Source organism: Leeuwenhoekiella sp. ZYFB001 (assembly GCF_011784865.1).
Lineage (GTDB): Bacteria > Bacteroidota > Bacteroidia > Flavobacteriales > Flavobacteriaceae > Leeuwenhoekiella > Leeuwenhoekiella palythoae.
In genome coordinates, this window is sequence record NZ_CP050460.1 from 3,725,726 (window position 1) to 3,841,068 (window position 115,343).

107 protein-coding genes and 2 pseudogenes (2 of these 109 running past the window's edge) are annotated in these 115,343 nt (G+C 41.3%); 58 read left to right on the forward strand and 51 right to left on the reverse strand.

Annotation, left to right across the window (positions count from 1 at the left end):
• Positions 1-286: the 3' end of a TonB-dependent receptor gene (locus tag HCN54_RS16035; RefSeq protein ID WP_167598580.1), read on the forward strand. 1,931 nt of this gene lie to the left of the window's left edge; the window shows 286 of its 2,217 coding nt (coding positions 1,932-2,217); its start codon lies beyond the left edge, outside the window; it ends in the stop codon at positions 284-286.
• A gap of 47 nt (positions 287-333) precedes the next feature.
• Here HCN54_RS16035 and HCN54_RS16040 read toward each other — a convergent pair whose 3' ends face one another.
• The gene (locus tag HCN54_RS16040) at positions 334-783 is read right to left on the reverse strand and encodes a hypothetical protein (protein WP_240924906.1); all 450 of its coding nucleotides are present in this window, start codon (positions 781-783) and stop codon (positions 334-336) included.
• Between the two features lie 170 nt (positions 784-953).
• Here HCN54_RS16040 and greA point away from each other — a divergent pair, with 170 nt between their 5' ends.
• A complete protein-coding gene (greA, locus tag HCN54_RS16045) occupies positions 954-1,430 on the forward strand; it encodes a transcription elongation factor GreA (RefSeq protein WP_072981253.1) in 477 nt (158 codons plus the stop codon).
• Positions 1,431-1,438: 8 nt separating this feature from the next.
• Positions 1,439-1,828 carry an HIT family protein gene (locus HCN54_RS16050; protein WP_072981255.1) on the forward strand — a complete coding sequence of 130 codons (390 nt, stop codon included), beginning with the start codon at positions 1,439-1,441 and terminating at the stop codon, positions 1,826-1,828.
• On the opposite strand, the gene HCN54_RS16055 is transcribed toward HCN54_RS16050, so the two are convergent.
• From HCN54_RS16055 to HCN54_RS16065, 3 genes are read right to left on the reverse strand one after another with little or no spacing between them, the layout of a single operon-like run.
• Positions 1,825-2,181 (reverse strand): hypothetical protein, encoded by a 357-nt coding sequence (locus HCN54_RS16055; protein WP_167598581.1) that lies wholly within the window; start codon positions 2,179-2,181, stop codon positions 1,825-1,827. The genes HCN54_RS16050 and HCN54_RS16055 overlap by 4 nt on opposite strands.
• 32 nt (positions 2,182-2,213) lie before the next feature.
• The gene (locus tag HCN54_RS16060; RefSeq protein ID WP_167598582.1) at positions 2,214-2,801 is read right to left on the reverse strand and encodes an NUDIX domain-containing protein; all 588 of its coding nucleotides are present in this window, start codon (positions 2,799-2,801) and stop codon (positions 2,214-2,216) included.
• Positions 2,798-3,952: a sensor histidine kinase gene (locus HCN54_RS16065; protein ID WP_167598583.1), complete on the reverse strand. Its 1,155-nt coding sequence runs from the start codon at positions 3,950-3,952 to the stop codon at positions 2,798-2,800. Before HCN54_RS16065 ends, HCN54_RS16060 begins: the two co-directional genes overlap by 4 nt.
• Before the next feature lie 164 nt (positions 3,953-4,116).
• On the opposite strand from HCN54_RS16065, the gene HCN54_RS16070 reads away from it, so the two are divergent.
• The 3 genes from HCN54_RS16070 (at position 4,117) to aat (ending at position 6,330) form a co-directional block, all read left to right on the forward strand.
• Positions 4,117-4,998: a flavin reductase family protein gene (locus HCN54_RS16070; RefSeq protein ID WP_167598944.1), complete on the forward strand. Its 882-nt coding sequence runs from the start codon at positions 4,117-4,119 to the stop codon at positions 4,996-4,998.
• A 36-nt stretch (positions 4,999-5,034) separates the two neighbouring features.
• Positions 5,035-5,412 (forward strand): DUF3127 domain-containing protein, encoded by a 378-nt coding sequence (locus HCN54_RS16075; protein ID WP_167598584.1) that lies wholly within the window; start codon positions 5,035-5,037, stop codon positions 5,410-5,412.
• 279 nt (positions 5,413-5,691) lie between these two features.
• A complete protein-coding gene (aat, locus tag HCN54_RS16080; protein WP_167598945.1) occupies positions 5,692-6,330 on the forward strand; it encodes a leucyl/phenylalanyl-tRNA--protein transferase in 639 nt (212 codons plus the stop codon).
• An 83-nt stretch (positions 6,331-6,413) separates the two neighbouring features.
• Here aat and HCN54_RS16085 read toward each other — a convergent pair whose 3' ends face one another.
• Positions 6,414-6,989 carry a DNA-3-methyladenine glycosylase I gene (locus tag HCN54_RS16085; RefSeq protein WP_167598585.1) on the reverse strand — a complete coding sequence of 192 codons (576 nt, stop codon included), beginning with the start codon at positions 6,987-6,989 and terminating at the stop codon, positions 6,414-6,416.
• 143 nt (positions 6,990-7,132) lie between these two features.
• Between HCN54_RS16085 and HCN54_RS16090 the strand changes: the two genes are divergently transcribed.
• Positions 7,133-7,771, forward strand: coding sequence for a thioredoxin family protein (locus HCN54_RS16090; protein WP_167598586.1), 639 nt, complete (start codon positions 7,133-7,135; stop codon positions 7,769-7,771).
• On the opposite strand, the gene HCN54_RS16095 is transcribed toward HCN54_RS16090, so the two are convergent.
• The 5 genes from HCN54_RS16095 to HCN54_RS16115 form a co-directional block, all read right to left on the reverse strand.
• On the reverse strand, positions 7,749-8,483 hold the full coding sequence (locus HCN54_RS16095; protein ID WP_167598587.1) for a hypothetical protein: 735 nt from the start codon (positions 8,481-8,483) through the stop codon (positions 7,749-7,751). The two genes, HCN54_RS16090 and HCN54_RS16095, sit on opposite strands and share 23 nt — an antisense overlap.
• 61 nt (positions 8,484-8,544) lie before the next feature.
• On the reverse strand, positions 8,545-9,258 hold the full coding sequence (truB, locus tag HCN54_RS16100) for a tRNA pseudouridine(55) synthase TruB (protein WP_167598588.1): 714 nt from the start codon (positions 9,256-9,258) through the stop codon (positions 8,545-8,547).
• Positions 9,259-9,285: 27 nt separating this feature from the next.
• Complete coding sequence (gene uppP / locus HCN54_RS16105; RefSeq protein WP_167598589.1) at positions 9,286-10,083, reverse strand: undecaprenyl-diphosphatase UppP; 798 nt, start codon at positions 10,081-10,083, stop codon at positions 9,286-9,288.
• An 18-nt stretch (positions 10,084-10,101) separates the two neighbouring features.
• Positions 10,102-10,377 carry a DUF3098 domain-containing protein gene (locus tag HCN54_RS16110; protein ID WP_167598590.1) on the reverse strand — a complete coding sequence of 92 codons (276 nt, stop codon included), beginning with the start codon at positions 10,375-10,377 and terminating at the stop codon, positions 10,102-10,104.
• 55 nt (positions 10,378-10,432) lie between these two features.
• Positions 10,433-11,311 carry a cell division protein FtsX gene (locus HCN54_RS16115; RefSeq protein WP_167598591.1) on the reverse strand — a complete coding sequence of 293 codons (879 nt, stop codon included), beginning with the start codon at positions 11,309-11,311 and terminating at the stop codon, positions 10,433-10,435.
• Between the two features lie 173 nt (positions 11,312-11,484).
• On the opposite strand from HCN54_RS16115, the gene HCN54_RS16120 reads away from it, so the two are divergent.
• From HCN54_RS16120 to HCN54_RS16145, 6 genes are all read left to right on the forward strand, one after another.
• Positions 11,485-12,408, forward strand: coding sequence for a ketopantoate reductase family protein (locus HCN54_RS16120; RefSeq protein ID WP_167598592.1), 924 nt, complete (start codon positions 11,485-11,487; stop codon positions 12,406-12,408).
• Positions 12,409-12,610: 202 nt separating this feature from the next.
• Positions 12,611-15,457, forward strand: coding sequence for a leucine--tRNA ligase (gene leuS / locus HCN54_RS16125; RefSeq protein WP_167598593.1), 2,847 nt, complete (start codon positions 12,611-12,613; stop codon positions 15,455-15,457).
• 119 nt (positions 15,458-15,576) lie between these two features.
• Complete coding sequence (locus tag HCN54_RS16130; protein WP_167598594.1) at positions 15,577-15,981, forward strand: hypothetical protein; 405 nt, start codon at positions 15,577-15,579, stop codon at positions 15,979-15,981.
• Between the two features lie 198 nt (positions 15,982-16,179).
• Positions 16,180-16,875: a zinc metallopeptidase gene (locus HCN54_RS16135; RefSeq protein WP_072981281.1), complete on the forward strand. Its 696-nt coding sequence runs from the start codon at positions 16,180-16,182 to the stop codon at positions 16,873-16,875.
• 86 nt (positions 16,876-16,961) lie between these two features.
• Positions 16,962-17,177: a hypothetical protein gene (locus HCN54_RS16140; protein WP_167598595.1), complete on the forward strand. Its 216-nt coding sequence runs from the start codon at positions 16,962-16,964 to the stop codon at positions 17,175-17,177.
• A 4-nt stretch (positions 17,178-17,181) separates the two neighbouring features.
• The gene (locus tag HCN54_RS16145) at positions 17,182-17,490 is read left to right on the forward strand and encodes a type II toxin-antitoxin system RelE/ParE family toxin (RefSeq protein ID WP_167598596.1); all 309 of its coding nucleotides are present in this window, start codon (positions 17,182-17,184) and stop codon (positions 17,488-17,490) included.
• Positions 17,491-17,550: 60 nt separating this feature from the next.
• Here HCN54_RS16145 and tyrS read toward each other — a convergent pair whose 3' ends face one another.
• Positions 17,551-18,849 carry a tyrosine--tRNA ligase gene (tyrS, locus tag HCN54_RS16150; RefSeq protein WP_167598597.1) on the reverse strand — a complete coding sequence of 433 codons (1,299 nt, stop codon included), beginning with the start codon at positions 18,847-18,849 and terminating at the stop codon, positions 17,551-17,553.
• Between the two features lie 187 nt (positions 18,850-19,036).
• On the opposite strand from tyrS, the gene HCN54_RS16155 reads away from it, so the two are divergent.
• The gene (locus HCN54_RS16155) at positions 19,037-20,065 is read left to right on the forward strand and encodes an NAD-dependent epimerase/dehydratase family protein (RefSeq protein WP_240924908.1); all 1,029 of its coding nucleotides are present in this window, start codon (positions 19,037-19,039) and stop codon (positions 20,063-20,065) included.
• Here HCN54_RS16155 and HCN54_RS16160 read toward each other — a convergent pair.
• Genes HCN54_RS16160 through HCN54_RS16170 form a run of 3 tightly spaced genes read right to left on the reverse strand, consistent with a single transcriptional unit; the run spans position 20,040 to position 22,579 of the window.
• Entirely contained in the window at positions 20,040-20,510 is a 471-nt protein-coding gene (locus HCN54_RS16160; RefSeq protein WP_167598599.1) for a DUF4296 domain-containing protein, read from the reverse strand. The two genes, HCN54_RS16155 and HCN54_RS16160, sit on opposite strands and share 26 nt — an antisense overlap.
• The gene (locus tag HCN54_RS16165) at positions 20,507-21,847 is read right to left on the reverse strand and encodes a dihydroorotase (protein ID WP_072981288.1); all 1,341 of its coding nucleotides are present in this window, start codon (positions 21,845-21,847) and stop codon (positions 20,507-20,509) included. Before HCN54_RS16165 ends, HCN54_RS16160 begins: the two co-directional genes overlap by 4 nt.
• Positions 21,848-22,579: a polyprenol monophosphomannose synthase gene (locus tag HCN54_RS16170; RefSeq protein WP_072981290.1), complete on the reverse strand. Its 732-nt coding sequence runs from the start codon at positions 22,577-22,579 to the stop codon at positions 21,848-21,850. It abuts the gene before it with no gap.
• A 108-nt stretch (positions 22,580-22,687) separates the two neighbouring features.
• On the opposite strand from HCN54_RS16170, the gene HCN54_RS16175 reads away from it, so the two are divergent.
• Entirely contained in the window at positions 22,688-23,347 is a 660-nt protein-coding gene (locus tag HCN54_RS16175; protein ID WP_167598600.1) for a DUF4271 domain-containing protein, read from the forward strand.
• Positions 23,348-23,389: 42 nt separating this feature from the next.
• Positions 23,390-24,136, forward strand: coding sequence for a uroporphyrinogen-III synthase (locus tag HCN54_RS16180; protein ID WP_072981809.1), 747 nt, complete (start codon positions 23,390-23,392; stop codon positions 24,134-24,136).
• A gap of 59 nt (positions 24,137-24,195) precedes the next feature.
• Here HCN54_RS16180 and pckA read toward each other — a convergent pair whose 3' ends face one another.
• Both pckA and HCN54_RS16190 read right to left on the reverse strand, forming a co-directional pair.
• The gene (gene pckA, locus HCN54_RS16185) at positions 24,196-25,806 is read right to left on the reverse strand and encodes a phosphoenolpyruvate carboxykinase (ATP) (RefSeq protein WP_167598601.1); all 1,611 of its coding nucleotides are present in this window, start codon (positions 25,804-25,806) and stop codon (positions 24,196-24,198) included.
• 70 nt (positions 25,807-25,876) lie between these two features.
• The gene (locus HCN54_RS16190) at positions 25,877-26,263 is read right to left on the reverse strand and encodes a DUF423 domain-containing protein (RefSeq protein ID WP_167598602.1); all 387 of its coding nucleotides are present in this window, start codon (positions 26,261-26,263) and stop codon (positions 25,877-25,879) included.
• A gap of 63 nt (positions 26,264-26,326) precedes the next feature.
• On the opposite strand from HCN54_RS16190, the gene HCN54_RS16195 reads away from it, so the two are divergent.
• The 3 genes from HCN54_RS16195 to HCN54_RS16205 all read left to right on the forward strand — a co-directional run bounded on the left by HCN54_RS16195 (position 26,327) and on the right by HCN54_RS16205 (position 28,662).
• Entirely contained in the window at positions 26,327-27,691 is a 1,365-nt protein-coding gene (locus tag HCN54_RS16195; protein ID WP_167598603.1) for a saccharopine dehydrogenase family protein, read from the forward strand.
• Positions 27,692-27,781: 90 nt separating this feature from the next.
• A complete protein-coding gene (locus tag HCN54_RS16200) occupies positions 27,782-28,252 on the forward strand; it encodes an Lrp/AsnC ligand binding domain-containing protein (RefSeq protein ID WP_072981297.1) in 471 nt (156 codons plus the stop codon).
• Positions 28,249-28,662: a hypothetical protein gene (locus tag HCN54_RS16205; protein WP_167598604.1), complete on the forward strand. Its 414-nt coding sequence runs from the start codon at positions 28,249-28,251 to the stop codon at positions 28,660-28,662. Before HCN54_RS16200 ends, HCN54_RS16205 begins: the two co-directional genes overlap by 4 nt.
• 119 nt (positions 28,663-28,781) lie before the next feature.
• Here HCN54_RS16205 and HCN54_RS16210 read toward each other — a convergent pair whose 3' ends face one another.
• Entirely contained in the window at positions 28,782-29,759 is a 978-nt protein-coding gene (locus tag HCN54_RS16210; protein ID WP_167598605.1) for an acyl transferase, read from the reverse strand.
• A gap of 161 nt (positions 29,760-29,920) precedes the next feature.
• On the opposite strand from HCN54_RS16210, the gene HCN54_RS16215 reads away from it, so the two are divergent.
• Positions 29,921-30,604, forward strand: a complete 684-nt coding sequence (locus HCN54_RS16215) for a response regulator transcription factor (protein ID WP_072981301.1) — start codon at positions 29,921-29,923, stop codon at positions 30,602-30,604.
• Complete coding sequence (locus tag HCN54_RS16220) at positions 30,605-31,690, forward strand: sensor histidine kinase (RefSeq protein ID WP_072981303.1); 1,086 nt, start codon at positions 30,605-30,607, stop codon at positions 31,688-31,690.
• 87 nt (positions 31,691-31,777) lie between these two features.
• On the opposite strand, the pseudogene HCN54_RS17595 reads toward HCN54_RS16220, so the two are convergent.
• Positions 31,778-32,698, reverse strand: a pseudogene (locus HCN54_RS17595) (glycosyltransferase); the annotation flags it as partial.
• Positions 32,699-32,998: 300 nt separating this feature from the next.
• Between HCN54_RS17595 and trmB the strand changes: the two are divergent.
• From trmB to HCN54_RS16260, 7 genes are all read left to right on the forward strand, one after another.
• Positions 32,999-33,673, forward strand: a complete 675-nt coding sequence (gene trmB, locus HCN54_RS16230; protein WP_167598946.1) for a tRNA (guanosine(46)-N7)-methyltransferase TrmB — start codon at positions 32,999-33,001, stop codon at positions 33,671-33,673.
• Positions 33,674-33,679: 6 nt separating this feature from the next.
• The gene (locus HCN54_RS16235; protein WP_072981307.1) at positions 33,680-34,312 is read left to right on the forward strand and encodes a LysE family translocator; all 633 of its coding nucleotides are present in this window, start codon (positions 33,680-33,682) and stop codon (positions 34,310-34,312) included.
• On the forward strand, positions 34,299-34,646 hold the full coding sequence (locus HCN54_RS16240; protein WP_167598606.1) for an MGMT family protein: 348 nt from the start codon (positions 34,299-34,301) through the stop codon (positions 34,644-34,646). The genes HCN54_RS16235 and HCN54_RS16240 overlap by 14 nt, the downstream gene beginning before the upstream one ends.
• A 249-nt stretch (positions 34,647-34,895) precedes the next feature.
• Positions 34,896-36,032: an Mrp/NBP35 family ATP-binding protein gene (locus tag HCN54_RS16245; protein ID WP_167598607.1), complete on the forward strand. Its 1,137-nt coding sequence runs from the start codon at positions 34,896-34,898 to the stop codon at positions 36,030-36,032.
• Positions 36,033-36,035: 3 nt separating this feature from the next.
• Positions 36,036-36,278 carry a NifU family protein gene (locus HCN54_RS16250; protein WP_072981313.1) on the forward strand — a complete coding sequence of 81 codons (243 nt, stop codon included), beginning with the start codon at positions 36,036-36,038 and terminating at the stop codon, positions 36,276-36,278.
• Positions 36,279-36,452: 174 nt separating this feature from the next.
• Positions 36,453-37,361, forward strand: coding sequence for a hydroxypyruvate isomerase family protein (locus HCN54_RS16255; protein WP_167598608.1), 909 nt, complete (start codon positions 36,453-36,455; stop codon positions 37,359-37,361).
• Between the two features lie 78 nt (positions 37,362-37,439).
• The gene (locus tag HCN54_RS16260; protein WP_072981317.1) at positions 37,440-37,760 is read left to right on the forward strand and encodes a 2Fe-2S iron-sulfur cluster-binding protein; all 321 of its coding nucleotides are present in this window, start codon (positions 37,440-37,442) and stop codon (positions 37,758-37,760) included.
• A gap of 60 nt (positions 37,761-37,820) precedes the next feature.
• On the opposite strand, the gene HCN54_RS16265 is transcribed toward HCN54_RS16260, so the two are convergent.
• From HCN54_RS16265 to HCN54_RS16295, 7 genes are all read right to left on the reverse strand, one after another.
• Complete coding sequence (locus HCN54_RS16265) at positions 37,821-38,552, reverse strand: SGNH/GDSL hydrolase family protein (protein WP_167598609.1); 732 nt, start codon at positions 38,550-38,552, stop codon at positions 37,821-37,823.
• An 8-nt stretch (positions 38,553-38,560) separates the two neighbouring features.
• On the reverse strand, positions 38,561-39,457 hold the full coding sequence (locus HCN54_RS16270; protein WP_167598610.1) for a metallophosphoesterase family protein: 897 nt from the start codon (positions 39,455-39,457) through the stop codon (positions 38,561-38,563).
• A gap of 65 nt (positions 39,458-39,522) precedes the next feature.
• Positions 39,523-40,299 carry a DUF3050 domain-containing protein gene (locus HCN54_RS16275; protein WP_167598611.1) on the reverse strand — a complete coding sequence of 259 codons (777 nt, stop codon included), beginning with the start codon at positions 40,297-40,299 and terminating at the stop codon, positions 39,523-39,525.
• Between the two features lie 79 nt (positions 40,300-40,378).
• Entirely contained in the window at positions 40,379-41,557 is a 1,179-nt protein-coding gene (locus tag HCN54_RS16280; RefSeq protein WP_167598612.1) for an acyl-CoA dehydrogenase family protein, read from the reverse strand.
• A 137-nt stretch (positions 41,558-41,694) separates the two neighbouring features.
• A complete protein-coding gene (locus HCN54_RS16285; RefSeq protein ID WP_167598947.1) occupies positions 41,695-42,363 on the reverse strand; it encodes a tRNA1(Val) (adenine(37)-N6)-methyltransferase in 669 nt (222 codons plus the stop codon).
• A 77-nt stretch (positions 42,364-42,440) separates the two neighbouring features.
• A complete protein-coding gene (gene rimM, locus HCN54_RS16290; protein ID WP_072981331.1) occupies positions 42,441-42,965 on the reverse strand; it encodes a ribosome maturation factor RimM in 525 nt (174 codons plus the stop codon).
• Between the two features lie 11 nt (positions 42,966-42,976).
• Positions 42,977-43,519: a 30S ribosomal protein S16 gene (locus HCN54_RS16295; protein WP_167598613.1), complete on the reverse strand. Its 543-nt coding sequence runs from the start codon at positions 43,517-43,519 to the stop codon at positions 42,977-42,979.
• 278 nt (positions 43,520-43,797) lie between these two features.
• Between HCN54_RS16295 and HCN54_RS17505 the strand changes: the two are divergent.
• Positions 43,798-44,520 (forward strand): annotated as a pseudogene (locus HCN54_RS17505) (DUF6252 family protein); the annotation flags it as partial.
• On the opposite strand, the gene HCN54_RS16300 reads toward HCN54_RS17505, so the two are convergent.
• Genes HCN54_RS16300 through HCN54_RS16320 form a run of 5 tightly spaced genes read right to left on the reverse strand, consistent with a single transcriptional unit; the run spans position 44,470 to position 49,894 of the window.
• Positions 44,470-46,149, reverse strand: a complete 1,680-nt coding sequence (locus tag HCN54_RS16300; protein WP_167598614.1) for a PepSY-associated TM helix domain-containing protein — start codon at positions 46,147-46,149, stop codon at positions 44,470-44,472. The pseudogene HCN54_RS17505 and the gene HCN54_RS16300 sit on opposite strands and share 51 nt — an antisense overlap.
• Positions 46,150-46,152: 3 nt before the next feature.
• Positions 46,153-46,455: a hypothetical protein gene (locus HCN54_RS16305; protein ID WP_167598615.1), complete on the reverse strand. Its 303-nt coding sequence runs from the start codon at positions 46,453-46,455 to the stop codon at positions 46,153-46,155.
• Positions 46,456-46,458: 3 nt separating this feature from the next.
• Positions 46,459-46,737, reverse strand: coding sequence for a hypothetical protein (locus tag HCN54_RS16310; RefSeq protein WP_072981339.1), 279 nt, complete (start codon positions 46,735-46,737; stop codon positions 46,459-46,461).
• A complete protein-coding gene (locus tag HCN54_RS16315) occupies positions 46,737-47,456 on the reverse strand; it encodes a DUF4198 domain-containing protein (protein ID WP_167598616.1) in 720 nt (239 codons plus the stop codon). The genes HCN54_RS16310 and HCN54_RS16315 overlap by 1 nt, the downstream gene beginning before the upstream one ends.
• An 11-nt stretch (positions 47,457-47,467) precedes the next feature.
• Complete coding sequence (locus tag HCN54_RS16320; protein ID WP_167598617.1) at positions 47,468-49,894, reverse strand: TonB-dependent receptor; 2,427 nt, start codon at positions 49,892-49,894, stop codon at positions 47,468-47,470.
• A gap of 403 nt (positions 49,895-50,297) precedes the next feature.
• Between HCN54_RS16320 and HCN54_RS16325 the strand changes: the two genes are divergently transcribed.
• Both HCN54_RS16325 and HCN54_RS16330 read left to right on the forward strand, forming a co-directional pair.
• Complete coding sequence (locus HCN54_RS16325; protein WP_167598618.1) at positions 50,298-51,188, forward strand: phosphatase PAP2 family protein; 891 nt, start codon at positions 50,298-50,300, stop codon at positions 51,186-51,188.
• Between the two features lie 23 nt (positions 51,189-51,211).
• Entirely contained in the window at positions 51,212-51,991 is a 780-nt protein-coding gene (locus HCN54_RS16330; RefSeq protein ID WP_167598619.1) for a DUF1206 domain-containing protein, read from the forward strand.
• Positions 51,992-52,050: 59 nt separating this feature from the next.
• On the opposite strand, the gene HCN54_RS16335 is transcribed toward HCN54_RS16330, so the two are convergent.
• Positions 52,051-54,423, reverse strand: coding sequence for a S9 family peptidase (locus HCN54_RS16335; protein ID WP_167598620.1), 2,373 nt, complete (start codon positions 54,421-54,423; stop codon positions 52,051-52,053).
• Positions 54,424-54,691: 268 nt separating this feature from the next.
• Here HCN54_RS16335 and HCN54_RS16340 point away from each other — a divergent pair, with 268 nt between their 5' ends.
• Positions 54,692-55,303 (forward strand): DEAD/DEAH box helicase, encoded by a 612-nt coding sequence (locus tag HCN54_RS16340; RefSeq protein WP_167598621.1) that lies wholly within the window; start codon positions 54,692-54,694, stop codon positions 55,301-55,303.
• Between the two features lie 206 nt (positions 55,304-55,509).
• Here HCN54_RS16340 and HCN54_RS16345 read toward each other — a convergent pair whose 3' ends face one another.
• The 11 genes from HCN54_RS16345 to HCN54_RS16395 all read right to left on the reverse strand — a co-directional run bounded on the left by HCN54_RS16345 (position 55,510) and on the right by HCN54_RS16395 (position 73,715).
• Positions 55,510-56,349 carry an endonuclease/exonuclease/phosphatase family protein gene (locus HCN54_RS16345; protein WP_167598622.1) on the reverse strand — a complete coding sequence of 280 codons (840 nt, stop codon included), beginning with the start codon at positions 56,347-56,349 and terminating at the stop codon, positions 55,510-55,512.
• A gap of 78 nt (positions 56,350-56,427) precedes the next feature.
• Entirely contained in the window at positions 56,428-58,071 is a 1,644-nt protein-coding gene (locus HCN54_RS16350; RefSeq protein ID WP_167598623.1) for a sulfatase, read from the reverse strand.
• A 4-nt stretch (positions 58,072-58,075) separates the two neighbouring features.
• Positions 58,076-58,981: an alpha/beta hydrolase gene (locus tag HCN54_RS16355; protein ID WP_167598624.1), complete on the reverse strand. Its 906-nt coding sequence runs from the start codon at positions 58,979-58,981 to the stop codon at positions 58,076-58,078.
• A gap of 11 nt (positions 58,982-58,992) precedes the next feature.
• A complete protein-coding gene (bglX, locus tag HCN54_RS16360; RefSeq protein WP_167598625.1) occupies positions 58,993-61,269 on the reverse strand; it encodes a beta-glucosidase BglX in 2,277 nt (758 codons plus the stop codon).
• A 30-nt stretch (positions 61,270-61,299) separates the two neighbouring features.
• A complete protein-coding gene (locus HCN54_RS16365) occupies positions 61,300-62,076 on the reverse strand; it encodes a prolyl oligopeptidase family serine peptidase (protein ID WP_167598626.1) in 777 nt (258 codons plus the stop codon).
• 1 nt (position 62,077) lies between these two features.
• Entirely contained in the window at positions 62,078-63,475 is a 1,398-nt protein-coding gene (locus tag HCN54_RS16370; RefSeq protein ID WP_240924980.1) for a glucoamylase family protein, read from the reverse strand.
• A complete protein-coding gene (locus HCN54_RS16375; RefSeq protein ID WP_167598628.1) occupies positions 63,471-64,844 on the reverse strand; it encodes a glucoamylase family protein in 1,374 nt (457 codons plus the stop codon). The genes HCN54_RS16370 and HCN54_RS16375 overlap by 5 nt, the downstream gene beginning before the upstream one ends.
• An 18-nt stretch (positions 64,845-64,862) precedes the next feature.
• The gene (locus HCN54_RS16380; protein ID WP_167598629.1) at positions 64,863-66,284 is read right to left on the reverse strand and encodes a RagB/SusD family nutrient uptake outer membrane protein; all 1,422 of its coding nucleotides are present in this window, start codon (positions 66,282-66,284) and stop codon (positions 64,863-64,865) included.
• Positions 66,285-66,296: 12 nt separating this feature from the next.
• Positions 66,297-69,407: a SusC/RagA family TonB-linked outer membrane protein gene (locus HCN54_RS16385; protein ID WP_167598630.1), complete on the reverse strand. Its 3,111-nt coding sequence runs from the start codon at positions 69,405-69,407 to the stop codon at positions 66,297-66,299.
• Between the two features lie 224 nt (positions 69,408-69,631).
• Positions 69,632-72,379, reverse strand: a complete 2,748-nt coding sequence (locus HCN54_RS16390; protein ID WP_167598631.1) for a LuxR C-terminal-related transcriptional regulator — start codon at positions 72,377-72,379, stop codon at positions 69,632-69,634.
• Between the two features lie 124 nt (positions 72,380-72,503).
• Complete coding sequence (locus tag HCN54_RS16395) at positions 72,504-73,715, reverse strand: MFS transporter (protein WP_167598632.1); 1,212 nt, start codon at positions 73,713-73,715, stop codon at positions 72,504-72,506.
• Positions 73,716-74,061: 346 nt separating this feature from the next.
• Here HCN54_RS16395 and HCN54_RS16400 point away from each other — a divergent pair, with 346 nt between their 5' ends.
• Entirely contained in the window at positions 74,062-74,901 is an 840-nt protein-coding gene (locus HCN54_RS16400; RefSeq protein ID WP_167598633.1) for an SdiA-regulated domain-containing protein, read from the forward strand.
• Here HCN54_RS16400 and HCN54_RS16405 read toward each other — a convergent pair.
• On the reverse strand, positions 74,898-76,070 hold the full coding sequence (locus HCN54_RS16405; protein ID WP_167598634.1) for an OmpP1/FadL family transporter: 1,173 nt from the start codon (positions 76,068-76,070) through the stop codon (positions 74,898-74,900). The two genes, HCN54_RS16400 and HCN54_RS16405, sit on opposite strands and share 4 nt — an antisense overlap.
• Positions 76,071-76,113: 43 nt before the next feature.
• Positions 76,114-77,427 (reverse strand): DUF4270 family protein, encoded by a 1,314-nt coding sequence (locus HCN54_RS16410; RefSeq protein ID WP_167598635.1) that lies wholly within the window; start codon positions 77,425-77,427, stop codon positions 76,114-76,116.
• A gap of 227 nt (positions 77,428-77,654) precedes the next feature.
• Between HCN54_RS16410 and HCN54_RS16415 the strand changes: the two genes are divergently transcribed.
• The 5 genes from HCN54_RS16415 (at position 77,655) to HCN54_RS16435 (ending at position 81,786) form a co-directional block, all read left to right on the forward strand.
• Positions 77,655-78,503 (forward strand): hypothetical protein, encoded by an 849-nt coding sequence (locus tag HCN54_RS16415; RefSeq protein ID WP_167598636.1) that lies wholly within the window; start codon positions 77,655-77,657, stop codon positions 78,501-78,503.
• Between the two features lie 2 nt (positions 78,504-78,505).
• The gene (locus tag HCN54_RS16420; protein ID WP_167598637.1) at positions 78,506-79,498 is read left to right on the forward strand and encodes a Kelch repeat-containing protein; all 993 of its coding nucleotides are present in this window, start codon (positions 78,506-78,508) and stop codon (positions 79,496-79,498) included.
• 87 nt (positions 79,499-79,585) lie between these two features.
• Positions 79,586-79,918: a DUF4907 domain-containing protein gene (locus HCN54_RS16425; RefSeq protein ID WP_167598638.1), complete on the forward strand. Its 333-nt coding sequence runs from the start codon at positions 79,586-79,588 to the stop codon at positions 79,916-79,918.
• A gap of 120 nt (positions 79,919-80,038) precedes the next feature.
• Positions 80,039-81,055 carry a sensor histidine kinase gene (locus tag HCN54_RS16430; RefSeq protein ID WP_167598639.1) on the forward strand — a complete coding sequence of 339 codons (1,017 nt, stop codon included), beginning with the start codon at positions 80,039-80,041 and terminating at the stop codon, positions 81,053-81,055.
• A complete protein-coding gene (locus HCN54_RS16435; RefSeq protein WP_167598640.1) occupies positions 81,055-81,786 on the forward strand; it encodes a LytR/AlgR family response regulator transcription factor in 732 nt (243 codons plus the stop codon). Before HCN54_RS16430 ends, HCN54_RS16435 begins: the two co-directional genes overlap by 1 nt.
• A gap of 9 nt (positions 81,787-81,795) precedes the next feature.
• On the opposite strand, the gene HCN54_RS16440 is transcribed toward HCN54_RS16435, so the two are convergent.
• The 4 genes from HCN54_RS16440 to HCN54_RS16455 all read right to left on the reverse strand — a co-directional run bounded on the left by HCN54_RS16440 (position 81,796) and on the right by HCN54_RS16455 (position 85,166).
• Complete coding sequence (locus HCN54_RS16440; RefSeq protein WP_167598641.1) at positions 81,796-82,440, reverse strand: hypothetical protein; 645 nt, start codon at positions 82,438-82,440, stop codon at positions 81,796-81,798.
• 108 nt (positions 82,441-82,548) lie between these two features.
• On the reverse strand, positions 82,549-83,301 hold the full coding sequence (locus HCN54_RS16445; RefSeq protein ID WP_167598642.1) for an intradiol ring-cleavage dioxygenase: 753 nt from the start codon (positions 83,299-83,301) through the stop codon (positions 82,549-82,551).
• A gap of 99 nt (positions 83,302-83,400) precedes the next feature.
• A complete protein-coding gene (locus HCN54_RS16450) occupies positions 83,401-84,084 on the reverse strand; it encodes a LytR/AlgR family response regulator transcription factor (RefSeq protein WP_167598643.1) in 684 nt (227 codons plus the stop codon).
• Positions 84,081-85,166: a sensor histidine kinase gene (locus HCN54_RS16455; protein WP_167598644.1), complete on the reverse strand. Its 1,086-nt coding sequence runs from the start codon at positions 85,164-85,166 to the stop codon at positions 84,081-84,083. Before HCN54_RS16455 ends, HCN54_RS16450 begins: the two co-directional genes overlap by 4 nt.
• Before the next feature lie 227 nt (positions 85,167-85,393).
• Here HCN54_RS16455 and HCN54_RS16460 point away from each other — a divergent pair, with 227 nt between their 5' ends.
• From HCN54_RS16460 to HCN54_RS16500, 9 genes are all read left to right on the forward strand, one after another.
• On the forward strand, positions 85,394-85,972 hold the full coding sequence (locus HCN54_RS16460) for an RNA polymerase sigma-70 factor (RefSeq protein WP_167598645.1): 579 nt from the start codon (positions 85,394-85,396) through the stop codon (positions 85,970-85,972).
• 100 nt (positions 85,973-86,072) lie between these two features.
• Entirely contained in the window at positions 86,073-87,008 is a 936-nt protein-coding gene (locus tag HCN54_RS16465; RefSeq protein ID WP_167598646.1) for a FecR family protein, read from the forward strand.
• A 77-nt stretch (positions 87,009-87,085) separates the two neighbouring features.
• The gene (locus tag HCN54_RS16470) at positions 87,086-90,529 is read left to right on the forward strand and encodes a SusC/RagA family TonB-linked outer membrane protein (RefSeq protein ID WP_167598647.1); all 3,444 of its coding nucleotides are present in this window, start codon (positions 87,086-87,088) and stop codon (positions 90,527-90,529) included.
• A 9-nt stretch (positions 90,530-90,538) separates the two neighbouring features.
• Complete coding sequence (locus HCN54_RS16475) at positions 90,539-91,975, forward strand: SusD/RagB family nutrient-binding outer membrane lipoprotein (RefSeq protein ID WP_167598648.1); 1,437 nt, start codon at positions 90,539-90,541, stop codon at positions 91,973-91,975.
• A 17-nt stretch (positions 91,976-91,992) separates the two neighbouring features.
• Positions 91,993-93,558, forward strand: coding sequence for a calcineurin-like phosphoesterase C-terminal domain-containing protein (locus tag HCN54_RS16480; protein WP_167598649.1), 1,566 nt, complete (start codon positions 91,993-91,995; stop codon positions 93,556-93,558).
• 104 nt (positions 93,559-93,662) lie between these two features.
• Positions 93,663-94,583 (forward strand): glycerophosphodiester phosphodiesterase family protein, encoded by a 921-nt coding sequence (locus tag HCN54_RS16485; RefSeq protein WP_167598650.1) that lies wholly within the window; start codon positions 93,663-93,665, stop codon positions 94,581-94,583.
• A 2-nt stretch (positions 94,584-94,585) separates the two neighbouring features.
• On the forward strand, positions 94,586-94,951 hold the full coding sequence (locus HCN54_RS16490; RefSeq protein WP_167598651.1) for a glyoxalase: 366 nt from the start codon (positions 94,586-94,588) through the stop codon (positions 94,949-94,951).
• A gap of 60 nt (positions 94,952-95,011) precedes the next feature.
• Positions 95,012-95,440: a hypothetical protein gene (locus HCN54_RS16495; protein ID WP_167598652.1), complete on the forward strand. Its 429-nt coding sequence runs from the start codon at positions 95,012-95,014 to the stop codon at positions 95,438-95,440.
• Positions 95,441-95,574: 134 nt separating this feature from the next.
• The gene (locus HCN54_RS16500) at positions 95,575-97,788 is read left to right on the forward strand and encodes a TonB-dependent receptor (protein WP_167598653.1); all 2,214 of its coding nucleotides are present in this window, start codon (positions 95,575-95,577) and stop codon (positions 97,786-97,788) included.
• A gap of 170 nt (positions 97,789-97,958) precedes the next feature.
• On the opposite strand, the gene HCN54_RS16505 is transcribed toward HCN54_RS16500, so the two are convergent.
• On the reverse strand, positions 97,959-98,378 hold the full coding sequence (locus tag HCN54_RS16505) for a cupin domain-containing protein (protein ID WP_240924909.1): 420 nt from the start codon (positions 98,376-98,378) through the stop codon (positions 97,959-97,961).
• Between the two features lie 109 nt (positions 98,379-98,487).
• Between HCN54_RS16505 and ygiD the strand changes: the two genes are divergently transcribed.
• The 3 genes from ygiD (at position 98,488) to HCN54_RS16520 (ending at position 103,838) form a co-directional block, all read left to right on the forward strand.
• Complete coding sequence (ygiD, locus tag HCN54_RS16510; protein ID WP_167598654.1) at positions 98,488-99,312, forward strand: 4,5-DOPA dioxygenase extradiol; 825 nt, start codon at positions 98,488-98,490, stop codon at positions 99,310-99,312.
• Positions 99,313-100,040: 728 nt separating this feature from the next.
• On the forward strand, positions 100,041-101,234 hold the full coding sequence (locus HCN54_RS16515) for an esterase (RefSeq protein ID WP_167598655.1): 1,194 nt from the start codon (positions 100,041-100,043) through the stop codon (positions 101,232-101,234).
• A gap of 897 nt (positions 101,235-102,131) precedes the next feature.
• Complete coding sequence (locus tag HCN54_RS16520; protein WP_167598656.1) at positions 102,132-103,838, forward strand: GH39 family glycosyl hydrolase; 1,707 nt, start codon at positions 102,132-102,134, stop codon at positions 103,836-103,838.
• 458 nt (positions 103,839-104,296) lie between these two features.
• Here HCN54_RS16520 and HCN54_RS16525 read toward each other — a convergent pair whose 3' ends face one another.
• A complete protein-coding gene (locus HCN54_RS16525; RefSeq protein ID WP_167598657.1) occupies positions 104,297-104,680 on the reverse strand; it encodes a DUF3037 domain-containing protein in 384 nt (127 codons plus the stop codon).
• Positions 104,658-105,452, reverse strand: a complete 795-nt coding sequence (locus HCN54_RS16530) for a HipA family kinase (protein ID WP_167598658.1) — start codon at positions 105,450-105,452, stop codon at positions 104,658-104,660. The genes HCN54_RS16525 and HCN54_RS16530 overlap by 23 nt, the downstream gene beginning before the upstream one ends.
• Before the next feature lie 111 nt (positions 105,453-105,563).
• Between HCN54_RS16530 and HCN54_RS16535 the strand changes: the two genes are divergently transcribed.
• The 8 genes from HCN54_RS16535 to HCN54_RS16570 form a co-directional block, all read left to right on the forward strand.
• A complete protein-coding gene (locus HCN54_RS16535) occupies positions 105,564-105,944 on the forward strand; it encodes a hypothetical protein (RefSeq protein WP_167598659.1) in 381 nt (126 codons plus the stop codon).
• The gene (locus HCN54_RS16540; protein ID WP_167598660.1) at positions 105,941-106,636 is read left to right on the forward strand and encodes a hypothetical protein; all 696 of its coding nucleotides are present in this window, start codon (positions 105,941-105,943) and stop codon (positions 106,634-106,636) included. The genes HCN54_RS16535 and HCN54_RS16540 overlap by 4 nt, the downstream gene beginning before the upstream one ends.
• A 244-nt stretch (positions 106,637-106,880) precedes the next feature.
• On the forward strand, positions 106,881-108,083 hold the full coding sequence (locus tag HCN54_RS16545; protein WP_167598661.1) for a dipeptidase: 1,203 nt from the start codon (positions 106,881-106,883) through the stop codon (positions 108,081-108,083).
• Between the two features lie 719 nt (positions 108,084-108,802).
• Positions 108,803-110,389 carry a family 43 glycosylhydrolase gene (locus HCN54_RS16550; RefSeq protein ID WP_167598662.1) on the forward strand — a complete coding sequence of 529 codons (1,587 nt, stop codon included), beginning with the start codon at positions 108,803-108,805 and terminating at the stop codon, positions 110,387-110,389.
• Positions 110,390-111,326: 937 nt separating this feature from the next.
• The gene (locus tag HCN54_RS16555) at positions 111,327-111,974 is read left to right on the forward strand and encodes a DUF6266 family protein (RefSeq protein WP_167598663.1); all 648 of its coding nucleotides are present in this window, start codon (positions 111,327-111,329) and stop codon (positions 111,972-111,974) included.
• Positions 111,975-112,082: 108 nt separating this feature from the next.
• On the forward strand, positions 112,083-112,304 hold the full coding sequence (locus HCN54_RS16560; protein WP_167598664.1) for a hypothetical protein: 222 nt from the start codon (positions 112,083-112,085) through the stop codon (positions 112,302-112,304).
• Positions 112,305-112,339: 35 nt separating this feature from the next.
• A complete protein-coding gene (locus HCN54_RS16565) occupies positions 112,340-114,958 on the forward strand; it encodes an AAA family ATPase (protein ID WP_167598665.1) in 2,619 nt (872 codons plus the stop codon).
• A gap of 330 nt (positions 114,959-115,288) precedes the next feature.
• A protein-coding gene (locus HCN54_RS16570) for a hypothetical protein (RefSeq protein ID WP_167598666.1) crosses the window boundary here: on the forward strand, positions 115,289-115,343 show its beginning. The gene runs 518 nt beyond the window's last position; the window shows 55 of its 573 coding nt (coding positions 1-55); it begins with the start codon at positions 115,289-115,291; the stop codon falls past the right edge of the window.

The window sequence follows — 115,343 nt, forward strand, 5'->3', positions numbered from 1 at the left end:
AGAACAATATTTAGGAAACATTGATGCGGAAAGTTCTAAGCTTGATGCGTACTTCATCAATGATTTTAACGTGCAGTATGACTTGAAGAATATAGGCTTTGCAAAACGCGTTACGCTTACTGCGTTGGTCAATAATATCTTTAGTGAAGAATATGTTTCTAACGGGTATTTCTTTACCTACGATGACGACTTCTCTAATCCGGGAACAGTGACTACCATTGAAGGCGCGGGATATTATCCGCAGGCAAAAATCAACTTTTTAATAGGAGCCACGGTACGATTTTAGGGGTTCGTGCCAGAAGCTGAAAAGCCGGCAATTGCCGGCTTTTTTTGTTAGTAAGACACGTTGATGAGGTTGCCGTTCTCTGCAACCCGATATTCAACAAGGGTGTACGGTAATTCTTGAGCGGTATCTTGCCCGGTAAAAAGAGTATAGGTATTTTCTTCACAAGGGCATGTAGCTTCGGTGCCATTTAAAGTCATCGTCGAGCAGCTATTAGGAACGTGATTGGGATCTGTTGCTTCCCAAGCACGAATTCCTGCACCGGTATTGATGACAAATATTCCGCGGATGCCTACACCAGATACGTAAACCGAATTTCCGGGGAATTGCAACTGACTATATTCCGGAAGGTTGGTGTTGAGGTTTACACTAAAAGAAATAGGATTTACATTGGGATTGTTGATGCGGTTATCATCAGAACTACAGCTTTGTAAAACCACGCCAAAAGCCAAAAAACAGAGCAGCAACTTAGTGCGAAAGAAAAAATTAGGGTTTATCAATTTAGAAAAATTTAGAAGTAACAATTAATAAATTCGTATATTAGCAACACTTAATCCCGTTTCTAATGGGATTTTTTGTGTTTATAAGCGAGCTCGAAACTTCAGCTCTGTAAACATTAAATTTTTAAACGAAAAATACACACAGTCATTGTGCATTAATAAACGAAGTTATGAGTAAAGTTTCATACTATACAGCAGAAGGATTAAAAAAATTGAAAGACGAGCTGAATCAGCTTAAAGATATTGAACGCCCAAAGGCTTCTCAGGCAATTGCCGAAGCGCGCGATAAAGGAGATTTGAGTGAGAATGCTGAGTATGATGCTGCAAAAGAAGCTCAGGGAATGTTAGAAATGCGCATTTCTAAGATGGAAGAGCTTGTAGCTAATGCCCGTATTATTGATGAGTCTCAGCTAGATACTTCTAAAGCTTTAGTACACTCTACCGTAAAAATTAAAAATCAAACTAACGGAATGCAGATGACCTATAAACTGGTTGCGCAAAGTGAAGCCGATCTAAAAAGCGGAAAGATCTCTGTAGATTCTCCTATAGGTAAAGGCTTGCTTGGTAAAAAAGTAGGTGAAGTAGCCGAAATCAGCGTTCCAAACGGAACGATGAAATTTGATATTTTAGAAATAACCAGAGATTAAGACTTCCTATGGCTTCTATTTTCACAAAGATCATCAATCGCGAAATCCCCGGGCATATTGTTGCGGAAGATGAGCAACATATCGCAATATTAGACATTAATCCTAACGCAAAAGGTCACACGCTGTGTATTCCTAAAAAGGAGGTTAACAAGATTTTTGATTTGCCCGAAGCAGAATATATGGCACTTATGGCATTTAGCCGAAAAGTAGCTAAAGCTTTAGAAAAAGTAGTGCCTTGTGAGCGCATTGGTGTTTCTGTAATAGGTCTCGAAGTACCACACGTTCACGTGCATTTGATCCCGCTTACAACAATGGAAGACGCGCGCTTTATTAGTAAAACAAAACTTGCTCAAGAAGAATTTGAGGCGCTTGCGCAGCAGATTCAAGCAGCTTTTTAAGCGGCCATTTTCAATCTATAAATAGCAAAAGCGGCAGCCGCAGCAACCACTACAATTGCAATCAGAATGATAATTGCTAGAGGTTTAAAACGCGTATAAGTCTCAGGATTGCCTATCCGTTTTAAGTTGTAAAGGTATACGCGGTCAATTTCGTCTGTCCACAATCCCGGATAAATTTGTGATGAGCAGTGACTGCAGTGCAGTTCGCCTTTTACTTCCTTAGTGGCTTTACTAAGCAACTTATTGTCTTCGATCTTGTTATAAAACGTAAAGCTTAACCCATCTTGCGCATAACATTTTGGGCAGTTATTGCGCAGTTTAGACTCGCCAAATTTTACGAAAGAAGAAGCCATATGCAGAGGTTGGTTGGTGGCGCAAAAATAACCTATTTCATAAGATCTGCCAGATTAATTTGTGCGTATTGTAAGAGCATTATAGTTTTGGCATCTTTAATTTCTCCTGTTTTTATCAATGCTAAGGCATCCTGAAAGCTATATTCAAGAACCTCAATATTTTCGGTTTCATCAGCGGCACCACCGCCTTCTGATACTTTTTGACTTTCAGAATATGTTGCGATAAAGAAATGTAAAACTTCGGTTACAGATCCCGGAGACATATAGGATTCAAAGACTTTTTCAACTGTTTTGATTCTGTAGCCGGTTTCTTCCTCGATTTCTTTAATGATTGCCGTTTTTGGGTCGTTTTCGTCTAACAATCCGGCGCAGGCTTCGATCATCATCCCATCGCTGTTTTTGTTGAGATAGGTAGGCATTCTAAACTGCCGCGTGAGAATCACGGTTTTTTGATCTGGATTATATAACAGCACTACCGCACCGTTTCCGCGATCATAAGCTTCGCGCGATTGGTGTTCCCAAGTGTTCTGATTGTTGAGGTATTCAAAGTCTACTTTGTTTAGCGTATACCAATTGTCAGAAAGTATACTGACTTTCATATTTCTTACCTTATCGTTCATTCGTCTATAAGTTTAAGCGCTATTTGAAAGGTGGTCCCTTTGTTGAGTTCGCTATGCAACACGCGTACTTGCCCGTCGTGATATTCTTCAATAATACGTTTGGTTAAAGAGAGACCAAGACCCCAACCTCGTTTTTTTGTAGTATAACCCGGTTCAAAAATGGTATTGAAGTTCATTTTTGGGATTCCTTTACCGGTGTCTTTTATTAGGATTTTTGCAAAGCGGGTGTCGCGTTTAACGGTTAGTGTGAGCTTTCCTTTGCCCTTCATGGCATCAATGGCATTTTTCACCAGGTTTTCAATACTCCACGCATAGAGTTCTTTGTTGAGCATTACAAAAAGTTGCCCTTGCGGAACATCGATCTCAAAATCGATAAGCTTAGAACTGCGATTGGCCAAATATTCAAAGGCTTCTTGGGTTTCGGTGATGATGTTTTTGGGATCAAGCTTCGGGATACTGCCTATTTGAGAAAACCTTCCGGTGATGGTTTCTAGACGGTTTATATCTTTATTGATCTCCTCAATATAATCGGGATTTACTTGTTCGGCTTTTAAAATTTCGGTCCATCCTACAAGCGAAGAAAGCGGCGTGCCTATTTGATGCGCAGTTTCTTTAGCCATTCCTGCCCAAAGCGAGTTTTGTTCTGAAGCTTTTGAGGTGGCGTAAAAGAAATAAATTACCGCGATAAAAAGAATTACAATAATCACCAATACCACCGGGAAAAACTTCAATTGATTGATCACCGGGGAGTGCCCGTAATACGCATACCAGAGTTCGCCACCCAAAATATCAATACGTATAGGATCATTTTCGGCGGCCATTTCCAGAAGTAATTCTTGAGATCTAATGGGGTTTTCAAGAATATTTTCGGGGATATTGATGCTGTTTACAATACTGTCCTTATAATCTGTAATGATTATGGGGATGTATTGATTTTTAGAGTTTATCTTCTGGCTCAGGGCGTAATACTGGTTGATGTCTTCAGTATTAAAGGCTTCCATAGAAGTGGCCCAGATTTCCATACGGTCCCGTTCTGCCTGCTTGAGTTGGTCAAAAAATAAGGAGACATTCCAAAGAATAAGCGCGGTTATAACTACCGCTGCAAAAATGATAAACCAGCGGATAAAACGCTGATCTTTATTAAAATTCATAGGGTTCGTTTCTTTGAAGCTCGTGTTAACAAAAAGCCTTTGTTTAGCTGCGCTGTTCTAAAGCAGATACAACTTAACATTTGAAATAAATATAAAGTATTTTGAATACAATTATTGTTTTCAAAACGGTTTTAAGAATACTATCGTATGCCTACCTTTGCCAAATGAGCACCGAAACACTTTCTATAGACCCCAAAACTTCAGAAAACGCCAGAGTTTATGGTCTTTTATCTGCTGCTGTGGGGCCGCGTCCTATTGCTTTTGCAAGTACTTTAGATGCCGAGGGTAAACCCAACCTGGCGCCGTATAGTTTTTTTAATGTGTTTAGCTCTAATCCGCCAATTGTTGTGTTTTCTCCGGTGCGTAGAGGGAGAGATAACACCACAAAACATACGCTAGATAATATTCTTGCAACCAAAGAAGTGGTGATCAATGTGGTGAATTATGCTATGGTACACCAGATGTCGCTGGCCAGTACTGAATATGAAACCGGTGTAGACGAATTTATAAAAGCAGGTTTCAGTAAAGAGCCTTCAGAAGCGGTAAAGCCTTTTCGTGTGAAAGAAGCGCCTGTGCAATTGGAGTGCAAGGTAAATGAAGTTGTGGCTTTAGGAACTGAAGGTGGTGCGGGAAACTTAGTCGTTTGCGAGGTGCTTAGAATTCATATTCAAAAGGCTGTGCTGACCGAAGCAGAAACCATTGACGAGCACAAAATTGATCTTGTGGCGCGTATGGGAGGCAACTGGTACACACGGGCGATAGAAGGTATGTTTGAAGTGCCAAAGCCGCTGCGCAATCTTGGTGTAGGCGTAGATGCCTTGCCGGAAGCTATTAGATTAAGCACCGTGCTTAGCGGAAACGACTTGGGAAGGCTAGGTAATATTGAGGCTTTACCAGATGAAGAAGCTGTAAAGGTATTTTTAGCCGAAAATCAAGACTTGAAAGAAGTGGTGAGCTCTGGAAATCAAGAGCAATTGCATCAAGCAATTAAAGAATTAGTAAATCAAGATAGAACGGGCGATGCCTGGAAATTAATTTTAGCCTAATTTTAAAAGGCTTATCATATAAACAAAACAACAGAAATGGAAGTACAGGGAAAAATTAAATTGATTGGAGACGTACAAACCTTTGGTAACAATGGTTTTAGAAAGCGCGAAGTTGTTGTAACTACCGAAGAGCAATATCCACAGCCTATAATGGTTGAGTTTGTGCAAGATAAAACCGACTTGCTAAACAACTTTAATGTAGGGCAAAACGTAAAAATAAGCATCAACCTAAGAGGTCGCGAGTGGGTGAATCCACAAGGTGAGACAAAATATTTTAATAGCATTCAAGGATGGCGAATTGAAAGTCTTGAAAGCGCTGCGCCTTCTGCTGGGATGCCTCCGGTACCACCGGCAGACCAGTTTGAGCCTGCTTCAGATTTTGATGATGACGATCACGACGATCTGCCTTTCTAAAAAGCACGTTAAACACAAGTAAAACCCCCGATACTTTTAGTAAGTTTCGGGGGTTTTGAGTTTTCTTGATAATCAAATTTTTATGCGCTGTTAGCCTTAAGCTAGTTCAGAGCATAAAAAAAGCTCTTGAAATTAAGAGCTTTTAATTGGTTTTAGGTGAACCTATTTATAAACTAAAAAAGCAATGATGAACAAAATTTTAAATAGGCTCTCATAAATTTCGGTAAAAAATCGGAATTACTCAAAATTTTACACTTGTTTTTATTAAAATCATAAAGTATCATTTTTATCAATTCGTCTCAGCCGTTTCCTGATCATCGTCTTGCTGATGAAGATGGTCTCCTTGCCGTGGGTGCAGATTTGAGTCCGGCGCGCTTGATCGATGCGTATAGTCAAGGAATTTTTCCTTGGTATAATGATGGTCAGCCGGTTTTATGGTGGTCGCCAGATCCCAGAATGGTGTTGAAACCTGAGGAAGTACACATCTCAAAGTCAATGAGAAAAGTGTTGCGCGACGCCAAGTTTAAGGTGACTTACAGTACGCATTTTCTAGACGTAATTTTAAACTGTAAGCGCATTAAACGAGATGATCAAGACGGTACGTGGATCACAAACGATATGGTCGAAGCCTATCTAAACCTACATAAATTGGGTTATGCAGAGTCTGTAGAGGTATGGCAGGATGAGGTTCTCGTAGGAGGGTTGTATGGCGTAAATCTCAAAGAAAAACAGGTTTTTTGTGGTGAAAGTATGTTTGCAAAAGCAAGTAATGCCAGCAAAGTTGCGTTAATCTCTTTAGCGCAAAAGCTTGCACGGCAAGACTATAAACTTATCGACTGCCAAGTATATACAACTCATCTGGAAAGTTTAGGAGCAAGAGAAATTACCAGAGAAGCGTTTCTGTCTTATTTATATTAGGTTTTATTCGTCGGATAAACTTAAAAAGCTTTGAGCCTAGTTTTAAACTAACCGGTAATGTTTTAGTATATGACTTACAGCATTTATTGGAGTTTGCTTACTTCAGCGTATCTAAAGCAATTCACCTCGTGATCGTTAACCATACCGGTAGCTTGCATATGCGCATAAACCACAGTTGAACCGGTAAATTTAAAACCACGCTTTTTTAGGTCTTTTGACAAGGCATCACTAATTGCGGTAGTTGCCGGCGCTTCTTTATAATTTTTTACCGAATTCTGAACAGGCTTGTGATTTACAAAACCCCAGATGTATTTAGAAAAACTACCAAATTCTTCTTGAATTTTTATAAAAGCTTGAGCATTGCTCACCGTAGCTTTTACTTTTAATCTATTTCTGATGATTCCGGGGTTTTGAAGGAGTTCTTCAAGTTTGGCTTCAGAATACGCTGCGATCTTTTTATAGTCAAAAGCATCAAGCGCTTCGCGAAAGTTTTCGCGCTTGCGCAAAATAGTGATCCAGCTTAACCCTGCCTGAAAAGTTTCTAAGATCAAAAATTCAAAGATGGTTTGATCGTCATAGACGGGGACGCCCCATTCTTGATCGTGGTACGCTTCATAAAGTGGATCGCCCACACACCAGCCACATCTGTGTTTTGTCATAATTCAAAGTAAGTTACTTCAAGGCAAGCCTCCGAGTATTAATCCCTTTGGCGGAGCCAATTGAAAATTAAAGGTAGACATTTTAAGGTGTTCTTAGCTACTGCGCTTTGTAAGTTGATTCAAAAAACACCGACTTTTGCTTTATGACGATTACAACTTTAGAACGACAAGAGCTGGTAACTGAAGCTCGAAAAAATGCTTTAACCTACGCAGATTACCGAATTTTGGTAGCCAAACACGCCCAATCTTTCACAAGCACCGGGCATACCCAAACCGAAGCTTTATCAAATTATACCGTACTTAATGACCGTCGTATGAAGCGCTGGGATAAAACTTTACAGTTTACTCCTGCCCAGGAAGACGAATTGGAAAACTATACAAGACCTGTAAATTGGTTGGTGCTTACTGAAAGTTGGTGCGGTGACGCTCCTGCGGCAGTGGCCGTAATGCATAAAATGGCTGAACTTCAGCCGGCTATAAACTTCAAGTTGGTCTTGCGTGATGATCACCCGCAATTGATGGATGCCTTCTTGACTAATGGTGGAAAAGCCATACCAAAATTGATCGTGCAGAATCCAGAGAATAATACTATAGTGACAAGTTGGGGTTCGCGTTCTAAGGCTGCACAGCAACTTGTGGCAGATTTTAAAGCGGAAAATGAAACGATAACGCCGGAGTTTATTAACACGCTTCAGAAATGGTATAATGATAATAAAGGACAAGCTGTGGTTGAAGAACTGCTTGCGATCTTAAAAGAATTTAACCTTGAAACTCAAAACTGATCGAGCCTAATTGTGAATCGCGCGTGCTTTTGTTAAAAATAGCCTGTTGCGCGTATTCTAAAGCTTGATCTACTAGACAACCGTTTGCGGTGGTTGAGGCGCTCTTATTAAACGTAACTTTAGTCACACCGCCTACGCCGTTGACCTGAATATTGATTACCACGCGCCCGGTAGCATCGCACGTATACACGGGATTAGGAATTTGAATCGCATTGCGCTCTTTGAGTTGATAAGTAACCGTACTGCGTCGATAGATCGAGGTATTTACTTTAGAAACTTCTTTAGCGTCGTCTGATGTGCCGGCAGACTGCTGCGCAGCACGTTTTTGACGCAACAATGCGATGCGTTCCCGGTAATCAGGAAATGCCTCGTCATCGCCGTCTGTATCTTCAGAAGGGTCTGCAGTTTCCGTGTCGCTTTTAAAGGCATTTTCTACTTCATTCTGCTGACTAAAAAATCTATTGGCTTCGCGCACCAAGCGACTACTGCTTTGCGCTTGATTAGTAATTTCTTGGGATTGCGGCTGTTCTTCTTCGGTTTGTTCCAGAAGTTCTTCTTCTGGTAGCTCTTCTGCAATAATCGGGATGGGAATAAATTCTTCTACCTGTGAAGTGTCATAAGGCTTGATGGTAAAAAATAGAAAAACTACCGAAAGAATACTGGCACCGCTAAAGGTGATCAACATCGCTTTATCTTGAGGAGACAGTTTCATCAATGCAAAATTACAAAAACGTAGTATGCGTGGCTGTTAAACAAAACGGAAGAGCTGTTAACTAATTGTTTGAAGTTTCAGCTTGTTTTAAAGCGGCCTCAAAGCTTTCTAAAGAAGTGGCATCTTTCACATCAAAATCACCAATTTTTGTTCTTCGCAAAGCGGAAAGATGTCCGCCGCTGTTTAGCGCTTTTCCAAAATCGTGTGCCAGTGACCTGATGTACGTTCCTTTACTGCAACGCACCCTAAAATCAACTTCAGGAAGTTCGATTCGGGTGATTTCAAATTCTGAAATTTCAACGGTTCTGCTGGGAATATCCACTTCCTCCCCGGCGCGTGCAAACTCATATAAGCGTTTTCCGTCTTTCTTCAACGCAGAAAAAACCGGCGGTTGCTGCTGAATAGCACCAGTGAATTGAGCAGTAGCGGATTTAATAAGCGTGTCGTTCAAATGTTCTGTAGAAAAGGTTTGATCAATCTCTGTTTCCAGGTCATAAGAAGGCGTCGTAGCACCTAATACGATAGTGCCCGTATATTCTTTCTCTTGCCCCATAAATTCTTCAATACGTTTGGTGAATTTACCGGTGCAAATGATAAGCAAACCAGTGGCCAAAGGGTCTAAAGTACCTGCGTGGCCTACTTTGATTTTTTTGATCTTAAAGGTTTTGCGGATCAACCAGCGAACTTTGTTTACCAGTTGGAATGAGGTCCAATTGAGTGGCTTGTCAAAAAGTAAAACCTGACCTTCTTTAAAATATTCTTCGGTAAACTGCATAAAATGTTTTTGTAATTCTTCGGTTTTCTAAAGGCTGTAGTACCCAAAACCAACGGCGATAATCCCAACGATAAGGCAATAAATAGCAAACCACGAGAGCTTACTCTTTTTAACCAATTTGATCATCCAGGTACAAGCGATAAGTCCGCTAACGAATGCAGCCACAAAACCTATAGACAGGGCGGTAAAATTCCCAGATTCGGTAGTGATCTCTCCACTAAGCAGGTCTTTTGCGATCTTCCCGAAGATCAACGGAACCACCATTAAAAAGGAAAAACGCGCGGCTTTGCTTTTATCGTTCCCTAATAAAACCGAAGTCGAGATCGTAGCACCACTTCTGGAAATCCCCGGAAGCATGGCGATAGCTTGTGCAATACCTATGGTAAAAGCATTACTGTAGCTAACCGGTTTTTGGGTGTCTTTAGCCTTATCTGCGAGCCATAATAAAAGCGCGGTAATGATAAGCATCATTCCTACAAGCAGAATGTTTCCGCCAAAAAGGCTTTCTAATTGTTCTTCAAAAAACAACCCGATAATCACGGCGGGAATCATCGAGATGATAATTTTTACAGCAAACTGTGTTTCTTCATTCCATTTAAACTGAAACAATCCTTTGAGAATATCAAGAATATCTTTTCTAAAAACTACCAGCGTACTGAGTGCTGTGGCAAAGTGTAAAACTACAGTAAAAAGAAGGCTTTCTTCAGGGAGTGTGCTGTCGCCTAAAATAGCTTTTCCGAGTTCAAGATGACCGCTTGAAGAAACCGGTAAAAATTCGGTAAGGCCTTGAATGATTCCGAGAATTATCGCATCGATTATATCCATTTACAAGGTATAGGTAAGTTAATTGACGTTTTTCTTCTTATCAGGATTCAGTAAGATCGCATATACCTCAATCCCAAAACCAATCAACACCAGCGCCGGAGCAAGACGTATGCGTCTCCAGTTATAAATCTCCGGATTAAATACCGTAGGATCATCACTACCACCGCCGGACATCAAGATAAAACCAAGTGCGATCACACCCAGGCCTATTAACATTACCTTGTAGTTTTTCTTTTTGAAAATGAAGCTGCTACGGTGCAGTTCGTTTTGTTTTTTTCGTTTTTGTTCTCCCATGCTAAAAAGGGTTAAAATTATGTTTTGAAAGGGCTTTTGATCTGAAAGCTCTTCTCTAATAATAAAGTTCGTCTGTTCTTAAATTCAAGAAACGCTGAGTAGCTAAAAAGGTACTGAACCACGTAATCAGCACACTTGCCAGAAAAACGCCTACAAACAAAATAGCCAGAATCACAGGGTCTGCCAGCAATTCTAACTCAGGGAAGGTTTGGTTCAAATAATAAAGAACCGCGGCCATTCCTGCGAGTGCGATTACTGCGCCTACCATTCCTAATTTCATACTCAGCCAGATAAACGGGCGGCGAATGAACCCCTTGGTCGCGCCCACCATTTGCATCGTTTTAATCGTAAAACGCTTAGAATATACTGAAAGACGTATGGCAGAGTTGATGAGCAATACCGCGATAAGCGTGAATACACCGCTAATCACCATCACCCACAAACTTATTTTTTTGATGTTATCGTTAAGCAGCGAGATCAATGGCTGGTCATAATTTACTTCTTCTACAAAGTCTTTAGCAAGTAAATTATCTGCGATTTCTTTAACCTGAGCCGCATCGACAAAATCGGCTTTGAGATAGACGTCAATGGAGTTTTGCAGCGGGTTGTAGCCTAAAAAGTCCATAAAATTCTCACCTATTTCTTTGCTGTGTTCTTCGGCAGCTTCTTCTTTAGAAACAAACTGCGTTGACTTGGTGTAATCGGCTAGTGCAAGCGTTTTTTCAAGTTGTTTGATCTCAACATCTTTGGCGTCATCTTTTAGGTAGATCGTCAATGCGATCTGTTCTTTAAAATGATCGGCAACTTTTTTAGAGTTGAGCACCAGAAGGCCCAGCAATCCCAATAAGAAAAGTACTAGCGCAATACTTAAAATCACCGAAAAATACGAGGAGATCAGTCTGCGACGTTGAAACTTTTCAAAGGATGATGCCATGCTGCTGCGTAAAATTTAATGCGATTAGTGGACAAAAATACTAAAGTTCGTGCTTCTTAAACGCACGCTTGACGCATTTTGTATTTTTATACTGAAGCAATTCACGCGTTTAGCGCCAACACTGATGCTAGCTGTTAAAAATGAAGTGCTTAAACTCTAAATTGTACTGATTTATGAATATTTTAATCTACGGAATAGGTGGCGTTGGAGGCTATTTTGGCGGAAAACTCACCAAAACTAAGAATCACGTGACTTTTATCGCTCGCGGAAAACATCTGGAAGCAATTCAAAAAAATGGATTAGAAGTCACAAGTTACAAAGGTGATTTTGAAGCTGAACCCGATTTGGCAACTGACGATTTAAGCGAAATCCCAACGCCTGATCTTGTGATTTTAGGAGTAAAGTCGTGGCAGGTTCCTGAGACCATCGAAGCTTTAAAGCCTTATGTAAAAGCTGAAACGCTATTTCTGCCGTTACAAAACGGAGCTTCCAATGCGGAGAAAATCCTTGAGGTTTTGCCTGATGCTCAGGTTTTGGGCGGTCTATGTAGAATAGTTGCTTTTAAAGACGGTCCCGGAAAAATAAAGCATCCCACTTTTGAACCCAGCATCACCTTTGGCGAACTCGACGGAAGCCTTTCTGAACGAGCAAAAGAACTTCAAGCATTATTTGAAGAAGCCGGTTTTACAGCCCATTTGGTTGAAGATATTCAAGTAGAGATCTGGAAGAAATTCTTATTCATTTGCACAATAAGCGGGATCGGCGGTTTGACGCGCGTGCCTATGGGTAAAATACGTTCGAGCGCTTATTTGTTTAAAATGATGAAAGACACCGCGCAGGAGATTTTTAATGTCGCCAAAGCAAAAGGAATTGCACTTACCGAAAAGCATATGGAGGCAGTTTTTGAGGCGATCCAGAATCAAGGAGCAGAGGTGACCGCTTCTACACAACGCGATATTATGGAAGGCAAACCCAGCGAACTCAACAACTTCAACGGCTATATCGTGCGCGAAGGAAAACGTCTAGGTGTTTCTGTGCCGGTAAATGAGATGATCTTTGAGTGTTTATTGCCAATGGAAAAAGAGGCAAGATCCTAGAAAACCTCGAGTAAACTCCCTCAGGGCTGACCCACGTGGCGTTCGTTCCGAACAAATTTTCAATTTCGTGGCATCCCGAAAGCTTTCGGGACGGAGTATTTAACCCTTTGGCGGTGCCAAAAAACCGGTCTGCTTAAATCGCTTTTAAATCGTTAAATTTGCCGCTCATTAAAATGCGCAGCGCGCAAAGCAATACACGGTAATGAACTACGATTTTAACGCGATAGAAAAAAAATGGCAAGAGTATTGGAGTGATCACGGTACTTTTCAGGCAAAAAATAACAGCAAGAAGCCTAAATATTATGTGCTCGATATGTTTCCATATCCATCAGGTGCGGGACTGCACGTTGGGCATCCGCTGGGGTATATTGCCAGTGATATTTATGCGCGTTACAAGCGTCATCAAGGTTTTAATGTGTTGCATCCGCAGGGGTACGATTCGTTCGGACTTCCGGCTGAGCAATATGCAATTCAAACCGGGCAACATCCGGCAATTACTACCGAAACTAACATTGCACGTTACCGCGAGCAATTGGATAAAATAGGATTTTCATTCGACTGGAGTCGCGAAGTGCGCACTTCAAATCCTGAGTATTACAAATGGACGCAATGGATATTTATTCAGCTTTTTGAAAGTTGGTATAACAACGATACCAATCAGGCAGAGCATATTGACACACTGATCGTTAAGTTTGAAGCCGAAGGAAATGCTTCGGTAAATGCAGTGTGCGATGAGGATGTTGAAGCTTTTACTGCTAAAGAATGGAATTCCGCCTCCGCGAAAGCAAAACAAGAACTTCTTTTAAAATATAGATTAACCTACCTGGCAGAAACCGAAGTAAACTGGTGCCCTGCGTTGGGTACGGTTTTGGCAAACGACGAGATCGTGAACGGCGTTTCAGAACGTGGCGGGCATCCTGTGGTGCGTAAAAAAATGACGCAGTGGAGTATGCGCATCAGCGCTTATGCACAACGTTTGCTAGACGGTTTGCAGGATATCGACTGGCCACAGCCACTTAAAGACTCGCAAACCAACTGGATCGGGCGCTCAAAAGGTGCCTCTGTCGAATTTAATGTCACTTCGAGCGCAGTCGAGAAGTCGTATAAAATTTCTGTATTTACCACCCGTCCCGATACCATTTTTGGAGTGACGTTTATGACACTTGCGCCAGAGTTAGATCTTGTAAAAGAAATTACAACTCCAGAGCAAAAAGCTGAGGTTGATGCTTATATCGAAGCGACTGCAAAGCGTAGTGAGCGCGAGCGTATGGCCGATGTAAAAACCATTTCAGGTGCCTTTACCGGTGCGTATGCCGAGCATCCATTCACAAAAGAACCTATTCCGATCTGGATTGGTGACTACGTGTTGGCCGGTTATGGAACCGGTGCCGTGATGGCGGTTCCTTGTGGCGATCAACGCGACTGGGATTTTGCAACGCATTTCAATATTCCGATCAAAAACATTTTTGACGGAGTCGATATCAGCGAACAAGCCTATGCTGAAAAGGATGCAACTCCGCTTAAAGATTCAGATTTCTTAAATGGATTGGCGTACAAGCAGGCGTTGCCAAAAGCGATTGAAGCATTAGAGAAATTAGGTGCCGGAAAAGGGAAAGTAAATTACCGTTTGCGGGACGCGGTCTTTAGCCGTCAGCGTTATTGGGGTGAGCCGTTCCCGGTGTATTATGTAGATGGAATGCCGCAAATGATTGATGCAGCGCATTTACCGATTCACCTGCCGGAAGTAGAAAAATATTTACCCACCGAAGAAGGTGAGCCGCCACTTGGCCGCGCCGATGTTTGGGCGTGGGATACCAAAACCCATGCAGTCGTGAGCAATGACAATATCGATCACGAGACAGTATTTCCATTGGAGTTGAATACGATGCCGGGTTGGGCAGGAAGCAGTTGGTATTTCTTCAGATATATGGAGAAAGCTTTGCGCGACGAAGCTTTTGCTTCAAAAGAAGCGATGGACTACTGGCAAAATGTGGACCTCTACATTGGGGGTAGCGAGCACGCTACAGGGCATTTATTGTACAGTCGTTTTTGGGTAAAATTCCTAAAAGATCGCGGCTTTGCTCCGGTGGAAGAACCCTTTAAAAAGCTGATCAATCAGGGGATGATTTTGGGAACTAGTGCTTTTGTGTATCGCATTGAGGGTGAAAATAAATTTGTTTCCGCTCAAAGCAAGAAGGACTTATCTGTACAGCCCATCCACGCGCCTGTGGAGTTTGTAAACGCATCAGATGAATTAGACGTGGAAGCCTTTAAAAACTGGAGACCAGAATTTAAGGATGCTGAATTTGTTCTTGAAAACGGTGTTTATAAAGTAGGCCGCGAAGTCGAAAAAATGTCTAAATCCAAATACAACGTGGTGAATCCCGATGATATTTGTGAGGAGTACGGTGCAGATACATTGCGTATGTACGAGATGTTCTTAGGTCCGTTAGAGCAGGCAAAACCTTGGAATACTGCAGGAATTACGGGAGTACACAACTTCCTTAAAAAATTATGGAAGCTGTATCATCAGGTAGATAAAGCAGGAAATTTGGGTGACTTTGAAGTTTCTGATGCGCCGGCTTCTAAGGAGGCGATGAAAACCTTGCACAAAACCATCAAAAAGGTACAGGAAGATATTGAGAACTTCAGTTTTAATACTTCGGTTTCTACGTTTATGATTGCAGTTAACGAACTCGCAGCTGCAAAATGCAATAACCGTGAAGTACTGGAGCCATTGGTAGTTTTGATTTCGCCTTATGCGCCACACATCGCAGAAGAATTGTGGAGTTTACTCGGTCACGACGAGTCAATCGCAACTGCTGCTTTCCCAGAGTTTGATGAAAAGCATCTGGTAGAAAGCAGTAAAGAATACCCGATCTCGTTTAATGGAAAAATGCGTTTTACGATGGAACTTCCGTTAGATCTTTCAAAAGAAGAAATCGAAAAAGCTGTACGTGCACACGAGAAAACGCAGGAGTATTTAGGCGGTCGTGAACCGAAAAAAGTAATCGTGGTTCCCGGTAAGATCGTGAACTTTGTAGGCTGATTTTTAAAATTCAAAAGCAAATGATAGGATCTGTAGTGTATTAGGGGAGATAAGGGTTTCGTGCGTTTATTTGGTACGAATGTTGGTCTGCTTTTAGGCAATTGATAACCCTTGTAATTATGAACAAAACACTACTTGGATTCTTAGGCATCGTTTTATGTTTAATTTCCTGCAAACCCACCGTAAATTATTTAGGCCGAAGTTATGCGCCCAGCACCAATGTTGAGATCTTTTTTGATGAGCAGGATATTGAAAAGGATTATTTGGTAATGGGAAAAATTGAAAATAATGGTCATCCCGGCGAAATTGACAATGCAGAAGATGTGCAGGCAGTAATGCTGGCCAAAGCAAAAAGTGTAGGAGCTGATGCAATCTTATACGGAGGAATGCCTCAAGAAAAATGGATCAGTGATGAAACTAGGACTTCTGTTGAAGAGGATGAGGATTCTAAGACTGTAAAAACAACCAATTCTGTTAATACAGTAAGAATCTATAATGCAGTCTTACTTAAATATCGAGACTAGTTTTGATGATGTCTCTATGAGCTACTACTTTCAAAAGTGAGTCCGGAGTGGTCCACTAAATTTGATAAAAGCCGCCTCTAATGGGGTGGGTATCTTGAATCTTAACGGCATAACTAATAAGTCAAAACGGCAGCAGAAATTTTCGGCTTATTTTTTGTTTATATTGGTTAGTTTTAAAAACAACTTAAATACAAAGCTATGATGGGATATTATATACTTATTGGTGCGATTGCATTGGTAAGTTGGCTAGTAAGCAATAAATTAAAAAGTAAGTTTAAAGAATACTCTCAGGTTCATCTACAAAATGGAATGAGTGGGGCAGAGATCGCGCGTAAAATGCTTAGCGATAATGGAATTACTGATGTAAAAGTGATCTCGGTGCAAGGGCAGTTGACAGACCATTATAATCCTGCCAAGAAAACCGTTAATTTGAGTGAACCTGTATATAATCAGCGCAATGCTGCTGCAGCTGCCGTTGCTGCACACGAGTGCGGTCACGCAGTGCAGCACGCAAAGGCCTATAGCTGGCTAACGATGCGTTCAAAACTGGTGCCTGTGGTGAGTGTTGCATCGCGTATGTCTATGTTTGTGATCATTGGAGGAATCGTTTTGATGTCGATCATTGGCTCTGGTTTAGGAATGACCGTTGCGATTATCGGGCTTGGTTTATTTGCTATGGGAACCTTGTTTTCATTCATTACCCTTCCGGTTGAATATGATGCAAGTAATCGTGCATTGGCTTGGTTAGAATCGGCAAATATGTTAACGCCAAGAGAACACGACGGAGCCAAAGATGCTTTAAAATGGGCTGCCAGAACTTATGTTGTAGCTGCGATTGGTTCACTTGCAACCTTGTTATATTTCGCTTTACAAATTTTTGGCGGAAGACGTTAAGCACGTTGCGCCTATAAAAATTTAAAACCCATTCCATTTAAACGGAATGGGTTTTTTGTGTAACTTCAAGCTATAAAGTTTTGAAAATGTGGACTAAAACTAAAATATTAAAACAGTTAGAACATCTACCGGAAGAGTTTTCAATAGATCAATTGATTGAACAGCTTTTGAATTCTGAAGATGAAGGTGCGCGCTTTTCAAGAGAGGATTTAATAGCCCGTGTTCAGGAATCTGAAGATGATTTTACTCAAGGTCGAGTACAATCTCTGAAAGATTTAAATAAAGCATCAGAAAAGTGGTGACACAATGATGCGTATTGTCTGGACTCAATTTGCAATTGATCGCTTAAAAGAAATTTTTGAGTATTATGCAGAGCACGTAAATAAGCGTGTAGCACATAAAATAAGAACTGAAATTTTAAGTGCTTCCAGGTATTTAGAGAAACATCCCGAGTCAGGTCAAATAGAAGAAAACCTTAAATCTTTGAAATTTACGTATCGTTATATTTTGATAGGTAACTATAAATTGATTTATAGAATAGAGGATGCGGATGTAGTACTAATCAATGATGTTTTTGACGTACGACGTGATCCAGACAAGATGTTGAATTTATAAAAACAAAAAGCCTCAAACAGCATTTCTGTTTGAGGCTTTTCGCTTCTACTTATATTCTATTTAATCAAGAATTCGAATCACAAAGTAATTCTTCTTTCCGCGTTGTAAGAGTACAAAGCGATCGTTGATCAAGTCATCTGTAGTGATGGTAAAATCTTCGGCTACTTTTTCCTGATTTACAGAAATTGAATTCTGTTTTAAAGCGCGTCTTGCTTCTCCGTTAGATTTTAAAAATCCGGTTTTTTCTGCCAGCGCATTTACCATATCTAATCCTGCTTCGATCTCACCACGGCTTACTTCCGCTTGCGGAACTCCTTCAAAAACATCTAAAAAGGTTTTCTCATTAAGCGCTTTTAGGTTTGCAGCTGTAGACTTTCCGAAGAGAATTTCTGAAGCTTTTACCGCGTTCTCATAATTTTCAACACCGTGTGTACTGATGGTTACTTCTTCCGCCAGTCGCTTTTGTAAGGCGCGCTGATGTGGCGCTTCCTGATGCTCTGCGATAAGATTCTCTATTTCTTCTTTTCCTAAAAAGGTGAAAATCTTAATGTATTTTGCTGCATCCTCGTCGCTGGTATTCAACCAATATTGGTAAAATCTGTACGGCGAAGTGCGTTCTGCATCTAACCAAATGTTACCACCGGCAGTTTTCCCAAATTTTGTTCCGTCTGCTTTGGTGATTAGGGGGCAAGTCATTGCATACGCTTTTCCGCCGCCAATTCTGCGTACCAATTCGGTTCCTGTAGTGATGTTTCCCCACTGGTCGCTTCCGCCCATTTGCAGTGTTAGCTCTTTCTCACGATATAAGTGTAAAAAGTCATAACCCTGAACGAGTTGGTAAGTAAACTCAGTAAAACTCATTCCTTCCGCAGATTCTGCAGATAAACGTTTTTTAACCGAATCTTTAGCCATCATATAGTTTACGGTAATGTGTTTACCCACATCGCGTATAAACTCCAGAAAGCTAAAATCTTTCATCCAGTCGTAATTGTTCACAAGAACCGCTGCGTTTTCTTCATCAGAATCAAAATCCAGAAAGCGCGATAATTGCTCCTTAATGGCTTCCTGATTGTGACGCAAGGTTTCTTCATCAAGCAAATTACGCTCATCAGATTTTCCCGAAGGATCGCCAATCATACCCGTGGCACCACCTACAAGAGCAATAGGTCTGTGACCGCTTGCCTGAAAATGTTTGAGCATCATAACGCCCACGAGGTGACCTATATGAAGCGAGTCTGCAGTTGGGTCGATCCCCACATAAGCAGATCGCATCTGTTCCATAAGGTGTTCTTCAGTCCCGGGCATCACATCGTGAATCATCCCTCGCCATTGCAGCTCTTCAACAAAATTGGTAATCATAATTGCTAGTTTACGCGCCAAGCGCGATTTAATATGTTTTTTCTAAGTGCTGCGGTTGTTGATGAAAAAATCAGTTTCTAAAACCGCAGCGACAAGTCAACGGGTGACTATTTATAAGCCTGCAAATATAAATATAATGCCCAAAGCTTGGCAGCAAGAATAGAAGAATATGCCTAACTTCGTAGCTATGATTTTAGTTACTGGAGGTACCGGTTTAGTGGGCTCGCATTTGTTGTGGCAATTGGTTGCGCAAGGCGAAAATAAGATTCGTGCGATTTATAGAACCGAAGCTAAAATTAAAGCGGTAGAAGCGCTTTTTCAATGGAAAAATGAACGTGAAGGAATTGCTGATTTTACGGCTGATTTTTCGCAGATCGAATGGCTTCATGCAGATGTAACTGATATTCCTGCATTAACCGAAGCGTTCACGGGAATAACTAGAGTTTACCATTGTGCTGCGCTGGTTTCTTTTAATCCTAAACGTTTTGACGAACTTCAAAAGAACAATGTTGAAGGTACAGCAAATATTATCAATTTGTGTTTAAAGCATCAAGTTGAAAAATGTTGTTATGTGAGCTCTGTGGCGGCTTTGGGAGATGGTGTAAAAGCAATTACTGAAGAAACGCACTGGGAAGCCAATAAAGAAAATAGCGTTTATAGTATTTCAAAATTCGCTTCAGAAATGGAAGTCTGGCGCGGTACGCAAGAAGGCCTCGATGTGGTGATCGTGAATCCGGGAGTGATTTTGGGAGAAGGCTTTTACGACAGTGGAAGCGGTACGATGTTTAAACAAATTGTAAACGGACTAAAATTCACGGTTCCTGGTGCTACAGGATTTGTTGATGTCATTGATGTGGTGCGCGCGATGATCGCTTTAATGCAAAGCGATGTGCTTAATGAACGCTTCATTCTGGTAGGACATAATCTTGCTTTTGAAACCGTATTGAAAAAAGCAGCGACAGCTTTAGGAGTAAAGGCTCCGTCTAAAATGCTTAAGAAATGGCAGCTTGATCTCGCTTGGAAAATAGATTGGTTTTTAAATCTTTTAGGTAAACGACGTAAGCTTACCAAAAGCACCGCCAAATCTGGGTATACAAAAACCGTTTATGAGGCGGAAAAACTAAAAACTCCCTTTCCCGAATTTGAGTACACTCCCATAGAAACTACACTCAGCCGAGTTGCAAAACATTTTAACTACTCACAGGAGCTAAAATAGAATCGTTTTCGAGTTCGATATCAGGATGAGGTTGATTTGCTTTTTTAATAGAATCTCTTCTGCGTTTGCTTTCTTCAATACGTATGCTGTCTAGATCATTTTGCTCAAACTGAATCTCATCACGTTGTGCGGTCAAACGCGCATTGACTTCCTCCCAAATCGACGTGTATTCGTTGAAGTTTACGCTGTAGTAGTCAATACTTTGAGCGAGTTGTAAACTGTCAACGTCGTATTTATCATAGATAAAAGTATCAGGCTCTAAGCCTAAAGCACGCATATCGTTTACGCTATAGGTCTTTAGAGCACGTAAGAGCGAAATATCATATAAGATATCCGTCATTTTCTCCCGCTCAATAAAATTGTCAGGCTTTTTTGGGCGCTCGATATCGTGGCAGCTCACGACTGCCAAAACAACTAAAAGCAAAATGTAGCCTTTTTTGATCATCGATTAAAAGTTAAACGCTTGCCGTGCTTCTCATCGTATACTTTAAAATTCTTATAAGCCAATTGACCATTGACGAAGGTATGAGAGATGCGGGATTTAAAAGTGTTTCCTTCAAAGGGAGACCATTTGCATTTATAAAGAATATTGTCTGTGGTTACCGTCCACGGATTGTTTAAGTCTACTAAAACAAGGTCAGCATAATAACCGGGTTTGATATACCCTCGTTTTTCAACTTCAAAAAGAATGGCCGGATTGTGGCACATTTTTTCAACGATCTTCTCAAGGCTAATTTTGCCTTCGTGATACTTTTCAAGCATTGCGGGTAACGCGTGTTGTACTAGAGGTCCGCCGCTAGGTGCTTTAGTGTATACGTTTTGCTTTTCTTCTAACGTATGCGGGGCGTGATCTGTAGCAATCACATCTAGACGATCATCAAGTAAAGCTTCCCATAGTGCTGCACGGTCTGTTTTTTTCTTTACTGCCGGATTCCATTTTATAAGGGTTTGCTTGTCTTCATAGTCCTCATCAGAAAACCAAAGATGGTGAATACAAACCTCGGCAGTGATCTTTTTATCTTTTAATGGAATTTTATTGCTGAAAAGTTCCATTTCTTTCGCTGTAGAAAGGTGAAATACATGCAAACGTGCGCCGGTTTCTTTAGCTAAAGCGATCGCTTTTGAAGAAGATAAATAGCAGGCTTCTTCACTGCGAATAATAGGATGCATATTAATAGGAATATCGTCACCATAACGCTCTTTATAGATCGCAAGATTTTTCTTGATCGTTTCTTCATCCTCACAATGCACCGAAATTACAAGATCTGTGCTTTTGAAGATTTCTCGTAGCACTTCTTCATCATCAACGAGCATGTTTCCGGTAGAGCTTCCTAAGAAAAGTTTGAGGCCGGCAACTTTTGATTTATCAACCTTCTTTATTTCAGAAAGGTTATCGTTAGTCCCGCCAAACATAAATGAGTAGTTGGCGTGTGAGGTTTCGGCAGCACGCGTAAATTTTTCCTCTAATTTTTCGATAGTGGTTGCCTGGGGAATCGTATTAGGCATCTCAATGAACGAAGTGATTCCGCCGGCTACGGCTGCGCGAGATTCAGACCCAATGGTTGCTTTATGCGTGAGGCCGGGTTCTCTAAAATGTACCTGATCATCGATCACCCCGGGTAAAAGGTGTTTTCCTTCGGCATCAAAAACATGTACATCCGGACCTTTAACACTAAGGTTTTGGCTTATTTCAACAATAATTCCGTGTTCTATGTAAACGTCGCCACGCATAATGGTGCCTTCATTTACGATATGTGCATCTTTGATAAGTACCTTTTCCATCTATATATCGTAACTTTTAAAAAGACTTTTAAACTTCATTCCTAAAACGCCAAAAACGGCTTCACTAAAAATACCGGTGCTCATCTTGCTGGTGCCTTTAGTGCGATCAACAAAGATTACCGGTACTTCAATAATTTTAAAACCAAGTAAATGCGCTTTGAATTTCATTTCAATCTGAAACGCATAACCTACAAACTTGATTTTGTCGAGCGTTATTTTTTCTAAAACTTCGCGTTTATAGCAAATAAAACCTGCGGTCGTATCTGCAATATCTAAGCCAGTTATAAATCTAACATATTTTGACGCGATGTATGACATTAAGACGCGTCCCATAGGCCAGTTTACTACATTGACTCCGGTTTTGTATCGAGAACCAATGGCTAAATCTGCACCGCCTTTAGCACAAGCATTATACAGTCTGATCAGGTCATTGGGGGCGTGAGAGAAATCTGCATCCATCTCAAATATGTATGCATAATCTCGTTCCAGAGCCCATTTGAATCCTGCGATGTATGCCGTGCCCAAGCCATTTTTGCCGGGACGCTCAAGCAGGTGAATTTGACCTATAAATTCCTGTTGTAAATTCTTGACCAATGCGGCGGTTCCGTCTGGCGAATTGTCATCAACAACCAAAACCTCAAACGCGCGTTGCTGCGCAAAAATATTACGCACCAACTTTTCAATATTTTCAGCTTCGTTGTAGGTGGGAATTATGACGAGCGAACCTGCCATCGTTGTGTGATTTATGCGCAAATGTAAAGATTTTGAAGGTTATTTGTTTCGGCATTTCTATAAACTCTTGTATTTATAGTAATTTTGAACCCATAAAAATTGAAGAGTTTGCAAGCCTTAGAACGCAGTTTTATTAGTAATGACTGGATCACGATTGTCTTTGTGACATGCTTGGTTTTAATTGCCGTGGCAAAGGCTGTTTATGAAACCCGATTTGTAGATTTTGTAGAGCTCTTGATCAATGAAAAATATTTGCTGAAGGCGAATAAAGACATCAGGTTTGAGAATCCGTTTAACCTGATTTTGTTTACTATTCAGTTTTTTTCGATTTCGTTGTTTATCTACATTGTGTTTAATGAGTTGAATGTGCTCACAGACGCTTCAAATTTTTTGCTGTACGTGCGTATTGTCTTGGCTTATGTGGTTTTTGTATCGCTTAAGTTTTTTATAGAACGTATGCTGGGCGTACTTTTTAATGGGGAGCAAGAGCTCAATTCATACCAGTTCTCTAAGCTTAGTTACCGCAGTTACTTTGCGTTGCTTCTTTTGCCGGTAAATGCCATTTTTATTTATGCACTCGCGCCTGGTTTTATCGCGATTGTGATCATAATGATTTTGTTTCTGATTTTTAACGTAATCAGCCTTTTTAACACGTACCGCAGGTATGAAAATATGATTTACAATAATCTGTTTTATTTTATTTTGTACCTTTGCGCACTTGAAATTGCGCCCTACTTCATTTTATATAAGGTGTTTAGTTTTATATAGTTTGAACATGAAGCGTGAAATAAACACAAATTTAGCATGTCTATGAAAGTGAAGACTATTTTGGTTTCGCAACCAGAACCAAAAGTTGAGAATTCCCCCTATTTTGAGTTACAGGAAAAGAAGAAGGTAAAAGTTGACTTCATTCCGTTTATCCACGTTGAAGGTGTATCAGGCAAGGAGGTTAGACATCAAAAAATTGACCTTAGTAAATACACTGCGATTATCTTAACCAGCCGTAATGCGGTAGATAATTTTTTCAGAATTGCTGAGGAAATGCGTTTTAAGGTGCCAGACAGCCTAAAGTATTTTTGCCAGAGTGAAGCGGTAGCTTACTATTTGCAGAAGTATGTTGTGTATCGTAAACGTAAGATTTATGTTGGGAAACGTACTTTTACTGAGATGTCACCAATTTTAAAGAAATACAAGAATGAGAAGTTTTTACTTCCATCGTCAGATTCTTTAAAACCTGAAGTGCCTAATGTTCTTAACGATCTGAATTTAAAATGGGACCGCGGTATTTTTTACCGAACTGTTGTAAGTGATCTGTCGCACTTAAAAGACGTGACTTATGACATTCTTGTGTTCTTTAGTCCAAGTGGAATCAAGTCGTTGTTTGAAAACTTTCCTGATTTTAAACAAAATGACACCCGCATCGCAGTATTTGGAAACTCTACAATTAGAGCGGTAGAAGAAGCCGGACTCAAAGTAAACATCAAAGCACCTACACCAGAAACCCCATCGATGACGATGGCTTTAGAGAAGTATATTGACGACGTCAATAAAAAATAATCTTCTGGTTGAGAAAAAATTAAAAGGCTCCTGATTAGGAGCCTTTTGTGTTCAATTAACTATCCTAGCGGGGGTTGTCCTTCTAGAATTTCTTCATTTGCATAAGCTTCAAACTTTTTAAAGTTCTCTTTAAAAGAAGAGGCTAGTTTGTGTGCTGTTGCATAGTAGGCCTCATCATTGCCCCAAGTTTGACGCGGACTCAACACCTCATCAGGAACTCCCGGGCACGTGCGTGGTTGTGCTACTCCAAAAACAGAATGGGTATGATAATCCTCGTGATTGATAGGGCCAAAAGCATCGTTTAATACCGCATTGATCATCGCACGCGTATATTTTAATTCCATACGCTTACCAATACCGTAGGGTCCGCCGGTCCATCCTGTATTAATCAACCAAACATTAACCCCGGATTTTTTCATTTTTGCGCTGAGCATTTCAGCATAATGCGTGGGGTGTAAAGGCATAAAAGGAGCTCCAAAACACGCAGAAAATGAAGGTGCCGGTTCATTTACACCAGCTTCTGTACCGGCAACTTTTGCGGTGTAGCCGCTAATGAAATGATAAGCAGCTTGCCCCGGTGTCAATTTTGAAATAGGAGGCAATACTCCAAAAGCATCTGCTGTGAGAAAGAAAATATGCTTTGGATTATTACCTACAGAAGGTTTTTGAATATTTTCAATATGATGTATTGGGTAACTCACGCGTGTATTGGGCGTGATCGATGTATTGCTGTAGTCCACCTGTTTCTGATGATCTACAATCACATTTTCTAAAAGTGCGCCCCGTTTTATCGCATTAAAAATATCGGGTTCTTGCGCTTCAGATAAATTGATCACTTTGGCATAGCATCCTCCTTCAAAATTGAAAATGGTATCGTCAGCTGTCCAACCATGCTCATCATCACCTATTAACTTACGGTTAGGGTCTGCGCTAAGCGTGGTTTTACCGGTGCCTGATAACCCAAAGAAAATTGCTGTTTGATCATCCTCACCCACATTGGCTGAACAATGCATAGGAAGCGTATTCTTTTCGGTAGGCAGTACAAAGTTTAGTACAGAAAAAATACTCTTTTTGATTTCGCCGGTGTAGCCGGTACCACCAATCAAAATCGTTTTTTCTTCAAAACTGATGATTGCAAAATTTTCTTGACGCGTTCCGTCAATTTCAGGATCGGCCTTAAAGCCGGGCGCATTGAGCACCAGCCAGTCTTCCTTAAAATTCTCGAGTTCATCTTCACTAGGTCTCAAAAACATATTGTAAACAAACAGGTTAGACCATGGAAATTCATTCACCACACGCACGCCCATTTTATAGCGTTCATCGGCGCAGGCAAAAGCATCGCGTACATACAGTTTACGGTCAGATAGGTAGGTGGTCATTTTTTCCTTTAAACGGTAAAATTTGGCTTTGTCAAAAGGAATGTTGATAGCGCCCCACCAGACCTTGTCACGGGTGTATTCATCGATCACAATGAAGCGATCTTTTGGAGATCTTCCGGTAAATTTCCCGGTTTCAATTGCTAAAGCACCAGAGTCTGTAGTGGTGCCTTGACCTAAAAGTACGCATATTTGATGCAGCTCTTCCGGAGGCAATTGATAATGAATTGTTGCATTTTTGATTCCATATTGCGTCATCGCAATCGTTTTCGTAAATAAGGCAGTTGAAGCCATAAATTTGAATTTTTAGAAATACGATGTAAAGCTAATGCTTTAAAATTATCAAATAGTTAAAAAATGATAATTATTTTAGTAATTTGATAAAATTATAAGTGATTGCAATCCAGGCTGAAATAAGCAAAGCACCACCTATTGGAGTGATCCAGGCGATCGCCGAAATATCAATACCTGTGATAGGTTTTGTGGTGAGTAAGTAAATAGAGCCGCTAAATAAAATCACGCCGATTAAAATCAGATAAAAACTGATTTTCTGTGCTTTTTGCGATAAAGGCAATGCGGTTCCTGCTAGCAGAAGTAAAAAAGCATGATACATTTGGTAACGCACTCCGGTTTCAAACGAATCAATAGCTTCTGAGGATAAACTTTCTTTGAGTCCGTGCGCACCAAATGCGCCCAAGATTACAGCAGTTAGTCCTAAAAGCGCACCGGTGATCAGAAGAGTTCTTTGCATAGCTTTGGTTTAAAATATGCGATCAAATGTCTAAATTATACTATGTAAAAATACGCTTTTATTATGCGAAACATCTTGATTATTGGTGCAGGAAAATCTACTGCGCAACTCATAAAATATTTGGCAGACAAGGCTTCCGTAGAACAATTACAACTCACGGTTGCAGATCGTGATCCGGCTCAGGCAAAACGATTGGTGGGAAATCTTGCCTGTGCTAATGCGATTACACTAGATATCGCGAATGCTGAAGAACGTCAGCAGCAAATCAGCAAAGCCGATATCGTTATAAGTATGCTTCCTGCGCGTTTACATATTGACGTGGCGCGCGATTGCCTGGCGCTTCGTAAAAATCTGGTCACGGCTTCCTACATAAGTGATGCAATGCTAGAGCTTGATAACGAGGTTAAAAAGAAAGGGCTTGTGTTTATGAACGAAGTAGGTCTTGATCCGGGGATTGATCATATGAGCGCGATGCGGGTGATTGATCGGGTTCGTGATGCTGGCGGGAAAATGCTGTTGTTTGAGTCTTTTTGTGGTGGTTTAGTCGCTCCCGAAAGTGATTCGAATCTTTGGAATTATAAATTCACTTGGAATCCCAGAAACGTGGTGCTTGCCGGTCAAGGCGGTGCTGCAGAATTTATTCAGGAAGGTACTTATAAGTATATTCCGTATCAGCGGTTATTCAGAAGAACCGAATTTCTTGATGTGGAAGGCTATGGAAGATTTGAAGCCTATGCCAATAGAAACTCACTAAAATACCGAAGTATTTACGGTCTTGAAGATATTTCAACGCTCTATCGCGGTACGATGCGTCGTGTAGGATTTTCTCGCGCTTGGAATCTTTTTGTTCAACTAGGAATGACTGATGATAGCTATACCTTACAAGACACCGAAGCGATGAGCTATCGCGAATTTACCAACCTGTTTTTACCGTATTCACCTACCGATTCTGTGCAGCTCAAGTTGCGTCATATGCTTAAAATTGATCAGGATGATTTGCTTTGGGATAAATTGTTAGAGCTTAACTTGTTTGATGACAATAGAAAAATAGGGTTGAAAGAAGCAACACCCGCGCAATGCTTGCAGCGAATTTTGGAAGATCAATGGACGCTAGCGGAAACCGATAAAGATATGATCGTGATGTATCATAAGTTTGGTTACGAGATCAATGGCGAAAAGAAACAAATTGATGCGACGATGGTAAGTGTTGGCACCAATCAAACCTACACTGCAATGGCAAAAACTGTTGGTTTGCCGGTAGGTATTGCAGCGCTCAAAATACTGAACAAAGAGATCACTACTCCCGGTGTTCAGCTGCCGATACGGCGTGAAGTTTACAATCCAATTTTAGATGAGTTGGAAGAGAATGGTATTGTTTTTAAGGAATATGAAGTGCCTTATTTAGGGTACAATCCGCACCATCAATAAATCAGACTGATTAAAAATTTAAAGTTTTTTATAGGGTTACGCTTATAGTAATGGAGTTAATTGCTATTTTTAGTTGAAATACTATAGGTTATGAAAATCGTAAACGAACAAATAGCAATAGACGGAATTGATAAAATTATTCTTCGTCAATTGATGGATGATGCACGTAAACCCATTTTAGAGATTGCACGTCAGGTAGGGATTTCTGGCGCTGCGATACATCAACGTCTCAGAAAATTAGAAAAATCGGGTTTGATCACCGGCTCTAAGTTCACTATAGACCCAAAAATTTTAGGATACAATACGATGGCGTTTATTGGGATCTATTTAGATCGCGCGATGAGCAATCCTAAAGCCGTAAAACAGCTTGAAGAAATCCCGGAAGTTTTGGAGTGTCATTACACGACAGGGAACTGGTCTATTTTTATCAAGATCCTGTGTAAGAATAACGAACATTTAATGCATCTTCTCAATAAAAAAGTACAGGCGATTGATGGTGTTTCAAGAACCGAAACATTCATCTCGTTAAATCAGCAGATAGAACGTCAGATTCAGATATGATTGAAAGCCTTACTTCTCAAGAGATTCAAAACTTGTTCGATTACGAGTGTGTTGAGGTAGAAGAAGAATCATTTGAAGAATTTACTTCCAGATATAATGGTTTTGGGTCCGATTTTTATCAAGAACTATCAACTAAATTCCCCTTAGTCTTTCAATATTTGCGATTTTATAAAGAAGTTAGAGGCACAGGAAAATGTTCAGGACAACTAAACTTTCCTGATCTCAAAGCGAGCCACGCTCACTTTTTATATAGAGATTTTGCGCTCGTAATAGGATTAGATCCTGAGACACCTCAAATTTCCATTCACAATTATAAAACAGGAATTGAAGTAGGTTATTGGAGCGATAAGCCTTTCGAGGAATTAAATAAGTTTATTGAATTTGAGATCCTACCAATTTTTAGCCAATAAAAAACCCGGCACTCTTTCTTATCAAGTAACCGGGTTTTCCAACTTAACTAACCAACCAATTATGAACACTTATTGAGTCGGTTATATAGGAGATACCTTACATCTTTTTTTCAAAAAAATCACAAAACCATCAAGTTACAGCCGCGAATGTCTGACGTGTCAAAGCGACCTAAAATCTCAAAGCGGTTTTCATCGAGTTTTTTACCTAAATCTTGAGTCGCGATAAAAGGACACGAATAGTGATTGGCGAGATCGATCACGTTGATTCCGCCGGTTTTTCCGGGAGCTACATAATTTAATGCATCTTCGGTATCGCGCATAAAAACCTGCATCCAAGGCGGATTTGTAAAAATGCCGTTTCCGTTAGAATAGCCTTGCGAAAGCAATTCGGTCATCCCATATTCGCTATGAATTTCAGTTACACCAAAGCCTTCTTTTAGAATTGCGTGTAATTCCTCTCTAATGAGCTCTTTTCTTCGGCCTTTCATACCACCGGTTTCCATCACAATGGTATTTTTCAGCTTAAAATCAAATTGCTCCACAAGATCAAGCAACGCAAAAGAAACCCCAATTAAAAGCACTTTTTCGCCTGCGGCATCAAGACGGTTTAATTTTTCGCTCAAAGCATTATAATCATTCAGATAAAAGCCGCTATCCGGTTTTTTGCTGTCTTTGATCAAACAGTCAACCATATAAATAAGAGACGAACCATCGCGCTCCAAGTAAGATGGGAGCAACGCAAGCACCGTATAATCTTCAATAGCGCCGTAATGCAGTTTAAAGCTTTCGCGAAAGCTTTTCTCATACACTTTTAGATCGGTTACATAATGTTTGCTGGTGATGCTTCCGGTGGTTCCGCTACTAGTGAAAATCGTTTGAACAGCTTCATCTGAAGCTATGATTTTAAATTCTTTAAAAAACTGAATGGGCAAAAACGGAATTTGATCAAGCTCAGTAATGTCAGCAGGATCAACTTTTAAATGATCACAAAATTGACGGTAAATGGTGTTATGCTCCCACTGATAGTTAAACGACGCTAAGGCAAGTTCTTTAAACTGATCTTGGGTTTGAATTTGGAATATAGAATCTGGAAGCATACATAAATTTAGAGGATGTAAAGTTATTTAAAATCAAAAAGCAGGCTAACATTTATTATTTTTAAAGCAAGCTAAGTTTATCTAAATGTTACCAATGCAGTTAGCATGACCGTGCCAAATATTAAAATGTATCTTTACGATTCGATTAAATTTTTAGTCTTATGAAGAAAAAAGAGATTAAGATTTTGCTTGTTGACGACGAGCCGGATATTCTTGAGATTGTAGGGTATAACCTGAGTAATGAAGGTTATCAAGTCATTACCGCTTCAAACGGAAAAGAAGGGGTAAAAGCAGCTAAAAAGAATAGTCCGCATCTTATTATTCTTGATGTGATGATGCCCGAGATGGATGGTATCGAAGCCTGTGAACAAATACGTAAACTGCCGGGTCACGAAGAAACGATCATAACGTTCTTAACGGCGCGCGGAGAGGATTATTCTCAAGTTGCCGGTTATGACGCCGGTGCTGATGATTATATTACTAAGCCTATCAAGCCTAAAGTTTTGGTAAGTAAAGTAAAGGCGCTACTGCGTCGTCTTAAAGAGGAAGAAGAGGGTGACAGTTCGGTTAAAATAGGTGATCTGGTAATCAATCGTGAAGAATACAAGATCATTAAAGACAAAAAAGAGATGGTACTGCCACGTAAGGAGTTTGAACTACTTTCTTTGCTTGCTTCAAAACCCGGGAAAGTATTTAAGCGAGAAGATATTCTTGACAAAGTTTGGGGTAATGAAGTGGTTGTAGGTGGCAGAACCATTGATGTGCACATTAGAAAACTACGTGAAAAAATAGGCGATAAAAAATTTAAAACCATTAAAGGCGTAGGGTACAAATTTGTGGTTTAAATGGCAGTAAATTTTAAAAAATCTTACCGTTTTGCAGTGTTTTCATCACTGATGATCACGGTTGCCTTAACGCTCTTTGTGAGCGTTTTTTTCTATATGACCGCCAGCATAGATTGGGTATTTACTATTCTATTTGCGTTGGTGTGTTTTGCGTTGTCTTTTTTGTTGATCCAAGTTCGGGTAGAGCGATTTATCTATAACAGGGTCAAGCAAATTTATGATGACGTTACGCTTCTGGATGTAACATCTTTGCGTCGTGGCCAGATCACGACAGATATGTCTAGCCTTACTAAAGAGGTAGAGCGCTTTGCAGCAAGCAAAAAGTTAGAGATAGAATCGCTTAAAATCAGAGAAGAGTACCGAAAGGAATTTATGGGGAATGTGGCGCACGAACTCAAAACACCTTTGTTTACTGCGCAAGGTTATATTTTGACGCTTCTTGATGGCGCGATGAAAGACAAATCGGTGCGTAAAAAGTATTTAAAGCGTGCAGGAGCTTCAATTGAGCGTCTGGTCTATCTCGTTAACGATCTGGATATGATCGCTAAGCTCGAAGTTGGAGATCTTAATATTCGATATGAATATTTTGATATGGTCGAGTTGGTCAACGATACTTTTGAATTGCTTGAGATGGAAGCTGCAAAGAAAAACATTACGCTTACTACAGATATGGATTATGATTACCCAATAATGGTAAATGCCGATCGGGAGCGTATTCAGCAGTTGTTGACCAATCTTATCGTAAATTCAGTAAAGTATGGAAAACAAGACGGTACCACGGAGATTTCGATAGAAAACCTTATTCAGAATAAAGTTATTGTACGTGTGACTGATAATGGTGAAGGGATTTCTTCAGAGCATATTCCACGACTGTTTGAACGTTTTTATCGCGTAGATAAAAGCGGTTCGCGTCGAGAAGGAGGTTCAGGACTTGGGCTCTCTATCGTCAAGCACATTATTGAAGCCCATGACGAAAAGATTTATGTTGAAAGCGACTTTGGAGTGGGATCTGAGTTTTCGTTCACCCTTGAAAAGGCCGAAGAGCTCCCTGAAGCTCCCTTGGTTAAATCTGACTTGGTCAAATGATGAGGTAAAACCACTATACACCTTAACCTTACTCAAATCTTTTAAACTGAATTTTTCCTGATCCTTATACGGGATGATGCCTAAATTGTGCAGACGCTTAGCAAGATATTCTTGTTCGGTTTGGCCGGGAGTTGGAATAAAAAAAGCTTTCTTTTTCAGCTTATACAAATCCATCACCGTCGTGTATCCTGAACGACAAATAATAAGATCACTTGCGCATAAGGCTTTTTGCAAATCTTCAGTTTCCATAAAGTTTACAATTTTAACCTGCTCTTTACGCGTGACTGTTTGCTCTTCTTCAACTACACCGCGTACAAAAAGCACCTGACCTTTGTAGTGCTTCAGTTCGTGCATTAAAAGCTCTTCTAGTTCTGTGCGCTGGGGCTCAGGACCGCTAAGTAACACCATAATGTCATAGCTAGAAGTCGTTTCTACCGGCTCAAGACGGGATAAAGCGCCAATGTATTTTACCGGGATCTCAAACTTTTTAGGATGCCCAAGTTTTCCGCTGAGGTTTGATTCTTCAGCAAAATCAGGCACCCAGCATTCATCAAATTTCTTGATGTAATTGCGGTGCATCGCAGAGGTTAATCGGGTAGTGCTTCCGCTTAAAACCTGAAGTTGATGTGTAATAAATACGGTAGGAATCTCAGAATGATATAAACCCAAGCGATTGTCTGAAATCACACCGTCTATTTTCTTAGCCTTTACCAAGCTTTTAAGTTGCTCGCGTTCTTGTCTGATGGCTTTGAGCACTTTTGGACTGCGTAAAAGCATTTTCCATTTAAAGCGTTTTGCTTTTTTTGCGTATTCAATTTTATAAGAAGGCAACTCGATGCTTTCTAACTGCGGAAATTCTTTTTGCAAGAGCGTAAGCGCCATACCGTCGCTTGCTAAAATCACCTCAAAACCTTCGGCGATAAGCGCGTAAATGATGGGGATGCTTCGGGTAGCATGCCCAAGACCCCAATTCAGCGGAGCGACCAATATGGTTTTATGTAATTTCATTGATACAAAGTTGTAACATCACTGAAAACTAAATGTTTCAGCTAGTTTATCAAACTATTAAAATTACGGTTTAGTATAGTAAATTTAAATTTTTAAATAGCTGTTATTCAGTTTTTTAAATTAATTTCGGAATGTTACGTAGATGTTAGCCCCGATAATCCTAAATAATACGCAGTGCATTTGTAAGAGTACACGTATATTTGAGCCGATTTTTTTAAAATGCCGGGGGTGATGATCATTACACGGCATTTTAGGAGTCAGAATAGTAACATCCGCGGTAGGAATAAGAAATCAGAGCTTTTGGGAAGTAAAAATAAATTAAAACGCTTTCGCGAAAATGAGACTTTTGAAAATGTCATTCAGCCCAAAAGGGAAGAATTGACTGATCAAGAGTTTCCCTTAAAAGGAAATTGGAATCGTGATTTCTTTAAAAATGATAAGCCTATTGTTTTAGAATTGGGCTGTGGAAAAGGAGAATATACCGTTGGTTTGGCGCAGCGTTTTCCCGAAAAAAACTTTCTGGGTATTGATATTAAAGGAGCTCGTTTTTGGCGTGGAGCAAAAACAGCTTTGGAGGAAAATATCACCAATGCCGGTTTCCTACGTACGCAGATTGAGCTGGTAGATAAAGCATTTGCCGAAAACGAAATTTCAGAGATCTGGATCACCTTTCCTGATCCACAGATCAAGTACAAGCGCACTAAGCATCGTATGACCAACCCTGAGTTTTTAGCACGCTATAAAGCGATCTTAAAACCTGATGGGTTGATGCATTTAAAAACAGATAGTGAGTATATGCACGGTTATACCTTAGGGCTTTTAGAAGGGCTGGGGCACGAAATTTTATATGCGCACCATAACATTTATATCAATCACGAGGCGCCAAAGGAAGTGGTTGGTATTCAGACTTTTTATGAAAAACAGTATCTTGAAAAAGGTAAGCCTATTACCTACATTAAATTCAAGATAAACTAAGTATTTGTGGAAATAACCAAGCTCTTTTTCATTACTTATTTTGCGGCCTTTTTGGGGGTTTTGCCACCGGGTTTAGTAAACATGTCTGTTGCTAAAACCTGCGTGCATCGCGGGATGCGTAACGGAGTGCTTGTGGCTATAGGCGCGTCAATCGTGGTCTTGATTCAGGCTTTTGTGGCCATTTTATTAGCACGCTATATTTTTAGTCACCCGGTGGTGCGTAATACGTTACTGCGTACCGGGATTGTGATTTTTGGCATTTTAGCAGTATACTTTTTTGTTGCAGCTAAAAAAAATCGCGTAAAAAAAGTAAAAATCCCTAAACACAGCGGGCGCCGAAGTTTTGCAAAAGGACTTTTTGTTGCGGTGATCAACGTGTTGCCTATTCCGTATTTCTGTGCGTTAAGCGCTGCATTTAATATCACAAGTGTGAGTAATAACGGCTGGTTAGAGATCGGTTTGTTTACACTGGCTGCTGCATCAGGGACGTTTACAGCTTTATATCTTTATGTGGTGGGCTTTAATCGCATTCAACACGAGCCGCGCAACTTCGCCAAATATTCTAATTATTTTATGGCTGCGCTGATGATCGTTCTGGTAATTCTCACGCTTATACGTATGCTGTATGCCAAAACCTGAAACGCTTAATTTTTTTCAAAAAGTATACGAGGTCGCTCGCAAGATTCCCTACGGAAAAGTGACTTCGTATGGAGCTATTGCTAAGTGTCTGGGAGCTCCTCGAAGTGCGAGAATGGTTGGTTATGCTATGAATGGTGCCTCAGCTATGGAAGATGTGCCGGCGCATCGCGTATTAAACCGTAACGGATTGTTAACCGGAAAGCATCACTTCCCGGGAACGCATTTAATGCAACAATTACTAGAGAGTGAAGGGCATACCGTGGTAGACGATCAACTTCAGGATTTTAAAAAGCATTTTTGGGATCCGGTGGAGGTGATAGGTTTTGATGAGTAAACCGACTAGTACACTAACTTAAGCAGCTCCCAATGTCTAGATGTTAGAAATGCATTTTAATTATAGTGCGATAGTGCGAAGACGGGGATGCTCAAGGCTATGATACGACCAATTAACAGCGCAATTCTAGGCTTGTTTTTTCTGTGGAAAACATAAGGGTTTTCAATGGTCAGATAACAAATAACTCTTTCGAGTTCTGAAGATTTCAGCCTATATTTGCAGCAATAGAATTAATGAAAGAACGACAACGTGAAGTTAGAAAAACTAGCAATTTATGACGCTTTAAAAACCATTAGCGTGCCGGGAGAAGGCGAGGATATGGTGACAAGCGGCGCAGTGACCAATGTGGTTACCTTTGGAGATGAAGTTATTGTTGATATCACGATAAAAAACCCAAGTTTACAAGCCAAAAAGAAAACCGAAGTTGAAATCATGAAAGCGATTCACGCTGAGGTGCACCAGAAGGCTAAAGTAAAGGTTAATGTACGTGTAGATGCTCCTGAGAAAAAGCAGGTAAATGAGATTAAAGGGAAGCCAATTCCCGGGATTCAAAATATCATTGCTGTTGCTTCCGGTAAAGGAGGGGTTGGGAAATCTACAATTACAGCAAACTTAGCAGTGAGCTTGCAGAAAATGGGCTTTAAGGTTGGGATTCTCGACGCAGATATTTACGGGCCTTCAATTCCGATTATGTTTGATGTACAAAACGAGAAACCGCTTTCGGTAAAAGAAGATGGTAAACAGAAAATGAAACCTGTAGAGAGTTACGGGGTGAAGATTTTGTCTATTGGCTTCTTTACAAAACCCGATCAGGCTGTGGTTTGGCGTGGGCCAATGGCGTCAAAAGCTTTAAACCAAATGATTTTTGATGCTGCCTGGGGCGAGCTTGATTTTCTTTTAGTAGATCTTCCTCCGGGAACGGGTGATATTCACCTGAGTATTGTACAGGCGATGCCACTTACCGGTGCAGTTGTGGTGAGTACACCGCAAAATGTAGCTTTAGCCGATGCTAAAAAAGGGGTGGCGATGTTTCAGCAAGAAAGTATCAATGTGCCGGTTTTAGGAATCGTAGAAAATATGGCTTGGTTCACTCCAGAGGAGTTGCCTGAGAATAAATATTTTATATTTGGAAAAGAAGGTGCACGTAATTTAGCTGAAGATTTAGATGTGCGGTTACTGGCGCAAATTCCGTTAGTGCAAAGTATTCGTGAGGCAGGAGATGTAGGTCGACCTGCAGCCTTACAAGATGATACCATCTTATCAGAAGCTTTTGAGACGATGACCCGTAACAGCGTTGAAGAGTTGGTGAAGCGCAACGATAATTTGCCTCCAACAGAGGCTGTGAAAATTACAACTATGGCTGGCTGTGCCGCCGTTAAAAAATAAGATATGACAGACACAGAATTAAAAGGCAAGGTTGAAGCAGCTTTAGAAGAAATCCGTCCGTTTTTACAAAATGACGGTGGTGATATTTCGTTGCTTTCTATCGAGGATGGCACAACTGTAAAAGTACAACTAGAAGGTGCTTGCGTAGGGTGTAGTGTAAATCAGATGACACTTAAAAGCGGTGTTGAAATGACGATAAAAAAGCACGCGCCACAAATTGAGCGTGTGATCAATATAGAGGCTTAAAAGGCTTCCATATACATTATTTAGAAGTGAAAGCTGCCAGGTAAAACTGCGCAGCTTTTTTTTTAGCCTAACGATCTCAGGAAGGTCTATTATATAATGTTTAGAAATGAATTTTAAACGTAAAATTTACATTTAAATAGTATATTTAGCTTTTGTTATTTTAAAATCATAACCATGAGCCACTCTAAAAGCCGAAGAAACGCTTTGAAAAATATTGCGCTAACCACAGGAGGTGTTAGTTTAGGTATTTCAGCTTTAAGCTGTAAAGATGCCAATCAAGACAAACCACAGGCTACTGCGGTTGAAGAAGATCAGGCGCTTAAGGGTAATATCAATCATTCGGCATGCTACTGGTGTTATAATTCTTTTCCGTTGGAAGAATTTGCACAAGAAGCTGCAGCTTTAGGACTTAAAGGAATTGATTTACTCAAACCTGAAGAATGGGAAACCGCCAAGAAATACGGTTTAGAATGTGCAGTAGCTACCGAAAGTTTTGCGAGTATCATTAACGGATTTAATGATCCCGCAAACCATAAACCGCTTCAAGAAAAGTATGCAAAGCTTATAGATCAGGCGAGCGAAGCCGGAATCAAAAATGTGATCGTTTTTTCAGGAAACAAGCGTGAATTGAGCGAGGAAGAAGGTTTGGTTAACTGTGCCGAAGGTCTAGCGCCTTTGGTAAAGCAAGCCGAAGAAAAAAATGTTGTGCTTATTATGGAGCTGCTTAACAGCAAAATTGATCACGCAGATTATCAATGTGATAATACTCCTTGGGGTGTAGCACTTTGCGAGCGTTTAGGCTCTGAGCATTTTAAGTTGTTGTACGATATTTATCATATGCAAATTATGGAAGGTGACGTGATACGCACCATTCAGGATTATCATCAATATTTTGCGCATTATCATACGGGAGGCGTTCCCGGTCGCAATGAGATTACCGAAATTCAAGAGCTTAATTATCCTGCAATAATGCGAGCGATCAAAGACACCGGCTATAACGGATTTGTGGCACAGGAATTTATACCAACCTATCCAGACAAGATTAAAGCCTTACAAGAAGGAATCAAAATCTGTGACGTTTAATAATCCTAGTAAAATAGTAGGGTTTTAAACGGTTTAAAGCAGGATTTTTACTAATTTTGCAGGTCAAAATACAGCACTATGCAAGATGTTACGATTACAGTAATAGACCGTGAAGGAGTGGCTCACGCACTGGAGGCACCCACTGATATGAATTTAAACTTGATGGAAGTTTGTAAAATGTATGAACTTCCGGTTGAAGGTACATGCGGCGGAATGGCGATGTGCGCTTCATGCCAGTGCTACGTGCTTTCTGAACATAAGCTGAATGAAATGGGATATGATGAAGAAGCGATGCTTTCTGAAGCCTTTAATGTAGAAGAAAATAGCCGCCTGGGATGTCAGATTCCTATTACTTCAGACTTACACGGGCTAGAAGTAAAACTGGCACCTGAGAGTTAAATCACAGTTATAAAAGCATTAAAAAGGGACTTGAGTTTTTCAGTGTCCCTTTTTTAGTATCTAAGATTGCTCTCGAAGCAAGCTCAAAACAAAAGGAGAGAGCCGTTCGGTAAATTCAGCATAAGCATCTTCTGAAGGATGTAAACCATCGCGCGCAACAAGATTAGGCTCAGCGATCCCTCTTCTGGTAATATCCGTGATATTTACAAAGCGCACTCCACGGCGTTCTGCAACTTCTCTGGCATAAGTGTTATACGCATCTATTTCTTCAGAGATCTGCTCAGGATTTCCGCTATTTTGACCAAATGGGGTGTACGCATAATCAGGGATAGAAACGACTATCACTCGGTTTTTTTCACCTTTTGCCAAATTGATCGCTGTCATCAACAATTGAGGAAACTCATTCTCATACTGACTAAAGCTGCGTCCTTGATATTGATTATTCACACCTATAAGTAGGGTGACAAAATCATAATTCTCAGAAGGTTTTTCGGCACTGATCGCGTTGATAAGATCATCGGTGCGCCATCCTGTAGTTGCGATAATATCTGTTTCAACTGTGCTGCCTGTTTGCTCTTCAATTTGTTCTTTAAGTTGAATGGGAAACCTGCACGTAGAACAAACGCTTTCCCCTATGGTATAACTATCTCCCAAAGCCAGATAGGTATAATCTGCTTCTGAAGTATTTACCGGAATTTCTTCTATTTCACTAGTGTTGTCGTCACCATCAGCGCAGCCTAAAATGGCAAAGATGATAACGGGTGCTACTAAAGCACTTATGTATTTAAGCATAATGTTTTTTATTTTGTTTGATAAGCTATCAGTTTTTGCGGGCCTTCCAGCGGAATACGTATGATTCTTAAAAAGCCGTCTTCAGTAGTCGCAATTTGCCATTTTATAAGCGTTATTGCGCCATTTTCGATTTCTAAACCCGTAATACTGCGTGGGTGTACACAGCTTCCGTCATTAAAATAAGCAATGTCTCCTGGTTCAGGAAATCTTGGTCGGTGTGTATGGCCGGTTATCGTAAACTGATTGTCGCGTTGGGTGATCCATTTTTTTGTACGGCGTTCAACTTTTATGAGTTCGTAATAATTTTTTGCGGGACTCGTAGGATCTGAAATTCCTGCGCCCTGTAAAGGACGCCACAAAACACGTACCATAAAACGGTTAAACTGCCAGGCAACATAATTCATCCAGTCGGCTTGATGCCCGTGGCACAAAAAGAGTTCTTGGTTGGTTTCGGTATGTTTTAAAATAAGTGCTTCGTGCACTTTGATTCCCGGAAACAGGGGTTGATCGCTGTCAGTTTTTCGGTCAAAAAACGTGTGAAGGTGCTTTTCTACATAGTTTTGATTTTTATAAACCATATCGTGATTTCCCCAAATTAAATGCAGGCGTCCTTCAGCATAAAATTGCTGCATAAGACCGTAAACATTTTTGTGGGATTCAAAGATCGTATCAAACGAAAGATTTTCCCATAACTCATCACCATCTCCAAGTTCGCAATAGGTAAACCCGTTTTGATAATATTGCTTGAGCGCGTGAAAGTAGATGTTTCGGTTGTTAGCAAAATCGTCTGCGCCACTATTATCACCGCGATGACAATCGCTAAACAGAATAAATTTGCTTTCGTCTGAAAACGGAATTACCGGCGCATTAGCAAAGGCACGATCAAAACGTGTTGTAGAAGACATCTAAGCTTTTAAAGCTAAGATACGACTTAGGATATAATTAAAAGGGACCTGAGGAGTGTGAAAACCTAAGCGGTGATTTTATCAGTTATTTCCTGTTCAATACCGCTCCAGAGTACGATGCGCCTACGTAGCGCCTCGACTGCTGTATGTTTTACTTCTTCCCATTTAAGCGAATCCGTTCCGCAGAGTTCTTCGATCATTTTTAAAGCCATTGGGCCGTGCTCGTCACCATCCAGTTCAATGTGACGATCAAAATAATACTTGAACAAGCTCAAGTCTTGTTTTGGGAAATTGGTTTGTATTTCAGTAATAATTTTACTGAACATATCTGGGATCAAGTCTTCACGACCAAAGGTAAAAGCTGCAGCGATCTTGTGCGGTTTTCCTTCAGCAATAATCTCAAAAGTAAAGCGTAAAAACTCCTTTACACTTTCTGGAATGTTACTCACTGCGATGACTAAGAAAACGTCTGTACCGTGCGTGATGTGATTTAAAAAACTACTTATTTGCTCTAAAGAAGCATCAGATTTTTTCATCGCATCCAGATACATTTCAAAATGGCTCTGGCGCTTGCCCTCCATATTAATGTCTGTTTCTTCAGCGAGAACGATCTCATTGATCAAGTAGCGAATCTCAGGATTACCAATAGGGTACCACGGAGTTGAAACCTTAGTTAAATCAAATTGTAGCGCTTTTAGAAGAGACATAAAATCCCAAACGGCAAACACGTGATGCTGCATAAAAGATTGCAGATCTGCCGGAGTGCGTAATTTTTTATAGAGCGTGTGATTTAACAGTTCGTCCTGATACGGTGCGATCGCCTTATTGATATACTTAATCATCAAAAACAAATTTTTGCAAAATTAAAAAAACCAATTTGACTATATGCTATTTTAACCCGTGATAATCCTTATACTGCTATTATTTAAACGCATTGAGCCCGGTAACATCCATTCCGGTGATGAGGAGATGAATATCGTGTGTACCTTCATAAGTGACGACACTTTCTAAATTCATCATATGCCGCATAATGCTGTATTCACCGGTGATGCCCATTCCGCCCAGTATTTGTCTAGCTTCGCGTGCAATTTTAAGCGCCATTTCTACATTGTTGCGTTTGGCCATTGAGATCTGTGCTGAAGTTGCTTTGCCTTCATTTCTAAGACTTCCCAAACGCCAGGCAAGAAGTTGAGCCTTAGTGATCTCGGTGATCATTTCTGCGAGTTTTTTTTGCTGAAGCTGAAAAGATCCAATGGGTTTACCAAATTGCTCTCGTTCTTTTGCATAGCGTAAAGCCGTGTCATAGCAATCCATCGCAGCGCCTATGGCACCCCAAGCGATCCCAAAACGCGCTGAATCTAAACACATCAAAGGAGCACCCAACCCTGATTTATTAGGTAGCAAATTTTCTTTCGGAACTTTGACATTATCAAAAATGAGTTCGCCAGTGGCACTAGCACGCAGCGACCATTTATTATGCGTTGTGGGTGTAGAAAAACCTTCCATACCACGCTCAACGATCAAGCCGTATATTCTCCCGGATTCATCTTTTGCCCATACCATCGCGATATCTGCAAATGGGGCATTTGAGATCCACATTTTGGCTCCGTTCAAAAGGTAATGATCGCCTTTGTCTTTAAAATTAGTGACCATCCCGCCGGGGTTAGAACCGTGATCAGGTTCAGTAAGGCCAAAGCAACCCATAAATTCACCGCTGGCAAGTTTGGGTAAATACGTTTTGCGTTGTGCTTCGGTACCAAATTTAAAAATAGGATACATAACCAGCGACGACTGCACCGAAGCTGTTGAGCGTACACCGCTATCCCCACGCTCAATCTCTTGCATAATGAGACCGTAGCTTATCTGGTCTAAACCGGCGCCACCGTATTCTTCAGGAATGTATGGACCAAAAGCACCAATTTCGGCAAGACCTTTAATGATTTCCTTAGGGAATTCAGCTTTTTGGGCAGCTTCCTCAATGATAGGAGAAACATCACGTTTCACCCAATCGCGAGCAGCGCTTCGCACAAGTTTGTGTTCTTCGGTTAAAAGATCATCAAGGTTGTAATAATCGGGAGCTTCAAAAAGATCAGGTTTCATAAAGTGCTTATTGAAAAACAGCCTAAGCTGTTGAATTATTAATGCTTTAAAGATTGTGTTTTGTAACTATCTAAATTTAGCATTTTGTTAAAGCATCAGAAACAATTCTTTAAAATTTTCAATAGCGCAAGACAAGCTTACATTTTTAGATAGAAATCTTTTACCAGTTCTTGATAAGCTTCGGTATAGTGGTGACGAGAAATTTCGATAATTAATTCGTCCTTTTGCGGAGTGGTTTGTGTTCTGCTGAAAAGCAGCAGGGAGCGTTTCGCTTCAACTTGAGCGTTTCCTTTTACACGGGTTATTTTCTGCGGAAATAAATTTCCTCGGGCAGCGAGATCAATAAATTCTTGCTCACGATTATAAGGAATCACCACACTGAACATTCCGTTAGGATTGAGCAATTGATTGGCTGAAGCTACAAGCAATTCAAATGGCATAGATTCTTCAAAACGCGCCTGTTCACGGGCAGAACCTTGCTGCTCGGCTTGCGGAGCATTTCCTTCAAAAAAAGGAGGATTACAGGTGATTAAGTCGTAGGTATCCTCGATTTCGGTTGCAAACTCATAGAGATGTGCGTGATAACAAAACAGGTGATCGCCCCATGGCGAAGCTTCAAAATTTTCTACCGCCTGCTCATAAGCATCTTCATCTAGCTCTAGCGCATCTACAAGTTCTGCATCACAGCGTTGGGCGAGCATCAGTGCAATTACGCCGGTTCCGGTGCCAATATCAAGTATCGAAAATGGATTTTGGGCTACAGGTGTCCAGGCGCCTAGCAAAACACCATCGGTACCAATTTTCATCGCGCAGCGATCTTGCTTGACGGTAAATTGTTTGAATTTGAAAGGTTTTGACAAAACGTAACCGGTTGAGAATACTATTACAAATAGATCTCGATAAGCCCTTCGGGTGTATCCAGGGTTATGGTCTTAGTGCTTCGATCTACTTTTTTGATAAAATCATCGTTAATGGGGATCAAGACTTCTTTGCCCTTGTGATCAATTTCAAAAAGAGCTTGAGCGGTATTGTCGTTAACACCGGTAATGGTGCCTACTTCACCAAAATAGATGTCATTTACTTTAAAGCCAATGATCTCGTGGTAGTAAAACTTGTTGCCTTCAAGTTGGGGAAGCATAGACAGTGGTAGATACAGCTCAGCATTTACAAGATCTTCTGCATCTTCTTCGGTGTTGACATCTTCAAAATCTATGCGTAATAAAGTAGACTTGTGTAGCTGGCACGATTGTATAAAAAAAGGAACCAGATTGCCGTTAAATTCGACAAATACTGATTCCAATTCTTCATACATTTCGGGTTCGTCTGTGTCTAGCTTTGCTAGTAACTCGCCCTTAAAGCTAAATTTCCGCACGATTTTGCCCAGATAGAAACATTCTTCTTTGCGCATCGTGGTACGATTTACTTAGCCTCTTCTTCGTTGCTTTCTTCAGCAGCAGGAGCTTCTTCAGTAGTTGCTTCTGCTTCAGGAGCAGCCTCTTCAGCTACTTCCTCTTCAGGTTGTGCAGCAGCGATACGAGCTTCGTTAACCGCTTTTTCAGCAGCTAAAGCCTCTTTGCGTGCTTTTTCCTGAGCTTTAGTAAGACCTTCTTTTTTAGCTTCAACTTTAGAAGCTTTTTCTTCTACCCAAGCATTGAATTTTTCTTCTGCTTGCTCTTCTGTTAATGCACCTTTACGCACACCACCAGCTAAGTGATTTTTAAGCAATACACCGGTGTAAGAAAGTAAACGTTTTGCAGTTTCGGTAGGCTGAGCCCCGTTTTGCAACCATTTTACTGAAGAATCTACGTCTAAGTCAATAGTCGCAGGGTTTGTGTTTGGATTGTAAGAACCTAGTTTTTCTAAGAATTTACCATCACGTTTAGCGCGCGAATCTGCCGCTACTACCCAGAAAAAAGGTTTACCTTTTTTACCGTGTCTCTGTAATCTGATTTTTACTGGCATAAAAATTAATTTTTGGGGTACCCGACCCCGGTTATAATTTGTAATTAACTATCTTAAAATGAATAGTATTAAGACAGCTTCTCTAAATGAGGGCGCAAATATACCACAAATTTCTGGCTGTCAACATGTTTTTGGAAGATAAAATTCTAAATTTAACCCAATTAACTAGAATGTCACTTTGCTTCGCATTTGAAAAATTTGCTTTTAGGCATAAAGTACATTTTGAGATTAATTTGCTAAACCGTACTACTGCTATGATCAAGTACCTTTTATTTGCGATGAGCGTGCTGCTTTTTTGTTCGTGCTCTGATGATATTACGTTTAACAGTCCGGCTTTTCAAGGGGTGCGGGACACTGTTTTTTACAAAGCTGATGCGATGCGTTACGAACTTACCGATGCTGGTGAAGTAACTATTTATGGGTCTTTGGGAACGCAAACGGTGCAACTGGTTTTGCCTAATTATGGCGAGGGTACTTTTGAATTAGGTCCTACAAATGCTGCACGGGCAAATTATACCAACGTAAGAGGAAAAGTCTTTTCTACCAATTTTGATGGAGAAGGAGAGGTGATTGTAGAGCGTGCTTCAGACAGTACATATACCGGCACATTCAGGTTTAGAGCAGTGACTTCTGTAGATACTACCGAAGTATATTTCACCAAAGGTGTTTTTTATGAAATACCCTATTATTTTGAACCTGTACCACCGGTGTTAGATCCTGTGGTCCCTAATTCTTTTTATTGCAGAATAAACGGTACGGCTTTTACGCCACCCAGTGTAAGCGCTTCGGCGGGGCCTAATTTTATAACTGGAACAGGTGCAAACAACACCGCTAATATTAGACTTCGACTTCCCAGAACGATAGAAAAAGGCACCTATCCGTTAACCGATTTCACTGTTGATAGTCCGTATCAAGCGGCTTATTTTAGCGGATTCAATACGCTTGTACAATCAGGCACGGTGACCATCACTTCGCATAATACGCAAGAAGGATCCATCGGAGGTACGTTCTCTTTTACCGCGCAAGGGGCATCTACCATTCAAGTGACTCAGGGAACCTTTGGGTTCAATTATTTGTAAGCAAGTTTGGTTTTTGACTTTTTTTGATTTCGCGAATGCGAAAAAACTAATAATAGCGAGCACGATCCACGAGACATCTATAAATGCAATTTGCACGTGGCCTTGAGCAAAGGTTTGCCAGAACCAAGATTGGCTAAAGATTCCGTTGCAGACGGGAATGAGGACTGCTAAAATTCCACCGGAAAGTAAGCAGAAATCACTCATATATTTGAGATCTTTTTTCAGAATAAGAAACACACTCAAGACAGCCCATAAGAGAAAGTAAAACCAATAAAGAAACGATTGGCCGGCGCCTTGATTTACCTTAACAGCAATAAAAGCCGCCGCGGTAACAGGGTACATGCTTAGACAAATCGCCATATAAATACGCGCTACGCGATTATAAAATTTGCGTTTTTTCTCAGGTAGATTTTTTCGGTCTCTGGCAACCAGCCAAATTAAGACTCCTGATATAATGACTATACAGGATAAAATACCCAAAATGAAGGAAACAACTCTAAGAAAATAACCGCCATAGTCTCCAAAATGAAGTCGAAACATCACATTTTTTACCGCGTCGAGATAGGATGCCGGCTGATACGGATCTTTAACAATGCGTTGCTCTGAAGTAGCAGGGGTGTAAACGATGCTTCCGGGAGCGTTAAATTTAGATTGATAGTCTAATTTTCCGTTTAGCGTGACTTGCATATTGGCATCGCCATAATTGTGGATCGCAACTTCGTTTAAATCATAATCTTCCCACTCTTGCTGTGTTTTTTCAATATAAGCATTGATAGAAGGAAGTGCTTGAATGGGCTGGTACGTGAATTCGTAAACCGGGATATCGTACTCAAGATCTTTATACAATTGCACCTGATCACCTTGATACAGCGACAATACACTAGGCGCAACGAGTAATGCTTTGAGCATAAAAAAGGCACCGGTCACTGCCAAAATAAATTGAAAAGGCAATCCTAAGATCCCTAATGCAGTGTGTGCATCGGTCCATAAGGTTTTTAACTTAGCCCACGGCCTGAAGGTATAGAAGTTAGAAACTATCTTTTTCCAATGAACGAGAACGCCGGTAATGATTGCAAATAAAAAGAAAAACGCCACAAAGCCTGAGAGATAATAACCCACGGGATAATATATTTGAGCAAAAAAGTGCAGGCGATATAAAAATTCTCCCAGGCTATAGGCGTCAGTATAAGATTGCTCTTCTAAAGAGACAGGATCGATATAAAAAAATACAGCCTGTTTTGCCTTTTCAGGCGCCAGACTATCTTTTGAAGCGCTTAGATTAACAGCAATTGCACGTTCGGCGTAGTAGGTTTTGAGATTGACATCTCTTCCCTCTAGCACATATTTTTCATCCAGATGGGTTAAGATCTGGTCAATGTCTTTAGGAAGATTGTCCTCATTTAAGGCTTGCTCATTGCGCTCCCAAGCGACAATTTCATCTCTAAAAAAAGAAAATGAACCCGCAAAGAAAATCACATAAAGCGCTACACTGATCACAATACCGCTAACGGTATGCAGGTTGAAAAGAATATTATAAACGCGTTGCCCCATAAGTTAAGAAGGTAATGTTTCTAGTGGCGGAGCCAAATAAACAAAAACTGAAAAAACAATACTGATCGCCAAATATAAGCCCCAGATTTTCCACGGATTTCTGGCTAAAAAAGCTAAAATGATCAAGACCGCCCAAACGATAAATAAACTAAATGTGGCTGTGATCAAGATCACCACGTGATCTAGATAAGCAGCCAGTGCGAGATGCGCCGTCTGAGCAACCAAATAACCGCCCAGAATACCTGCGCTTATTTTGCCAAAACGTTGCCATCCCGAAGAAGTAAGATATTTAGAATTTGCCGGCATAAATTATCTTTTAAAAAGGTCAAGAGGTTTTAAAAGTACAATTAAGCTTCCTACGGTCATTAGACAAACAAACCAGGTGAAAATTCCGGTTGCTAATCCCATAGCGATGGTAAAGAGTATAAATGCCAAAATCAGCAGGAGTACTCCGCTGATTTTGGATCTTATTGGGTATCGGTAAAACACTTGAGGTTTAACGTGCTTTTTTTTAGGTTGCATTTTAGTAGAAGTACTATACAACACATAAAAGCCACAAATAAGTAGTGCTAATGCCAGATAACTCATTATAAATTACAATAGGTTGCGCAATGCCAGATAAACTCATAAGCATCTCCTTTAAACTTGCCGGGCACTTTTTCGTTATGCGTGATCTCTAAAATATATTTAGTGTCAAAAGGCTTGTCAAAATTTAGATATCCTTGTTTATCTGTGGTAACTTTTTTAGTCCAAAGGTCTTTCATAGATAAAGTTCCTTCTCCTTCGGCTAGTGGTTTTCCTTTGTAAAATACCTGTAATTTAACCGCCTCAGCAGTATTGCTTACCTCTTTGATGATAAGTCCTTCAGTGTATTTTTTTACTTCTACAGGCGTTTCAGTACCTACAAGCACCTGCTTGAACGACTGATATTCTGGTTTGAAAATCCCAAAATCATATTCGGTATAATCCAGCACATTGATGTTTCGGTTTTCAAGATAAACTAGATAAGCTCCTTTTTCAGTAGGAGTGAATGCAGCTGCAAAATGATCTTTTTTTGCAGTGGTATTCAATTGCATTTTTTTCCCGGAAGGATCAACCAACCAAAGTTTAAAGTCGGCAACACCTTTAAATGCATCGCCTTCAACTTCCTCGATTACTCCGTAGGTGTATTCGCCAAAATAAACACGTACTTCTTGCTTTTTGTTTTGTTTGCCGGTCGCTGCTGTTTCTACCCACAAATAGTGCGCTAAGGCTTTGTTTGAAGCGCTTAAGAACAACGCAAGGACTAGAAGATAAACTGTTTTCATAAAGCTTTTAATTAAAAGTTATAGGTGAAATTAGCAAGCAAAGATCTTTGATTTTGCGGGCTGATCGTTGACCATCCTTTAAAGTATTCTTTGTTTGCAATGTTGTCAAGTTTTAAGCTGATGCGAAAATCAGGAGTGCCATAAAAAACCGAAGCATTCAAGATGGTGTATTCTGGAATTGTGAAAGTTCCACCAAGGTTACGGTTGAAGATTTTGTTTTCGCTGGCGTAATTTCCACCAAAACCAAAGCCTAATCCATCAAGAGTACCTGAAGTCAACTGGTAGCTGGCCCAAAGATTGGCAAGGTTTTGAGGACCTGCACTTTCTGGACGTAAGCCTACAAAATCTGCAGCGCCTTCAGTCAACTCGCTGTCATTATAGCTGTAGCCTGCAATGATGTTTAAACCGTCTATAGGGTTTGCAATAAAGCTGGCTTCAAAACCTTTGCTTTCCTGCGTTCCATCTTGAGTGTAGAAATAGTTGGTTGCATCAACATCTATACGCAAAGCGCGATCTTTAACTTGAATATCATAGTAGCTTAAAGTAGCGCTAAGTCTTCCGTTTAAAAGATTGAATTTAGTGCCTGCTTCAAATTGATTGGCGTGCTCAGGATCTAATGCGCGGTTGGTAGTTACACTATTGGTAACTTCGTCTACCGGCGCTACATTGCTAAAACCGTTCATATAATTCGCAAAAACCGATACTTTATTAAGGATTGGCTGATAAACCACACCAAATTTAGGCGAAAGCGCAGTCTGCGCGTGATCTGCATTACTAAAGCGATCTATACGTAAACTTGCCATCGCAGAAAGTTCTGGTAAAATGTTGATCACATCTGAAGCGTATGCGCTAAAAATCTCCTGTTCTGTTGTTGAAGGATTGATAGGGCTTCCGGCAAGTAATGCATCTGTCCCCGGCTGATTTAAGATTCCGCTGTCATCGGTGTAATTTGCAGGATTTGTAATGCCTAAAACTTCTTCATTAAACTCTTGAAGGTTATTACCAATGTAAATTCCACCGTTACTTACATAAGCCGAGTTGTTATTGATCACGTTGGTTTTTAAATAATCAAGACCTACAACCATACGATTGCGCATAGTTCCTAGGTTAAAATCACCAATAAAATTCTGCTGAATGTCAGTAGCGATAGTTTCAGAATTTTGCTTGCTGATGTAACGGTTAAGCACAATTCCTTCGTCAACGGTTGTGTATTGGGTTCCTTCGTATAGATAAGAATAGTATCCGTCAGATTTAGAATTAGAGCGTGAGAATGCTGTTTGTGATGTCCAGCTGTCGCTTAACTTATAATTCATTTGCCCTTGAAAACTATATGTAGGCGTATCTATATACAGATCATTTCCGGTGTAAGAGCGGTTGATATCATAACCTAACTCGTCAATATTGGTTACACGTAAAGGAGCACCACGATCTAAGAACAACATCGTTTGGTTTGTGCTTCTTCCATTATAAAATTCAGTATTGATGTAAAATGATAAACGATCATTTACTTGATATGCAAGTGATGGAGCAAAGAAAAATGATTTTCTGAACCCGGCGTCTTGATAGCTGTTTTGCGTGTGATAAGCAGTATTTACACGTAAAGCAATGTTCTTTTCTTTGCTTAAGGTAGTATTCACATCTGCTGTTACACGATTTAGACCATAGCTTCCTGAAGTATATGATACCGAACCGCCAAAGTCATAATAGGGTCTTTTTGTTGTGATGTTGATCAAACCACCATAAGATATGAGGCTGCTTCCATATAAAGTTCCTGAAGGGCCTTTGATCACTTCAATACTTTCAATATTAGCAGGATCAGGACTTCCGTTAGTTAAGGCTGGTAATCCATTTACTAAAGTAGGCTGAACTGCAAAACCACGTAAAGAGTAATACCCTGCACCATCGTTACCTCGACCGGTAGATTCCCAAAGTTTGTCAATACCCGGTGCGTTTTTAAGAGCATCGTCAAAGTTGGTTACGATTTGCTCTTCAAGAAGGCTTGAAGTGATCGTGTTGTAAACCTGCGGATTTTCAATATCAGCCAATGGCATTTTTGAAACACTTACGCTTGTCTCGCGGGTAAACTTGTTATGTTTTTTACCGTTAATGCTTACAACACCTAGCATTTCTTGAGCTTCAACAAGCTGAATAGTGCCAAGGTCTTTAGTGCTATTTGTACTAACTGAAACATCTATATAACGTGTTTGAAAACCAACATAAGAGATACTTAAACGATATGCGCCTGCAGGCACACGGTTTAATTCAAAAACACCGGTGTTATCTGTAGTGGTGCCTAAGGTGGTTTGATTTAGTTCTATTGTAGCTCCGGTTAGTGGAGTGTTATTTTGGCTTGTTACCAAACCTTTTAGAGTAGCATCTTGTGCTGCTGCGCTTAAAGTAATTCCTAGAAAAAGGAGCACTTGTAAAAATTTACGCATACCTATTTAGATTAAATTAAAATTATTTTGAGCGCAAATGTACTAGGTAGAATTAGAGGGTCAAAGTTTATTTAGATTTATTTTAAATAATTTTCTGTTTGTTAATTACAAGCTTAAAAAAATTGAATTTTTGAATTTCAGAGCTGTTTTGATTGAATATAAATTAAGTTATCGAGTAAATGGATGACAAGTTTATAACAGTTTAACAGTTGTCTTTTTGGCTTTCTGATTAGGATTTAGTCAAAAAAGGCATTAAGCAAATGTTATAAGTTGATGCTGAAATGTTAAGCTTTTCAACAGGCACCTCTTTTTATTTTAATTTTGACCGAATAGTCTAGTTGGAGTTCTTCATATTTTTAAATAGGATTCTAACGAGCGGTATTCAATTCGTAAACCTGTACGTATGCATAAAATTTTACCTCTAAGTCTTTTAATCCTTCTTTTTACCAGTCAAATATCTTTTTCTCAGGAGGATACGATTGAAGATCTTTTTGATAAACCCACCACTGCCAAAGAAAAAAATATATGGAATTACTTTACCTATGATATGGGTAATGTATTTGCCGGCGTGGGGTTTGCCTATTCACGTCCGTTGCATTGGCAAGGGGATGATTTTCTTAGATTAGGCGGTGTGGCCGCGGGAACCACCGGACTCTTTTTACTTGATGACGAAATACGCCATAATTTTTTATCGCATAAAGATGACGTTCCTGATGTGTTGCTCAGTTACGGGCGCTACGCCGGGGCTCCACAAAATAATTATGGTCTAACCGGTGCAATTTATTTAACCGGGCTCGTTACCAAAAATGAGAAATTACGCCGCACCGGGGTTTTGATGATCTCTGCCGCAACAGCAGCCGGATTTTTACAGCAATTGAGTAAAACTTTGGTAGGGCGAGCACGTCCGGGTGCGGGATTTGGTAACCACCATTTTAAACCTAACGGAGGCTCTGCAGCGTATCGCTCGTTTCCTTCGGGTCACGCAGTATTGACCTTCACCACTTCGTATGCCATCGCCAAGCAGTTTGATAATAAATGGGTAAAAGGCGGAATTATAGCCGTGGGCTTGATCCCGGGATTAAGCCGCATTTATGAGGAAGCGCACTGGGCAAGTGACGTTGCGCTTAGTTGGGCGATGAGTGCTTTTATAGTGGAAGCCATAGATAAATATCTCGATCGTAAATATGACCAGAAATACAACCCTGATGAAGATGGAATGGCCATGAAAAAGTCAGATTTTGAATGGAATCTGACCTTTGGAGGAAATCAATTAGGAGTTGTGTTTCAATTTTAAATGCTAAGGTTCAGCGCTCTATTTTGAAATCAAAAAAAAACATCTATGCGCGATTAGGGCTTTTAACTAAAGCCTTATTTTTTCTATGCATAGGTGTGGTAACAGCCTTAGAAGCTTTTGGCCTTGGTGGTTTTAAAGCAGGCACTTCTACGTTGCTCAATGTGATTGTCAAAGAAGAGTATGGTAAAGCCATACTTATTCTTTTTGCAGCCGGGCTTTTTGGCTACGTGTTTTGGCGGGTATACGAGAGTATTGTAGATAACGAAAATTATGGGACCAGTCTTAACGGTCTTGCACAGCGCATCGCTTTCTGTTTTGGAGGTTTAGTTTATGCTTTCATTGCCTTAAATGCGATTCAGGTGGCGCTGCAGGCTTCGGGGGTTTACTGGTTTTCTTCTTCAGATTTTCAAGACTTTATACATAGTGATTTGGGCTCTGTGGTAGTGCTTGGCGCTGCTATAGGTATGCTTGGCGGCACGTGCAATGAGTTTTACATCGCATTCTCCCGAATCTTCACAAAGACCATACATTACGACAAAATTCCTGATTCTTTTAAAAAGTGGGCTTTAACCTTTGGAATCATCGGCTATGCAAGCCGAGGCTTTACTCTGGGTGTGGCTGCACTGTTGCTGCTTGATGCTGCCTTTACCAACAGGGATATTTCTAGCGCCAATAAAGAAGCTGCTTTTACGTACATGCAGTATAATTTTGGTACGTTCATTTTAGGGATCATCGCTTTAGGTTTTATCGTGTATTCCTTTTATGTTTTAGTCGAAGTGCGTTACCGAAAGATTTTCATGTAAAAAAGCTGCCCGAAAGAAAATTTCAGACAGCCTTTAGTATGTTTAATTAGCTCTTTTAATTACTTCTCTAATAAGCTTTCATTGAAGAGTTTTAGAATACGTTTGTATTCATCGGTCCAGCTGCTGGGTTCTACAAAACCGTGACTTTCTACCGGATAAACCGCCAGTTCCCAATTATCTTTTCCTAACTCGATCAAACGCTGTGTTAGGCGCACCACGTCTTGAAAATGTACATTGGTGTCTACCATTCCGTGTTCTATCAATAAATCACCTTCTAAGCCTTCGGCGAAATAAATAGGCGAAGAGCGTTTGTAAGCGATAGGATCTTGAGAGGGCTCGTTAAGAATATTGGCTGTATACCCGTGGTTATAATGTGCCCAATCAGTCACCGAGCGTAGTGCAGCTCCAGCTTTAAAAGTTTCCGGCTCATTGAATAATGCCATTAATGTGATGAATCCACCGTAGCTTCCGCCGTAGATGCCAACTTTTTCAGGGTCGATATCGTAGTTTTCGATTAAATATTCAACGCCATCAACCTGATCAGAAAGATCTTTTCCGCCCATATGGCGATAAATTCCGGTTCTCCAATCGCGACCATAACCGGCGCTTGCGCGATAATCAATATCGATCACCGTATAGCCCAGATCGGTCAACATATTGTTGAACATATATTCTCTAAAATAGCTTGACCACCATTTGTGTGCATTCTGTAAATAACCGGCTCCGTGTACAAAAACCACCGCTGCGTTATTTTTTACAGAAGCTTCAGGAACATACAAACGTGCAGGCACCATAGCGCCATCGTCTGCTTTAAACGTGATGTTCTCCGGTACGCGCCAATTATAAGCTTTAAACGCTTCAGATTGACCGGAAGTCAATTGCTGCGCATCTTTAGACGAACCAGTTTTCTTAAAGTACAATTCCCAAGGTTTATTGCTGAAGGAATTACGAATTGCCATATTTTTTTCGTCAGGAGAAAGACTTACTTCGTTGTTTCCAGGGAGGTTGGTGAGCTTTTGCATCGAACCACCCATCACCGGCATTTTGTAAAAATGACGTTCTCCCGGTCCAACTTCTGAAGTGGTCAAAAACCAAGATTTTTTATCATTAGACAAAACAGGATCAAACACTTCGTAATTACCTTCGGTCAGTGCTTTTTTGGTTCCTGTAGTTACGTCTAACAAATACAGGTGTGAATACCCGCTTGCCTCAGACTGAAAATAAATATGTTTATTATCTGGCAACCAACCTAAAGTTCCACCACCAAAAGACCATCCGATTCCGGGACCGGCGATCCAGGCTTCGTCGCGTTGACGATCTAAGGTTTCAAGACTGCCGTTTTCAAGATTCAGCATTGCGATCCAGCGGTCTTTATTGTCTTTAGAGCGAACGTTCACGATAGCCTTACTTCCATCTTCAGAAAAGATCGCTTGGGAAACAATCACATCGCGCTCTTTTTCTTCCCACTCTTTATCAGGATAATCTTTGGTATAATCGGGTAAATCTGTGATCCCCGAAAGTTTTGAAGTGTCAACGCTATAAACCGTGTCTTTCTTAATGTTGTAAACTGCTAAAGAGACTTCGGTTTTATCTTCACCTACTTTACTGCGCGCGCGCAAGTTTTTGGTATATCCGCTCGCATCTACATAATTAGGTATGTCAGTGCTTTCGCCGCGGTCACGTTCCATCAACATAATGGTGACAAAATCAGCTTTTGGGCTCACTTGCAATCCCGCTACTTGTTTGTCGCCGTGATAAAAGGTGTAGGGCTCAGGATCTGCGGTCATCTCACGATAAGCCTTAGAAAGCGAATCTTGCTCCTCCCGCTCACGCACAATTTGCAATAAACTCAAATTTTCATCTTTCAACCATTGGTTCTTTTCAGAAAGTTTTTCTTCTCGATCTTCTCGTGCTTTGCCTTCTTGAATATTAGTCAGTTTTTTAAGCGTCCCGGTTTCTGTATTCAGCAAATAGGCATTGTCATCATACTCAAAGGAAATTTGCGCTTCGTCAGCTAAAAATGTAGGATTTCCTAAACGCCCACCAAGGTTGACAAGTTCTTTAGAAGTATCTTTTTTTAGATCGTAAAGATGAAGTGCGCCGTCTTCAGAATACAGTTTTTTGCTTTTATCTTGATTCCAAGTGCCGTACGGACTGGTCATCGTTTTGCGCTCGGCGAGACTTACTTTTTGGATTTTGTCAAGATTTGAAACTTCGATCTTATAAAGACTGTCTGACGGATTTTCTTCAGGATTGTAGTTGAAGTAAATGGTTTTACTCTGCGGCCCCCAATTAATCCGGTCAGGAAAAGTTCCCATCCATTTAGGGTCTTGCATAATTTTTTCTACCGAAAGTGCACTAGACTGTGCAAAAAGTGCCGTACTGCCTAAGGCTACAAAAGCAAAAAGCAAGGCGTGTAGTGTTTTGTTCATAGAGAAGTCATTGAAATTTTAGTTGCGGTAAGTTACAGAATAGTTGCAAAAGCAGTTGATTGGAATACTCTAAAAAAAGTACGCCTTAATTGTAAACTTGCTAATGGCAGAAACCTTTTTATTGGCACCGCCAAAGGGTTAAATATTCCGTCCCGATAACAACAGGGATGCCTAGAAATTGAAAATTTGTTTCCAAGCAATGCCTCTTGGGCTTGTCCTGAGTTAGTTTACATCAACTATATTTGCGTTCACTCCAGAAATACGCGTTATGTCGTTTAAAAAATTGATAGAGCCCTTGAAAGAAACTTTGCAACGCAAAGGCTTTACAGCTCCCTTACCTTTTCAGAAAAAGATCTTTTCAAAAATAAAAGGAGGGATGAGTATGTTTGCAATAGCTCCCGAAGGTTCCGGCAAAACCACTACTATTGTCATCAGCACAATTCAGAAATTGAAAGGAAGGGCTTTTGAAGACGCGCCGCGTGTGCTCATTTTTGTTAAAGACAAGCAAGCAGCTTTAGATCTTGAATCTGAATTTCACAGTTATACTCAAGGCACAGATCTTCGTGTTTATTGTGCATACGATGAGAAAAACATAGACGATCAACGCGATGAGATTTATGATGGCACTGATATCGTCATTGCGACTCCTAAGCGCCTCAACAAGATTTTTTACCTAAACGGAATCAACCTCAATAAGCTACAAATGTGCATAATAGAAGACGCAGGTTTTGTTTTTAGAAACAGTAATCTTTCTGAAGTAACCCGCACGCCTGAAAGTATTGGGAAGTGTCAATACTTGGTTTTTGCAGAAAAATTTGACAGCAGATTTGAGCGGTGGTTAGATAGTTTTATGTTCAACGCACCGATCATTAAAGCTTAGAGTTTTTTTTGCCGTATTTAAAACAAAAAAGCCTCACCATTTAAGGTAAAGCTTCTCAAAGGTTTCACTACAAAACCAGTTTTCGGTGTTACCCGAAAACAACACAACTTCTTTATAAAGTACCGAAACGGGTGTTCGGATTAATTTCTTGAATAAAGCACAAAAGTAGTATTAGTTTTTGAATTTTTATTAGATAATTCAAAAAATTAAGGTTTTAAGTCTATCAAAACGTAAACCGGTAAGTGATCAGATGGATAATGCAAATCTTTAGAATCGCTTAAGGTTGCGTGTTTTAACACTTTGCTGCTGTTGCTTTTTGCCTGAAAAATATAATCGATTCTTCGCGTTACCGGCTCGGTAAATTTGAAACCGTTAAATGTTCCTTTTGGGCCAAAGGCTCCGTTGGGCGCCAACTCATGGGTATCATCAAGTTCGGTTTTTAGCACAGCAATAGGTGCGCTGTCAGGTTCCAGATTTAGATCGCCGCTTACAAAAGCTGGTAGATTTTTAGGATTCAATTCTTTGATTTTTGCTAAGATCAAAGCGGAAGCATTTTTGCGCGCTTCAATACCTACGTGATCAAAATGGGTGTTGAATACATAGAATTTTTCACCTGATTTTTTGTCTTTAAACAACGCATAGGTACAAATACGGGGAAGCGCCGCATCCCAACCGGTAGAGATTTTTTCCGGAGTTTCAGAAAGCCAAAAGGTATCGTCTTCCAAGACTTTAAGTCGGTTTGCATTATAGAATATAGCCGAAAATTCTCCTTTATTTTTTCCTTCTCGACCTACACCTATATGCTTGTAGCCGGTAAGGTGCTTGCCTAAATAATCCATTTGCTCAGGCAATGCTTCTTGCACACCCATCACATCCGGCGCATAGAACAACACTTGACTGGTAAGATATTCTTTACGCTTGCTCCAGGCGTCAGCTCCGTCAGATTCGGTAGACATTCTAATGTTGTAAGTCATTAAGCTTACCTCTTGTGCGCTGAGTAGGTTGAGGCAAAAAAACAGACCAAAGCCTGCAAGGAGTGATTTCATAATTGAATGGATTTAAGCAATTAAAATTAAAACAAAAGCCCTCAATACATATCGAGGGCGTGTTATGAGATCATTAAACTACTGCATCGGTGTTCCACGAAGACGTTCAAAGTTTTTATACTCACGCGCAACGCGTGCTGCCGGAGCTCGTTCAAATTCTTTTTCAGTAACGCCATAAACCTCTTGAACAGAATCAAGCTTTTTGTGTAAGCTTTCGATCACATCTGCATACGCAGGATCATCAATTTTATTCTGAACTTCTTGCGGGTCACTTTCCAGATCATAGAATTCCCAAGTGTCGATATCATCATAAAAATGCATCAACTTATAGCGTCTGGTGCTCACGCCGTAATGCTTTTTAACCATGTGAAATGCGGGAAAATCGTAGTAATGATAATAAAGCACGTCTCTAAAATCATCATCAGCGACTTGTTGCTCCAATACCGGTCGCAAAGACTGTCCTTGCATATCGGCAGCCAAGTTGTTACCCTCGGCATAATCGAGAAAGGTTTGGGCAAAATCCAGATTTTGAACCAAAGCTTCGCTGTGGTTTCCGGCTTTGATCGCTTTTGGATATTGAATCAATAAAGGCGTACGGTAAGATTCTTCATACATATACCGCTTATCAAAAAAGCCTTTTTCGCCTAAATAAAACCCTTGATCAGAAGTATAGACCACAATAGTATTTTCGTCCAAATTGTTTGCTTCCAGATAGTCTAAAATATTTCCCACGCCTTCATCAACCGCCGCAATCGTCGCCATATAATCGCGTAAATAGCGCTGTCCTTTCCATTCGGCTAAGGCTTTTCCGTGCAAATCGGCTTTGTGAAACGCATCATTTTTCGCCTGATAAGCTTTATCCCAAGCTGCGCGTTGTTCCAGAGTCATGCGTTCAAAATCGGTTGTCCAAGGATTATGTGCCAACTCAGGACTTCCAAGTTTCTTGGTCATTTTAAGATCGTGGCCTTCATACATATCTTTATATATCGTCTGCAGTTGCTCCTTAGAAGCCTTTGAGCCTTCGTGATCTGTAAAATAAGTTTCTGGTAACGGAAAGTTTATCGAGTCGTATTTGTTAGCATAACGCAGCGCCGGCATCCAGTTTCTGTGCGGTGCTTTGTGGTGCACCATCATAAAAAAGGGCTTCGTAGTATCACGCTGTTGATCAAGCCAAGTAATCGCATCTTTTGTGATAATGTCGGTGGCATACCCTTCAATCTGTGTAGTATCGCCTGCTTCAATAAAATTGGGATTATAATAATTTCCTTGATCTTGAATGATCTTCCAATGATCAAATCCTTGTGGATACCCGTGCAGATGCCATTTTCCTAAGATGGCGGTGGTGTAGCCTAATTCTTGAAGCTTTTTAGGCAGTGTAGGTTGATCGCCATCAAAACGATCTCCATTTTGTCTAAACCCATTGATGTGGCTGTGTTTTCCGGTAAGAATCACTGCGCGACTAGGTCCACAGATGGAATTGGTAACATAAGCACGATCCATACGCATTCCGTTTTGAGCGATGCGATCAATATTAGGAGTGGGAGCCAATTGGCTCACGGGATGCCCGTAGGCACTTATTGCCTGAAACGCGTGGTCGTCAGACATGATAAAAATGATGTTGGGTTTTTCGGGTTTTGCTTCGGCGACTTCGGTTTTTTTCGTTTCGGTTTTACAAGAATATAATGCCGAAACTATAAGGAGTAAAGAAAGAAGCTTTTTCATAAAATTATTTTTTTTCAACCTGCTCTTCGTGCTGAATCAATTGATTTTCATTGACCACCGCATTGATAAATGTCGCGATCTCATTTACAAAAGCATAACCCAAATTTGCCCAGTCGTGATTACCTTGAGGTGCCGTAAGTAGGGTGTAGGAGGCATCAAGATCTTTTAATCGAGCCGCTATAAAAGCATCTCCATCCAGCGGAAGAAACCCAGGAGTATCCGGTGCGCAAAAGTGATGCGGCTGACCGTTGTAAGGCACCAAATTGTCAGCATCTCCGTGGATAAAAAATCCGGGTACGGCATTTTCTTTGGTGATGTAACGTGCATCTACCACCGCTCCCGCAAGAGAAACCACAGCTGCAATTTTAGGATAGTCGCCTAGATATTTGAAATCCGGGTGATTGGTCATATAAGTCGTATTCAAAACTCCTTCTGCACCAGCACTGCTTCCTGCAAGAATGATCTTTTCAGCATCAAAATGAAATTCAGCATTCGACTTTAAATAGGCGATTGCTTTTAAAATATCTGCGGTTGTCTGCTTAAAGGTTGCCATTTTTTCTGAAGCAGGACACGCGCATCCAAAGCCGGTAGGCTTTCCTTTTCGGGTAAGACTATAGCTTATGGAAGCCACCGCATAACCTTTAGCGGCTAGCGTTTGAGAAAACTTAACCTCCATCGGGTTGTCACGTTTTCCACCGCTAAAACCACCACCGTGAACGAGTACAACTAAAGGTCGGTCGCTGTCGTTCTCAGCTTGTTTTGCGGTATAAAAATCCAGTTTCAGCGTGTCGCTGTAAGTATGGGTTGATTTAACCAGATCGGCATAGACTTGTCCGACAAATTTTTCCTGTGCTTGCGCAACAAGAGTAATAAAAAGGAAAACAAAAAGAATGCTGATCTGGCGTTTCATCTGGCTAAAAATTAGTTTAACGTAAAGGTTTCTTTAAGCGTGGCATTGCTATCTCCGCCTACAAAAACTTCAAATTCTCCCGGTTCTGAAATGAATTCAAGCGAACCGTTATAGAATTTTAAGTCTTCTGCTTTTAAAGTTAGTTCAACGGTTTTGGTCTCGCCTTTCTTTATAAATACTTTATGAAATCCTTTTAATGTGCGCATAGGTGGCGTAATGCTACGTACTACATCGTGAAGATAAAGTTGTACTACTTCTTCACCGTCGTAAGCTCCGGTGTTGGTTACATCAACCATCACGGTAACGTCTTCATTTTGTCCGATGTTTTTTGAGCTCAATTTTAAATTGCTGTACTCAAAAGTGGTGTAGCTCAACCCGTAACCAAAAGCAAGCGCAGGGGCATTAGCAGCATCAAGATACTGTGATTTGAATTTTTGAAATTCTGTAGATGGAGCAGGACGCCCAGTGGTTTTCATACTGTGATAAACCGGAATCTGACCTACATTTTGCGGCCAGCTTGCGGTTAATTTTCCTGAAGGGTTGTGGTCTCCAAAAACCACATCGGCAACGGCATTACCCGCTTCAATACCTGGATGCCAAACCTGTAAAATACTTACCGGAAGTGCTAATTCTTCAGTGATATCTAACGGTCTTCCGCTCATTAAAACAAGAACTACAGGCTTGCCTGTTTTTACTAATTCTTGAATTAAGGTTTTTTGACTTTTAGGAATCGTGATGTCGGTACGGCTAGAAGATTCACCACTCATTTCTGAGGCTTCACCCACAACGGCTACAATCGCATCTGCAGTTTCAGCATTTGCAAGAGCTTCGGCAAGTAGTGCTTCGGGAGTTTCTTCTGAAATTTCAATACGCGGACCAAATACGTTTATTTTTTTCGCGAAAGCGGAATCATTAGAAATATTAGCACCTTTTGAATAGCTGATTTCAGCATTAGGAGCTACATTTTTTAAACCTTCAAGAATAGGTGTTGAAAGCTGTGGATCACCCGTAGGGGCCCAAGTTCCTAACATATTGTTTTTATTGTTAGCCAAAGGACCCACCAACGCGATCTTAGCCGTTTTGGCCAGTGGAAGCGTTTTGTTTTCATTCTTCAACAACACAAAAGATTTGCGGGCTGCTTCACGCGCTACTTCTTTATTGGCTTCAGTTAGAATGTCGCGTTCTGGACGCTTACTGTCTGAATATTTATAAGGATCGTCAAAAAGACCGAGTTTGTATTTTGCTTCCAAAATACGACGGCATGCGTTTGTGATGGTTGCTTCAGAAACTTTACCTTCATCAACCGATTTTTGAAGCGTAGTTAAGAAACCTTCACCCACCATATCCATATCTAAACCGGCATTGATAGAAAGCGCAGAAACGGCTTGTAAATCACCTAAACCGTGAGCGATCATTTCATTTACCGAAGTGTAATCTGAAACTACAAAACCCTCAAAGCCCCATTGCTCGCGAAGCAAATCAGTCAATAACCATTTATTTCCACTTGCAGGAACGCCGTCTACGTCGTTAAACGAACTCATCACACTTTCAGCGCCGGCATCTATCGCGGCTTTGTACGGCGGTAAGTATTCGTTAAACATTTTTACACGGCTCATATCGGTGGTGTTGTAATCGCGACCACCTTCAGAAGCGCCGTAAAGCGCAAAGTGTTTTACGGTTGAGATCATCGTGTTTTCTTCGGTAAGATCTTGTTGCTGATAACCGGTAACCATTGCTTTCGCGATCTCAGAACCTAAATAAGGATCTTCACCGGCACCTTCAGAAATACGTCCCCAACGAGGGTCGCGCGCAATGTCAACCATAGGAGAGAAGTTCCAGTTGATCCCGTCTGCAGTGGCTTCTTTTGCAGCGATCTGTGCGGTTTTTTCGATCAATTCCATATCCCAGCTGCTGGATAATCCTAACGGAATAGGAAAAGTGGTTTTGTATCCGTGAATGATATCAGAACCAATTAAAAGCGGAATTCCCAATCGGGTGTTTTTTACAGCGATCTCTTGCGCCTGACGAATTTTATCAGGGCCGGTCACACCGAATAAGCCACCTACATTTCCGGCTTTTATTTTTTCTTCCACATTCTTACTTACTACAGATCCTGTAGCGACACCGCCACCGGGCGTAAGCAAGTTAAGCTGACCTATTTTTTCTTCTAAGGTCATTTTTTTAAGCAAGGCTTCAACCTCAGGAATGTGTTGTGCCTCCTGAGCGAAGGTTTGTGCGCCGATAAGAATAACGGCAGCAAGAATGAGTTTTGAGAGTCTATTTTTCATTAGGGTTGCAATTTTGTCTTTGTGTGTATTTTAGTTTTTGGTATGACTAAAAAGCCATTGGAGAAAGCCAGGTTCTGCAAAAGCAGGATCCCAACTGTTATGATTGGCGTGCTCATAAACCGTAACACGAGGTTTGGCACCGGCTTCAAGCATTGCATTTGCCATTTGTAAACTGTACGTGGGTTTTACCACATTATCTTCAGCCCCGTGAATGATCCAAAACGGGGTTTTCAAGGCGTAATTTTTTACATGTTCTGTACTGCCGGCACCGCAAATGGCGATCGCAGCAGCAAAGGTGTTTGGGTGGCGTTGTACCATCTCGTAGGTTCCCATTCCGCCCATGGAAAGTCCGGCAATGTATACGCGTGAAGTATCTACTTTTCCTTCTTCAATAAAAGAAGAAACGAGTTCGTTGGCCATTTTTAAATGCGGCGTAGGCTCTTGATCTGGGTGAAAGGTGATCCCAATAGGATAATTGCTGCGGTCTACATCAACATTGGCCCAATATGAATCTTTAGGACACTGCGGAAAAATTACAATCGCGGGAAAAGCATTGCGCATTCCGGGATTTGCAAAAAGCGCAGAACCATGTGTCAGCTGTGATTGGTTGTCTGATCCGCGCTCTCCCGCGCCGTGTAAGAACAAAACCAAAGGATATTTTTTAGTTTGATCATAGTTTAAAGGATATTGAATGCGGTATTGCAAACTGTCTCCCTCACTATGATACACCGCTTGTTCAAAACTATCTTGAGCTAATGCCAGCGTAGTAGTGAAAAGCAAAAAGAATATAGAAAGTAGGATCTTCATATTATTGAGGTATGGTGTAGTTAAAATTGAGTTTATCTAATCCCGCTTGTACACTTTCATTCTGCATAAAAAGACGCCAAAGCAAACTACTACGGTAATTCTCGATCATCACGATAATTGGACCTTGATCTATTGCCAAATACGCTTCGGCTACGGCATAATTTTGTTGCGGACTAAACGCATCATAAAATCCGGCAGGTCCTAACAGTATGTTTTCAAGATCATAAAAACTGCGTAAGGCTGCCATGGATTCTTGTGGCGTATACGGAAACGAACTCAATGCAGCAGTAGGTGAAATCACTCCGGTATCATCACTCGGACGATGTGCCTTGTAGCCTAAACTTCCGTCAGCATTTAAGGTGTAGCTTGCGGTTAATCCCCACAAATCTTGACCATAATCGCGCCATCCTAAGGGATTTTGAACGCAATAAGCGTAGTTGCTTAACGCATGATTAACGGTTGCGGTCTCGTAGTTCACATAGGCATCAGAAAGGCCAAACGGATTTAAACCCAAATAAGAATAATGTGCCCAAAAAAGCGGGCCACCGGTTTGTTCTGCACCCGCGTGCTTTACTTCTAGCGGATACCCATAAGCGTTTGCTGAAGAGGCAATGCCTCCGTTCTGTGACCAGCCTTGATTATAAACTTCAGGTTCAATACTGAAGTTTTCTGAAGCTGCAGCTAGTATGTAGGTGATGAGCGTCTCGTTATAGCCTTGTAATTTTAGGTTGATCGCAAAATCATTATTGGGGCTCCAATGCCAGTACAGCACATTTTCGCCTTGCGTAAACCAATCCCATTCTACTGCGGAAACCAGTTCAAAAGCTTGCGTAGCTAATACTTGTTCATCGCTAGAACCGGATTTAAAATACTCACCCACGGTGATCAATCCTTGAGCAAGAAATGCAGTTTCAACTAAATCTGCCCCGTCATCTAAATCTGAAAACGGAATGACTTCTCCGGTGCTTCCGTTGAGCCAGTGTGGCCAGGCACCGTGAAAACGATCTGCATTTTCCAGAAAATTGAGGAGGGTTGTTAGTCGGTTAAAACCTTCGGTTCTGGAGATAAAGCCACGTTCTATTCCTACCAAGATCGCCATCATTCCAAAGCCGGTTCCGCCGGTGGTGACAATATTTTGATCCTGACTAGGATTAGCCGGAAGGTAACGCTCTCGCGCACCGCCAGATTCCGCGTTAGCAAAATTCCAGAAATATTTAAAGGTTTCTTCTTGAGTGAGATCTAATAATTCATCATCAGTCAACTCCGGTTCAGGTGTGGGATTTTCTCCACCATTTCCTTCCTCGGGCGTTTCCTCAGGAAGTTCAGCGACAGCATCGCCGCTGTCGCTGGAACACCCAAGTAGAGCTAGTGTTAGCGCTATGTAGATTGAATACTTAATCTTCTTCGGTTTTTAAATACGGGCTTGAAAAGCCTAATTTTTGAAGTCCGTTAAGAACGTCTTCATTTTTCATAAACAGATCCCACAGTAATCCGCTTCGGTAGTTCTCGATCATTACAGGAATTGGTCCTTGATCAATCGCCAGATAGCGTGGTAAATACCAATCTTCCTGAAGGCTAAACGCATCATAAGGACCGTAGGTTCCTACTAGAGAATCCAGATCAGTATAGAGGTGTTCTAAAAAGGCCATGCTTTCTTTAGGGGTGTAAGGCATAGACGATAAAGCGGCAGTAGGAGAGATCACGCCAAGATCATTACCTGGGCGGTGACCGGCATACCCTTTCATAGAATAACTAGACGTCATTCCCCAAAGGTCAGGACCGTAGCCTTTGAATTCCTTAGGATTATCTACGGCGTACTCATACTGAATTTTTGCGTGATTGACGTTCAGTTTCCAATAGTCACCAAATTGATCGGTCAAGCCTTTTGGGTTAAGACCTAAGTAGCTGTAATGTGCCCAAAACAATGGACCTACCGGAGCGTCATCATTATGCTCATAATGGTTGAGTATCGTACGCATCCCATACATCGTGGTATCTTTTGCGATCTGACCATCAACAGCCCAGCCTTTTTCATAAACTTCTTTTGAAATAGGGTGGGTAGGAGAAGCGGCTGCGAGAACATACATTACTAAAGCTTCGTTATAACCACCCACGGGGAAGTTCATCTTCCAACCTACATTAGGCGACCAGTGCCAGTACAGGACATCTTGGCCTTGCGTATACCAATCCCATTCAACTTCTTCCCACATACGCTGAATTTGCGCTGCGAGTGCCTGCTCTTCTTCAGAACCATTTTTGTAATATTCGGCAACGGTAAGTAATCCTTGAACCAAAAATGCGGTTTCTACTAGATCTCCACCATCATCATTTTTACTGAAAGGTTTAACCTTACCGGTCGTACCGTCTAGCCAATGCGGCCACGCTCCGTGAAAACGGTCTGCTTTGTCTAAAAAATCAACCATTTTCTGAAGGCGTACAAAAGCCGAATCTTTTGCGATAAAACCACGTTCTGCTCCGGCAACGATCGCCATCAAGCCAAAACCGGTCCCCCCAATGGTGACCACGTTTTTATCATCAGATGGATAAATATCATCCATATGAATACGCTCAGGAGCTAAGCCCGAATCTTTATTGGCACCATCCCAGAAATAATTAATGGTTTGCTTTTGAACTTCGTCAAGAAGTTGTTCTTCATCTATGGAAGTTTGGGAAGTGGTGGCAGCCACTTCCCGGTTTTCTTCCGTAGTATTTTGATCCTTGCAGGCAACAAAGGCTGCAAAAATCACTACAATTAAAATAAAACGCATAAAGCTTCTTTAATATGTTTAGTACCCAGGATTCTGAGACATTTCTGGAGTTTGTACCAATTGGTTATTAGGAATTGGGAATAACTCGTGCTTACCGGTTACAAAGGTTTTACCGTCTGCTGCCATTGCAGCTTCTGCTTGCCCGGTACGTATAAGATCAAACCAGCGGTCGTGCTCCATAGCTAACTCCAGACGACGCTCTGTCCAGATCGCTTGGCGTACGCTTCCTTGATCTGTAGAAGTTACAGCGGGTAATGAAACGCGTGTTCTCACTTGGTTAAGCGGTGCCAGAGCAGCACTAGATTGACCAAGTTCGTTTAATGCTTCAGCGCGAATAAGCAATACTTCCGCGTAGCGCAACACTCTTATGTTCTTATCTCCGTCACCTTGACCTGCATTGATTGAAGAATACGCTTTCTCGCTGTAACGTGGATTTTCAACACCAGCGTTAACCTCGCGACCATCAAACAGAGTTTCTCCTGCAAAAATGATCGTTGCATCACGGCGGATCTCATCACCTGCGGCATTAAATGCATCTTCTAAATTTTGAGAAGGTGAGTTGAAACCCCATCCCCAACCATTAGTACCACGGGCACCTTGGGTTTGAGAATATTGTTGTACCCCGTGCTGAGGAATTTCACCTCTTGCTTGAATTTCAAATAACGAGCCGGGACCGTTTTCACCGGTTTCTCTCCAGATATTGGCATAATCAGGATCAAGACTGTATTGGTTAGAAGTGATCACATTATTTGCCATATCTGCAGCGTCTTGCCAACGCTCTTGGTATAAATAAACCTTAGCCAATAATCCTTGAGCAGCACCTTTAGTAGCACGACCAAGGTCTGTGCTAGAATAGTCACTCTTAAGAGGAAGCGCATCAATTGCATCTAATAAATCTTGCTCGATGTAAGCGTACACTTCGTCAACCGGAGCGCGCTCCACCAAGTCAATTTCTTGAATCGGTATAGCTCCAAATGAACGTACTAACCAGAAGTAGTTAAGCGCTCGTAAAAACTTAGCTTCCCCAATTACACGTGCGTTAGGCACCTCGGTTTGGCCTTCATAGTTTTGCGCGATCTCAATAGCCTGAGAAGCACGACCTACAGTTTTGTACCACTGGGTCCACATTGCGGTCACTGATACAGAAGAAGAGGTAAAGTCTAGATTATCTAAAGCTCTTTTGTCTGTACCGGTATCAGTAGGCGAACTACCTTTATCTGAGTTATCAGAAATCATATCGGTGATGCCTAAGTAAGAGAATGCATAAGAGAAATCAGTGTGCATCCCGTAAACGCTTGTCAAAAATTCAACAGGTAAATAGTCATCGCTATTTTCGGCGGTAGGATCAACGATATCTACGTCTTCAACAAAGTCATCACAACTGCTAAAGACAAGTCCGCTAAACAGACTTAATAAGAGTGTTTTATATATAAATTTCATAGTGCTTTGTTTTTATAATTTGAAGTTTGCTCCTACAATGAATGAGCGGGTGTTAGGATAAGCAGAAAGCTCAATACCCGTTGTATTTGTAGGATCTCCATTTTGATTCAACTCTGGAGTGAATCCTGAGTATTTAGTGAACATAAATGGATTCTGAAGCGTTACATACAGGCGAGCACTATTGATAAAATTAGTGATCTCTGGCACTGTATATCCTACGGTGATGTTGTTGATTCTAAAGTAAGAACCATCTTCTAAGTAGTATGATGATGCTTCTACATCACGGTCTGCTCCAGGGTGTACATTGGTAGATCCCGGTCCTGTCCATCTGTTATTGAAAATCTCTTCTGAAATATTTTCACCACCAATTCTGGTGTTGTAAAGACCGTTATAAACTTTGTTTCCACCTACACCAAAACCAGAAACACTTAAGTCGAAGTTTTTGTAATTGGCTCCAATGTTGATACCGTAATTGTAGGTTGGGATATAAGACCCAAAGTGCTTTTTATCACGGTCATCAATGATTCCATCTTCGTTTTGATCTACATAGCGTAAATGTCCAGGTGCTGCACCGGCAATAGAAGTATTGTTATCAATCTCCTCTTGTGTTTGCCATACGCCATCTGCTTCATACATCCACCACGCAAAAATAGGCTCGCCTTCAGAAAGACGTTTGGTGATACGACCATTACCTAAACTACCACCAATAGCACCGTCATAAGCAGGCTTCACGTTCTGAACGCGGTTTTTGTTAGTAGAAAGGTTTACTCCAATATTATAGGTAAAGTCAGAACCTATCTGATCTCTCCAGTTCAGTAAGAATTCAAAACCAGAGTTTGAGATCTCTGCCGCTTCATCAAAATAGTTGTTAGCATATTCTGAATTTAAAAGCGGACGTACATTTAAAATGGCATTGGTGTTCAGACGGTTGTAGTAATCAATAGTACCCGAAAGTTTTCTATTGAATAATGCAAAGTCAAAACCTGCTTCAAATTCTTCCGTCACCTCCCAAGAAAGCGGTACTGCCGGGGTTCCTAATGCAGAACCTACGATTAAACTCTGTGTAGGACCAAAAACATAGTTGGTATTTCGGCTTCCGTCCCCTCTGTTGATCGACTGTACGTTGAATGGAATCGCTTGGTTACCCAATTTACCCCAACCTGCAAAGAACTTTAAGTTGTCTAACACGCCGTTGTCTTCCATAAAGGCTTCGTTGGTCATTGTCCAACCTAAACTTACAGCTGGGAAATAACCGAAGAAATTGTTTTCACCAGTAGCAAAATCACTGGTTCCATCACGTCTTAATACCGCACGTACATAATACCGCTGATCGTAGTTATACTCTACACGACCAAAATAAGACTGTAGGTTAGTGCTCTGATAAGTATCTCCAGTTACATTGTCATTAAATAACTGACTTGTTCTCAGGTTGAAGTTACGCAGGTTAGGATCAGCTTCCACATCGTAAGCCTGAGATTCAGTGAATTCTCCACCTTGATAATTCTCGCGGCTGATACCTACAGTTGCGCTCAAGTTATGCTTGTCAAAAGTCTTGTCGTAGGTAAGGAAGCTTTCTATATTCCAACGATAAGATTCTGTACGTCTTATGGTGTATGAGTTATTTGCGTATTCTGTAGAAACCACACCATCTTCATCAGGAACACGCTGTGCATCAAAAAATGCTTCGGTACGGTTAGGATCTGCATTTAACCACTGATCTCTGATGTCTGTAAATGATTTGCTGGTAGCATAGTATTTGGTCGCACCAAAACGGGTGGTCAACATTAAGTCATCTGTAATGTCTAATTCAGCAGCAATCTGCCCTTGCAGGCTAGTGGTATTGATTTGCTGATCTTGGTAATAAACCTGAGAAACAGGGTTTCCGTGAGAATTTAAGCGACCAAGTGTTTCTCCTGGTTGTGTAGTAAATCCTACAACTCCTGTAGATTGGTTTACAAAAGATTGGCCAAAACGTCCGTTGTCATAACGTACCGGTACTAACGGTGACTGGCGATATGCTGTACTAAATGCCCCAAAAGGTTTTGGAGTTTCATTAGTGTAGGCTACGTTTAAGTTTTGTACAAACCGTAAACGGTCGTTAAATAAATGGTAGGTGTTATTACTACGAATGGTACCACGATTATATTTCTGATCTTCAAGGATACCTTTCTCTTGATACAGGTTGTAGCTTAAGAAGTAGTCAATATTTTCACCTGCTCCTGATACCGAAAAGCTATTGTTGTTGATGGTACCGGTTTGTAGCAATTCGTCATACCAATCTGTATTGTAACGCTGATTTTGCTGAAGTAAGAAACCTCCGTTTGCATCACTTTCTTCATTGAAGTACTGAATGTACTGGTCAGCATTAGCCATCTTAACCGGGTTCAAAATGGTTTTAGCACCATAATATGATTCAAAGTTAAAGATGGTTTTTCCTTGTTTACCTCTTTTTGTGGTAATTAAAATAACCCCGTTTGCAGCACGTATGCCGTAAATGTTAGCGTAAGAAGCCCCTTTTAAGAAATCGATTGATTCAATATCGTTAGGGTTGATACTAGTAATGTCCGACAAAGGCTGACCGTCTACAATATATAGTGGCGATCTACCACCTTCTGCAGTACCTAAACCACGCATTAAAACGGTAGGGGTAGAGCCAGGTGCATCGTTTGCTATAATATTAACACCGGCAACTTTACCTTGCACTGAGGTCAATGCTGAAGTTGCAGGTTGCTTAGTAATCTCTTCACTATCAACAGAAACAATAGCTCCTGTAATATCAGATTTCTTTTGATTACCATAACCTACTACAACAACTTCGTCTAGTTCGCTAGACTCATCTTGCAACGCGATGTCATAAACATCGTCATTAGTAATAGAAAACGTTTGCGTTTGGAAGCCTAAATACGTGATGCGTACTTGATCTCCAACAGCAACTTCTAAGGAGTAGTTTCCGTCAAAATCGGTAACAGCATATTCGTTTTTGTCAACGACTTTAAGTTCTGCTCCCGGAAGAGGTACATCGCGCGTATCGCGTATTGTACCGGTAACTGTTTTTGTCTCCTGTGCGCTCACACTAAATGTGATCAGCGACAAAAGAAACAGAAGGGTTATTTTAAGTTTCATACACTAAAGTTTGAGTTTGTTTTATGTGAAATTTGGGTCAATATAGCAGAGTTATAAGTTAATATTGGTACATAATAAATACATCAACCTGTTAAAATGAATTAAATAATTGATAATTAATTATTTATAAATTTAAATTTTGAGTTATAACGTTTTCGTAAAAGCGTTTGATGTAGTAATGAGAAAGTATAATTGCTTGAAATAAGCAATTGAAGTATGAGAATTTAATAATTTTTAATAAGATATTTTGATAAATTCTTACCGCTCTTCAATTCCAGTTTTTTTCGCAAACGGTACCGATGAATTTCAACTCCACGAACCGAAATTGCCATTAACGGAGCAATTTCTTTAGTGCTTAAATTCATTTTTAAATAGGCACATAACTTTAAATCCTTCGAGCTAAGCGTAGGGTGATTTTCTAACAACTGCTGAAAAAAATCGTTGTTGATTTCTTTAAACGTTGTCTCAAAAACCTTCCAGTTGTCTTTTGCGTCAATAATGTGATTGATCTTATTCTGAATAGAATTTACCTTCTTTTGATTGTCACCTTTATCTTTAACGGCTTCCAGATCATTTTTAATATCGATTAGACTGCTATTGCGTTTGGCTGCTAAATATGTAGTGTTGGCCAATTCTTTGCGTTTAGCGTTGATTTCTTCAAGAAGATTATTGCGCTCAGCGAGTTGATTTTTACGTTCTTGTTCTTTTACCAGACGCTCTTCTAGTTCTCTTCGGTGTTTATTCAGTTTTTGTTTATTGATATAAGCCACCAAGAAGATCACACCAAACAACAAGAGTACATACACTACAATCATTAAATTAGACAAGTACCACGGTCTTTTGATCAGAAAGGTTACGTTTAACGGCTGATCCCCGCGTTGCCCGTTAAGTTCAGGCCAGATCTTTAAGGTATAGCTTCCGGCCTGTAAATTTTGAAAATTCAGAGTTCCATTAGATTGACCTGATAATCCATTTGATAGGCTGTAAAAGAATTTAGGGTTGTGCAGTTGAGGTGCTGCGATTGCTATTTCTATCTGTCCTGCCTCTTTAAACGGAATTTCAATACTTTGATCAAGGGCCAAAGCTTTATTGTTGGTTTTGATGCCATTCAGAAGCGGTGTACTAAGATTCTGGTTTGCGTTGTTGCGCTGAAGTTGAGCCAGATTGAGTCGAGCAAAACCTTCGTTTAAGGTGATGTAATAAATGCTATCGTTGCGCTTTACGATTTTTTCATAATTCTTAATGATGCGAGATTCCAGCAGCGGTTCTTCGATAAAAATACTGTCTGAACTAAAATTGGTATAAATAAGTCCGGCTCCGTTTCGGTTTTTAAACCAATAGCTGTTGTCTTGATTGCTCAATAGGGCATAAGAAGTATAGGCTTTGAGATCTTCAAATTCCTCAAGAGTATCACTTATACTATTGTAGCGGTACCACGAGCCTGCATTATAAAAAGCGATTTCACCTTCCAGCTTATGTATTTCGGTTTTGTAAGCTGCAAGGGCTTCATAGTCTATGTAAGACTCTTTGTTTTCAATACGTTGCTGCTGATTATTCAACTGTGCTCTGTAAAAACCTTTATAAGGATGCGCTGCCCAAAAGTAGTTTTGATCCTCAAAAATCACGTGTTCTACCGGCGCTCCACCACCTTCGGCTAGGGGTTGATTTAGGAGCGTACCTTCGGTCAACGTGTATTTACGCAACCCGTTATAAGTAGTATTAAAGTAGGATGACGATTGTGGAATCGCGGTAAGGCCAAAACTTCCGGATACTCCTGAAACCAATTTTAGAGCATCGTTTTTCAGTTCAAACAAACCGAGATTGTGATTTACAAACAAACGCCCTTCAATCTTGGTTAAGCTCCATACCTGACCTTGAGAGCCGGGAATAAAGAAAATACCTTGTTCGGTTATTTTATGTACTCCGGTATTGCTGCCAACATATAAACTTCCGTCAAGCGAAGCAATGTCATAAACAGCACCCAGTTGGCCGGTATTGTCCAGTAAATATTGAATCGCCGTGTTAGGAACCACCACATCAATACCATTATCAAGACCAATCCAAATTTTGGAGCGGTCTTTATGCAAAGAGAGTACGGTGTTGTTTTGCAAACCATTTTGTCTAAAATGATTTTTTAAGGCTCCGGTCTTTGGGTTGTAATAAAGAATACCGCCTTTAACCGTACCCAGAATGACAAGATCTTGATCCACCGGCTGAATTTTATTAAGCTCGTTGATGGCCAAAAATGCCTTTAAGGCTTCGGAGCCCCAAGGTGAGAACACACCATTTTTTAAGCTATAAATACCTTGGCGTCGCGTGCCTGCTAAGAGCTGATTATCATAGGTGCTCAACTCAATGATAGAACTCGCGCTTATGCTGTTCTCGGCATAAGACTGAAAACGGTCTTGATCAAATTCAAAAATTTCCCCATAATTAGAACCTAGGAGCAGCTTATCATTATGCACCTGCATAGCGGTAATGATGGTTTGCGGTTTTTGCGTAGTAATGGTCTGGCCGTTGTACACGTATAAATTACCAAAAGATCTAAATACGATCGCGCCTTGCCAAGCGGTGATTTGCCAGAATTCTTCATTGGCAAATGTGGTCGATATGAGTTTAGAAAGCGATGTGTATTGCAGGCTGCCGTAGGCATCTTCGGTCCAATAACCAAACTCTTCATAAGAGCCGGTGTAAATGCGGTCTTTGATGCAAAATACAGATCGAATCGCGGTCTTGTTAGGCAAGGTAAATACTTCCCAGCGTTCCCCATCAAAACGCAATAAGCCATCGTTATTTGCGGCATAAAGCGTTCCGTCACTATCGGTGCTTAATCCCCAGTTTTGGCTGGCAGCATTATACGTGGTGCTGTTGTAGTTGGTAACCGACGGAAGAAAATTTTGTGCAGAAGCGCAAAGGCTTAGAAGCAAACCAAGCGCTATAAATACGAATCTATGATGGAGTTTTAAAAACATTCTTGAAAATGAACAATTACGATATCGATTGAATTCTGAATGGTACTACGGAATTCCTATAAGGTTTTGGCAAAATTATTAAAACCCCAAAACCTGTTACACTTTTTGGCGCTACTTTATAAGACTACAAACTAGCCGGCGGAACACTACCCAGACGTTGCGAGTTCAAAATAGCTAAAATGAGCAGGCCGAAGAGCGTAAGCATCAAATAAGGGAAAGCGACTCCTTGATCAATTAAAAAGCCTATAAGCAGTGGTGCTGCAGCCGTACTTAAAATCATAGACATCGAAAACAGGCTGTTCACGGCACCTAATTTTTGAGTTCCGTATACTTCGGCTAAAACTGCAGATTTTACCGTACCTGCTACTCCGGTAGTAATACCGGTTGCGATCAAAAATAAAAGCGCGCCAATAATACTGTCCATAAAAGCAAACGGCAAGAGACCTAAAGCCTGCGGAATCAGAAAAAAGCGATAGAGTTTTTTTGCAGTGAATTTGTCAACCCATAACCCGCCAACGATCGACATCACAAAGCGGGTGATGGCATAACCGGTAAAAAATGCAGCGTATAGCGATACTGACCAGCCTTTTTCTTCCACAAACGTATATTGATATAAAAATACTGCGGTAGATGTAAAGCTCAGCATAAATGTAGAGGGCATCATAATGGTAAATCGCCGGTCTTTGATGATTCCGCCAAAGTCTTTTGCCAATACTTTTAAAGAAGGTTTTTGCGCGATGCTTTGTTCAGTATCAAAATAACTGAGATCTCTAAAGGAAAGCAGAAACAAGTATAAAATCAAAAAAGCGGCACTCGCCTGCGCTGCAACCTCAAACCCAAATGTTACTATTAAAGTGGTGATACAAATTGGGAAAATGGCCTCGCCCATCGGGAACCCTAAAGCTGCAATACTAAGCGCTTTTCCGCGATTTGCACCGTAAAACCGAGACATAACCGTCTGACTAATGTGACTAAGCATACCTTGCCCTGTTAGTCGCAAACCTATCATAGCGATGATTAAAAGTGCGATGTGATACGCAGAAAAACTCAGCAACAAACAACTTAGGATAAGACCGATAAAGTTGAGAAATACCACTTTTTTTACCGGTTTATGATCTATAGTATGCCCAACGGTTATGAGCACTACCGAAGCGATCACGGTACCCAGCGCGTAAATACTTCCAAAAGTTCCTTCTGAAATAGCAAAGGTTTTGATGAGTTCGGGAACATACAGTGAGATCAAAAAAGTTTGGCCAAAACTGGAGAGAAAGGTCAACACCCAACCAAAACTTACCGTCTTAAAATTAGTTCTCAGAAAATAAGCCAGGCTTTTCACAATGATGCTTTTTTTGGTGTCGATAAAGGTTTTCTACCGCGATGGAATTTACATCTTGGTAATGACAAAATTAAAAAACGTGTACACGTTACGAGTCAAACTTTGGTTCAGCTTTTCATTTTTATATAATCTGAAATTTAAAGCGCGATCTTTCAAAGACTTTATAGCAATTGTATTTAAAATCAGGCTTTTTGAGAATTTAGTACGGCAAGGCACAACATTTGCAACCTTTTAAGAAAATTGAAAACGATGCTTGCGAACTTTGTTCGTGTAAGCCTATGAGAAGCTGAATTGCGCTTTTGGTTTACAGCCTTGAATTTTTCAGGCTTCTTTAAACTATAATACAATGAATTTTATATCCTATACTTCAGCAATATTAATCGCGCTACTCACTTTTGGAACCTTTGAAACGCCCAAACCCAAAAAGAAAAAAGGAAACACCCTAGAGATTGTAAAAACATGGGAGCTTCCTGATGCTTTAGAAGAAGTTTCGGGGATTGCTTGGGTGAGTGATGCTAAGATTGCCGCTGTTGAAGATGAAGATGGGTTGATCTACATCTATGATTTGGCAAAAAATAAAATAGATAAAACCATCGAGTTTGCAGACGATGGCGATTATGAGGGCATTGCTGTTACCGGGAAAGATGCTTATGTGATGCGCAGCGACGGCTTGCTGTTTGAAGTTCAGAACTACGCAACGGCACAACCCGTGACCAAAACCTATCAATCTGCGATGTCACATAAAAACAACGTAGAGACGTTATCGTATGATGCAAAAAACCAACGCTTGTTGACCGCTCCCAAAGATCTAGACCCTAACGATGAAGATATAAAGGGGATTTATGCTTTTGATCTCAAACAGCACTTAATGTTGCCTGATCTGGTAGCGAGAATAGATATGAAAGACAAGGCGTTTAAGAAATTTGAAAAGAATAAAGCCTACCGAACTTTCAGACCTTCAGATTTAGCGATTCATCCTAAAACCGGTGAGATTTATATGCTAGAGGGGGTCAACCCAAAACTCATAATTTTAGACAAGACGTATGCGATTAAAAAAGTGTACGAACTGGATAAAGACGATTTTGCGCAACCCGAAGGCATTACTTTTAGTCCTGATGGTACTTTGTTTATTTCAAATGAAGCACACGGAGGTACAGCAAATATTCATCAAGTGGAGTTAGACTAATTGTACTTAGGTTTCATAAACCAAATACCGTCTAGGCTAAAATTGAGCGATAAAGAATGAATATTCTCTCGAATAAGTCCGTTTGCGATTTCTCCATTTCTTCCGTAGGAATACATCAGGTTTAGCTTAGATCCGCTGCGGCTCACCGGCAATCCCAGACCTACGCTTACCGCATAACTTGAGACATCGCTACCGGCTATGTTCAGGTAGCCTGTGTCGTAATTAACACCGGCACGATATTCTACATTTTGCCAATAATATAAACCACCGGGACGCGGTGTAAAATTGAGTCCGGCTTTAAAACTGTCTTGATCTTTGTAGGTGTTGAGTGAAGATTCTTGTTCGGTTTGCGACCATAATTTTCTGGTATAATCGGCATATACGGCATAGCTTTTACCAAATTTAAATTCGGTACCAAAACCCATTTCTAGCGGTAATTCAAAATCTTTAACCGAAGTTTCTTCGGTGATTGCATCATCATAATCTTGAGTGATGATGCTGTTTTGTGTCGCTTCTAAAGCAGTGGGTAATTTTACAGTTGATCCTATCGAAATACTTTCGGTTACATCATATTGCAAACCTGCTCCTAAACGGAAACCATTATACCTATTTTCACGCTGAATGTCTAGCGCATACCCTACGATGCTGTTGTACTCGGTTTGTTCTGTTTTTCCGAAGAAATAAGAGCCTGTAACTCCTAAGCGCAACCGGTCAAAAAAGTTGTACCCGTAATTAAGATCAAGACTATTGACCGAACCATTTGCAGTGACGTCTGAGGTATAAAATGAAGTGGAGCCTTCAATACTTCTAGAAATTCCGGTGATGTCGTAACCCACATTTGTATAAGGCGATAAAACCACACTCACAGCCGACTTCTTAGTCACCGGAAACGCCATCGCCAGATTAGAAAAAGTTGAATTGCTTTGTTTAGAACTCCCCGCACCTTGACTCAAACTATACAGTTGTGTCTTATAACCTATATCAAAATAGAAGTGTTTTAAAGGCATTGCACCCAGTGAGGCCGGGTTGAGGTTATTAAGTGAATTGTCTGATTTTAAAGCAATCCCGGCACCTCCCAACGCATTTGTTTTTCCGGTGGTAAAGGTATTAGGGATACCAATACCAAAAACGGAGTAAGGGGAATTAGAAAGTGCGTTGGTCTGTGCCATAAGACTGCTTGTTGCCAATATCAAAAAAGCGATTGTAAAGCATTTATTCATCGTCATAAACCGCGTATATAAGTATGATTTGAAGTTTGAGATCGTCGTCTGCCGCGTGCTCTCCAAAGAATGCATAGCGGTTCACCGACTGGTTGTTTTCGGGATCAACGAGGACTAAATACCAGTTGTCTCCATTAGAATCGGTGCGTTTTTCATCTAAGAAATAATGAATAGGAAGCGCGTATGTACGTTGCGAAAATTCATCAGACTCTGCTGCAATGCTGGCGGTAGCCTCACTTCCTTCGTAATCATAAAGGGTTCCCAGCGCTACATTTTTTTGATCTATGATATAAGAGGACAAGGTTTCTTGTGCCGGTAGCGAAGTGCTTTCGGTAGCGGTATTGAGCGAGATCACAAGGTTAGCACTTAGTAAGGTGCCTTTACCTTCTATATAATCCAGACCGGCAAGGTTAGGAATATCTATACGTGTGGCCAGGCCTACGCCTCCTTGCACGTAACTCATCATATTGGTAGCGCTAGAGGCAACCTCATCTTCCTGTTCTTCTAATGTTGAAAAATAGGTATCATCACGCTCGCTACTGATGTTATGAAAGGTATAACTACTGTTAAAGGTCATATCAAATGACTCGCTTTCGTCAACTTCAACTTCGTTAGGAAGCGAGTAATAAATGCGCAAAGTACTGGTAGGTAAAATACCCAGAATGGTCGTATTATCGCCTCCCGGATCTAAAAGGAGTCCGCGATGATAGCGTAAGAATTCATCGGAATTGTTGATTTCATTCTCTTGAATTTCCGAAAACAAAAGTTGGCCATAGTCATCATCAAGCCGCAGATGTAGCGAATCTTCATCAATGGGGCGCGGTACAAACTGTACATCTCCTACCGTATTTTCATCATAATTAAAAGAAGTGGTATTATAAAAATAACCATCCTCTGTGGCTTTAATATCCTGAAGCACTTCGTGGATCTTTAAGCGCTGCACTTGAGTAGTGTCATTATAAAAATAATCATCATAATTAAGGATCAGCGCTATAGAATCAAAGACTGCATCACTATCTAAAGTATACGTGCTGTTAGACAATTGAGTGAAAATCTTACTGGTGGTTTTGCCAAAAATAGGATCGGTATACGCACCTAGCAGAAGGCGATCTGTAGAAGAAACCTGCACCGAATCAAATTTAAAAGTGCTGCTGCTTACCGTCATCGTGTCTATATAAAGTACACGTGTATCGCTTTCTACCCAATCTTCCCCTACAGGAAAGCTCGAGTCGTCTTGCGCACAAGAGGTCAATAACAAGAGCAAGACGCCCAGCGGGCAAAGCATCTGTATGCATTTAGTAAACATAGGCTGTTGAATTTTGAGCAAACCTAGCAGGCAGGTTTGGGCTGCTCAAATACAATAGACCAATCGGTAAAAAGCTACCCTCAACGCCAAGTTTTACACTACAAACAAGGAGGCGTGGGGTTAATCGGTAAAATACCGGGGTGGGTAGAGGCATTTGCTGGGCTCATCTACTATTTTTTTTAGACTGAAATCCCGCCGGTAGTTTTGGCCAAAATTAGAATTCAAAAATGCACAGGTATTTCATTATGATCTTTTTGATTGCACATACGATAAGCTACAGTCAGGACAGCGTACTACAAGCTGAACTTGATTATGCGCTTATACCGGCGAGCAATCAGCGCGTTTCAGCACAACAGGTTGAGGCCGCATTGAAGGTGCCCTTAGATTTTGGTACTGTGCAATTGCAACCCACAATAGGCTTGCGCAATTATGATTTTGAATTCTGGGAGAGCATGACTTTTAATACACACCCGGTAGATAATGTAAACAATTTTTTTGCGGGTGTTGATGCAACTCATTCACTTGGTGAGCAATGGCAACTTGATGCCTGGGGAGAAGCGTCTTGGGCTTCGGGGATCAACGCTGATGAAACCATATTAACCGGAGCGGCAGCGCTTCAATATACTTTAAAATCATTTCCGGCACATTTGAGGCTGGGTGTACAATATGATACCCCTCTGGGAGATCGAGAACTCTTACCCTTGGTAGAATTAGCCTTCACCACGTATAGATTTCATACAGTTTTGGGTTTCCCGGAGAGTCGTATCAGTTATGCTTTAAGCGAAAGCAGCACCTTGAGTACGCATTTTGATATTGAGGGTGATTATTTCTATGTGCCGCAAACTGTTGATTTTGCTGCCCAAACTGCAAATCAAGTAGGGGTCGCCCGTCAAAAACTGGCGCTTGATTATGCATATACCATAGACTCCATGTGGTCTTTTTCTTTAAGCGCGGGATATTTATTTCAAAATGAGTTGAAGTTTTACGATAGTGATCAGCACGCAGTAAACACCTTAAATATGGGCGCCGGGCCTGTTTTTTCTACCGGAATTAAATTCAATTTTTCAAAACAATAAACATGAAACGCATGACTAACAATCGAATAGTATTAACGCTTACCGCACTTTGTGCTCTGGCTCTGGGAAGCTGTAGCAGTGATGATTCTGGAGATCGCGGAAACTGGAAACAACGCTCTGTTTTTGATGGTGTTCCCCGCAGTAATGTGGCTGCATTTACCATAGGAAGTTACGGTTATATGGGTACGGGATACGATGGAGACGATTACCTAACCGATTTTTGGCAATATGATATTGAAAATGATTATTGGGTTCAAAAAGCAGATTTTCCGGGTACGGCGCGTAGTAGTGCAAAGGGTTTTGAACTAGACGGTTTAGGCTATGTAGGCACAGGATATGATGGTGATTTTGAACTCGCTGATTTCTGGGAGTACAATCCTGATAGTAATGTTTGGACGCAGAAAGCAGATTTTGGCGGGGGAGTACGCCGTGCCGCAACCGCGTTTAGTGGTTCTGGATATGGATATTTAGGTACAGGCTATGACGGAGATAACGACAAAAAAGATTTTTGGAAATACGATCCTGCAACAGACAGCTGGGAAGAGTTAGTAGGTTTTGGTGGTGATAAACGCCGCGATGCAACTGCTTTTGAACTTAACGGTTTGATCTACTTTGGAACGGGAGTAAGCAACGGACTTTATTTAACTGATTTCTGGAGTTTTGATACTTCAGCAGATACCTGGACGCGCCTTACCGACTTAGATGAAGAGGATGATTATGCCATCACCAGATCTAATGCAGTGAGCTTTAGCATAGATGGTTTAGGCTACGTAGTGGCCGGTTACAGCGGTGGTGCTATTGCCAGTACTTGGGAGTACGACCCGCTAAGTGATGAATGGGAAAATATTACTGCGCTTGAAGCCACCGCGAGACAAGATGCGGTAAGCTTTACTACCGGAACGCGTGGCTTTGTGGCTCTGGGAAGATCTGGTAGTTTGTACCTCGATGATGCCTATGAGTTGTTTCCGCAGGAAGAATACGATGATGAAGATTAATAATTGAGTTTTTTTGTTTCCCCGGGGTGTTTTTTATAATGTACAGAGAAGTTTTAGCACCCCGGGTTTTTTATATACACTATTAAGATGCGTTTACGAGCAGGATTACTTTATACCGGGATAACCTTATGCATTGTGCTTATAGCAGGTGTGTTGTGGTTTATTAATGAAGAGCAAACCGTGTACACGCACGTTTTTGAGACCGAAAGTGGCTTTGGTTATGCCATCATAGATCACGGTCAGATTCTCATACGACAAGAGCATATTCCTGCAATTGCTAAAGAACAAGGCTTTTGCTCAGCAACCGATGCAGAACGAGTAGGAGATTTGGTACTTCAAAAGATCAACCGGAAGCTGAATCCGGCGATCACCCAGAAAGAACTTCAAGAGTTGGGTGTACGTATAGATTGTAACCAATAGCTTAGGAGATAGCCGAGATTGAATGCTCGGATATCTGGTGATCAACAATTGCTTGTAACAGGCTTGATTTTAGCTCGTAGTTACTCTTGAAAACCCACAGAATTTAATCAAGCAGCGCTTATGTCTAGAAAAGTACTACTTCACGCAGGAGTCTGGCTTATATTTTTAAGTCTACTCACCGTTGAGATTTATTGGAACGCAGAGCGCTTTCCTATGTTTGCAGCTTCGGCATTAGTGCTTAATATGCTGCTGTTTTATTTAAACTATTCGGTATTAGTGCCTCGGTTTTTATTGCGAAAAAAAACCAAAACTTATATCCTTAGTATCGTTTTAGCACTGGCGATAACGCTGTGTTTCCGCGAGTTTGTAATTGTAGATCAGCCGCCGGAAGGAATGCGTAAACCTTTAAGACCTCTAGGTCCCGAGCCCCCATTTTTCAATATTCTAAAATTTCTTTTTCCTTTTTTTATTTCCTTGAGTTTTGTGGTGATCGGTACTGCAGTAAAAGTCTATGAAGAGTGGAACCGAAGTTTGGTTGAAGAAAAAGAGATCGAAGCTTTTAAAACCCGCACCGAACTGCACTACCTCAAAAATCAATTGAGTCCGCATTTTTTATTCAATTCCTTAAACAGTATTTATTCTCTGATCAATGCAAAATCTGAAGAAGCTTCAGAAGCGGTGATTATGCTTTCTGAACTTATGCGCTATATGTTGTATCAGGCAGATAGTGAATTTGTAGCATTAGCTGACGAGCTGGCCTATACTCAAAATTATGTACGCCTGCAGCGCTTGCGTATCGCGAATAATGAGAATGTCACCCTTAATATTCACGGGGCGGTAACGCACCAGAAAATCAGACCGCTGCTACTGATTTCGTTTATAGAGAATGCGTTTAAATACGGCACCGATTATAAAGGAAATACCGAAGTACGGATCGTGATCACTGTTAAAGAGCAAACCCTAGAATTTGAATGCCGAAACCTTATTGGCGCTAGAAAACGCGACCAACATAACTCTGGGATTGGATTGAAAAATACCACAGACCGACTCGAATTGCTTTACGCAGAGAAGCACCACCTGAAGGTGTATGAAGAAGACTCAAAATTTGTGGTACATTTGAAACTAAATTTAGATTAATGCGTTGCATACTGGTAGATGATGAGCCTTTAGCACTAGACGTGCTTTCTTCGTACTTAGAAAAAGTAGAAGGGGTGCAGCTGGTAGCGCGATGTACTAATCCGCTTGAGGCGATACGTATTTTGAGCGAAGAGGCGGTAGACCTCGTATTTTTAGATATTGAGATGCCTAATCTTTCGGGCATTGACCTGGTGAAATCCCTTGACCGTTTACCACAGTTTATTTTTACTACGGCTTATCCGCAATATGCTCTGGAAGGCTTCGATCTAAATGCCACAGATTATTTAGTAAAACCGGTACCGTTTCCGCGATTTCTTAAGGCGATCGCCCGAGCAAAAGAAAAGCACGAAGCCGGTCAAAAACCTACAGAATTAAAGTCAAATGCAACGCTTGCGGTTCCGCAGGAAAATCTACCTGATTTTATTTTTGTAAAATCTGAATATGAGAATATCAAGATCAATACGGCAGATATTAAATACCTTCAAGGCTTAAAAGATTATATAAAAATCTATACCAATCAGGGTGATAAGGCCATTCTTACGCTCAGTAGTTTTAGAGAGCTTTTAGATAAATTGCCCGGAAGTCATTTTCTACGTGTACATCGCAGTTATGTGGTGAATATAAACGCCATAAGAGCGGTGCAGAAAAGCAAGATTTTAATAGGAGATATTCGCATTCCCATTGGGGAAACCTATAAAGAAGAGGTATTAAAACAGCTTAATATTTCTTAAGCGATCTTACTAAAACTCAATAAGAACCAAGTAGGCATTGTTAGCCAGTGCTTCTAAGGCTATCGCTTGCTGATCCCAGAGGCAAATTCCTTCGCCAGTTTCTACGAGTCGGTTTTGAAATTCAAAAGCGCCCTGTAACACGTATGCAAAGACCGAGGTGTTCTCCTTTTTATAATGGTAAACGGTTTCTTCACGACCTTCAAACTGTCCTAAATGTACTGCTGCGGAAGCTTGTAGGTCAAGGTTGTGCAGTTTATTTATAGCCTTAAGCGTATAGTCTTGAATTTGGAAAGGAACTGCGGAATCGCTTTTGATCAAAAACAGTAAGAAGCGTACGCTGTGATCAGGATACACATTTTTAAACCGAAGCTTGGTGCCTGCTTTTACCGAAACCTGAGCCACCTGATTGATGTGAATAAAGGTTTCATCAGCATTTACGTTACATTCTATTGCGCCAAAAAGCGGTACAATAAATAAGGTGCCTGTGCTGGTGATCCATTTGTTGTGCATCGTCCCCGGCGGAATGAAAACATCAGCAAAAAGCTCAAAAGCTGTTGCAGTTTTGGGATTACCAATCGCGCGAATCTCACGACCGCGATCGTCTGCTTGGCGTTTTCTATAAAATTGTGCGGGTGCTTGAGCTGTGGGTATCATTGCAGAACTGATTTTAGGTGTTTTAAGATGAATCTGCAGGGATACACTTGAGGTTTTAGGAGAAAAGAATGTATCCCCTACAGATTACTATCAATCAAAAAACTATTGTTAAGCTTTTACATTTATTATATGATCCAGAGTATAGCCTTCACTCACCGAACCACCTAGCGTTGCGAGTTCATTAGCGACGCCATCACTAAAGACATTATCATTAGCATTATAGGTATAGCCAGACATTCCTTTGGTATATCCATAATCTGAAGCTGCGTTTACGGCAACCACAGCACTATCATCTCCCTCAGGAAATGCGATTTGAGTTACTAATAATGAAGTGCCGGTAGTATTATAGATGTGCACGTGTATATGAGTCGCACGACTATTATACCAGCCCGGGAATATAGATTGAAACTTCACCAAACCATCGGCATCGCTTATTTGTCTTCCTCTTAAAAAATGATAGTTCTGATAATTGGTGCTTTGCATTCCACTACCGCCATATTCAGAATAATTCCCATCGGCATCACAATGCCAAATATCTACAATGGCATTTTGCAGCACGGCACATGCATTATTCACATCCCGAATTACGAGGTTGATGGCAAGAGCAACGCCGGTGCGATCTCCGGTGATATCAACACGCTCCAAATCTTCGGGGTCGTTAGTAGGAAAAGGTCCCGCAGTTTCAGAATTGGTGACCGCACATTCAGAACTGGTCGAGGTCACATCTGTAGCTCCAGAAGAGTCGGTATTGCTATCGGTGGCTGTAAGAGCATCATTATCTGACGAACATGCAAATAAACCTGCACCGGTAGCCGCAAGGCCCATTAGTCCGATTCCTTTTAAAAATTCTTTACGATCCATAATACATTTTATTACAGATCAAATGTAGCTGAGTAGGTTGGGGCGAGAAAAAAGATGCGGTAAAGCAGGCAAAGTTTGCGGTAAACAGGAAGCTTTTGCTTAGAAATTCTTATTTACCTGATCTTTATACGTTGTGCCAATAGGAAATTCTTTGCCGGAAATTTCAATGCTTCCGGCTTGTACGGCTTCCACTTTAGCAGTGTTGACAATAAAAGATTTATGAATTCGGGTAAACAGGGTTTCGGGAAGTTTCTTAAGAATGCCTTTCATCGTAGAACGTGCGACCACCGTAGATTTATCTACACGATTGATCTTGACATAGTCATCCATCGCTTCAATAAACACGATCTCTTCTAGCGGAATATTATACAGTTTATAATCTGCTCTTATAGTTAGATGTGTATTTGCTGAGGTGTTCTGTTGTTCTAGATCTAGCGTGCGTTTTACCTTGGCCACTGCTTCTTCAAACCGGTCAAAAGCAATGGGTTTTAAGATATAATCGCTGGCACTTACATTAAAGCCTTCTACGGCATACTCGCTATAAGCGGTGGTGAAAATAACTTTGGTCTCTTGCTTAAGCGATTTATAAAGATCTATCCCATTTTGTCGCGGCATTTGTATATCTAGAAAAAGCAAATCGACTTCAAATTTATTGAGATAGCGTTGCGCTTCTGCTTGACTGGTAAAAGTTTTTAGGAGCTTGACGTACTCAATACGCGCGCACAAGGCTTCCAGAATCTGGAGCGCGAGAGGCTCATCGTCTATGGCAACTGCTTTGATCATAGTAATTCAATATACAGCTTTACGCGATACATCTCCCCATCTTCATCAATAGATAAATCATATTTTGAGGGATATAAATGATCCAGACGTTTTCGGGTGTTTTTATGGCCTTCTTCAGAAATTTCAGGAAGCAGCGCTTTATCTACCACAATGCGGTTGCTTACGTGTAGCGCTATTCCTTTTTCTTTGGCTTCAACGTCGATTATGATCTCTGAATCTTCATCGGGGTTGATGCCGTATTTGAACGCATTTTCTATATAAGTAATAAGAATGAGTGGCGCGATCTCCAGATGTTTTGGGTCTCCCGTGATGGTAAAAGTCAGTTTTACATCTTGAGCCAAGCGCAATTTTTGCAGGGCAACGTAGTCTTTTAAATAGGCAAATTCTTTCTTTAGCGGTACTTTAGTATGCTTGCTTTCGGTCACCACGTAACGCATCATTCCTGATAACTTCAAGATGGCTTCAGGGGCTTCGTCAGATTTCCGAAGCGCTAAAGCATACAAACTGTTTAGCGTATTGAATAAAAAGTGCGGATTGATCTGTGCCTTTAAATACGAGACTTCAGCGATGAGTTTTTCTTGCTGTATTTGCTTTAAGTGGGCATTCAGTCGCATCAATAACGAAAGTCCCGCCACAATCAAAAACTGAATGATATAGCTTTCGCGAAAGCTAAACAAGGTGGAAGGCTCATTAGGATTAGGAACTCCCGCAGGCGGCATTCCACCTGGCGGTTGCATCCCGTCAGGAGGGCGCATTCCTTGAGGTGGTGGCCCGCCGGCACCGGGACCCGTAGGTTTAGGAATATCAAAAAACAGATCAGGAACATAGGTAATGATCACATAGGAGATCATCAAAAACCCCGTGAACATCCAGTATTTTTTAGGAATGTAATAGTGCGGGATAAGGACATAATAATTGACGTAGAAAAATACCAGCAGCAATAAATACCCTATAAAATTGTACTGAAAAGGTTTGATCTGCAACAGCTTGATCCCTGATTGTAGATCAGGCGAAGTGATAAAAGGAATGCTCAGCAGCACGATCCCAATAAAAACCTGTGCAAGTGGCGTGCGTAGTTTCAAGACTTAATAGTTTGGTTCACACTCGATAAGCATTAATTCTAAATTGAATGAGCGCTTCTCAAGTAACACGTAAAGCTACTAAGAAAAGCGGTGTGCAACTAAAGCTTGCGGTAAACCCGTTTTAATTTGCGGTAAATGGGCGTGCTTAGGTTTCTTAACGCAATGTTAAACTGAAGGAGCAACGGGAGTACTTAGATTTTGTTTCTTTTGTTGCAAGCACATTTTAAATGCAACATCAGGTTTTACAAAACAACGATCAAGAACTACAGCAACTGCTTAGAACGCAGCCTAAGCTGGGTTTTGACCGTGTTTTTGAAACCTATTGGCAGCGGTTGTTTAGCTATGCCTATCAGATTTATGCAGAGGAAAGCATCTGTGAAGATATCGTTCAAGAAGTGTTTGTAAGCCTTTGGGAAAAGCTTGAACATACCAGTATTATCAATCTGGAAGGCTATCTTTTTAGAGCGGTAAAATATAAAGTCTTCAACCATTTACGCGATTTAAAATTCACTCAGGAGCATCAGGAGGTGTTGGAGCAGATCGCGATGCCTGCACGTGTAGAGGTAAATTTAGACTATGATGATTTTGAAAATTTGGTGCACCGGGAAATTGATAAACTTCCGCCCAAATGTAAAACGGTATTTATGCTGAGTAGGTTTGAAGAAGTTTCTAATGCAGAAATCGCTCAAAAGCTCAATATTTCTATCCGTACTGTTGAGAAACACATCAGTGATGCGCTAAAGCATTTAAAATCAAATCTTCCCGTACAAGAGCTTTCGCTTATCGTTACCTTAATGTTTCAGTAATGTAAAGAGGTTATAGGCAATTTAAACAAACCATTAAATGCGTTTTTAGTACTACGTGTGTTAGGGTCGAAATGGGACTCTCTTGTAAAAGCAAGATATTTTGACGCAAAACGAATTAAAAACTTTAGCCGAAAAACACCGTCTGGGGACCACTACCAAAGCAGAAGAACAGCTACTGCACCAGTTTGTAGATACGCTACAACAACAGCCTAAAAAACAGTTTAAGCCTTCTGCTCAAAACCGCTTGCGTATTGTAAAAGGTATCGAAGCTAGAATCGCAACCACAACAAAACCTGCGGTCCACTATAAAAAAATACTGGCGTATGCTGCGGTATTTGTCGGGATCATTACTATGGCAGCTTTTAGCACGTCGATGTTTGAGTCTCAATGGGTGACTAAACAAACCGGAAAAGGAGAAAAACGCAGTCTTACCCTAGCCGATGGTTCTGTGATAATCCTCAATGCTAATTCTTCGGTAGAATACGCTAAAGACTTTACCTCATCGCGTCAGGTACACTTAACCGGGGAAGCCTATTTTGAGGTACAGCGTGATACTGTACATCCCTTTACCATCACCACAGGAACTATACAAACTCAGGTTTTGGGAACCACTTTTAATATCAATGCATACCAGCTAGATGAAGTCAGTGTAAGCGTCAACAGCGGGAAGGTAGCTGTTGAAAATAGGCAAACCAAGCAAAAAGTACTTCTAGAAAAAGATCAGCAAGTTTTGTTTAAAGGAGCAGCTGCACCGGTAGCTACTGCTGCCAACAGCGAAGATCAACGCGCTTGGACGCGCAATATCATTGCACTCAATAACACCTCACTAGCCAAAACCGCCGGAATACTAGAGAATTGGTACGACGTTGAGATTGATTTTGAAGATGCCACTATCGAGGAGCTGAAGATCACAGGTAAATTTAAAGAAGAGCCACTGGAGACGGTACTGCAAAGTATCGCACTGATCAATAACCTTAAAATAGATACCCTAACTCAAAAACACTTTGTTATTCGAAAAAACAACACTACACCATAAAAAACCCATCGCTGCTGCAACAGCAATGGGTCGAATTTTAATAAGACTACAAATCCAAAATTATAGCCATAATAAAAATGAAAACTAAACTACAAATTTTAAGAAAGTCTACCTTTCATAAAGTACACTTTTTGGCGTTTTTACTGCTGTTTGTCAGTATGGCTACCAGCGCCAAAACTAAAAACCAAGCTATAGACGAAGTTTTTGTGACCACCCGGTTACAAGATGCGTCACTAAAAGAAACCTTTGCTGCTATTGAGGCACAAACCGATTTTACTTTTGTATGTGACAGTGCCTTGCTCAAAGAAACCGCAGCAGTGACCCTCATTGCTAATGATGCCAGATTGAGCACGGTACTGCAGCAGATCACCACGCAAACAGGCCTATCCTTCACCCAGATCAATAATACGATTACCGTAGTTAAAACGTCACAGCAACAACAAGTGAACGGTACAGTAACTGATCAAGAAGGCGTACCGCTGCCGGGAGCTACGGTAATGGAACAAGGAACTTCAAACGGAGTAACTACTAATTTTGATGGTGAGTTCAGCTTGGCGGTTGGTGCAAATGCGACGCTTGAGGTGTCCTTTGTGGGTTTTGAAACCCAGACCGTTGCTGCAAATCCGGGGACGGCAATCCGCATTGTTTTACAAGAAAATGTAAACGCGCTTAATGAAGTCGTTGTGACGGCTTTAGGGATCAAGCGTGAAGAAAAGCGCTTAGGATTCTCGCAAGCGACTATTCAATCAGATAATCTTGCGCAGGCGGTACCTTTAAACTGGTCTTCAGGATTAAAAGGGAAAGTAGCGGGGTTGAATATTGTTTCCTCAGGAAGCGGACCTTTAAATTCTCAGCAAATTACGCTACGCGGAAATAACTCTTTAAATCCTAACGGAAACAATGCGCTAATTGTGGTTGACGGTGTTCCGGTTAATAATGAGATGACCACTTCGGGCTCTTCTGCGAGTTATATTGGTGAAGATTCTCCTATTGATTATGGGAATGCTATTTCTGATCTTAATCTTGATGATATCGAAAGTGTAACGGTATTAAAAGGTCCGGGTGCAACGGCCCTTTACGGAAGCCGTGCAGCAAACGGTGCATTGATCATCACTACCAAGTCGGGTAAAAAAACAAGTGGTTTAGGACTTACCTACACGTCAAGTGTGAACCTTGATGTGATTCAGCGTTGGCCAGACTGGCAATATGAATACGGTCAGGGGACCGGAAAAAGTTTTAATGACGCCGGCGAACCTTATTATTCTTACGGGGGTTCTGAAGATGGTAACAATACCGGAAGCACCAGTAGTGCTTGGGGACCGCGTTTTGACGGTCAGGAATATTTTCAGTACGATCCTACTGTAGAAGGGCAATCCTTAGAACGTCAGCCGTGGCGTGCTTATAAAGACAATCGTAAAGATTTCTGGAGAACCGGGGTGACGTTTACTAATAATCTTTCGCTTCAGGGCGGAAACGACAAAGGTTCGATGCGTCTTTCTGTGGGGCATTCTAAAAACGAATGGATTATGCCCAATACCGGTTATGAGCGTATCACTGCTTCGGTGAATTCTAATTATCAGGTTTCAGAACACATTAAAATAGGTTCTGTGATCAACTACAACAACCGCAGTAGTGACAACCTGCCGAGCACAGGATACAATAATGGTTCTATCGCTTACTTTATGATTTTTCAGAATCCTAACGTAGACTTAGACTGGTTGCGTCCCATCTGGCAAGAAGGACAAAATCAAATACAGCAGATTCAGCCTTTCAGCTCCTATATTGATAACCCGTTTTTGATCGCTTATGAAGCTACAAATCCGCTTGCCAGCAGCCAGATCGTAGGTAATGTATTTACAAATATTGACCTCGCCCCTAATCTTGATTTAATGTTACGCGCCTCGTTAAACACCTATAATCAGGATCGTGAGCAACAGCGCCCGTATAGCATTAACCGCTACAATCAAGGCTTTTATGAAACTCAGGATATCTGGAAGCAGGAGGTGAATACTGATTTCTTATTAAGCTATAAGAATCAACTGACTCAGAAAATTGGTTTAAATGCTTCGATCGGGGGTAATGCGATGGACTATAAATACCGCAGAACAGATGCTTCGGTAAACGGTTTGGTAGTTCCGGGAGTATATAAACTCGCTAACGGAATCAACAATCCTATTGTGCAAACCTACGATCGCAATAAAAAGGTGAACAGCCTCTATGGTTTGGTTTCGCTTTCGCTTGATAACTCTTTATTTCTGGACCTTACTGGAAGAAACGACTGGTCAAGTACTTTACCTACAGCTAACAATTCGTTCTTTTATCCTTCGGCGAATGCCAGTGTGATCCTTTCAGAACTGTTTAGCCTGCCTAAAGCGGTAGATTATTTAAAATACCGTTTTTCATTTGCTGAAGTGGGTAACGATACAGATCCGTATAAAACCAGTAAATACTACAGTCAAAGCGCGTTTGCGAGCTCGGCGACGGTCCCTACTAACTTATACAATGCCAACTTTAAACCGGAGATCACCACGAGTTATGAGACGGGTATTGAAGCGCGTTTGCTCAAAAGCCGTTTGATTCTGGATGCTACCGTGTATGAGACCCTTACCAAGAACCAGATTATTTCGGTACCCTTAGACATTACCACAGGCTATAGTTCTGGTGTTTTAAATTCTGGTGAGGTGCGTAACCGTGGAGTCGAACTTACCCTAACCGGAAAGATTTTTGACACTGATAGCTTTAAGTGGAGCAGCACGCTCACGTTCTCTCGCAACTGGAATAAAGTACTTGAGTTGGCAGACGGTATTGATGGGCAACAAGAAATTGGCTCAGGAGGTAATGCTACTTTATTAGCCAAAGTAGGCGGGACCACCACAGCGATCTATGGTTATGGTTTTGTGCGTTCTCCGGAAGGTGAGATCGTTTACGATAACGGCGGACTCCCGGCATACCCTGATGAAATTCAGTACATAGGCGATGCTAGCCCAGACTGGAAAGCCGGACTGTACAACAGTTTTAGTTTAGGTCCCGTAACCCTTAATGTAATGCTAGACGGGCAATACGGCGGAATCATCTATTCTCAATCTCATCATAAACTTACGCAACAGGGTAAACTGCGCAGTACGTTTATGGGGCGTGAAGAAGGTTTCATAGTAGGTGACGGTGTGGTACTCAATGACGATGGCACCTACAGCCCTAACACTACCGAAGCTATTACGCCTGACTGGTACAACCGCTACTACCGTAGAGCCAATGTAGAATCAAACTCGTTTGATGCTTCTTTCTTGAAGTTGCGTGAGGTGAGCTTGCAATATGCGTTTCCTAAACGCTGGTTGGGCAACAGTGGTATCACAGCACTTAACCTATCGGTATTTGGGCGTAATCTAGCGACCATTTCAGACTTCCCGATCTATGATCCTGAAACCGCTGCGCTTAACGGAGATACCATCTTACCGGGAATCGAGATGGGGCAAATGCCTTCGCCGGCAACCTATGGTTTTAATCTAAGAGTAAATTTATAATTCACTACGATGAAAAATTTAAAAACACTATTTACCGGTCTTAGCGTATTGTGGTTACTAAGCGCGTGTACCGGCAATTTTGAGGAGGTCAACGAAGACCCTAACCGCATTGCAGAGATCAGTCCGGGTACCTTGATCAATCCTATTATCTATGGGCTGGCAAGTCATAACGCCGGCAGAGCGCACGCGATCACTTTTGACTTAATGCAGGTTACCTTACCATTCCCCAGCGTTTCCGGTGGATTGCACAGGTATGATGTGAGTCAGAATATAGGGAACTCTTCTTGGTACAATTATTACCGATGGCTTAATAACATCAAAGAGATGGAAATCGCTTCAGAAGCCGCTGAAGATCCTAATTATGAAGCAGTAGCGCTTACGCTTAAAGCTTGGGTTTATGCAAATCTTACTGATCTTTTTGGTCCTGTACCTATGACCGAAGCAGTAAACGGAGAAGCGGGTAATTTGTATCCGGCTTTTGATAGTCAGCAATTGATCTACGAGACTATTTTAGCCGATCTAGAACGGGCAAATACGCTTTACGCTCAGGATCTTGATATGGTATATGCCGAAGATATCCTTTTTGCTAACGACGTAAGCTTATGGCAGAAGTTTACTAATTCGCTGCACATGCGTTTGTTGCTGCGTATCTCAAACCGTACAGAAACCAACGCGTTTCAAAAGCTTACGGCAATGATCAACGATCCTGAAACCTATCCGGTATTTGAATCGGTTGAAGAATCTGCAGTGCTTCAGGTAACCGGAGTAACGCCTAATATCTCTCCTTGGGGGCGTCCGCAGGACTTTCCGTTAGGGGTAAAAATGGCAGCCTTTTTTGTTGATAATCTGAATGTACTTGAAGATCCGCGCCGTCCCATTATTCAAACGGGAGCTCAAGATCTAGATAATAATCCCATTGGATATAAAGGGATTCCTAGTGCCTATGCCGGACCTGAATCTCAATTTGAGTTTAATGCCAGCACCTTAAACCGGGCACAGGTTGAAAACCCAATGCAGATCTTTTTAATGACCTATGCTGAGGTTGAATTCATCAAGGCCGAAATGGCGCAACGCGGCTATACCACCAATGCTCAGGAACATTATGAGGCCGGGGTGACCGCAGCGATTACTCAGCTGGGGGCAACAACCACCGAAGCCTACTTTGATAATCCGGTAGCTGCATATGATGGTTCGCTCGAGCAGATTTTATTGCAGAAATACTATGCGCTGTACTTTGTAGATTATCAGCAGTGGTTTGAATTCCGTCGTACGGGATTGCCAGAATTACCTACCACCGAAGCTATGCTGAACGATGCGATGATGCCGTCGCGCTTTTTCTATCCGTCAGATGTACAGATCAGTAATCAGGCCAATTACCAGCAAGCCTTGGAGCTGCTTGGAGGACCTGATAATATCAACACCAAAGTTTGGTGGGACAATAACTAAACGTCAATCCAATATAGATGATAAACACATTAAAACTAACGCTATTAGCCGGCTTACTTACCGCCGGCTTAACGGCACAAGAACAAGCTAAAGGTTATGTTTTTGAAGACCTTAACGCTAACGGTAAAAAAGAACGTAAAGAAAAAGGTATCCCTAATGTGGCGGTGACTAATGGTGAAGCGGTCGTGCTTACGGATGCTAAAGGAAGGTATACCTTGCCTGTTGCTGATGGGGATGCCATTTCAGTGATCAAACCTGCGGGTTATGCCTTGCCGGTGGATGCCAATAACCTACCTCAGTTTTACTACAGTTACCGTCCGCAAGGTTCTCCACAATCAGATTTTAAAGGGATTGCTCCAACAGGGAAATTACCACGTAGCTTAGACTTTGCACTGACTGCCACAGACGAGCAACAATCGTTTACCGCATTGATCTTTGGGGATCCACAACCCTATACACAGCAGGAAGTAGATTATTTTACGCAAGGGGTAGTCGCTGAGGTAGAAGGGATTCAGGATGTAGTATTCGGGCTAAGTCTGGGAGACCTTGTTGGTAACGATCTAGACTTGTTCAACCCCTATATTGATGCGATCAAGCGTGTGGGTATTCCGTGGTTTAACCTGATGGGGAACCACGATATGAATTTTGATGCAGAGCAAGATGCCTTGTCTGATGAGACGTATGAGGCGCATTTTGGTCCGGCGAATTACGCCTTCAACTACGGTAAGGTTCATGTGATCGTGCTTGATGATATTCTTTACCCCGATCCACGAGATGGTAAGGGCTACTGGGGCGGATTTAGAGAAGACCAGATGCGTTTTGTTGAAAACGACTTGAAACACGTAGCCAAAGATCAATTGATTCTTTTAGCATTTCATATTCCACTAAGCGAGCCCGAGGGAGATCCTTTTAGAGATGCAGATCGTGAGCGCTTATTCAAAGCTCTGGCTCCTTTTGAAAACACCTTAAGTCTTTCGGCGCATACGCATATTCAACGTCAGGATTTTTTCACCAAAGAAGACGGTTGGCTGCGCGAGAAACCACACCACGAGTATAATGTAGGGACAACCTCAGGAGACTGGTATTCCGGAAAATTAAATGCAGCAGGGATTCCTGTTTCTACGATGCGCGACGGTACGCCTAAAGGCTATGCATTTATTCATTTTGAAGGCAATCAGTACACCGTAGATTATAAAGTAGCGGGTAAACCGGAAGACTTTCAGATGGAAATATTCGCTCCTAAAGTGGTCGCGCAAGGGCGTAATACCAAAGCAGGTATTTATACCAACTTTTTTATGGGAAGTGCCACAGATACTGTGGAGTATCGCGTAGATCAGGGCGAATGGAAGCCTATGCAATACGTGGAAGAGCAAGACCCGGCATACGAACTCAGCGTGTATGAGTGGGATACTGCAGAGCAGTTGATGCCGGGGCGCCGTTCTAGCAATCCTGTCAAGAGTACCCATTTATGGCGCGGCAGCGTTCCTGCAAAACTGGAAAAAGGATCACATACTGTAGAGGTACGTGCGACAGACAGATATGGAAAAACACATACCGGTACCACAAGCTACCGCTTAGAATAATATTAAACGTGCTTGTTTCGAGGGCCTGCCCACCTTCATCAATAATCTCGGGTGGGTCCTTTTTTTTATCTTTTGAATACCAAATAACCCGTAACTTACCTTTTATGAAAACCTTACTTTTAACAGGTCTTGTCATAGCAACTTTATGCAGCTGCAAATCAAAATCTGAAGAAACAAAAACAATGAGCACCGCACAAAAAGACAGTTTAAATATTCAAGTACAAGGGCACAGAGGGGAACGCGGTAATCTGCCGGAGAATTCAATACCTGCTTTTTTAGGCGCATTGCGCAAAGGGGTAGATGTGCTGGAGTTAGATGTGGTGATCTCCAAAGATCAGCAGGTGGTGGTAAGCCACGAGCCGGTGATGCTTCCGCTATATATGCTCACACCTGAAGGAGATAGTATTGCTAAGGAAGATGCTGAAAAATACAATTTGTACACCATGGACTATGCCGAGATCAAGCAGTTTGACGGCGGTTCTAAGGGGAATGTACGCTTTCCGCAGCAGCAAAAAATGAAAACCTACAAACCCTTGCTGAGCGAGGTTTTTGATACGGTAGCGGCAACCATAAAGGCCGAAGGTTTAGAGCCGGTAAAGTTCAATATTGAGATCAAATCGGTACCTGAGGAATACGACGATTTTCAACCCCAGCCTGAAGCTTTTGTAGCTCTGGTGATGCAGGTCATTCAAAAATATAGTATGGAAGCGCACGTAAATGTGCAATCTTTTGATCCGGCGATTCTGGAGGTGATGCACAAAAACTACCCGGATGTTGAGCTGGCGTATTTGGTAGGCGAAAACAGCTATGCTGAAAATAAAACCAATCTAACATTCCAACCCGAGATCTACAGTCCGTATTTTAAATTACTCGATTCTAGCGAAGTAGCACAAATTCGTAAAGACGGTTTAAAAGTCATTCCGTGGACGGTTAATGAACCGGAAGATATCGAGCAGGTTATTGCTCTTGAAGTAGACGCCATCATCACCGACTATCCCGAGCGCGTGCTTGAACAGTTAAAGTAACTATGAATTACAAACCTAAATCCATCCGGCCGTTTATAGGTGCTAAAGACTTTGAGATCAGCAGGGCGTTTTATCACGCAATGGGTTTTGAAGAAGTCTTGCTTCCGCCCAAAATGGCACTATTCCGTATAGGAGATTTTGGGTTTTACCTACAAGATTATTATGCTAAAGATTGGGTAGACAATACCATGCTGTTTCTTGAAGTGGAAGATCTGGAAGCGCATTTAGCTCAACTGAAGGCTTTAGCACTTCCTGATCGTTTTCCCGGAGTTCGCGTGTCTGACATCGTACACAACGATTGGGGTTCTGAGTTTTTTGTTCACGACCCGTCTGGAATTTTATGGCATATAGGCAGTTTTAAAAATTAGCCGCATCTTTGAGGCGTTATTGCACAAAGCTTTTAGTTTTGTGCGCTCTGAAGTCGGTTTATGCTCGCATCACGTTTTAAAGCGCTTATTTTAAGTTGTTGTACCACCGCTATGGCGGTGTTGTACCTGGCAGCTCCCGTGCATACCGAAGTGCTTCAATGGGTGCACGATCTGGAACACGAGTTTGACCATATAACACAAAGTGAGCATCAGCACGCTTTTCTTTCTGAAGCAGAATTTCTTGCGGAAGCCGGCCACGATCACCGCACTTTAGAATACATCAAGCAGGTTTTAGAACCTTTTAAAGACGACCTTGAAAAAGAGAAAAAACAGCCGCAACCGCTCAAAATAGACAAGCATCTGTGTACTGATCGTATAGAGCCTTCGACGCTAAAGACTACAGCTTTTAAGAAGCAATACTTCGATTTTAGAATAAGTATGCACCGGCCTTTGAGTTTGCTGCAGCCAGTACCCCCTCCTGAAGTTTAAGAATAGCGTTCACATACGTAAACCTGATGCAACGGCATTCAGGTTCTAATGAGGTTGGTTTCTATGTAGCCCAATAAGCGTTATTCTTGTGCGGCTACGACTTACTCTATTTTCTATTCTTAACAAACACTATAATGAAAAGCATTTTTATCGTGTTGCTGTTATGTTGTGCGTCGCTTTCGGCACAAAACCTAACAGGAACCGTAACCAATCAAGCCGGTCAAGCGCTTGAAAACGTAAATATTTATAACCTTAACAACGGCAAACACGCCCACACCAATGCCAATGGTACTTTTTCACTTCCGGCAGTAGCCGTTCAAGATTCTATTGCTTTTTCCCGTCTGGGATTTGCGACGCAATATTTGGTGGTTAATAAACTTAATGGATTGAACATTAGTTTGGCAGAGGCTAGCACTGCCTTAGATCAGGTGGTGCTTACTTCTGAAGTGAACAGCCTAAGCAGTGTGGTCGCCGTAGACCTCAAGTTGAATCCTGTAAAATCCTCACAAGAGATTTTGCGCAAAGTGCCCGGACTCTTCATCGGGCAGCACGCCGGGGGCGGTAAAGCCGAACAGATCTTTTTGCGCGGCTTTGATGTAGATCACGGTACTGATGTAGCGATCAGTGTTGACGGGATGCCGGTGAATATGGTCTCCCACGCGCACGGCCAGGGTTATGCCGACTTGCATTTTGTGATCCCAGAAACCATTGATAATATCGACTTTGGAAAAGGGGCGTACTATGCCGATAAAGGGAATTTTAATACCGCGGGATATGTAGACCTTAGACTTAAAGAAAGCCTGGATGCGAGCAGCCTTTCGCTTGAAGCGGGGCAGTTTAATACATCACGCCTTACAGGAATGTTCAACCTGCTCGATGAGCAAAACCATTCAGCCTATCTGGCTTCAGAAATGTACCTGACTGACGGCCCTTTTGATAGTCCGCAGAACTTTAACCGCATCAACGTCTTAGGGAAATACACCTATACCGATGCCAACAAAGACAAGATCACCTTGACCGCTTCGCATTTTCAAAGCAAGTGGGACGCTTCAGGACAAATCCCACAGCGTGCGGTAGATCAAGGATTTATAGGTCGCTTTGGTGCTATTGATGATACCGAAGGCGGACAAACGAGTCGCACCAATCTTACGCTTCAGCACTTAAAAAACTTAGCGCACAATGCCGTGCTGAAGACCAATGCCTATGTCTCAAAATATGACTTTGAATTGTATTCTAATTTCACCTTTTTCTTGGAAGATCCGGTGAATGGCGATCAGATTAAACAGCAGGAAGAACGCTTTATCGCCGGCTTGCAGAGTACTTATGAGCGCAAACATATCGCCTTAGGCGAAACCCGTTTAGACTATCAGGCGGGTGTGGGATTTCGCTATGATAATGTAGATGATATGTCGTTGTCGCACACCGTAAACCGACAGACACTCTTAGACCGTTTGGCTTACGGAGATGTTGACGAACTCAACGCTTTTGCGTTTTTGAATACCGAATTTAAAACCGGGAAGTTTACCTTCAATCCGGCAGTGCGTCTTGACTATTTTAAGTTTGATTACTACAACAAACTCACCGAGGCCTACGACAATCAGAGCGAAAGCAAAGTGGCATTCAGTCCTAAATTCAATACCGTATTTGCACCGTCTCAAAACTGGCAATTGTTCCTCAAAACGGGTATTGGTTTCCATTCTAACGACACACGTGTGGTAGTGGCAAATGGCGGGGAAGAAATTCTACCTGCAGCTTATAGTGCAGACTTGGGGACGATTATAAAGCCGATGCCACGCCTGGCACTGAATGCTACGGTGTGGACACTGTTTCTGGATCAGGAATTTGTGTATGTGGGCGATGCCGGAATTGTAGAGCCTAGCGGAAAAACCCGCAGAATGGGAGTAGAAGCCGGTGCACGCTATCAACTAACCGATTGGTTGTATGTGTTTGCAGATGCTAATTATACCTACGCCCGAAGCACCGAAGAAGCAGATGGTGAAGATTACATCCCGTTGGCACCTAAGTTTACCTCAGCCGGTGGGTTGAGTGTAGATAATCTTTCTGGGTTTTCAGGATCTTTAGGCTACCGCTGGTTGGGGGATCGGGCAGCCAATGAAGACAATTCGATCGTTGCTGAAGGCTATTTTGTAACCGATTTCAACCTGAACTATACGATAGAGAACTGGACGCTCGGGGTGATCGTAGAAAACCTGTTAGACACTTCGTGGAACGAAACCCAATTTGCAACCGAAAGTCGCTTGTTTAACGAGCCGGCACCGGTAGAAGAAATTCACTTTACTCCGGGAACACCGTTTTATTTAAGAGGAAAGATCACCTATAGATTCTAAATCTGGCACCGCCAGAGGGTGAAATACTTCATCCCTATAGCTATCGGGATACCTCAAAATTGCAATTAATACCTCTTGGGCCTGCCCTGAGGTAGGGTTACTTTTCTAAACGGTCTAAGCCCAGTTTGTCTGGGCTTGGACCGTTTTTTATTGACGCCGCTAAAGGTTATCTATTGCTCGTATTTCTGCATTACGAGATACTTCAGTTGCGTATCGCCTGCATTGCTGATGCCGTGCATACTGTTTGACGGGCAGTACAGGCTGGTGTAAGGGCCTACTTCAACAGTTTTTCCGTCCAGATAAAATTCCGCAGTGCCTTCTAGCACAAAGAAGAACTCATCTTGCGGATGCTGGTGCGGCGCGTGTGTAGATTTTCCGGGGTCGACCACACTGAGTTTTATGGTACGTCCATCGGTAAAGTTTTTATCGGCAAAATAGAATTGATGCCCCACTTGAGTTTCCTGCGCTTGTTCTTCAGAATAGGTAGTCACACAATCCTCAAAACTGTAGATTTTGTCGGTTGGAGTATGTTGCCCAAATGAAAACTGAACAAGTAAGCCTACGAGCAAAAGAATACTAGGTTTAAACATAAGCTGCTGTGATTTTTATAGAAATATACAAAATTGCTTGGTGTATTTTCTAGGGGCTTTGCTGTACGTTTTACCAAGTTGTTACGACTTACTGCTAAAGTTGAGACCTATGCAGTTAAGAGATTTGTCCCGCTGGAATGCTTCTTTACCCAATACCGAAAAAATGCCGGTGTTGTTCTTAGGCCATGGAAGTCCTATGAATGCTATTGAAGAAAATCAGTTTGTCACCGAATTTAGAAAACTGGGACAGGAGTTGACCCGCCCGCAGGCGATTTTATGTATTTCGGCACATTGGGAAACCCGCGGTACTTTTGTTACAGCGATGGAACACCCACAGACCATTCACGACTTTGGCGGCTTTCCACAAGCATTATTTGACGTGCAATACCCCGCACCGGGCAGTCCACAACTGGCGCTGGCCACGCAAAAGTTGGTAACAAGCACCGAAGTGCACCTTGATGACAAATGGGGACTCGATCACGGCTCGTGGAGTGTGATCAAACATATGTATCCCGATGCACAAGTACCCGTGATCCAGATGAGTATCGACTATACCCAGTCCGCACAGTACCATTATGATTTAGCCAAAGAGCTTATGGCTTTACGTCGCAAAGGAGTGTTGATTGTAGGTAGTGGAAATATGATCCATAACCTGCGCCGCGTGGCTTGGGATAAATTGAATGCGCCCTTTGCGTATGATTGGGCACTGGAAGCTCGCGAAACAATGAACACCGCGATCCTTACTCACGATCATCAGACGCTTATTGATTTTAGAAAGCAAGGCACCGCCTTTGACCTTTCGATCCCAACTCCTGAGCATTATCTGCCGTTGCTTTATACCTTGGCCTTACAAGACGATCACGATGAGGTACAGTTGTTTAACGATGAGCCCGTTGGAGGGTCCTTGTCTATGACGTCATTAAAGATTGCATAAAGTGTTTACATTCAATCATGTTTGTTCATTTTCTTTGCTCGCTTGATTTCTATTTTACGGGAGCTCGTGAATCTCCTAACGTCGATTTGTCTTGTCCAAAGAAATCCTTCGACTATCGCTCAGGACAAACTCAACAAAAGAAATGACCTCTCGTTTTTAGGTATGAAGACTGTCACTTCGAGTGACTGAATACTAGTGATAGCAGGGATTCAGTTGTATCGAGAAGTCTTTGAAGTCAGTGCGTTTATAGTTAACCAAGTTGCTGTTTCGAAAACTTATCGATACAATCCTTTCGCACTGGGGTGCTCAAGAATCACTCGAAGTGACAAAACGTATATAATGACTATGGAAGTAAGTAGCGGCATACTTTTTACACCTGTAGTAAAACAAGTAAATGGCGCAGCGTTGGGCAGTGGAGCCTGCATCCGACGAGTGTAACGAGAGGAATGCATAAGCGTAGCGGTTTGCCATCCGCAGGCAAAGGCGTTTGCGTAGTTTTCAAGGATGTAAAAATAAGCCTAGCGTTTTTTGGTTCTTTTTTGGGCGATGCAAAAAAGAATGAATATGAATAGAAGTAAAAATTATACTAAACCAAAAAATCATTTGTAAACAATAGCGCTAGTGGTATTTGTGGGATGAGGTAAAAGATTAAACTTTCGTTAGAAAAAACAAATCAAAAAATCCCTTTGAATACCTAAATTTGAGAGATAACCCATTTTTAAAGTCTTATGAAAAAATATATAGTTGTTGCACTCTTGTGTCTTACAGGTCTGGTGCAAGCCCAGGAAGCCTTATTTAGCGGACAGCAAGTGAGTTCGCCTCAGGTGAATGACGATAAAACGGTGACGTTTCGATTATCAGCGCCTCAAGCCGATACGGTACAGGTTACCGGCGATTTTTTACCTTCGGTTAAGGTCGATACGCCAATGGGAAAAGTAGACGGACCGGGAAAGGCGTTGCTGACCAAGAACGAAGAAGGGGTGTGGTCGTTTACGACTTCTGTATTAGCACCCGAACTCTACAGCTATGCGTTTATCGTAGACGGATTTAAAACTACAGATCCGGCCAACCCTTTTTTGATACGTGATGTGGCATCGGTAACTAATATTTTTATTGTTCCGGGGGAGCAAGCTGATCTCTATCGCGTGCAAGACGTACCTCACGGTACCGTTGCCAGCCGCTGGTATGATGCTAAAACCTTGGGCTTTGACCGCAAGATTTCCATCTATACGCCACCGGGTTATGAGTCTTCTACAGCTGAATATCCTGTACTGTATTTACTGCACGGTGCGGGTGGGGATGAGGAGGCTTGGCTGTCCCTAGGCCGTACAGCGCAGATTATGGATAACCTCATCGCGCAAGGTAAAGCCGAACCGATGATTGTTGTGATGCCCAACGGAAACGTAGGTCAGGATGCTGCTCCGGGAGCTGGAAGTGACGGTTATTACACCCCGCAGTTTATGACGCCAGAAACCATGAATGGCAAATATGAAGCCCAATTTAAAGATATCATCAGCTTTGTAGAAAGCAATTACCGTGTAAAAGCCGATAAAGCTCACCGTGCGATCGCCGGTCTTTCTATGGGAGGCTATCACAGTTTACACATTTCACGTTATTATCCCAATACCTTTGACTATGTAGGGCTGTTCTCGGCAGCGATTATGGCACGCGAGGACAAAAGCGGAGCGGGCGTTTACGACAACTTAGAGGAAACTTTAGAAACCCAAAAAGACAATGGCTACCAACTCTACTGGATCGCTATAGGGAAAACCGATTTTCTTTACGAAGCCAACCAAGAATATCGTGCTACGCTTGACAAGATGGATATGCCGTATGAATACACCGAGTCTGAAGGCGGACACATCTGGAGAAACTGGAGGGTGTATTTAAGTGAGTTTGTGCCGTTGTTATTTGAAGACTAAGACTAAAGAATATAGAGAAAAGAGCAATGACTGTTTAAATAGAGAAGTAGAAATCGGACATACAAAATAGGCAATGCGCTGTCACTTAGAGCACATGCTGATAATCATCCCTTGTTTCCGCGCGATTGTATCGCGTGTGGGTAAGCTTAAAACTAATAGATTTTTCTTTTGAGCTCAAATAGTATGATTTAATTTTCAATTGATGTTTCTGTTCATTTTTTAGCTCGTGCTTGCTCCTATTTCCCGTGAACTCGTGAACCTCGTGCCTCGGTTTCGATCGATGAAAAAACGAACCAATCCCGATAGCTATCGGGACTAGGCTTATTTTTACATCCTTGAAAACTACGTAAATCCCTTATCCTGCGGATAGCAAACCGCTGCGCTAAGCTATCCTCCACTGCCCATCGCTGCGGCATTTACTTGTTTTACTACAGATGTAAAAAGTAGGCCGCTGTGAACATTTGATTTTTAATGGAAGAATACTGTTTCTATTGTAGTTTTCTTTTTCTTCAGTATAGCAAGGAGGCTCCGTTAAAAATTTCTGAAGCCTTGGAAGAAATTTAGGAGCCTTGTTGCGGTTTTGCCTGAAAAGGCAAAAATACCTAAGAAAAAGGGTCTTTTCTTTTGGTTCGTTTTCTTTGGACAAGCAAAGAAAATGAACAGAACATGATTAGTTCCAACTCATACTAAAATCGCCGTTAGGCGATAACCACCAACACCCAATAATCAACCTTAACCTTAAATCATTAAAAATAAATCACTACCGAAGGAATACCGAGGTGTTCCCAAAAGCGTGATTATCACAACCGCAGGAATAATTAGCAGGCACTTCGTTTCATAATAAATGTACTTTAAACATTTTAACGTAACTTATTGAGCTCAATATTATTTACTCTTATGAAACGATTTACAGCTTCCTTATTATCGCTCTTAGTTCTGATGCTTTTTAGTATTAGCGTGCAAGCTCAATACGATAACGTGCAACCCGTTGAAATGACGGTTAATTTAACGCATGAGGACGGTCAGTTACAACCTATATGGGCCTGGTGGGGCTACGATGAGCCCAACTACACCTATATGAAAGACGGGAAAAAGCTGCTCAAAGAAATCTCTGAGTTGAGTGCGGTTCCGGTTTTTGTACGAGCACACAGTCTGCTGGTTACAGGTGATGGAGAAGCGGCACTCAAATGGGGTTCCACCAATGCCTATACCGAAGATGAAGACGGAAATCCCATTTACGACTGGACCATCATCGATACGATTTTTGACACCTACATCGATTTAGGAATGAAACCCCTGGCGCAGATTGGTTTTATGCCCGAAGCTTTATCTACCCATCCCGAACCTTACAGACACCACTGGAAACCGGGTGCTGCGTATGATGACATTTACACCGGCTGGGCATACCCGCCTAAGGATTACGACAAGTGGGCAGAGCTGGTTTATCAGTGGGTAGAACATTCGGTTGATCGCTACGGAAAAGAGGAGGTCGAAAGTTGGTATTGGGAGCTATGGAATGAACCCAACATTGGCTACTGGCGTGGTATGACTGAAGAATACATCAAACTTTACGACTATACGGCTGATGCGGTGAAGCGGGCGTTGCCTACGGCGAAAATAGGTGGCCCCGAAACAACCGGGCCGGGCTGGGACAAAGCAGAAACCTTTCTACGTACCTTTTTAGATCACGTGGTTTCCGGCAAAAACTACGCGACCGGTGAAACCGGAGCCCCGCTTGATTTTATTACGTTTCACGCCAAGGGAAGCCCTAAACTTGATGAGGGTACGGTTGTGATGAATATGGGAGCACAGCTTAACGACATTCGTAAGGGTTTTGAAGTAGTAGCTTCTTACCCCACTTTGCGTTATTTGCCGGTGATCATTGGGGAATCTGATCCTGAAGGTTGTGCCGCCTGTTCTGAAGAGGATTACCCCGAAAATGCCTATCGCAATGGTACCATGTACAGCAGTTATACGGCTGCTTCCTTTGCCCGAAAATACGATCTGGCCAAAGCTTACGATATCAATCTGGCAGGTGCTGTGACCTGGGGATTTGAATTTGAAGACCAGCCATGGTATGCCGGGTTTCGGGATATGGCCACAAACGGCGTCGATAAACCGGTGCTTAATGTATTCCGCATGTTTGGAATGATGGAATTTGACCGCCTTAAGGTGGAAGGCGATTTTGACTACGACTATAAGAAAATAAGCGATGCCAGTGTGCGCGATAATCCCGATGTGAATGCTCTGGCGTCTCGTGGGGAGGATGCCGTCACTGTGATGGTATTTAATTATCACGACCGGAATGCTATTGAGGTGAAGCCTACCCCTGTAACCTTAAATCTGGAGGCTATACCTTCCAATAAAGTTTTGGTTTCTCAGTATCGGGTAGATGAACAGTTTAGCAATTCGTACACAGCCTATAAAGCGATGGGATCTCCGAAGAATCCAACTCCCGAGCAAATAGACCAACTGGAGCAGGCGGGCCAGTTGCAGCTTTTCACTTCTCCGCAATATATGCAAGTAAAGGATGGTAAACTCACCCTAAACCTAGATCTACCCAGACAAGGTGTTGCTTTGTTTAAGGTGGAGTTTGTGCAGTAGTTGTTTGAGGACTAGGGTTAAAGAACATAGCGTAAAGACTGTTTAAATACAAAAGCAGAAATCGGAAATACAAAATACGCAATGCGCTGTCACTTTGAGCATACTTGGGCAGCTATTAAGAGAGAGAAGGGGATAGTAGCTTGTGTGATCTCTCCTATCGTCGAGATGACTAGGCATATTTATACCCGAAGGGTTACGAAATCACAATTCCCTCGGTTCAGAATAGCTGCAGGAAGCTCCGAAGGACAGGAGCGATAGCGACGCGGAGCTGACAAGGCGGTTTTTGCCTGATAAGGCAAAAAATTCCTAAGCGAGGGTGTCTTTTCTTTTGGTTCGTTTTCTTTGGACAAGCAAAGAAAATGAACAGAACATGATAGGTTCCAGCTAATACTAAAATCGCCGTTAGGCGATTATCTCATAATGCTAATTTTGAATCTTAAATTATAGACCTTGAATCGTTATACCACTAATTCCGTAAACAAACACTCCAAAGTCGCTTCTAGATCTTCACTAAACCCCGGGTGGGTTTTGGAGGTTTGAATCACCGAACTACGTGTAGCCGTTAACCAACGGAAACGCTCTGCAGGTTCCAGTTGGGCGATAGGTCCGCCGTTTTTAGCACCGGCGCAGATCGCTTTAAAAGCTTCCAGGTTTTTTTGCACCTGTTCCACATCGAGTTCGGGGCAAAAGGCTTCGAGTTTCTTAGCATCTAGCTGAAAGCGCATCCCAATAAACCGCGGGCGTTTGCAATAGAGTACCACACCTACATTAAAAAACTCCTCGCGTTCAACCTGAGGCACCAGGCGTATCACCGCATATTCATACAAGTGTTTGTCGTGCATCTTGAGCGGTTTTAGTGAATAAATCGGCGTGGGTTAAACGGGTGCTTAAAAACTGAAAATAAACCTGTCGCAAGGCGTTCGGACTTTCCTCATAACCTTCCCAGTCGAGCCAAGTATTGGGAATGAGGTTCACCATATGTTGCAAAACGTCGTCAGTAAGCAAGGCTTTCAATTTGATGTTAGCTTCATCCAGTTGTGAAGCCTGAGGCAACAACACGTGATCTTTGATCATTGCAAAAGGCGTCGCCGCACTTTGTTCCCAATTGGTAAAACTGTGATGAAAATAAAGGGTGGCGCCGTGATCGATCAGCCAGAGCTCGCGATGCCACATCAGCATATTGGTATTGCGAAACGTACGGTCTATGTTGGTCATAAAGGCATCAAACCACACGATCTCAGAAGCCAGTTGAGGGTCCACGCTCGTCACCACCGGATCAAAGTTGATCGCACCCGATAAAAAATGGAGTCCGATGTTCAATCCTTGAGAGAATTTTAGTAGATCTTGTATTTCTTCATCTCCTTCGGTACGACCAAAAGCCTCATCCAGATCAGCAAACACCACTTCGGGTACTTTAAACCCGAGAAACCTGGCGATTTCACAGCCTAGTAATTCGGCGATCAGGGCTTTGGGACCGTGCCCGGCACCTCTAAATTTCACCACATATTTAAAGCCATCGTCTGCATCAGCCACAGCCGGGAGCGAACCACCTTCACGCAAGGGCGTGATGTAGCGTGTGACGTTAACGTGACGCAAGTCTGGGAGTGTTGCCATAGTCTGGTTTCAATAGGGTAAAAGTACGGCTATATTCCGGCTAAAACCAATTTTAACTAAGTGCTTGCCGTTAAGTGCTTACGACTTATTTTTGAAGTAAAACAAACAAGTATGAGGGTATACGGAGCTTGTAAGCATTGTAGACATGAACTTCAGTTTCGTATTAGTGTAGAAACCCGCGTAGCATTAGCGATGCGGGAAGGAAAGTACCACTCGAAGACGTGTAAGGCTTGCGGGAAGAACACCACTTTTTTTGTAAACGAACTCTATGCTAAAAGCTCCAAAGCGCTATTGCTTACCGCAGGATTGATTTTTGCTCTAGGAAGTGGTATCGCCGGCGTAGCCTGTTATTATGCATTTTTAAACAGCACAAACCTTGCTGTTGCAGGATGTTTTGGTCTGCTCCTAATACCGGGTTGGGCTTGGTTTATTATTGTTAAAGGAGATCGGGACCGGGTACGGGCCTTTAATTATAGTTACATTAAACAATGAAACAAATCTCTTTTTTCATATTGACTTTAATACTACTCGGATGTAATGATTCAGATAAAAAACTAGATGAAAATCTAAAAAAAGAATTTGAAAAATCGAAAGAAGAAAAAAAGCCTAGAGATGAATTTCCGACCTATATAAAAATAGACACGTTTTATACGAAACCAGGTCATTTTAATGATTTAATAGTAGGCAATTCAATGGTCTCTGATTCATTATCATCAGCATGCAGTTGTGACAGAAATGCAAAGAACACTAGTATTAAAATTCAAATTAAAGCAGCCATACCTACAAAGAATAAACTGAATACCCTACCCAAGGATCACGTCGATAGATATAATAAACTAAAAGGCTTATATACTCCTTCTCTCAATCCTGCAAGCTTCGAAGGACAGTTAAAATACATCAACTTTGAACTTAAAGACAGTACGGTATTAAAAGCTAACGTTATTTCACGTTCTACTGAGTTGGAGTATAATGGTAAAGATTTTAAGAAAGACACGGTTAATCAATATCAAATAAAAATTTCTCGATTCAAATACCATAATGCTTCTAGAGTTTATGGAGAATTTAAAATCATAGTGCAGGAAGGATTTGGTTTCAATCCTAATGACACCATAATTAGGGGCTCTTTTCAATGTACGAATTGGAAAATAAACGAAGAAGAAAGCATAAAAAACTACAAATTTTGAGTTTTCTCTCCTTCGCTTAACACCGGCTCAACTTAAAGTAAAACTACTCAGCCAAATTCTATAATGTGCGATAACGGTAACCGTCTTTTCTGGTAAGAGACCGCCAGAACTATTACGATATTCTAAATTCTAGCGGGGTATATATATTAAGCCGTAAATAATTCAAGCTTTAGCCTAAAAGATTACGGATTACATTCTAAAAATCACTAATTTACAGGAAACAACTACGCTAAACCCTTCTCCAATGCGTTATCTTTTAGTGCTGCTTCTGGCGGTAGTCGCCTGCAAACAAACTGCTCAAGAGCCCGAATCTACAATGGATTATAAACAAATTCACGACGCAGCCGTGTTTATAGATACGCATAATGATATGCTCACCAAAATGGTCGAAGATAGCCTGATGCTCGACAGCGACCTCACCGGAATCACCCATAGCGACCTAAGCCGTATGCGTACCAGTGGGCTAGATGCGCAATTCTTTTCGGTGTGGAGCGATGGAACGCTAGAGGCGCCCTTTGACTACGCTAATCGGCAGATTGATAGTCTCGATGCCGTGATCGGTCGTAATCCAGATACCATGCTCAAGGCGACCAATACGGCAACGATACAAGAAGCAGTAGCCCAGCAGAAACTGGCCGCATTGATCGGAGTTGAGGGCGGACATCATATCGAAAACAGTCTTGACAAATTAGATAGTTTATTTGCCAGAGGGGTACGCTATATGACCCTTACTTGGAACAACTCCACCGCTTGGGCGACCAGCGCGACCGATGAGTGGGAGATAGAAGGAGCTCGAAATAGCGAGGGTAAAAAAGGACTCACCGCATTTGGGAAGCAAGTGGTGCAGACCATGAACCGCTTGGGTATGCTTGTCGATGTTTCGCATATTGGGGTACAAACCTTTTGGGATGTAATGGAAGAGACCACCAAGCCGGTGATCGCCTCGCACAGTTCGGCACTGGCACTGCATACGCATCCCCGTAATCTTAATGACGAGCAGCTAAAAGCGATTGCCAAAAATAATGGGGTGGTTCAGGTAAACTTTTATTCGGCATTTATAGACAGTACGTTTACCCGCAAGCACGAGGCCTTTATGCTCAAGCATCAGGATAAACAAGATTCTTTAGTGGCTGCAGGTCTCAACGACTATGCGGTAAAAGCAGCCTTATATAAACAGTTTCCGCAAGAAGCCGAAGCATTACGTGCATCTTTTGAGGTGTTGATGCAGCATATCTACTACATCGTTGATCTGGTAGGTGTTGATTATGTGGGCATCGGTTCAGACTTTGACGGCATCTCGTTTCCACCGCAACAGTTGGATGATGTTATGGGCTATCCTTTGATCACCAAAGCTTTGGTGGAAAAAGGCTACAGCCAAGAGGATATTCATAAAATTTTAGGCGGAAACCTGCTACGGGTGCTTAAAGCCAATGAAGTAAAACTTTAGGGAAAAGAGCAAGTCAAAAATATTAACGCCTGTTTGTACTGGATAAAAGTCTAAGTACCCATTTTTCTTTTGAGCTCAAATAGCATGATTTGATTTTCAATTGATGTTTCTGTTCATTTTTTAGCTCGTGCTTGTTCCTATTTCCCGTGAACTCGTGAACCTCGTGCCTCGGTTTCCATCGATGAAAAAACGAACCAATCCCGATAGCTATCGGGACTAGGTTTATTTTTACATCCTTGAAAACTACGTAAATCCCTTATCCTGCGGATAGCAAACCGCTGCGCCATTTACTTGTTTTACTACAGATGTAAAAAGTATGTCATTACTTACTTCCATAGTTATTTGATGCGCAATGTCACTTCGAGTGATTCTTGAGCACCCTAGTGCGAAAGGATTGTATCGAGAAGTTTTCGAAACAGCAATAAGGGTAACTATAAACGCACTGACTTCAAAGACTTCTCGATACAACTGAATCCCTGCTACTGCAGGTATTCAGTCACTCGAAGGGACAGTCTTCATACCTGAAAACGAGAGGGTCTTTTCTTTTGTTGAGCTTGTCCTGAGCGATAGTCGAAGGATTTCTTTGGACAAGGCAAATCGAGGATACGAGGTTCACAAGCTCCCGTGAAATAAAAATAACACCAGCAAAGAAAAGAACAGGCAAGCACAGGATAAAGAGCCTTGGGCATTCTTGTATTTTGTTGCTTTATCTGTAGCCTATGAAACCCTTTAGCCTTGCATTGCTTTTAGTTTTTGCCGTTGTTTCCTGTACTACTCGGGCGCAGGAACTCAAGATCACCAACGACCGTTTTTGGAATACTGTAAACGGGGAACCCATCTATTCGCAGGGCGGTGGCATTTTTCAGTTTACTGATCCGCAAAGCGGAACTCCCAAATACTACTGGTATGGGGTGCATTATCAAGAAGCCGAAATTTACCGCAACGACCCTTCCGTGACTTTGGAGCGCAACCACTTTGAGGGGGTAACCTGTTATAGTTCGACCGATCTGGTCAACTGGACCTTTGAAAAACACGTGCTCACCAAAGAGGCCGTGAATTTTGAAGAAAACCCTACGTGGTTGGGACGTATGGGGGTGGCGTATATCGAAGCACTTGAGCAGTATGCCCTGCTCATCCAACACGGAAAAAATGTAATGATCGCATTGGCCGATTCGCCTTTGGGAGATTTTAAAGTACACAGACATATTGATATGACCTCGCGTATTGGGACACCCAATACAGGGGATCAAACCGTTTTTACCGATCCCGACACCGGGGCTTCCTACCTGGTTTATTCGTATGGTCAAGGGCGTAATAAAATCTATATTTCCGAGATTGGCGTACGCGACGGAAAGGTAGATTTGCTTGAAGTGCACGAGATCTTTAGAGGCGCGAGCCGCGAGGGCAATTGTATGTTTAAATACAACGGCAAGTATTATATGGCGGCTTCCAACATCTACGGTTGGGACGGTTCTTTTGCCTATTACCTCGTTTCCGAAGATATTTATGGTCCGTATAAACCCACTAATGAGATGCAGGTGATGCCGGGTAGCGAACAAGACTATGCGCATGTCTCGCAAACCGGATTTTTTTATACTGTGCGGGGAAGCGAACAAGAAACGGTACTCTTTTGCGGAGACCGCTGGGCGGAGTTCGCCGGTAACGGACTTGGGTACAACCAGTGGGTACCTTTGTCGTTTGATGGGGAAACACCGTATTTCAATTCGTTACACAGCTGGAAGCTCAACGAAACCACCGGAACCTGGAGCGTCGCAGCAGATAACAATTACATCAAAAACCCAAGTTTTGAAGCCGACCGCCGCCACATTCCTAGCAACAACAAACCCGTGCAGGAACAGCTGTTAGGTTGGCATACCGAGATCCTGCAAGGGAATCCCATTTCCACTACCGAAGCTGCTTCACCTGTACTGAATCATTTCAATACCCAACAAGACCGTCAGCATGTGATCGGGGAAAAGAGTTTGCACATCAGCGATCAAGTCCCTTTTGAACGCCGCATTACGCAAGAACTAAGCAGCACACCCTATGTAAGCTTACCTGACGGAAAGTACAGCCTTTCCGCCACCGTCAAAAACACCACCGGCTTTGAAGAACTAAACCTTTATGCCCAAAGCGGCACCCAAACGTTTGAAACGTCCTTCACTCTCCCAAACACTGAATGGACTACCATCACCATAGACGAAGTCTCCGTAGTCAACGGTAACGTCACTGTAGGGATCTATGTCAAAGGAGCTGCCGGTGCGGAGGCTTGGGTTGATGATGTGCGTTTTGAGCTATTAGACTAGAGCTGATAGACGGAAGACAAAAGAGAATAGAATAAAGAGTAAAGACAGCGTGAACTACGAAAGTACAAAGTAAGAAGTACAAAATACGAAATACAACGCACTGTCACTTCGAGTGATGCTTGAGCGCCGGAGCGCGAAAGGATTGTATCGAGAAGTCTCACTAGATGAGATGCTGAAACAAGTTCAGCACGACATTGTTTCCGAGCTGGCTTTCCACAATGTTCTCGCGCTGCCTGTCCCAATGCATATAGGGAATTGCATCGCGTGCTGCTTGTCCCGATGTTTATAGGGAATTGCATCGCGTGTGGGTTAAGTTTAAAACTTGAAGGTTTTTCTTTTAGTTACTTTTGAAGCATACAGTCATTTCGACCATCGGGAGAAATCGCATCTTGTATCCCTCATCCCCGGCCCTTCTCCCAAAGGAGAAGGGAGTTAGCTTGTTGTGTGATCTCTCCTATCGTCGAGATGACTAGGCGCATTCATACCCGAAGGGTTACACTAATTCAAAATACCCTTGGTTCAGAATAGCTGCGGGAAGCTCCGAAGGACAGGAGCGGTAGCGACGCGGAGCTGACAAGGCGGTTTTTGCCTGATAAGGCAAAAAATTCCTAAGCAAGGGGGTCTTTTCTTTTGTTACTTTTCTTTGGACAAGCAAAGAAAAGTAAAGTAAAGGACACCATTAAGCACTAAAATCATTAACCCCTTCACTAAGTCCTAAAAAAACACCTTTATAAAAAAGAGAATACTCCTTAATTCCCTCATACTTTAACCATAGATCACTCATAGATCCTCCATTGTTTTACCATTAAAACCAAGTATTTATGGAGGATGAATGGAGAAACAATGGACAAACTATGTACGAAGACCGAAGAAACTCCTTTGAAAGCTAGGAGATTAACCGGGTAAAAAGTACTTTAGAGTATTGATAACCAGTTAAATGCCAAAGGCTATGGGACAGTTTATTGAAGATCAAATCGGCATGATAAGCGGAGCAGTAGGGCCGGTGGTGTTTGTACAAGGAAATGACGGTAAAGGTATTGTACGCAGCAAACCCACACCTAGCAAAGCTCCCGCAAGTCCTAAACAACAACAAACCCGGAACAAGTTCGCACTCATGAAACATTTTACCGGGTTGCTCTATCCCATTTTTAAAGAGTATTATACCGATTTCCTTGGGAAGGACAATGCGCGAGATGCGGTGCGCAGTTATTATATGGCGCAGGTGATTGTAAAAGAGCAGGACGCTTGGCGTATCGCCTATGACAAGGTATTGATCAGTACGGGGCGGGTACGGCCGTATGTACCGGTGTCGCAGTCGCGCGATGCACAGCAGGTGGTGCTGCACTGGCAAGGAGGCACCCAACAGCCTTTTGCCGAACCCAACGATCTGCTTAGCGTCTTGCTGTATGCTCCCGATACCGAAGATTTTGCGTTCTACAAAGCCTGCACCACCCGGGCGGCAGCAACGCATACCCTCGAACTTCCCGAAGCCTTAAGCACACTGCCTTTAGAAGTCTATACCACTTTTAGCACCGCTACGGAAACCGATTATGCCTACTCTACTTATTTGGGGAGGATGGTTTAAAAAGTACGGGTGTTTTACCCCTTTATGTGTATTAAATACAAGTATTTACGGGATTCTGTACGATTTAGTGGAGGGGTTTTGGTAGATTTAATTTTTTTAAAACTTGTTATGAATAGGTATCAAAATTTAGGTGGAGATTCGAATGTATCTGAATACGAAATAGGAGCTGATTATATTCTTATAAAGTTTAAAGGAACTTTTAGGAAGTATAGATATAGCTACTTAAAAGCAGGTCGAAATCACGTTGAAGCGATGAAAAAACTAGCTAAAAGAGGAATAGGATTAAACGCATACATAAATAAATATGTCAAGTTTTTATATGACAGGTAAGAGAAATTAAATTAATAAAATAAGGAAAAGGGTATATGCCAATACTAAATGATATAATTGATTGGGTGGAAAACAAGCCTGTTTTTTGGCAAATTGCCGTTGACCGTTTAATCAGAAACAATGAACTAACGGATAATGATATTTCGGAACTAAAGGAAATCTGTAAGGTAGATTATGGCTTATCAAACTTTGACTTTAACGAAGTGGATTTTGATGATTTAAGAGACTTCGCAAATAACTCAACAAGCAGTGATAATATAATACTTTCAAAAATCTCCAATGTAAAAAATATAAACGCACTCTCACAAACCAGTGAATTAGAATTTGCCTCAAATGGACTTACGCTTGTCTATGGAGATAATGGTTCAGGAAAATCAAGCTATGTTAGCATTTTAAAACACGCTTGTAATACTAGAGGAAGTAAGCCGAAAATAAATGACAATCTATATGACCCAACTTGTTTTGGAAATGATAAAAAAGCGGATATAGAATATACAATTGATGGAATAAATTTCAACACAGTAAATCTTATAAATGAAGTAGTAAGTGACTCTGTTTTAAAAAGTGTTGATGTTTTCGATACGTTTAGTGCAAATCATTACATTGAAGGGGAAGATGAAATAGCCTTTATTCCTCAAGGGTTATCTATTGTAGAAAAATTAGCAGTCTGTATAAAAAAAGTTGACAATAAACTAAATGCGGAATTTTCAGACCCTGCATTAGAGAAATTTGACCAAACTCTTTTAGAAGTTTCAGATTGTTCGACTGCTAAAACATTTCTCAATAATTTAAATTCGGAAACTACACTTAACGAATTAAGAGCAGAAGCAATTTGGAATGACCCCAAAAATTCTAGAATTGAAGTGCTAATCAAACAAATAGATGAATTAAAAGCAACCGACCCTAAGAAAATCTTAAAAGAAAACATCGATAAGATAAAGCGATTTGAGGTTTTGCAAAACAAATTTCAAACACTCGAAAATAACTTGACAGGAGCAAAATTAGAGGACCTAAAACAAATATTAAATAATCTTTCAACAACAAGTAAAGCACTTAAAGAATCTTCTGAAAAGGCATTCTCTGAATTACCAATTGAGGGTGTTGGTAATAGTTCTTGGAAATTACTTTGGGAAAGTGCTCGAAAGTTCTATAACGAAAGTACCGAGACAGAAGATTTTCCAAAAGTAAATGGAGAGAGCAATTGCCCTCTTTGTTTTCAAGATTTAGGGGAAGATGCAAAAAGCAGATTTACTGCTTTCGAAGATTTTGTGAAAAATGATATTCAAAAATCTTTTGATGAAGCTTCTGATAAATTTGATTTAGAATATGATAATCTAAATAGTCAGGATTTTTCTTTTGAAGAACAAAAGCCTACAACAATTGAGTTAGATGAACTGATTGATGAATACTCGAAAAATCAAACAAAATATTTAGAGTCACTTTCTAAACAGAAGGACTATTTAATTGGGCTGTTTAATTCTAAAAAATCTGTTGAATCTGTTAATTCAATTGAAATTGAGAATACACCTAAAACTCAAATTCAGAACCTCATTAAAGACTTAAAAGAAGCAAATGAGAAGTTAGCAGTCCAATCAATTGAAGAAGATTTAAAACCGCTAAACAAGGAACTAAATCAATTAAAGGGCGAAAAAAAGATTTTTGATTATAAACCCAAGTTAGCACGTGAAATTTATCGACAAAAAAAGATAAAACTGCTAAATCAGTGCATTAGTAAATGTAATACTCGAACCATTACTACTCTTAGTAATGATTTAGCAACAAATTACATAAGTCAAAACCTTAAACAGAATTTCAAAGCAGAACTTACCAAACTAGGATTTAAAAACATCAAGATAGAAACCGAAACAAAAGGACAAAGAGGGAAACAATATCACTACTTAAGACTCGATGAACAGAACGCAAATGGAATTGCACTAAAAGACGTTTTAAGTGAAGGAGAACATAGGTGTATTTCCTTAGCAACATTCTTTTCTGAATTATCCATTTCAGAGCATAAAAGTGCTATAATTTTTGATGACCCAGTTTCATCCCTTGACCACAAATGGAGAAATAAAATATCGAAAAGAATTGCAGAAGAGGCTTTAGAGCGACAGGTTATTGTTTTTACTCACGACATCACTTTTCTACTTATGATTCAGGAACATTCTAAAAGTTTAAATTGTGATTTGGATATAAAGAGCTTGACAAGAAAGAAAAAAGAAACAGGACTAATTGCAAGCAATCCACCTTGGGATGCTTTACCTGTAGGGAAAAGAATTGGCTTGTTGAAAAACGCATATCAAAAATTAGAGAAAATCGAAAGAACAGAAACCGAAGAACTTTATAAAGAAAGGGCAAAATTGTTGTATGGTAAACTCAGAGAAACTTGGGAGCGTTTTATTGAAGAGGTATTTCTCAACGGAGCAATTCAAAGATTTGGTAGAGCAATACAAACTCAACGTTTATCTAAGATAGTAGATTTAACTGATGATGATTATAATCTTGTTGACGCAAATATGAGCAAGTGTTCTACCTATTTTACAGGACACGACACAGCAGGAACTCTAATTGAGGAAATGCCAGACTCTGCTGAATTTCTTGCTGACTTAACTGTATTAGAGGATTACATTAAAACAATTAGAAAACGAAGATAAAATAACAAAGCTAAATAATAATATTAATGAAGTATTTGTCCTCTAGCTCTCCTTTGTTTTTGACTGTTAATGGTAAACATCTATTAATTACTGGATTTAAAATGTTTTTTAAGTTTTAAAGTTTATCAATCATCTTTTCATCTATGAAATGTTTAAACCTTTGTTTTTCCGTTAGTCTGGCGTTGCTATGAAGCAGTTGCTTAGAGTTTAAGACCGAGACTGAGGTAGTTATCGGATGCGCTCGATGTGACAGCTAATTCTATTTATTATTGATGATTTCTTATTCTGCTAAGTTGTATTACATTCAGTAAATTATTGAAAATTCATTATATGACTCACAAGACAGTTTTTGACAAAGACTTTGATATAATCGAAGCGGATAAAG

Coding starts and splice junctions, on each gene's coding strand:
- greA (WP_072981253.1), top strand. CDS start 954: ATGAGTAAAGTTTCATACTATACAGCAGAAGGATTAAAAAAATTGAAA.
- HCN54_RS16050 (WP_072981255.1), top strand. CDS start 1,439: ATGGCTTCTATTTTCACAAAGATCATCAATCGCGAAATCCCCGGGCAT.
- HCN54_RS16055 (WP_167598581.1), bottom strand. CDS start 2,181: ATGGCTTCTTCTTTCGTAAAATTTGGCGAGTCTAAACTGCGCAATAAC.
- HCN54_RS16060 (WP_167598582.1), bottom strand. CDS start 2,801: ATGAACGATAAGGTAAGAAATATGAAAGTCAGTATACTTTCTGACAAT.
- HCN54_RS16065 (WP_167598583.1), bottom strand. CDS start 3,952: ATGAATTTTAATAAAGATCAGCGTTTTATCCGCTGGTTTATCATTTTT.
- HCN54_RS16070 (WP_167598944.1), top strand. CDS start 4,117: ATGAGCACCGAAACACTTTCTATAGACCCCAAAACTTCAGAAAACGCC.
- HCN54_RS16075 (WP_167598584.1), top strand. CDS start 5,035: ATGGAAGTACAGGGAAAAATTAAATTGATTGGAGACGTACAAACCTTT.
- HCN54_RS16085 (WP_167598585.1), bottom strand. CDS start 6,989: ATGACAAAACACAGATGTGGCTGGTGTGTGGGCGATCCACTTTATGAA.
- HCN54_RS16090 (WP_167598586.1), top strand. CDS start 7,133: ATGACGATTACAACTTTAGAACGACAAGAGCTGGTAACTGAAGCTCGA.
- HCN54_RS16095 (WP_167598587.1), bottom strand. CDS start 8,483: ATGAAACTGTCTCCTCAAGATAAAGCGATGTTGATCACCTTTAGCGGT.
- truB (WP_167598588.1), bottom strand. CDS start 9,258: ATGCAGTTTACCGAAGAATATTTTAAAGAAGGTCAGGTTTTACTTTTT.
- uppP (WP_167598589.1), bottom strand. CDS start 10,083: ATGGATATAATCGATGCGATAATTCTCGGAATCATTCAAGGCCTTACC.
- HCN54_RS16110 (WP_167598590.1), bottom strand. CDS start 10,377: ATGGGAGAACAAAAACGAAAAAAACAAAACGAACTGCACCGTAGCAGC.
- HCN54_RS16115 (WP_167598591.1), bottom strand. CDS start 11,311: ATGGCATCATCCTTTGAAAAGTTTCAACGTCGCAGACTGATCTCCTCG.
- HCN54_RS16120 (WP_167598592.1), top strand. CDS start 11,485: ATGAATATTTTAATCTACGGAATAGGTGGCGTTGGAGGCTATTTTGGC.
- leuS (WP_167598593.1), top strand. CDS start 12,611: ATGAACTACGATTTTAACGCGATAGAAAAAAAATGGCAAGAGTATTGG.
- HCN54_RS16130 (WP_167598594.1), top strand. CDS start 15,577: ATGAACAAAACACTACTTGGATTCTTAGGCATCGTTTTATGTTTAATT.
- HCN54_RS16135 (WP_072981281.1), top strand. CDS start 16,180: ATGATGGGATATTATATACTTATTGGTGCGATTGCATTGGTAAGTTGG.
- HCN54_RS16140 (WP_167598595.1), top strand. CDS start 16,962: ATGTGGACTAAAACTAAAATATTAAAACAGTTAGAACATCTACCGGAA.
- HCN54_RS16145 (WP_167598596.1), top strand. CDS start 17,182: ATGATGCGTATTGTCTGGACTCAATTTGCAATTGATCGCTTAAAAGAA.
- tyrS (WP_167598597.1), bottom strand. CDS start 18,849: ATGATTACCAATTTTGTTGAAGAGCTGCAATGGCGAGGGATGATTCAC.
- HCN54_RS16155 (WP_240924908.1), top strand. CDS start 19,037: ATGATTTTAGTTACTGGAGGTACCGGTTTAGTGGGCTCGCATTTGTTG.
- HCN54_RS16160 (WP_167598599.1), bottom strand. CDS start 20,510: ATGATCAAAAAAGGCTACATTTTGCTTTTAGTTGTTTTGGCAGTCGTG.
- HCN54_RS16165 (WP_072981288.1), bottom strand. CDS start 21,847: ATGGAAAAGGTACTTATCAAAGATGCACATATCGTAAATGAAGGCACC.
- HCN54_RS16170 (WP_072981290.1), bottom strand. CDS start 22,579: ATGGCAGGTTCGCTCGTCATAATTCCCACCTACAACGAAGCTGAAAAT.
- HCN54_RS16180 (WP_072981809.1), top strand. CDS start 23,390: ATGAAAGTGAAGACTATTTTGGTTTCGCAACCAGAACCAAAAGTTGAG.
- pckA (WP_167598601.1), bottom strand. CDS start 25,806: ATGGCTTCAACTGCCTTATTTACGAAAACGATTGCGATGACGCAATAT.
- HCN54_RS16190 (WP_167598602.1), bottom strand. CDS start 26,263: ATGCAAAGAACTCTTCTGATCACCGGTGCGCTTTTAGGACTAACTGCT.
- HCN54_RS16195 (WP_167598603.1), top strand. CDS start 26,327: ATGCGAAACATCTTGATTATTGGTGCAGGAAAATCTACTGCGCAACTC.
- HCN54_RS16200 (WP_072981297.1), top strand. CDS start 27,782: ATGAAAATCGTAAACGAACAAATAGCAATAGACGGAATTGATAAAATT.
- HCN54_RS16205 (WP_167598604.1), top strand. CDS start 28,249: ATGATTGAAAGCCTTACTTCTCAAGAGATTCAAAACTTGTTCGATTAC.
- HCN54_RS16210 (WP_167598605.1), bottom strand. CDS start 29,759: ATGCTTCCAGATTCTATATTCCAAATTCAAACCCAAGATCAGTTTAAA.
- HCN54_RS16215 (WP_072981301.1), top strand. CDS start 29,921: ATGAAGAAAAAAGAGATTAAGATTTTGCTTGTTGACGACGAGCCGGAT.
- HCN54_RS16220 (WP_072981303.1), top strand. CDS start 30,605: ATGGCAGTAAATTTTAAAAAATCTTACCGTTTTGCAGTGTTTTCATCA.
- HCN54_RS16240 (WP_167598606.1), top strand. CDS start 34,299: ATGCCAAAACCTGAAACGCTTAATTTTTTTCAAAAAGTATACGAGGTC.
- HCN54_RS16250 (WP_072981313.1), top strand. CDS start 36,036: ATGACAGACACAGAATTAAAAGGCAAGGTTGAAGCAGCTTTAGAAGAA.
- HCN54_RS16255 (WP_167598608.1), top strand. CDS start 36,453: ATGAGCCACTCTAAAAGCCGAAGAAACGCTTTGAAAAATATTGCGCTA.
- HCN54_RS16260 (WP_072981317.1), top strand. CDS start 37,440: ATGCAAGATGTTACGATTACAGTAATAGACCGTGAAGGAGTGGCTCAC.
- HCN54_RS16265 (WP_167598609.1), bottom strand. CDS start 38,552: ATGCTTAAATACATAAGTGCTTTAGTAGCACCCGTTATCATCTTTGCC.
- HCN54_RS16270 (WP_167598610.1), bottom strand. CDS start 39,457: ATGTCTTCTACAACACGTTTTGATCGTGCCTTTGCTAATGCGCCGGTA.
- HCN54_RS16275 (WP_167598611.1), bottom strand. CDS start 40,299: ATGATTAAGTATATCAATAAGGCGATCGCACCGTATCAGGACGAACTG.
- HCN54_RS16280 (WP_167598612.1), bottom strand. CDS start 41,557: ATGAAACCTGATCTTTTTGAAGCTCCCGATTATTACAACCTTGATGAT.
- HCN54_RS16285 (WP_167598947.1), bottom strand. CDS start 42,363: ATGAAAATTGGTACCGATGGTGTTTTGCTAGGCGCCTGGACACCTGTA.
- rimM (WP_072981331.1), bottom strand. CDS start 42,965: ATGCGCAAAGAAGAATGTTTCTATCTGGGCAAAATCGTGCGGAAATTT.
- HCN54_RS16295 (WP_167598613.1), bottom strand. CDS start 43,519: ATGCCAGTAAAAATCAGATTACAGAGACACGGTAAAAAAGGTAAACCT.
- HCN54_RS16300 (WP_167598614.1), bottom strand. CDS start 46,149: ATGGGGCAACGCGTTTATAATATTCTTTTCAACCTGCATACCGTTAGC.
- HCN54_RS16305 (WP_167598615.1), bottom strand. CDS start 46,455: ATGCCGGCAAATTCTAAATATCTTACTTCTTCGGGATGGCAACGTTTT.
- HCN54_RS16310 (WP_072981339.1), bottom strand. CDS start 46,737: ATGAGTTATCTGGCATTAGCACTACTTATTTGTGGCTTTTATGTGTTG.
- HCN54_RS16315 (WP_167598616.1), bottom strand. CDS start 47,456: ATGAAAACAGTTTATCTTCTAGTCCTTGCGTTGTTCTTAAGCGCTTCA.
- HCN54_RS16320 (WP_167598617.1), bottom strand. CDS start 49,894: ATGCGTAAATTTTTACAAGTGCTCCTTTTTCTAGGAATTACTTTAAGC.
- HCN54_RS16325 (WP_167598618.1), top strand. CDS start 50,298: ATGCATAAAATTTTACCTCTAAGTCTTTTAATCCTTCTTTTTACCAGT.
- HCN54_RS16335 (WP_167598620.1), bottom strand. CDS start 54,423: ATGAACAAAACACTACACGCCTTGCTTTTTGCTTTTGTAGCCTTAGGC.
- HCN54_RS16340 (WP_167598621.1), top strand. CDS start 54,692: ATGTCGTTTAAAAAATTGATAGAGCCCTTGAAAGAAACTTTGCAACGC.
- HCN54_RS16345 (WP_167598622.1), bottom strand. CDS start 56,349: ATGAAATCACTCCTTGCAGGCTTTGGTCTGTTTTTTTGCCTCAACCTA.
- HCN54_RS16350 (WP_167598623.1), bottom strand. CDS start 58,071: ATGAAAAAGCTTCTTTCTTTACTCCTTATAGTTTCGGCATTATATTCT.
- HCN54_RS16355 (WP_167598624.1), bottom strand. CDS start 58,981: ATGAAACGCCAGATCAGCATTCTTTTTGTTTTCCTTTTTATTACTCTT.
- bglX (WP_167598625.1), bottom strand. CDS start 61,269: ATGAAAAATAGACTCTCAAAACTCATTCTTGCTGCCGTTATTCTTATC.
- HCN54_RS16365 (WP_167598626.1), bottom strand. CDS start 62,076: ATGAAGATCCTACTTTCTATATTCTTTTTGCTTTTCACTACTACGCTG.
- HCN54_RS16375 (WP_167598628.1), bottom strand. CDS start 64,844: ATGCGTTTTATTTTAATTGTAGTGATTTTTGCAGCCTTTGTTGCCTGC.
- HCN54_RS16380 (WP_167598629.1), bottom strand. CDS start 66,284: ATGAAATTTATATATAAAACACTCTTATTAAGTCTGTTTAGCGGACTT.
- HCN54_RS16385 (WP_167598630.1), bottom strand. CDS start 69,407: ATGAAACTTAAAATAACCCTTCTGTTTCTTTTGTCGCTGATCACATTT.
- HCN54_RS16390 (WP_167598631.1), bottom strand. CDS start 72,379: ATGTTTTTAAAACTCCATCATAGATTCGTATTTATAGCGCTTGGTTTG.
- HCN54_RS16400 (WP_167598633.1), top strand. CDS start 74,062: ATGAATTTTATATCCTATACTTCAGCAATATTAATCGCGCTACTCACT.
- HCN54_RS16405 (WP_167598634.1), bottom strand. CDS start 76,070: ATGGCACAGACCAACGCACTTTCTAATTCCCCTTACTCCGTTTTTGGT.
- HCN54_RS16410 (WP_167598635.1), bottom strand. CDS start 77,427: ATGTTTACTAAATGCATACAGATGCTTTGCCCGCTGGGCGTCTTGCTC.
- HCN54_RS16415 (WP_167598636.1), top strand. CDS start 77,655: ATGCACAGGTATTTCATTATGATCTTTTTGATTGCACATACGATAAGC.
- HCN54_RS16420 (WP_167598637.1), top strand. CDS start 78,506: ATGAAACGCATGACTAACAATCGAATAGTATTAACGCTTACCGCACTT.
- HCN54_RS16425 (WP_167598638.1), top strand. CDS start 79,586: ATGCGTTTACGAGCAGGATTACTTTATACCGGGATAACCTTATGCATT.
- HCN54_RS16430 (WP_167598639.1), top strand. CDS start 80,039: ATGTCTAGAAAAGTACTACTTCACGCAGGAGTCTGGCTTATATTTTTA.
- HCN54_RS16435 (WP_167598640.1), top strand. CDS start 81,055: ATGCGTTGCATACTGGTAGATGATGAGCCTTTAGCACTAGACGTGCTT.
- HCN54_RS16440 (WP_167598641.1), bottom strand. CDS start 82,440: ATGATACCCACAGCTCAAGCACCCGCACAATTTTATAGAAAACGCCAA.
- HCN54_RS16445 (WP_167598642.1), bottom strand. CDS start 83,301: ATGGATCGTAAAGAATTTTTAAAAGGAATCGGACTAATGGGCCTTGCG.
- HCN54_RS16450 (WP_167598643.1), bottom strand. CDS start 84,084: ATGATCAAAGCAGTTGCCATAGACGATGAGCCTCTCGCGCTCCAGATT.
- HCN54_RS16460 (WP_167598645.1), top strand. CDS start 85,394: ATGCAACATCAGGTTTTACAAAACAACGATCAAGAACTACAGCAACTG.
- HCN54_RS16470 (WP_167598647.1), top strand. CDS start 87,086: ATGAAAACTAAACTACAAATTTTAAGAAAGTCTACCTTTCATAAAGTA.
- HCN54_RS16475 (WP_167598648.1), top strand. CDS start 90,539: ATGAAAAATTTAAAAACACTATTTACCGGTCTTAGCGTATTGTGGTTA.
- HCN54_RS16480 (WP_167598649.1), top strand. CDS start 91,993: ATGATAAACACATTAAAACTAACGCTATTAGCCGGCTTACTTACCGCC.
- HCN54_RS16485 (WP_167598650.1), top strand. CDS start 93,663: ATGAAAACCTTACTTTTAACAGGTCTTGTCATAGCAACTTTATGCAGC.
- HCN54_RS16490 (WP_167598651.1), top strand. CDS start 94,586: ATGAATTACAAACCTAAATCCATCCGGCCGTTTATAGGTGCTAAAGAC.
- HCN54_RS16495 (WP_167598652.1), top strand. CDS start 95,012: ATGCTCGCATCACGTTTTAAAGCGCTTATTTTAAGTTGTTGTACCACC.
- HCN54_RS16500 (WP_167598653.1), top strand. CDS start 95,575: ATGAAAAGCATTTTTATCGTGTTGCTGTTATGTTGTGCGTCGCTTTCG.
- HCN54_RS16505 (WP_240924909.1), bottom strand. CDS start 98,378: ATGTTTAAACCTAGTATTCTTTTGCTCGTAGGCTTACTTGTTCAGTTT.
- ygiD (WP_167598654.1), top strand. CDS start 98,488: ATGCAGTTAAGAGATTTGTCCCGCTGGAATGCTTCTTTACCCAATACC.
- HCN54_RS16515 (WP_167598655.1), top strand. CDS start 100,041: ATGAAAAAATATATAGTTGTTGCACTCTTGTGTCTTACAGGTCTGGTG.
- HCN54_RS16520 (WP_167598656.1), top strand. CDS start 102,132: ATGAAACGATTTACAGCTTCCTTATTATCGCTCTTAGTTCTGATGCTT.
- HCN54_RS16525 (WP_167598657.1), bottom strand. CDS start 104,680: ATGCACGACAAACACTTGTATGAATATGCGGTGATACGCCTGGTGCCT.
- HCN54_RS16530 (WP_167598658.1), bottom strand. CDS start 105,452: ATGGCAACACTCCCAGACTTGCGTCACGTTAACGTCACACGCTACATC.
- HCN54_RS16535 (WP_167598659.1), top strand. CDS start 105,564: ATGAGGGTATACGGAGCTTGTAAGCATTGTAGACATGAACTTCAGTTT.
- HCN54_RS16540 (WP_167598660.1), top strand. CDS start 105,941: ATGAAACAAATCTCTTTTTTCATATTGACTTTAATACTACTCGGATGT.
- HCN54_RS16545 (WP_167598661.1), top strand. CDS start 106,881: ATGCGTTATCTTTTAGTGCTGCTTCTGGCGGTAGTCGCCTGCAAACAA.
- HCN54_RS16550 (WP_167598662.1), top strand. CDS start 108,803: ATGAAACCCTTTAGCCTTGCATTGCTTTTAGTTTTTGCCGTTGTTTCC.
- HCN54_RS16555 (WP_167598663.1), top strand. CDS start 111,327: ATGCCAAAGGCTATGGGACAGTTTATTGAAGATCAAATCGGCATGATA.
- HCN54_RS16560 (WP_167598664.1), top strand. CDS start 112,083: ATGAATAGGTATCAAAATTTAGGTGGAGATTCGAATGTATCTGAATAC.
- HCN54_RS16565 (WP_167598665.1), top strand. CDS start 112,340: ATGCCAATACTAAATGATATAATTGATTGGGTGGAAAACAAGCCTGTT.